At 71.8% G+C, this 100,454-nt stretch carries 92 protein-coding genes and 1 pseudogene; 55 read left to right on the forward strand and 38 right to left on the reverse strand.

The genetic code is table 11. The annotated features are described in order from the left end of the window. The first annotated feature begins 442 nt into the window (after positions 1-442). The 4 genes from ABZ272_RS28280 (at position 443) to mshC (ending at position 3,968) form a co-directional block, all read left to right on the forward strand. Entirely contained in the window at positions 443-1,156 is a 714-nt protein-coding gene (locus ABZ272_RS28280; protein WP_355052974.1) for an MSMEG_4193 family putative phosphomutase, read from the forward strand. Between the two features lie 112 nt (positions 1,157-1,268). Next, positions 1,269-1,847 carry a DUF3090 domain-containing protein gene (locus ABZ272_RS28285; protein WP_355052975.1) on the forward strand — a complete coding sequence of 193 codons (579 nt, stop codon included), beginning with the start codon at positions 1,269-1,271 and terminating at the stop codon, positions 1,845-1,847. Next, positions 1,844-2,662 (forward strand): SCO1664 family protein, encoded by an 819-nt coding sequence (locus ABZ272_RS28290; protein WP_355052976.1) that lies wholly within the window; start codon positions 1,844-1,846, stop codon positions 2,660-2,662. The genes ABZ272_RS28285 and ABZ272_RS28290 overlap by 4 nt, the downstream gene beginning before the upstream one ends. 67 nt (positions 2,663-2,729) lie before the next feature. Continuing rightward, positions 2,730-3,968, forward strand: coding sequence for a cysteine--1-D-myo-inosityl 2-amino-2-deoxy-alpha-D-glucopyranoside ligase (gene mshC / locus ABZ272_RS28295; RefSeq protein ID WP_355052977.1), 1,239 nt, complete (start codon positions 2,730-2,732; stop codon positions 3,966-3,968). Between the two features lie 330 nt (positions 3,969-4,298). On the opposite strand, the gene ABZ272_RS28300 is transcribed toward mshC, so the two are convergent. Together ABZ272_RS28300 and ABZ272_RS28305 are read right to left on the reverse strand one after the other, a co-directional pair. Further along, positions 4,299-5,090 (reverse strand): GntR family transcriptional regulator, encoded by a 792-nt coding sequence (locus ABZ272_RS28300; RefSeq protein WP_355052978.1) that lies wholly within the window; start codon positions 5,088-5,090, stop codon positions 4,299-4,301. Positions 5,091-5,266: 176 nt separating this feature from the next. Continuing rightward, positions 5,267-6,136 (reverse strand): PAC2 family protein, encoded by an 870-nt coding sequence (locus ABZ272_RS28305; protein WP_145782100.1) that lies wholly within the window; start codon positions 6,134-6,136, stop codon positions 5,267-5,269. Between the two features lie 262 nt (positions 6,137-6,398). On the opposite strand from ABZ272_RS28305, the gene metH reads away from it, so the two are divergent. Continuing rightward, positions 6,399-9,914: a methionine synthase gene (gene metH, locus ABZ272_RS28310; RefSeq protein ID WP_355052979.1), complete on the forward strand. Its 3,516-nt coding sequence runs from the start codon at positions 6,399-6,401 to the stop codon at positions 9,912-9,914. Between the two features lie 64 nt (positions 9,915-9,978). Continuing rightward, positions 9,979-10,407 carry a hypothetical protein gene (locus ABZ272_RS28315; RefSeq protein WP_355052980.1) on the forward strand — a complete coding sequence of 143 codons (429 nt, stop codon included), beginning with the start codon at positions 9,979-9,981 and terminating at the stop codon, positions 10,405-10,407. On the opposite strand, the gene ABZ272_RS28320 is transcribed toward ABZ272_RS28315, so the two are convergent. The 3 genes from ABZ272_RS28320 to ABZ272_RS28330 form a co-directional block, all read right to left on the reverse strand. Next, positions 10,404-11,105, reverse strand: a complete 702-nt coding sequence (locus ABZ272_RS28320) for a hypothetical protein (protein ID WP_355052981.1) — start codon at positions 11,103-11,105, stop codon at positions 10,404-10,406. The genes ABZ272_RS28315 and ABZ272_RS28320 overlap by 4 nt on opposite strands. A gap of 70 nt (positions 11,106-11,175) precedes the next feature. Further along, positions 11,176-11,271: a hypothetical protein gene (locus tag ABZ272_RS28325; protein WP_355052982.1), complete on the reverse strand. Its 96-nt coding sequence runs from the start codon at positions 11,269-11,271 to the stop codon at positions 11,176-11,178. Beyond that, entirely contained in the window at positions 11,268-11,651 is a 384-nt protein-coding gene (locus ABZ272_RS28330) for a LuxR C-terminal-related transcriptional regulator (protein WP_355052983.1), read from the reverse strand. The genes ABZ272_RS28325 and ABZ272_RS28330 overlap by 4 nt, the downstream gene beginning before the upstream one ends. 156 nt (positions 11,652-11,807) lie before the next feature. On the opposite strand from ABZ272_RS28330, the gene ABZ272_RS28335 reads away from it, so the two are divergent. From ABZ272_RS28335 to ABZ272_RS28345, 3 genes are all read left to right on the forward strand, one after another. Beyond that, complete coding sequence (locus ABZ272_RS28335) at positions 11,808-12,218, forward strand: hypothetical protein (RefSeq protein ID WP_355052984.1); 411 nt, start codon at positions 11,808-11,810, stop codon at positions 12,216-12,218. Further along, positions 12,215-14,716 carry an FxSxx-COOH system tetratricopeptide repeat protein gene (gene fxsT / locus ABZ272_RS28340; RefSeq protein WP_355052985.1) on the forward strand — a complete coding sequence of 834 codons (2,502 nt, stop codon included), beginning with the start codon at positions 12,215-12,217 and terminating at the stop codon, positions 14,714-14,716. The genes ABZ272_RS28335 and fxsT overlap by 4 nt, the downstream gene beginning before the upstream one ends. A gap of 72 nt (positions 14,717-14,788) precedes the next feature. Further along, positions 14,789-15,250, forward strand: coding sequence for a hypothetical protein (locus ABZ272_RS28345; RefSeq protein WP_355052986.1), 462 nt, complete (start codon positions 14,789-14,791; stop codon positions 15,248-15,250). A gap of 16 nt (positions 15,251-15,266) precedes the next feature. On the opposite strand, the gene ABZ272_RS28350 is transcribed toward ABZ272_RS28345, so the two are convergent. Then, on the reverse strand, positions 15,267-15,863 hold the full coding sequence (locus ABZ272_RS28350; RefSeq protein ID WP_355052987.1) for a GNAT family N-acetyltransferase: 597 nt from the start codon (positions 15,861-15,863) through the stop codon (positions 15,267-15,269). A gap of 4 nt (positions 15,864-15,867) precedes the next feature. Here ABZ272_RS28350 and ABZ272_RS28355 point away from each other — a divergent pair, with 4 nt between their 5' ends. Then, positions 15,868-16,341, forward strand: a complete 474-nt coding sequence (locus ABZ272_RS28355; RefSeq protein ID WP_355052988.1) for a hypothetical protein — start codon at positions 15,868-15,870, stop codon at positions 16,339-16,341. Between the two features lie 33 nt (positions 16,342-16,374). Here the strand turns inward: ABZ272_RS28355 and ABZ272_RS28360 are convergent, their stop codons facing one another. Beyond that, entirely contained in the window at positions 16,375-16,944 is a 570-nt protein-coding gene (locus ABZ272_RS28360) for a helix-turn-helix domain-containing protein (RefSeq protein WP_355052989.1), read from the reverse strand. A gap of 172 nt (positions 16,945-17,116) precedes the next feature. Between ABZ272_RS28360 and ABZ272_RS28365 the strand changes: the two genes are divergently transcribed. Continuing rightward, positions 17,117-17,989: a zinc-binding dehydrogenase gene (locus ABZ272_RS28365; protein ID WP_355052990.1), complete on the forward strand. Its 873-nt coding sequence runs from the start codon at positions 17,117-17,119 to the stop codon at positions 17,987-17,989. 36 nt (positions 17,990-18,025) lie between these two features. Here ABZ272_RS28365 and ABZ272_RS28370 read toward each other — a convergent pair whose 3' ends face one another. Further along, entirely contained in the window at positions 18,026-18,745 is a 720-nt protein-coding gene (locus tag ABZ272_RS28370) for an SDR family oxidoreductase (RefSeq protein WP_355052991.1), read from the reverse strand. 128 nt (positions 18,746-18,873) lie between these two features. On the opposite strand from ABZ272_RS28370, the gene ABZ272_RS28375 reads away from it, so the two are divergent. The 3 genes from ABZ272_RS28375 (at position 18,874) to ABZ272_RS28385 (ending at position 21,114) form a co-directional block, all read left to right on the forward strand. Continuing rightward, complete coding sequence (locus ABZ272_RS28375) at positions 18,874-19,761, forward strand: LysR substrate-binding domain-containing protein (RefSeq protein WP_355052992.1); 888 nt, start codon at positions 18,874-18,876, stop codon at positions 19,759-19,761. Between the two features lie 175 nt (positions 19,762-19,936). Further along, positions 19,937-20,569 carry a hypothetical protein gene (locus tag ABZ272_RS28380; protein WP_355052993.1) on the forward strand — a complete coding sequence of 211 codons (633 nt, stop codon included), beginning with the start codon at positions 19,937-19,939 and terminating at the stop codon, positions 20,567-20,569. 104 nt (positions 20,570-20,673) lie between these two features. Further along, the gene (locus tag ABZ272_RS28385) at positions 20,674-21,114 is read left to right on the forward strand and encodes a VOC family protein (RefSeq protein WP_355052994.1); all 441 of its coding nucleotides are present in this window, start codon (positions 20,674-20,676) and stop codon (positions 21,112-21,114) included. Between the two features lie 191 nt (positions 21,115-21,305). Here the strand turns inward: ABZ272_RS28385 and ABZ272_RS28390 are convergent, their stop codons facing one another. Further along, a complete protein-coding gene (locus ABZ272_RS28390) occupies positions 21,306-24,641 on the reverse strand; it encodes a GH92 family glycosyl hydrolase (RefSeq protein ID WP_355052995.1) in 3,336 nt (1,111 codons plus the stop codon). Positions 24,642-24,865: 224 nt separating this feature from the next. Here ABZ272_RS28390 and ABZ272_RS28395 point away from each other — a divergent pair, with 224 nt between their 5' ends. Further along, complete coding sequence (locus ABZ272_RS28395) at positions 24,866-25,306, forward strand: GNAT family N-acetyltransferase (protein WP_355052996.1); 441 nt, start codon at positions 24,866-24,868, stop codon at positions 25,304-25,306. A gap of 161 nt (positions 25,307-25,467) precedes the next feature. Here ABZ272_RS28395 and ABZ272_RS28400 read toward each other — a convergent pair whose 3' ends face one another. Then, positions 25,468-26,376 (reverse strand): NAD(P)-dependent oxidoreductase, encoded by a 909-nt coding sequence (locus ABZ272_RS28400; protein WP_355052997.1) that lies wholly within the window; start codon positions 26,374-26,376, stop codon positions 25,468-25,470. A gap of 104 nt (positions 26,377-26,480) precedes the next feature. Here ABZ272_RS28400 and ABZ272_RS28405 point away from each other — a divergent pair, with 104 nt between their 5' ends. Together ABZ272_RS28405 and ABZ272_RS28410 are read left to right on the forward strand one after the other, a co-directional pair. Beyond that, on the forward strand, positions 26,481-26,909 hold the full coding sequence (locus tag ABZ272_RS28405) for a VOC family protein (RefSeq protein ID WP_355052998.1): 429 nt from the start codon (positions 26,481-26,483) through the stop codon (positions 26,907-26,909). A 69-nt stretch (positions 26,910-26,978) separates the two neighbouring features. Next, positions 26,979-27,563 carry a hypothetical protein gene (locus ABZ272_RS28410; RefSeq protein ID WP_355052999.1) on the forward strand — a complete coding sequence of 195 codons (585 nt, stop codon included), beginning with the start codon at positions 26,979-26,981 and terminating at the stop codon, positions 27,561-27,563. 255 nt (positions 27,564-27,818) lie between these two features. Here the strand turns inward: ABZ272_RS28410 and ABZ272_RS28415 are convergent, their stop codons facing one another. From ABZ272_RS28415 to ABZ272_RS28425, 3 genes and pseudogenes are all read right to left on the reverse strand, one after another. Next, positions 27,819-30,650: a PQQ-dependent sugar dehydrogenase gene (locus ABZ272_RS28415; protein WP_355053000.1), complete on the reverse strand. Its 2,832-nt coding sequence runs from the start codon at positions 30,648-30,650 to the stop codon at positions 27,819-27,821. Positions 30,651-31,238: 588 nt separating this feature from the next. Beyond that, a pseudogene (locus ABZ272_RS28420) lies at positions 31,239-31,955 on the reverse strand (ThuA domain-containing protein); the annotation flags it as partial. 320 nt (positions 31,956-32,275) lie between these two features. Next, positions 32,276-33,019, reverse strand: coding sequence for a methyltransferase domain-containing protein (locus tag ABZ272_RS28425; RefSeq protein ID WP_355053001.1), 744 nt, complete (start codon positions 33,017-33,019; stop codon positions 32,276-32,278). A 105-nt stretch (positions 33,020-33,124) separates the two neighbouring features. Between ABZ272_RS28425 and mug the strand changes: the two genes are divergently transcribed. After that, the gene (mug, locus tag ABZ272_RS28430) at positions 33,125-33,718 is read left to right on the forward strand and encodes a G/U mismatch-specific DNA glycosylase (protein WP_355053002.1); all 594 of its coding nucleotides are present in this window, start codon (positions 33,125-33,127) and stop codon (positions 33,716-33,718) included. On the opposite strand, the gene ABZ272_RS28435 is transcribed toward mug, so the two are convergent. Further along, entirely contained in the window at positions 33,691-34,191 is a 501-nt protein-coding gene (locus ABZ272_RS28435) for an SRPBCC family protein (protein WP_355053003.1), read from the reverse strand. The genes mug and ABZ272_RS28435 overlap by 28 nt on opposite strands. Beyond that, positions 34,188-34,550, reverse strand: coding sequence for a metalloregulator ArsR/SmtB family transcription factor (locus ABZ272_RS28440; protein WP_355053004.1), 363 nt, complete (start codon positions 34,548-34,550; stop codon positions 34,188-34,190). The genes ABZ272_RS28435 and ABZ272_RS28440 overlap by 4 nt, the downstream gene beginning before the upstream one ends. An 89-nt stretch (positions 34,551-34,639) precedes the next feature. Between ABZ272_RS28440 and ABZ272_RS28445 the strand changes: the two genes are divergently transcribed. After that, positions 34,640-35,740, forward strand: a complete 1,101-nt coding sequence (locus ABZ272_RS28445; RefSeq protein ID WP_355053005.1) for an ionic transporter y4hA — start codon at positions 34,640-34,642, stop codon at positions 35,738-35,740. Positions 35,741-35,806: 66 nt separating this feature from the next. Here the strand turns inward: ABZ272_RS28445 and ABZ272_RS28450 are convergent, their stop codons facing one another. The 3 genes from ABZ272_RS28450 to ABZ272_RS28460 all read right to left on the reverse strand — a co-directional run bounded on the left by ABZ272_RS28450 (position 35,807) and on the right by ABZ272_RS28460 (position 38,036). Continuing rightward, complete coding sequence (locus tag ABZ272_RS28450) at positions 35,807-37,057, reverse strand: sigma-70 family RNA polymerase sigma factor (protein ID WP_355053006.1); 1,251 nt, start codon at positions 37,055-37,057, stop codon at positions 35,807-35,809. Positions 37,058-37,061: 4 nt separating this feature from the next. Next, positions 37,062-37,454: a YciI family protein gene (locus tag ABZ272_RS28455; RefSeq protein WP_355053007.1), complete on the reverse strand. Its 393-nt coding sequence runs from the start codon at positions 37,452-37,454 to the stop codon at positions 37,062-37,064. Positions 37,455-37,670: 216 nt separating this feature from the next. Beyond that, a complete protein-coding gene (locus ABZ272_RS28460; protein ID WP_355053008.1) occupies positions 37,671-38,036 on the reverse strand; it encodes a hypothetical protein in 366 nt (121 codons plus the stop codon). A 345-nt stretch (positions 38,037-38,381) separates the two neighbouring features. Between ABZ272_RS28460 and ABZ272_RS28465 the strand changes: the two genes are divergently transcribed. Both ABZ272_RS28465 and ABZ272_RS28470 read left to right on the forward strand, forming a co-directional pair. Further along, positions 38,382-39,125 (forward strand): neutral zinc metallopeptidase, encoded by a 744-nt coding sequence (locus tag ABZ272_RS28465; protein ID WP_355053009.1) that lies wholly within the window; start codon positions 38,382-38,384, stop codon positions 39,123-39,125. Between the two features lie 122 nt (positions 39,126-39,247). Beyond that, positions 39,248-39,898: an HAD family phosphatase gene (locus ABZ272_RS28470; protein WP_355053010.1), complete on the forward strand. Its 651-nt coding sequence runs from the start codon at positions 39,248-39,250 to the stop codon at positions 39,896-39,898. A gap of 69 nt (positions 39,899-39,967) precedes the next feature. On the opposite strand, the gene ABZ272_RS28475 is transcribed toward ABZ272_RS28470, so the two are convergent. The 4 genes from ABZ272_RS28475 to ABZ272_RS28490 all read right to left on the reverse strand — a co-directional run bounded on the left by ABZ272_RS28475 (position 39,968) and on the right by ABZ272_RS28490 (position 45,460). After that, a complete protein-coding gene (locus tag ABZ272_RS28475) occupies positions 39,968-42,523 on the reverse strand; it encodes an ABC transporter permease (protein ID WP_355053011.1) in 2,556 nt (851 codons plus the stop codon). Next, on the reverse strand, positions 42,523-43,290 hold the full coding sequence (locus ABZ272_RS28480) for an ABC transporter ATP-binding protein (RefSeq protein ID WP_355053012.1): 768 nt from the start codon (positions 43,288-43,290) through the stop codon (positions 42,523-42,525). The genes ABZ272_RS28475 and ABZ272_RS28480 overlap by 1 nt, the downstream gene beginning before the upstream one ends. 330 nt (positions 43,291-43,620) lie before the next feature. Further along, entirely contained in the window at positions 43,621-44,307 is a 687-nt protein-coding gene (locus ABZ272_RS28485; protein ID WP_355053013.1) for a response regulator transcription factor, read from the reverse strand. Positions 44,308-44,545: 238 nt separating this feature from the next. Then, positions 44,546-45,460 (reverse strand): PD-(D/E)XK nuclease family protein, encoded by a 915-nt coding sequence (locus tag ABZ272_RS28490; protein WP_355053014.1) that lies wholly within the window; start codon positions 45,458-45,460, stop codon positions 44,546-44,548. Positions 45,461-45,537: 77 nt separating this feature from the next. On the opposite strand from ABZ272_RS28490, the gene ABZ272_RS28495 reads away from it, so the two are divergent. The 3 genes from ABZ272_RS28495 to ABZ272_RS28505 are packed head-to-tail and all read left to right on the forward strand — an operon-like array spanning position 45,538 to position 48,291. Continuing rightward, positions 45,538-46,692, forward strand: coding sequence for a site-2 protease family protein (locus tag ABZ272_RS28495; protein WP_355053015.1), 1,155 nt, complete (start codon positions 45,538-45,540; stop codon positions 46,690-46,692). A 44-nt stretch (positions 46,693-46,736) separates the two neighbouring features. After that, positions 46,737-47,690: a tRNA (adenine-N1)-methyltransferase gene (locus ABZ272_RS28500; protein WP_355053060.1), complete on the forward strand. Its 954-nt coding sequence runs from the start codon at positions 46,737-46,739 to the stop codon at positions 47,688-47,690. Positions 47,691-47,718: 28 nt separating this feature from the next. After that, positions 47,719-48,291, forward strand: coding sequence for a hypothetical protein (locus tag ABZ272_RS28505; RefSeq protein WP_355053016.1), 573 nt, complete (start codon positions 47,719-47,721; stop codon positions 48,289-48,291). A 47-nt stretch (positions 48,292-48,338) separates the two neighbouring features. On the opposite strand, the gene ABZ272_RS28510 is transcribed toward ABZ272_RS28505, so the two are convergent. Next, on the reverse strand, positions 48,339-48,632 hold the full coding sequence (locus ABZ272_RS28510) for a ferredoxin (RefSeq protein WP_355053017.1): 294 nt from the start codon (positions 48,630-48,632) through the stop codon (positions 48,339-48,341). 179 nt (positions 48,633-48,811) lie between these two features. Here ABZ272_RS28510 and arc point away from each other — a divergent pair, with 179 nt between their 5' ends. From arc to prcA, 7 genes are all read left to right on the forward strand, one after another. Next, positions 48,812-50,596: a proteasome ATPase gene (arc, locus tag ABZ272_RS28515; RefSeq protein ID WP_355053018.1), complete on the forward strand. Its 1,785-nt coding sequence runs from the start codon at positions 48,812-48,814 to the stop codon at positions 50,594-50,596. 131 nt (positions 50,597-50,727) lie between these two features. Then, positions 50,728-52,692, forward strand: coding sequence for a hypothetical protein (locus ABZ272_RS28520; RefSeq protein ID WP_355053019.1), 1,965 nt, complete (start codon positions 50,728-50,730; stop codon positions 52,690-52,692). A 125-nt stretch (positions 52,693-52,817) separates the two neighbouring features. Then, positions 52,818-54,335 carry a depupylase/deamidase Dop gene (dop, locus tag ABZ272_RS28525; protein WP_355053020.1) on the forward strand — a complete coding sequence of 506 codons (1,518 nt, stop codon included), beginning with the start codon at positions 52,818-52,820 and terminating at the stop codon, positions 54,333-54,335. 105 nt (positions 54,336-54,440) lie between these two features. Beyond that, entirely contained in the window at positions 54,441-54,656 is a 216-nt protein-coding gene (locus tag ABZ272_RS28530; protein WP_088948111.1) for a ubiquitin-like protein Pup, read from the forward strand. 181 nt (positions 54,657-54,837) lie between these two features. Continuing rightward, on the forward strand, positions 54,838-55,359 hold the full coding sequence (locus ABZ272_RS28535) for an endonuclease VII domain-containing protein (RefSeq protein WP_355053021.1): 522 nt from the start codon (positions 54,838-54,840) through the stop codon (positions 55,357-55,359). After that, entirely contained in the window at positions 55,278-56,117 is an 840-nt protein-coding gene (gene prcB, locus ABZ272_RS28540) for a proteasome subunit beta (protein ID WP_355053022.1), read from the forward strand. The genes ABZ272_RS28535 and prcB overlap by 82 nt, the downstream gene beginning before the upstream one ends. Positions 56,118-56,178: 61 nt before the next feature. After that, positions 56,179-57,009 carry a proteasome subunit alpha gene (prcA, locus tag ABZ272_RS28545; RefSeq protein WP_355053023.1) on the forward strand — a complete coding sequence of 277 codons (831 nt, stop codon included), beginning with the start codon at positions 56,179-56,181 and terminating at the stop codon, positions 57,007-57,009. Positions 57,010-57,221: 212 nt separating this feature from the next. Here prcA and ABZ272_RS28550 read toward each other — a convergent pair whose 3' ends face one another. From ABZ272_RS28550 to rfbB, 4 genes are all read right to left on the reverse strand, one after another. Further along, the gene (locus ABZ272_RS28550; protein WP_355053024.1) at positions 57,222-58,526 is read right to left on the reverse strand and encodes a polysaccharide biosynthesis protein; all 1,305 of its coding nucleotides are present in this window, start codon (positions 58,524-58,526) and stop codon (positions 57,222-57,224) included. Continuing rightward, positions 58,523-59,224, reverse strand: a complete 702-nt coding sequence (locus ABZ272_RS28555; protein WP_355053025.1) for a glycosyltransferase family 2 protein — start codon at positions 59,222-59,224, stop codon at positions 58,523-58,525. Before ABZ272_RS28555 ends, ABZ272_RS28550 begins: the two co-directional genes overlap by 4 nt. After that, positions 59,217-59,588 (reverse strand): DUF2304 domain-containing protein, encoded by a 372-nt coding sequence (locus tag ABZ272_RS28560; protein WP_007459918.1) that lies wholly within the window; start codon positions 59,586-59,588, stop codon positions 59,217-59,219. Before ABZ272_RS28560 ends, ABZ272_RS28555 begins: the two co-directional genes overlap by 8 nt. Before the next feature lie 169 nt (positions 59,589-59,757). Further along, the gene (gene rfbB, locus ABZ272_RS28565) at positions 59,758-60,759 is read right to left on the reverse strand and encodes a dTDP-glucose 4,6-dehydratase (RefSeq protein ID WP_355053026.1); all 1,002 of its coding nucleotides are present in this window, start codon (positions 60,757-60,759) and stop codon (positions 59,758-59,760) included. A gap of 89 nt (positions 60,760-60,848) precedes the next feature. Here rfbB and rfbA point away from each other — a divergent pair, with 89 nt between their 5' ends. From rfbA to ABZ272_RS28590, 5 genes are all read left to right on the forward strand, one after another. Next, positions 60,849-61,736 carry a glucose-1-phosphate thymidylyltransferase RfbA gene (gene rfbA, locus ABZ272_RS28570; protein ID WP_355053027.1) on the forward strand — a complete coding sequence of 296 codons (888 nt, stop codon included), beginning with the start codon at positions 60,849-60,851 and terminating at the stop codon, positions 61,734-61,736. Continuing rightward, on the forward strand, positions 61,733-62,356 hold the full coding sequence (gene rfbC / locus ABZ272_RS28575) for a dTDP-4-dehydrorhamnose 3,5-epimerase (RefSeq protein ID WP_355053028.1): 624 nt from the start codon (positions 61,733-61,735) through the stop codon (positions 62,354-62,356). Before rfbA ends, rfbC begins: the two co-directional genes overlap by 4 nt. A gap of 68 nt (positions 62,357-62,424) precedes the next feature. Beyond that, the gene (gene pafA / locus ABZ272_RS28580) at positions 62,425-63,783 is read left to right on the forward strand and encodes a Pup--protein ligase (protein WP_074309747.1); all 1,359 of its coding nucleotides are present in this window, start codon (positions 62,425-62,427) and stop codon (positions 63,781-63,783) included. Positions 63,784-63,850: 67 nt separating this feature from the next. Continuing rightward, positions 63,851-64,045: a hypothetical protein gene (locus tag ABZ272_RS28585; RefSeq protein WP_355053029.1), complete on the forward strand. Its 195-nt coding sequence runs from the start codon at positions 63,851-63,853 to the stop codon at positions 64,043-64,045. A gap of 234 nt (positions 64,046-64,279) precedes the next feature. After that, the gene (locus ABZ272_RS28590) at positions 64,280-65,419 is read left to right on the forward strand and encodes an oxalate decarboxylase family bicupin (RefSeq protein WP_355053030.1); all 1,140 of its coding nucleotides are present in this window, start codon (positions 64,280-64,282) and stop codon (positions 65,417-65,419) included. A 106-nt stretch (positions 65,420-65,525) separates the two neighbouring features. Here the strand turns inward: ABZ272_RS28590 and ABZ272_RS28595 are convergent, their stop codons facing one another. Then, complete coding sequence (locus ABZ272_RS28595; RefSeq protein ID WP_355053031.1) at positions 65,526-66,611, reverse strand: DUF3866 family protein; 1,086 nt, start codon at positions 66,609-66,611, stop codon at positions 65,526-65,528. A gap of 48 nt (positions 66,612-66,659) precedes the next feature. Further along, on the reverse strand, positions 66,660-67,652 hold the full coding sequence (locus ABZ272_RS28600; protein WP_355053032.1) for a cation diffusion facilitator family transporter: 993 nt from the start codon (positions 67,650-67,652) through the stop codon (positions 66,660-66,662). Between the two features lie 119 nt (positions 67,653-67,771). Here ABZ272_RS28600 and ABZ272_RS28605 point away from each other — a divergent pair, with 119 nt between their 5' ends. The 6 genes from ABZ272_RS28605 to ABZ272_RS28630 all read left to right on the forward strand — a co-directional run bounded on the left by ABZ272_RS28605 (position 67,772) and on the right by ABZ272_RS28630 (position 72,618). After that, complete coding sequence (locus ABZ272_RS28605; protein WP_355053033.1) at positions 67,772-68,770, forward strand: WYL domain-containing protein; 999 nt, start codon at positions 67,772-67,774, stop codon at positions 68,768-68,770. Beyond that, on the forward strand, positions 68,767-69,819 hold the full coding sequence (locus ABZ272_RS28610) for a YafY family protein (protein ID WP_355053034.1): 1,053 nt from the start codon (positions 68,767-68,769) through the stop codon (positions 69,817-69,819). Before ABZ272_RS28605 ends, ABZ272_RS28610 begins: the two co-directional genes overlap by 4 nt. A gap of 10 nt (positions 69,820-69,829) precedes the next feature. Continuing rightward, complete coding sequence (locus ABZ272_RS28615; RefSeq protein WP_355053035.1) at positions 69,830-70,075, forward strand: hypothetical protein; 246 nt, start codon at positions 69,830-69,832, stop codon at positions 70,073-70,075. Positions 70,076-70,233: 158 nt separating this feature from the next. Beyond that, positions 70,234-70,548: a Sec-independent protein translocase subunit TatA gene (tatA, locus tag ABZ272_RS28620; RefSeq protein WP_355053036.1), complete on the forward strand. Its 315-nt coding sequence runs from the start codon at positions 70,234-70,236 to the stop codon at positions 70,546-70,548. A gap of 18 nt (positions 70,549-70,566) precedes the next feature. Beyond that, on the forward strand, positions 70,567-71,520 hold the full coding sequence (gene tatC, locus ABZ272_RS28625; RefSeq protein WP_355053037.1) for a twin-arginine translocase subunit TatC: 954 nt from the start codon (positions 70,567-70,569) through the stop codon (positions 71,518-71,520). Positions 71,521-71,679: 159 nt separating this feature from the next. Next, entirely contained in the window at positions 71,680-72,618 is a 939-nt protein-coding gene (locus ABZ272_RS28630; RefSeq protein ID WP_355053061.1) for a diacylglycerol kinase, read from the forward strand. Here ABZ272_RS28630 and ABZ272_RS28635 read toward each other — a convergent pair. Then, positions 72,581-73,492 carry an EamA family transporter gene (locus ABZ272_RS28635; RefSeq protein ID WP_355053038.1) on the reverse strand — a complete coding sequence of 304 codons (912 nt, stop codon included), beginning with the start codon at positions 73,490-73,492 and terminating at the stop codon, positions 72,581-72,583. The two genes, ABZ272_RS28630 and ABZ272_RS28635, sit on opposite strands and share 38 nt — an antisense overlap. Positions 73,493-73,635: 143 nt before the next feature. On the opposite strand from ABZ272_RS28635, the gene ABZ272_RS28640 reads away from it, so the two are divergent. Both ABZ272_RS28640 and ABZ272_RS28645 read left to right on the forward strand, forming a co-directional pair. Continuing rightward, a complete protein-coding gene (locus tag ABZ272_RS28640) occupies positions 73,636-73,932 on the forward strand; it encodes a hypothetical protein (protein WP_355053039.1) in 297 nt (98 codons plus the stop codon). Continuing rightward, positions 73,929-74,327, forward strand: coding sequence for a hypothetical protein (locus ABZ272_RS28645; protein ID WP_355053040.1), 399 nt, complete (start codon positions 73,929-73,931; stop codon positions 74,325-74,327). Before ABZ272_RS28640 ends, ABZ272_RS28645 begins: the two co-directional genes overlap by 4 nt. A gap of 17 nt (positions 74,328-74,344) precedes the next feature. Here the strand turns inward: ABZ272_RS28645 and ABZ272_RS28650 are convergent, their stop codons facing one another. Next, positions 74,345-75,106: an HAD-IA family hydrolase gene (locus ABZ272_RS28650; protein ID WP_355053041.1), complete on the reverse strand. Its 762-nt coding sequence runs from the start codon at positions 75,104-75,106 to the stop codon at positions 74,345-74,347. An 86-nt stretch (positions 75,107-75,192) separates the two neighbouring features. Here ABZ272_RS28650 and ABZ272_RS28655 point away from each other — a divergent pair, with 86 nt between their 5' ends. The 8 genes from ABZ272_RS28655 to ABZ272_RS28690 all read left to right on the forward strand — a co-directional run bounded on the left by ABZ272_RS28655 (position 75,193) and on the right by ABZ272_RS28690 (position 84,741). Then, positions 75,193-77,994 (forward strand): DEAD/DEAH box helicase, encoded by a 2,802-nt coding sequence (locus ABZ272_RS28655; RefSeq protein ID WP_355053042.1) that lies wholly within the window; start codon positions 75,193-75,195, stop codon positions 77,992-77,994. A gap of 165 nt (positions 77,995-78,159) precedes the next feature. Beyond that, a complete protein-coding gene (locus tag ABZ272_RS28660) occupies positions 78,160-79,044 on the forward strand; it encodes an MHYT domain-containing protein (RefSeq protein ID WP_355053043.1) in 885 nt (294 codons plus the stop codon). Between the two features lie 188 nt (positions 79,045-79,232). Next, positions 79,233-80,084, forward strand: a complete 852-nt coding sequence (locus tag ABZ272_RS28665) for a fumarylacetoacetate hydrolase family protein (RefSeq protein ID WP_355053044.1) — start codon at positions 79,233-79,235, stop codon at positions 80,082-80,084. Next, complete coding sequence (locus ABZ272_RS28670; RefSeq protein WP_355053045.1) at positions 80,081-80,830, forward strand: SDR family oxidoreductase; 750 nt, start codon at positions 80,081-80,083, stop codon at positions 80,828-80,830. The genes ABZ272_RS28665 and ABZ272_RS28670 overlap by 4 nt, the downstream gene beginning before the upstream one ends. A gap of 19 nt (positions 80,831-80,849) precedes the next feature. Then, positions 80,850-81,605, forward strand: a complete 756-nt coding sequence (locus tag ABZ272_RS28675; protein ID WP_355053046.1) for a (Fe-S)-binding protein — start codon at positions 80,850-80,852, stop codon at positions 81,603-81,605. Positions 81,606-81,625: 20 nt separating this feature from the next. After that, positions 81,626-83,047 (forward strand): LutB/LldF family L-lactate oxidation iron-sulfur protein, encoded by a 1,422-nt coding sequence (locus ABZ272_RS28680; protein WP_355053047.1) that lies wholly within the window; start codon positions 81,626-81,628, stop codon positions 83,045-83,047. Next, the gene (locus ABZ272_RS28685; RefSeq protein ID WP_355053048.1) at positions 83,044-83,643 is read left to right on the forward strand and encodes an LUD domain-containing protein; all 600 of its coding nucleotides are present in this window, start codon (positions 83,044-83,046) and stop codon (positions 83,641-83,643) included. Before ABZ272_RS28680 ends, ABZ272_RS28685 begins: the two co-directional genes overlap by 4 nt. A 114-nt stretch (positions 83,644-83,757) precedes the next feature. Then, positions 83,758-84,741 (forward strand): zinc-dependent alcohol dehydrogenase family protein, encoded by a 984-nt coding sequence (locus ABZ272_RS28690; protein WP_355053049.1) that lies wholly within the window; start codon positions 83,758-83,760, stop codon positions 84,739-84,741. On the opposite strand, the gene ABZ272_RS28695 is transcribed toward ABZ272_RS28690, so the two are convergent. The 4 genes from ABZ272_RS28695 to ABZ272_RS28710 are packed head-to-tail and all read right to left on the reverse strand — an operon-like array spanning position 84,725 to position 87,809. After that, positions 84,725-84,988 (reverse strand): winged helix-turn-helix domain-containing protein, encoded by a 264-nt coding sequence (locus tag ABZ272_RS28695; RefSeq protein ID WP_355053050.1) that lies wholly within the window; start codon positions 84,986-84,988, stop codon positions 84,725-84,727. The genes ABZ272_RS28690 and ABZ272_RS28695 overlap by 17 nt on opposite strands. Beyond that, entirely contained in the window at positions 84,988-85,680 is a 693-nt protein-coding gene (locus ABZ272_RS28700) for a hypothetical protein (RefSeq protein ID WP_355053051.1), read from the reverse strand. The genes ABZ272_RS28695 and ABZ272_RS28700 overlap by 1 nt, the downstream gene beginning before the upstream one ends. Next, positions 85,580-87,415: a DUF4132 domain-containing protein gene (locus tag ABZ272_RS28705; RefSeq protein WP_355053052.1), complete on the reverse strand. Its 1,836-nt coding sequence runs from the start codon at positions 87,413-87,415 to the stop codon at positions 85,580-85,582. Before ABZ272_RS28705 ends, ABZ272_RS28700 begins: the two co-directional genes overlap by 101 nt. 1 nt (position 87,416) lies before the next feature. Then, positions 87,417-87,809 (reverse strand): hypothetical protein, encoded by a 393-nt coding sequence (locus ABZ272_RS28710; RefSeq protein ID WP_355053053.1) that lies wholly within the window; start codon positions 87,807-87,809, stop codon positions 87,417-87,419. 124 nt (positions 87,810-87,933) lie between these two features. Between ABZ272_RS28710 and ABZ272_RS28715 the strand changes: the two genes are divergently transcribed. Further along, positions 87,934-89,724, forward strand: a complete 1,791-nt coding sequence (locus ABZ272_RS28715; RefSeq protein WP_355053054.1) for an HSP90 family protein — start codon at positions 87,934-87,936, stop codon at positions 89,722-89,724. Beyond that, complete coding sequence (locus ABZ272_RS28720; protein WP_355053055.1) at positions 89,721-91,784, forward strand: hypothetical protein; 2,064 nt, start codon at positions 89,721-89,723, stop codon at positions 91,782-91,784. The genes ABZ272_RS28715 and ABZ272_RS28720 overlap by 4 nt, the downstream gene beginning before the upstream one ends. A 9-nt stretch (positions 91,785-91,793) precedes the next feature. Here ABZ272_RS28720 and ABZ272_RS28725 read toward each other — a convergent pair whose 3' ends face one another. Beyond that, positions 91,794-92,663, reverse strand: a complete 870-nt coding sequence (locus ABZ272_RS28725; RefSeq protein WP_355053056.1) for an endonuclease/exonuclease/phosphatase family protein — start codon at positions 92,661-92,663, stop codon at positions 91,794-91,796. A 90-nt stretch (positions 92,664-92,753) separates the two neighbouring features. Between ABZ272_RS28725 and ABZ272_RS28730 the strand changes: the two genes are divergently transcribed. Further along, a complete protein-coding gene (locus ABZ272_RS28730; RefSeq protein WP_355053057.1) occupies positions 92,754-93,083 on the forward strand; it encodes an NIPSNAP family protein in 330 nt (109 codons plus the stop codon). 45 nt (positions 93,084-93,128) lie between these two features. On the opposite strand, the gene ABZ272_RS28735 is transcribed toward ABZ272_RS28730, so the two are convergent. Both ABZ272_RS28735 and ABZ272_RS28740 read right to left on the reverse strand, forming a co-directional pair. Beyond that, positions 93,129-94,322 (reverse strand): endo-1,4-beta-xylanase, encoded by a 1,194-nt coding sequence (locus ABZ272_RS28735; protein WP_355053058.1) that lies wholly within the window; start codon positions 94,320-94,322, stop codon positions 93,129-93,131. 303 nt (positions 94,323-94,625) lie between these two features. Next, positions 94,626-100,088, reverse strand: coding sequence for a carboxyl transferase domain-containing protein (locus tag ABZ272_RS28740; RefSeq protein ID WP_355053059.1), 5,463 nt, complete (start codon positions 100,086-100,088; stop codon positions 94,626-94,628). Between the last annotated feature and the right edge of the window lie 366 nt (positions 100,089-100,454).

Below are 100,454 nucleotides of genomic sequence, written 5' to 3' on the forward strand. Positions count from 1 at the left end.
TCAACCGAGGAAACACCTGCCGTCCGATAATCGGACACCGGGTGTTTCCTGGGTTGAAGCAGAGCAAAGGACGCGAGGTGATGGGGCCCGACCCGGCGGGCGACGGGCGGCGGGCGGCGACCTGCGCTCCTGCGATCGTCCGAGGGCCACGACCGCCGGGCGTGCCAACGACTCCCCGGCCACGGGGCACACCCGCCACGGCGCAGCCGGCCACGGCACACCCGCCACGGCGCAGCCGGCCATCACGACAGCCCCCGCCAATCGGACACACCGCCCGTGTGCGGCGATCGGACCGAATGGTCGACTCCGGATCGCCGAAGTCGGGGTGTCCGGGATCGGTTGATGCCGCGATATTGGCTATGTCGAGTCGATCATGCTCATTCCGGCCGAGCGGCGTGGCCACCGAGCCCGTGGCGATCGTGGGCGTGGGGGAGGCCCTAGGGTGATCAGTGTGGCGACCCTTCTGCTTCTGCGACACGGCCGTACCACCGCGAACGCCGACGGCGGCCTGGCCGGCCGGCAGCCGGTCGAGCTGGACGACACCGGGCGCGCCCAGGCCACCGCGGTCGGCGAGCGGTTGCGGGCGGTGCCGTTGGCAGCGGTCGTCACCAGTCCGCTGATTCGTTGCCGGCAGACCCTGGAACTGGCGTTGCCCCAGGCCACGCCGGTGGTGGAGGAAGGGCTGATCGAGTGCGACTACGGCAGCTGGGAGGGGCAGCCGCTGAAGAAGCTCGCCAAGGAGCCGCTCTGGCCGGTGGTCCAGCAGCACCCCAGCGCGGCGGTCTTCCCGCAGGGGGAGGCGATGGCGGCGATGGCGGCCCGCGCGGTGGCGGCCGTCCGCGACTGGGATGCCCGGGTGAACGCCGAGCACGGGCCTGAGGCGGTCTGGCTCGCGTGCAGCCACGGCGACGTGATCAAGGCCATCGTGGCGGACGCTCTCGGCGTACACCTGGATGCCTTTCAGCGGATCGTGGCCGACCCGGCGTCGGTGACCGCGATCCGCTTCACGCCGCTGCGGCCCTTCGTGGTCCGGCTCAATGACACGGGCGGTGACCTCGCCGCGCTGGTCCCGCCGCCGCGCAAGCGGCGTCGGCGGACCACGCGGGCGGCCGAGTCGGACGCCGCCGTCGGCGGCGGGGCGGGTGCGGCCAGGTGAGAAACAGCGCCACGCCCGGGTGTGGCCCCCGATACACCGGGCGCGTTGCCCCTGCGGCGATTCGGGTCGGTGGGGTGCGCGATGCCATGGTGGGCCGGATAGGGTCGTGGGTATGACCCACCAGGTGCACGCCTTCGAACCGCCGGAGCGGTTCGTCGCCGGGACTGTCGGGCCGCCGGGGGAGCGCACGTTCTTCCTGCAGGCCCGCGGCGGCGGCAGGCTGGTCAGCGTCGCGCTGGAAAAGGTCCAGGTGTCCCTGCTGGCCGAGAAGCTGGAGGAGCTGCTCACCGAGGCGCAGCGCCGCTTCGGGGTGGAGCTGCCCGAGCTGGCGCCGGTGACCGGCGACAACGAGCCGTTGGACACCCCGGTCGACGAGGAGTTCCGGGTCGGGACGCTCGGGCTGGCCTTCGACGTCGACACCGCGACCGTGGTGATCGAGGCGATCGCCGCCGGCGAGGTCGAGCCCGAGGTCGAGCTGGGCGACGAGGACGACGAAGAGGACGACGAGGACGAGGAGCCGGACGAGGACCTGGACCGGTTGCGCGTGCGGCTCACTCCGCAGGCCACCCGCCAGTTCATCGAGCGGGCCCGGCGCGTGGTCAACGCGGGCCGGCCGCCGTGCCCGCTGTGCGGCCAGCCGTTGGACCCCGCCGGGCACCTGTGCCCGCGGCACAACGGTTACCACCGGTGACCTTGTCCGGCCTCCAACCTCTGCGCGACGGTGACGCCGCGCTGCGGCTGCTCCGCGACGGCACCCTCGACCTGGAGGGCCGGCTGGTCGACGCGTCGAACACTACCCTGCGGGGCATCCTGACCCTCGACGGCGTCACGGCCCGCTGCGTCTACAAGCCGGTCCGCGGGGAGCGCCCGCTGTGGGACTTCCCGGACGGCACCCTCGCCGGCCGGGAGGTGTCCGCGTACCTGGTGTCCCACGCCACCGGCTGGGGCCTGGTGCCGCCGACCGTGCTGCGGGACGGTCCGTTCGGCCCCGGTTCCTGCCAACTCTGGATCGACGAGCCGGAGGACGCCGAGCCGTTGGTCGGGTTCGTGCCGGCCGAGGAGGTGCCGCCGCGCTGGTTCCCGATCGCGGCGGCCCGGGACGACGACGGCGCCGCGTACGCCCTCGCGCACGCCGACGATCCACGCCTGGCCCGCCTCGCCGTACTCGACGCGGTGATCAACAACGCGGACCGCAAGGGCGGGCACGTGCTCGTCGGAAACGACGACCGCATCTACGGCGTCGACCACGGGGTGAGCTTCCACGTCGAGGACAAGCTCCGTACGGTGCTCTGGGGTTGGGCCGGCAAGCAGGTTCCGCCGGACGCCGTGGAGATGCTCGACGGGCTCGCCGCGCAGGTCGCCGGGCCGCTCGGCGAGGAGCTGGCCGACCACCTGACGATCAGCGAGATCGCCGAGCTGGCCGCCCGCGTCGAGAGGTTGCGCGAGACCGGCCGCTTCCCGCAGCCGCCGGAGGACTGGCCGGCGATACCCTGGCCCCCCATGTGACCCCGCTGTCATCTTGATCACCCGTGGGGCGTCCCGGTGTCGCCTGAGGGCTGGTTAGGCTGAGGCCATGGAGTCTTGGGCGGGACACGAGGTGCCACGGCTGCCGGGTCGGGGCGAGCCGTTGGCGTTGTACGACTCGGCGCGGCAGAGTGTCCACCCGAGCGACCCGGCCGACGCGGCGAGCATGTACGTCTGCGGCATCACCCCGTACGACGCCACCCACCTCGGTCACGCCGCCACCATGATCACGTTCGATCTGGTGCAGCGGATGTGGCGCGATGCCGGCCGTCCCGTGCGGTACGTGCAGAACGTCACCGACATCGACGACCCCCTGCTGGAACGGGCCGCCCGCGACGGCGAGGACTGGGTGGTCCTGGCGATGCGGGAGACCGCCCTGTTCCGCGAGGACATGGAGGCGCTGCGGATCATCCCGCCGGAGCGTTACGTGGGCGCGGTCGAGTCGATCCCGGACATCGCCGACAAGGTCGAGGTGTTGCTCAAGGACGGCGCCGCCTACCGACTCGACGACGGCACCGGCGACGTCTACTTCGACGTCTCCGCCACCGGCCGGTTCGGCTACGAGTCGAACCTGACCCGCGAGCAGATGCTGGAGATCTTCCCCGAGCGCGGCGGCGACCCCGACCGGGCCGGCAAGCGCGATCCCCTCGACCCCCTGCTGTGGCGGGGGGCGCGCGAGGGTGAGCCGTCCTGGCCGGGCGGGGAGTTGGGCCCGGGCCGGCCCGGCTGGCACATCGAGTGCGCGGTCATCGCGCTGAACCTGCTCGGCGACCGCATCGACGTCCAGGGCGGCGGCAACGACCTGCTCTTCCCGCACCACGAGGCCTCCGCCGCGCACGCCGAACGACTCACCGGCCAGGCCCCGTTCGCCGAGCACTACGTGCACGCCGGCATGATCGGCCTGGACGGCGAGAAGATGTCCAAGTCCCGCGGCAACCTGGTCTTCGTGTCCCGGCTGCGCGCCGACAAGGTCGACCCGATGGCGATCCGCCTCGCGTTGATCTCCGAGCACTACCGCAGCGACCGCACCTGGACCGACGAGCTGCTCACCGCCGCGCAGGAGCGGCTGGACCGCTGGCGGCGGGCCGCCGCCGCGCCCGCCGGGCCGTCCGGGGCCGAGCTGCTGTCCGGGGTACGCGCCAGACTGGCCGACGACCTCGACACCCCCGGCGCTCTGGCGGTGGCCGATCACTGGGCCGACGCGGCCCTCTCCGGCGCCACGGAAGACCCGGAGGCCCCCGCCCTCTTCGCGAAAACAGTAGACGCCCTCCTCGGCATCCGCCTGTAACGCCCCCCCCCGCCCACGCGCGGCCTGGCGCCTCCGCGCTAGCCGGCGGGCTCCCGCGCTCGCCGGCGGGCTCCCGCGCTAGCCGGCGGGCGCCTGTGTGCCCGCCGCTCAGTGTCGATCATGGACTTGTGGTGGCCGTGATGAGGTGCTGTGCCCATTATGCGAGGCACCACAACTCCATGATCGACGCGAGCCTCGCTGCCTCGCCGTCGATCTTGCACTTTCTGACGTTGCGAAAGGGGCCGATCGGGGCAAAGCGTCGACAGAAAGTGCAAGATCGACGGCGGGACCGGGGTGGGGCCGGGACCGGGTGGGACCGGGTGGGTGGGGTTAGCCCAGGACCAGGCCCGGGTCTGGGTCGGGGTCGGGGGTGGGGGCGGGGATCTGGTACTCCTCGGTGAGGGTGGTCATCGGGCCGGGCCAGGTGGCCTGGGCGACCTCGATGGGCTTGCGGTGGCTGTCGTACGCGACGTGCAGCAGGTGCAGCACCGGTGTGTCGGGCCGGATCTGCAGGGTCTCGGCCTCTTCCCGGCTGGGCTGGCGGGCGCTGATCGTGTCGGTGGCGGAGGCGTACCGGCGGCCGGTGGCCTCCTCGGCCTCCTGGTAGAGCGGCCGGCCGAACGCCTCGGCGCGTTCCAGCGAGGTGCCGTCGGTGTCGCGGGGCAGGAACCAGGAGGCGCCGACCTCGACGGGGGAGTCGTCGGTGCGGACGAGGTGGCGACGGCAGAGCAGGTTGGTGCCGTCGGAGACTCCGAACGCGTCGGCGACCTCGGCGGGCGCGGGGGAGAGGCCGACGGAGACGAGCTGTTGGCGGTATCGGGCGGCCAGGTCGGTGTGGTAGCCGCGAAACCCGCCGTACCGGCCCCGGGAGAGGCGGTTCAGTCGACGCCGGGTGCCCCGGACGTACGTACCGGAGCCGGGTTTGGTGATCAGGATGCCCTCGACCCGCAGCTGGTCGACGGCGCGTTGCACGGTCTGCTTGGCGACGCCGAACATCTCGGCGATGGCCGGGATGGACGGCAGCCGCTCGCCGGGGCCCCAGTCGCCGCGACGGACCTGGGCCTTGAGCTGCGCGGCGATCTGCCGGTGGGGGAACTCGGCGGCGCCGGGATTGATCTGCACACCCGCCTCCTTGATCACATCTAGGTTCCTAGGATGCCTTAGAGGGTGTGACGCCGCCACCCCGGACACGCGGAAACGGGCCCCGAAAACGGAAACCGACCCCGAGCGCGAAAATGGCCCGAACACGAAAACGGGCCCTCGGACCAGAAAGGTCCGAGGGCCCGCGACGGACAGTGCTACCAGGAGCCGGCGGTGGGGCCGGCCGAACCGCCTCGACGCCGCAGGTACTTCTCGAACTCCTGGGCGATCTCGTCACCGGTCAACGGGGTGATGCCCTCGTCGCCGACGCGTTCCTCCAGCTCGCGGACGTACTCGCCAAGCTCGGCGTCCTGCTCGGCGGCGCTGCGTACCCGCTGCTCCCACTCGGCGGACTCCTCGGCCAGGTCGGCCATCGGCACCGGCAGGTCGACGACCTCCTCGACCCGGTGCAGCAGGGCGAGGGTGGCCTTGGGGCAGGGTGGGTTGTTGGCGTAGTGCGGCACGTGCACCCAGAACGACACGGCGTCGACCTCGGCGCGGGCGCACGCGTCGTGCAGCACGCCGACGATGCCGGTCGGCCCGTCGTAACGGGTGGGCGTCAGCTGGTAGCGCTCGGCGGCCTGGGCGTCGGACGCGCTACCGCTGATGGGCAACGGCCGGGTGTACGGCACGTCGGCCAGCAACGCGCCGAGCAGCACGACCCGCTCCACCTCCAGGCTGTGGCAGATCTCCAGCACCTGTTCGCAGAACGTCCGCCAGCGCATGCTCGGCTCGATGCCCCGGATCAGCACCACGTCGCGGTCGGTGCCTTCGGGGCTGGCCACCATGAACCGGGTCGTCGGCCACTCCACCCGGCGGGTCTCCCCGTCGGCCATGGTGATGGTCGGCCGGCTGACCTGGAAGTCGTAGAAGTCCTCCGGGTCCAGCTCGGCGATCTGTCGGGCGTTCCAGACCTGTTCCAGGTGCTCGACGGCCGCGGTGGACGCGTCGGCGGCGTCGTTCCAGCCCTCGAACGCGGCGATGGCCACGGGGGACCGCAGGACCGGCAGTCCGTCGAACTCGGTCACGCCGTCACCTCACCCTGCTCGTCGCGGCCGGCACCGGGACCGCGCCCGGTTGTCGGACCGTGGTGCACGATGGCGTCCCTGTTCTCCTTCACGTCCGTCAGCCTACGTGCCGAGCAGGGATGCGGCCCGTCGGCCGCGCCGGTCCACCCGCTGTGCCACCGGGCATACGGCGGCGAACCGGACAGGGTGATCCGGCCGACACAATATGGGATCGGGCGTGGACGGGGCTCAGGTTCGCCTGGGGCCGCACTAACCTGAACGGGTGCGGACTTCGTTGCTGGATGTGCTGGCCGATCGGATCCTCATCGCCGACGGGGCGATGGGCACGATGCTGCAGGCCGCCGACCTCACGCTCGACGACTTCGACGGTCTCGAGGGTTGCAACGAGATCCTCAATGTCACCCGTCCCGACGTGGTGCGCGGGGTGCACGACGCGTACCTGGCCGCCGGCGCGGACTGCGTGGAGACCAACACCTTCGGCGCCAACCTGGCCAACCTCGCCGAGTACGACATCCCGCAGCGCATCCGCGAGCTGTCCGAGGCGGGCGCGCGGATCGCCCGGGAGGCCGCCGACGCGGCCAGCACGCCGGAGCGGCCCCGCTTCGTGCTCGGCTCGATCGGCCCGGGCACCAAGCTGCCCACCCTCGGGCACGCCCCTTACGCGACGCTGCGCGACGCGTACCAGGAGAATGCCGCGGGCCTGATCGCCGGCGGCGCGGACGCGTTGATCATCGAGACTTGCCAGGACCTTTTGCAGGTCAAGGCGGCGATCGTCGGGTCGAAGCGGGCGATGGCCGAGCTGGACCAGCAGGTGCCGATCATCTGTCACGTGGCCGTGGAGACCACCGGCACGATGCTGGTGGGCAGCGAGATCGGCGCGGCCCTGGCGGCGATCGAGCCGCTCGGGGTGGACCTGATCGGGCTGAACTGCTCGACCGGTCCGGCCGAGATGAGCGAGCACCTGCGCTACCTGTCGCAGCACTCCCGGATCCCGCTGTCGGTGATGCCGAACGCCGGCCTGCCGGTGTTGACGGCCGACGGCGCGTACTTCCCGCTGACTCCCGTGGAGCTGGCCGAGGCTCTGGAACGGTTCATCACCGAGTACGGGGTGGGGCTCGTCGGTGGCTGCTGCGGCACCACCCCGGAGCACATCCGGGTGCTGGCCGAGCGGCTGCACGGCGTCACCGCGGCCGGGCGCGAGCCCCGCCACGAGGCCGGCGTCTCGTCGGTCTACCACCCGGTGCCGTTCGCGCAGGACGCCTCGGTGCTGATGGTGGGGGAGCGGACCAACGCCAACGGCTCGAAGGCGTTCCGGGAGGCGATGCTCGCCGGTGACTTCCGCGCCTGCGTCGAGATCGCCCGCAGCCAGGCCCGCGACGGCTCGCACCTGCTGGACCTGTGCGTCGACTACGTCGGCCGCGACGGCACGCGGGACATGCGCGAGCTGGCCGGTCGGTTCGCCACCGCGTCGACGCTCCCGATCATGCTGGACTCCACCGAGCCGGCGGTCGTCGAGGCGGGGTTGGAGATGCTCGGCGGTCGATGCGTGGTCAACTCGGTGAACTTCGAGGACGGCGATGGCCCGGACTCCCGGTACGCGCGGGTCATGCCCGTCGTCCGCGAGCACGGCGCGGCGGTGGTGGCGCTGCTCATCGACGAGGAGGGGCAGGCGCGGACGAAGGAGTGGAAGGTCCGGGTCGCGGCGCGGCTGATCGACGACCTGACCGGCCGGTGGGGCATGGACCGCGCCGACATCCTGATCGACGCGTTGACCTTCCCGATCGCCACCGGTCAGGAGGAGACCCGCCGCGACGGCCTCGAGACGATCGAGGCGATCCGGGAGATCGCCACGCGCTACCCGGGGGTCAACTTCACCCTGGGCATCTCGAACATCTCCTTCGGCCTCAACCCGGCGGCCCGGCAGGTGCTCAACTCGGTGTTCCTGCACGAGTGCGTGCAGGCCGGTCTGACCTCGGCCATCGTGCACGCCAGCAAGATCCTGCCGATGTCGAAGATCCCCGACGAGCAGCGGGAGGTCGCGCTCGACCTGGTCTACGACCGGCGTCGCGAGGGGTACGACCCGGTGCAGCGCTTCCTGGAGCTGTTCGAGGGCGTCGACGTGACCAGCGCGCGGGCCACCCGCGCGCAGGAGTTGGCGGCGCTGCCGCTGGACGAGCGACTCAAGCGCCGCATCATCGACGGTGAGCGCAACGGCCTGGAGGCCGACCTGGACGAGGCGATGGCCGGCGGCCGGTCCCCGTTGTCGATCATCAACGACATCCTGCTGGACGGCATGAAGGTCGTCGGCGAGCTGTTCGGCTCCGGGCAGATGCAGCTGCCGTTCGTGCTCCAGTCCGCCGAGGTGATGAAGACCGCCGTGGCGTACCTGGAACCGCACATGGAGACCACCGAGGACGGCGGCAAGGGCCGCATCGTGCTGGCCACCGTGCGCGGCGACGTGCACGACATCGGCAAGAACCTGGTCGACATCATCCTGTCCAACAACGGCTACGAGGTCGTCAACATCGGCATCAAGCAGCCGATCAGCGCGATCCTCGACGCCGCCGAGCAGCACCGCGCCGACGCGATCGGCATGTCCGGGCTGCTGGTCAAGAGCACGGTCATCATGAAGGAGAACCTGGCCGAGATGGCCACCCGCGGAGTCGCGGAGCGCTGGCCCGTCCTGCTCGGAGGCGCGGCGTTGACCCGCGCGTACGTCGAGGACGACCTGCGGTCGATGTTCCCCGGCCAGGTGCACTACGCGCGGGACGCGTTCGAGGGCCTGTCCTTGATGGACAAGGTGATGACCGCCAAGCGTGGCGGCGCCCCGGTGATCGACCCGGAGCGGGAGGCCGCCCTCGCCGCCCGGCGCGCCCGCCGGGAACGGCAGCGCACGCTGGTCACCGAGTCACTGCCGGAGCTGCACGACTCCTCGGTCCGCTCCGACGTGGCTGTCGACGTGGAGGTACCCACCCCGCCGTTCTTCGGCACGCGCGTCGTCAAGGGCGTCCCGATGGCCGACTACGCGGCGTTGCTCGACGAGCGGGCCACGTTCCGTGGGCAGTGGGGGCTCAACGGCGCCCGCGGCGGCAACGGGCCCTCCTACGACGAACTGGTCGAGACCGAAGGCCGCCCCCGTCTGCGGTACTGGCTGGACCGGTTGATCGCCGACCAGGTCCTCGAGGCAGCCGTGGTGTACGGCTACTTCCCGGCGTACTCCGAAGGAAATGACCTGGTGGTGCTCGACGAGAACGGGCACGCGGAGCGCGCCCGGTTCTCGTTCCCCCGCCAGCGGCAGGAGCGACGGCTCTGCCTCGCGGACTTCTTCCGGCCCAAGGGCGACCAGCTCGATGTGGTCGCGCTGCAACTGGTCACGGTCGGGCAACCCGTCAGCGAGTACGCGGCGAAGCTGTTCGCCCGCAACGAGTACCGCGACTACCTGGAGGTACACGGGCTGTCCGTGCAGCTCACCGAGGCCCTCGCCGAGTACTGGCACCGGCGCGTACGCGCCGAGCTGACCCTGCCCGACGGGCGTCCGCTGGGCCACGACGACCCGACGGACCTGGCGGGCATCCTGCGAAACGACTACCGGGGCTGCCGGTACGCGTTCGGCTACCCGGCCTGCCCCGATCTGGAGGACCGGGCGAAGATCGTCGACCTGTTGGGCGCCGAGCGGATCGGCGTCGAGCTGTCGGAGGAGTTCCAGCTCATGCCCGAGCAGGCCACCGACGCCATCGTGGTCCACCACCCGGAGGCGAGTTACTTCAACGCCAAGTAGCGGTCCCCGGCTCCGGCGGCGTCGACGGTCGTATTCGGCCGGCGGTCGTAGGAGGATGAGGGCCATGCCTGAAGCCTTCGTCGCCGAGCCGCCGTGCGCGGTGTGTGGGCGACCGGCGACCCACGTGGAACTCGTCCCACCGGATGGCCAGCCGATCGCTTGGCAGCGCTGGTCACCGGCGCAGCGCGACGCCTACACCGCCGCGCGAGAGCGCCACACCGGCCAGCGGTGGTGGCTGCTGTATTCCGGGATCGCGGCGGGTAACGGGCTCGGCCGACCGGCGGACCCGGCAGAGGCACAGCGCATCGTCGACGCCTTCACCCAGCCGTACCGGCACGCCGCCGTCACGACGGCCGGCTTCTACGACGACGCCGGATTCTGTGCGCGGTGCGACGCCCCGTACTGCTCCCACCACTGGAACGTGTCCAGCACCGGCTACGGACAATGCCCCCGGGGGCACGGCAAGAGCCTCGACCCGCACTGGTCGCCCTAGATATCCCTGGTGCGCCGGGGCGCGGCAGCGACGGGGTCCTTGACCTCCCGCAGGCGGGAGAAGAAGGCGGAGAGCAGGAGGACCGCGAAGATCACCAGGTTGAGGATCCAGCGTGGGTCGTCGACGTGCAGCGCCGCGGCGAACTGCTCCTTCTCCGCCGGGGTCAGTGCCGCGGTGGACCGCTCCGCCGCGGCGAAGTCCAGACGGTCGGGGGCGAACACCAGATAGGTCCAGATCCGGTGTACGAAGTACAGCGCGGCTGCCGTGACGTAGAGGACCCGGCGAGTGCCGGGACGCCACCCGAGGATCAGCAGACCCGGAAGGATGACGAGTTCGGTGGGGACGTTCGCCGCGATCGCGATCGGGATGCTCGGCAGGAACATCGTCACCATCGTCTCGCCGGTGATCGAGGAGCTGTCCAGCGCGGTGCCCAGCATCAGCAGACCGACGGCGCCGCCGAACGCGAACAGGGCCATGGTGACGCAGCCCAGCGCGACGAGGCTGTCCTCCACCCAGGCGCTCCGCGTCGGTCCACGGCTGGCCCAGCGCGCGGCCAGCCCGACGATGACCGCCCAGGCGGCACCGATCAGCAGCGCGACCGGCAGTGGCAGGAACTCCATCAGGGACAGGCCCTGCACCACGATGGTGAAGACCGCGACGAGAACGAACGGCACGACCTGATCAGTACGTTGCTTCATGCACCGGACGCTAGGAAGCGCCGCTGGTTACGGCATCTGCCGAACGGCGTACCGGCGGTCTAAACCGGGTTTAGTCGAGCAACCCGGCCTCGCGGGCGTGCGCCACGGCCTGCAGACGGCTCGCCGCGTCGAGCTTGCGGAAGATGTGGTTGAGGTGCGCCTTCACCGTGCCGGGCGCGACAAAGAGTGCGCCTTGGCGATCTCCGCGTTCGTACGGCCGGCCGCCAGGTGGCGCAGCACCTCCACCTCGCGCGCGCTGAGCGTCTCGGCGGGCTTGCGTCGCACGGCGACGGTCGGCGACCCCGGGGCGGCGGCGGGCGGAGGCGGGTCCGCCGGCGCCGTGCCGGCCACCGACGTGCCCGCGGGAATCCAGCGGACGGCCAGCACCGCGATCGACATGACGAACGCGCCGAAGAGCGGAATGACCCACCACTGTCGCCTGTCGTGCTCCGCCATGGCGAACGACAGCCCGACGACGACCATCGCCCAGACGAAGCAGCCGACGAGTACGGCGGTGATGAGAAGGTGCCTGCGGGTAACGCGCATCGACATCTCCTCGATGGTCAGGCAGCGCGCCGAGCCTAACGTGGCACGTCCCGCCGCTGGTGGTCGCCGCGGCGGTGGTGGTCGCGCCGTGACGATGCGTGCATCGGTGTGGTACTGATCGAGGTTGCTGGTTGCTGGCTCGGAGGGTGAGGGCTGATGGATCCGGATGTGACTTCGCTGGCTGGTGCGGTGGTGCCGTACGTGGCGGCGGCTGCCGGAGCGTACGGGGCGGGTGTGGTGGCGCGCGTGCAGGAGGTGGCCGCGGACGCGACGGTCGGTCTGGGTGGACGGCTGCTGCGCCGGTTGCTGGGACGGGAGGAGTCGGCGCCACTGGTGGAGGCGGCGGTGCTGGATGTGGCCGAGGACCCGGCCGATGAGGATCGGTTGGCGGCGTTGCGGTGGCAGATTCGTAAGGCGGTTACTGCCGATGCGCGGTTGGCCGCCGAGTTGTCGCAGCTGCTGGCGTCGGCGGGGGTGACGATCACGGCATCGGGTGAACGGTCTGTCGCCGGCCAGACGATCAGCGGGGTGGTGATCACCGGGGACGGTGGCCAGGTGACTCGATGAGCGACCGCTACGCCCCCGGCCCGGGGGAGCCTGGTGAGGTGAGCGCCGAGGGCGGTCGGTCGATCGCGGCGGGGGAGATCAGCGGGCTCGCCATCACGGGGGACGACGCGAAGGTCGACGCGCGGCGCATTGAGCTGCATCGGGCGTCGACGGCGCCCGACACGGGGAAGCGGTTGCACAACCTGCCCAAGCCGGCGACGCGGCTGTTCGTTGGCCGTCAGGACGAGTTGACGGCATTGGAGGCGGTGATGTCCGCCGGTAGCGGGGTGATCTGCCAGGCGGTGCACGGCCTCGGTGGGGTGGGTAAGACCGAGTTGGCGTTGCAGTACGCCCACCAGCGGCGTGATCGGTACCCGGTGCGGTGGTGGGTGACCGCTGACAGCCCGGCGTCGATCGAGAACGGCTTGGCCGCGTTGACGGCCCGCATGAACCCGGAACTGATGCTGACAGCGACAGCCGCGGAGGCCGCGAGGTGGGCTGTCGGTTGGTTGCAGAACCAGTCGGGCTGGCTGCTCGTGCTGGACAACGTGGAGCAGCGCTCGGATGTCGAACCTCTGTTGGCGCAGCTCGACACCGGGCACCTGTTGATCACGACGCGGCGTGACGTGAACTGGGAGACGCTTGTCGACGGGTGTCTACGCCTGGACATGCTGGATCGTGAGTCCGCGGTGCGGCTTCTGCTGGAGCCGGGGGAGCAGCGGGATGTGTTGGCGGCGGCGGTGTTGGCCGACGAGTTGGGGTACCTGCCGTTGGCGTTGCAGCAGGCGGCGGGCTATCTGAGGCAGACCCGCCTGGAGGTGTCGATTTACCTGGATCGGCTGCGGGCGCAGCCTGCCGAGGTGTTGAACACCATCGCCGAGGGGGACCAGGCGGAGCGGGCGGTGGCCCAGGTGTGGCTCCTCACCCTCGACCAGCTACGCGAGGTCCGGCCGGCGGCGATCGACCTGCTGCGGATTCTGTCGTGCTACGCGCCCGACGACGTCCCACGTTCGATCTTGGCTGGTTATGCCGAGCAGGCCGGTGCTGTCGACCAGGCGTTGGCGGCGTTGGCGTCGTACAACCTGGTCACACTCAGGCAGACGACAGTCAGCATGCACCGACTCCTGCAGACGGTGGTCCGCAGCCAGGCACAGACGCAGACCGAGGTTGACCACCACGACGAGCCCACCGACCCTGACGAGTCGTTGTGGCAGCAAGTCCTCGACCGCGCATTGGCTCTGCTCGACCGAGCCCGCCCACCAGGTAACCCCGCACAAGACGTCGACCTCTGGCCGCAATGGAGGGCATTTGTTCCACACGTCGACGCGCTCGATCACCACATGCCCGAGGACAGCGTCAACTTGACCCTCGCGTACCTGCTGGGCCAGGTCGCGTTCTATCACTACACGCAGGCGAGGTACGGCGAGGCTCTACAGGCTGAGGAGCGGGTGCTGGGGATCAGTGAGGCGGCGTTGCCGGCGGGGCATCCGGACATCGCGCTGAGGCTGGACAATCTCGCGTCCACGTTGGTGGCTCTGGGACGGGCGGGCGAGGCGCTGCCGTTGCGACTGCGGGCGTTGGAGATCAGTGAGGCGGCGTTGCCGGCGGGCCACCCCACAGTCGCGCTCCGACTAGACAACCTGGCGTACACGTTGGGGGCTCTGGGGCGGGCGGGGGAGGCGTTGCCGTTGCAGCGGCGGGCGTTGGAGATCAGTGAGGCGGCGTTGCCGGCGGGGCATCCGGACATCGCGCTCAGGTTGGACAACTTGGCGGGCACCTTGCGGGCCCTGGGGCAGGTGGAGGAGGCGCTGTCGCTGCGGCGGCGGGCGTTGGAGATCAGTGAAGCGGCGTTGCCGGCGGGGCACCCCATCATTGCCACCAGATTGGACAACCTGGCGTACACGTTGGGGGCTCTGGGGCGGGCGGGGGACGCGTTGCCGTTGCAGCGGCGGGCGTTGGAGATCAGTGAGGCGGCGTTGCCGGCAGGGCACCCGGACATCGCCCTCCGACTGAACAACCTGGCGGGAACCTTGGGGGATCTGGGCCAGGCGGAGGAGGCGCTGCCGTTGCAGCGGCGGGCGTTGGAGATCAGTGAGGCGGCCTTACCAGCCGGACACCCCGACATAGCGACCCGGTTGAACAACCTGGCGGGCACGTTGGTGGATCTGGGGAAGGCGGAGGAGGCGCTGCCGCTGCGGCGCCGGGCGTTGGAAATTAGTGAGGCGGCGTTGCCGGCGGGGCATCCCACGATCGCGGTCCGATTGGACACCCTGGCGTACACGTTGAGCGCTCTCGGCCAGGCGGAGGAGGCGCTGCCGTTTCAGCGGCGGGCGGTGGAGATCAGTGAGGCGGCGTTGCCGGCGGGGCATCCCACGATCGCGCTCCGGTTGCACAACCTGGCGTACACGTTGAGCGCTCTGGGGCTGGTGGAGGAGGCGCTGCCGTTGCAGAGGCGGGCGGCCGAGATCAACGCGGAGATTCAGCGTAGGAGATCCAGTGCGGACGACGTCGCTGGATGACGATCACGTCGCACTCTGATCGAGTATTGCCGCCGTCGAGGGATTGCGCTCGGTGCCGCTAGAGTTCGCGCCGTGAATCTCGTGATCGATGAGAGCAGCCGTCAGGTACGCGAGTTCGTGTGCCAGTGCTGCGACACGCAGGCGGACCGGACCTGGGCCAACATCTACGAGGGCGACACCGCCTTCGCTGTCTACTTCGCGAGCTGCTATCACCACGACGGGGTTCACGAGGCCTGGATCGATGCCATCTTGGGGACCTGGGGCCAGGATCGCGTCGACGACCACATCACGTTTGGCTGCCGGGTCGGTCCCGTGGTCGGCTCCCCGGCCCCTGCCGCGACGCTCGTCAACGGTGGCGAGGTGGCCGGTGACAATCCGGTCTTCGGGCGCAAGCTCAGCCGGGAAGAGGGGCTGAGTCATCCGAGGATCGCTGAGTTCTGGCAGGTCGTCGACGTGATCCTGGAACGGGACGACCTCGTGCGTCGCCACGTGTACGGGCCGGTCGCGCCGGACGGTGCGCGGCCCGGGCAGTAGCCCGCGACGTCGACGGTCAGGGGTTCGCGCTGACCGACGGGTCGGCGTCGGCCGAGGGGCGGCCGGGGAGCTGGGCAACCATGGTGTCGGCGTCGTCGAACGACTCGACCGTGTGGAAGCCTTCGCTCGCGTAGAGCTTCGCGGCGAAGTTGGCTCGCTCCACGCTCAACGACACCGCCCGTAGGCCGCGCTCGGCTCCGACGGACAGAACCGCGCGTACGAGCGCCCGGCCCACACCGCGATTGCGCCAGGAGTCCACCACCCCGAGGGTCAGCTCGGGTACGTCGTCACCCACGTACCCGTAGCCCGGGTCGGCGGCCGTCAGGTGTCGGCACCAGGCCGCGCCGATCGGCCGATCGGCCGGGTCCACGGCGACGACCCCGAAGTCTTCCGGTCGCATCCAGCCGGCGACGTAGTGGGCCAGCTCGGGCTTCGTCAGGATCTCCTCACGTGACCAGTTGCGCTCGGGCAGCCAGTTGACGGCCTGCACGAGCATGTCGACCAGGAAACCGTCGTCGGCCGGCGTGGCGGTACGGATGTTGAACGTCGTCACCGCCGCAGCCTGCCACGAAGGGCCGAGGCAGCGCACCGTCGACACCCGGGCTACCGTCACGGGCATGATCGTGCGTACGCGCTGGATGATGCCCCACCCACCCAAGGTGTTGTGGCCGGCGCTGTGCGACTCCCGGTTGGAGTTGCAGCCCCGGTGTCCGGTCTTCTATCTGGGTACGCCCCGGCCGACGACCTGCCGCCTGCCCGAGGGCCCGGGTGAGGTGGGCGCCGCTCGGCAGTGCGTGTCGGAGCAGGGCGTGGTGCGGCAACGCATCACGACGTGGGAGCCGCCGAGCCGCTTGGCCTTCCACATGGAGTCGACCGACCTGGGCTTCCACCGCTTCGTCGACCAGCTCGGTGACGTGTTCGAGTTGACCGGGACGGAGCGCGGCACGCAGGTGACCCGGACGACGACGGTGACGGTTCGCGGGTTCGGTCGGGCGGCCCTCTATCCGGCCCTGTGGGTCGGGTTGAAGTCGGTGCACCGCTTCGTGTTCCGCAACTGGCAGAAGATGCGGTTGTCGTCGGCGGCGGTGTGAGGGGTCAGCGCGAGGCGCGGCGAACGACTCGCCTCAGGCGCGGAACGCTCTGATGGCGAGCGCGGCGAAGCGTCGGGACGCGGCGACCCGGGTGTCGGTCGAGGTCGCGTGCAGGCCGCCGTTGGCCATCAGGACGAGGATGAGGTCGTCCAGGACGAAGTCGGACCGCAGATGGCCGGTGGTCTTGGCTCGGCGGGCCAGTTCGGCGAGTGCGGCCAGGGCCGCTTCGCGTTTCGCGGCGAGATCCACGGCGTGCGGGAAGGCCGCGGTGAACGCCGAGGTGTAGCCCCGGTCGCGGGCGTGTAGCTCGCAGAGCTTCTCGATCACCAGGCACAGGCCATGCCACGGGTCGGGGTCGGCGAGCCCTTCGTCGACGATGACCTGGCAGGCGTCCATCTGCTCGGCGAACGCCTCGGTGGCCAGTGCCTCCTTGGTGGGGAAGCGCCGGTAGAGGGTAGCGGGGCCCACCCCGGCCCTGCGGGCTATCTCGCGCATCGGCACGTCCATGCCGTCGGTGGCGAACATCGTCCGGGCGGCTTCGAGGATCCGCTGGCGGTTGTCTCGCGCGTCCGACCGTAGGTTTCGAGTCAACTGCTCGGTCACGCTCTCACTTTAGCTAAACGGACGCCGGCGTCCACTACCGTTCGCGCTGACCACAGGCGGTCCGGCTCGAGAAGAGGCACCCGTGAAGGCAGTCATGATCAGGGAGTTCGGCGATCCTCGGGGCTTGTCGGTGTCCGACATCCCTGACCCGGTTCCGGCTGGTGGGCAGGTGATGATCACCGTAGAAGCGGTCGGTGTCGCGGGCGTCGACGTCATGATCCGAAGTGGTGCCCTCGCCGCGTACGGCTTCAAAGAGGGTCACATCCTCGGCGGCGAGGTGGCGGGGACGGTGGCCGCGGTCGGCGAGGGTGTCGACCCGGCGTGGGTCGGGCAACGCGTGTGGGCGTTCACCGGCACCGGCGGTGGGTACGCCGAGCGTGCGGTCGCCCCGATCTCGGAGGTGCTGCCCGTCCCCGCCGGCCTCTCCGTCGTCGATGCCGTAACGCTCGGCAGTTCCGGGGTCGTGGCCCACTTCGGCCTCGCCCACGCGCACTTCGCCGAGGGGGAGACCGTCCTGGTGCGCGGTGCCGCCGGCAGCATCGGGATCATGACGGTGCAACTGGCGGCCCGCCGTGGGGCGAGCGCCGTCGCGGTCACCACCTCGTCGCCCGAGCGTGGTCGTCGGCTGCGTGGCCTTGGCGCTACCCACGTGCTCGACCGCTGCGGAGCAGGAGGGTCGGACGCTCCTCGCGGCTATGACGTGATCATCGACGTTGTCGCGGGCGACCGCATGCCCTCGTTCTTCGACCGGCTCAATCCCAACGGGCGCCTCGTGCTCGTCGGCGCGGTCGGGGGTCAGCCGCCGGCAGACTTCGGCGCGACGCTGATGGCCGCCTTCCAGAAGTCCCTGTCCTTCGCCACGTTCAGCGCCGCGACGGTGCCGGAACCCGCCCGCCAGGCCGTGCGGCGAGACCAGCTCGCCGCAGCGGCCCGTGGCGAGCTGGTCTCCGTGGTGCACGAGGTGCTGCCTCTGGAGCAGGCGGTGGCCGCCCACCAGAGGATGGACGCCGGCCAGGTCTTCGGGCGGATCGTCCTCATCCCCTAGTGGGGACGGGCGGCGCGGGGCCGCAGCGTACGGTTCTCAGGCGAGCAGGGTGCCGCCGTCCACGGTGACCAGCGTGCCGGTGGCGTACGTCGACCGCAGGAGGTAGACGAACGCCTCGGCGGCCTCCTCGGGCTCGCCCACGCGGCCGAGCGGCAGTGACGCGCTGAGATGGGCGTACATCTGCTCTCGGGTGTCGTCGGGCAGTGTGTCCCACAGCGGCGAGCGGATGACGCCGGCGGAGACGGCGTTGACCCGGATCGGTGCCAGTTCGACGGCGAGCGAGCGGACCAGCGCGTCGATCGCTCCGGTGATGCCGGCGACCACGGACCAGCCCGCCTTCGGCCGGTGACCGGCGGTGCCGGTGGTGAGGGTGATCGACCCGCCGGGCCGCAGGTGCGGGAGCGCCGCGTGGACCGCCGCCAGCGAACCGAAGTAGCGCAGGTTGAAGGCGGTACGGGCGGCGGCGAGGTCGAGGGCGTCGACGGACATCAGCGCGAGCGGTTCGCCGGCGGTGTAGACGAGGTGGTCGAACGGGCCGAGCCCCTGGAACAGGCTTGTGACGTCGGCCGGGTCGGCGAGGTCGGCGACGTACCCCTGGGTGCCGGCCGGCAGGGCGGCGAGGGCGCGGTCCACGCTGTGCCGGTTGCGCGAGGCGACCACGACCTGGGCGCCCTCGTGGGCGGCCCGGGCGGCGGTCGCGAGCCCGATTCCCGAGGTGCCGCCGAGGACGACGACGCGCTGGTCGGTGAGGGTCATGATGGTCCTTCCGGATCGTGTTCGGCTGACGCTCACCACCGTGCGTCGGCGCTGGCACCCTCGTCCAAGACCTCTTCGAACTGCTGTGATACCCGACGGGTATCGTGGGTGCTGGACGGGAGGGTCGGATGGACGTCGATCTGCGTAAGCTCCGCTACTTCGTGGCCGTCGCCGAGGAGCTGCACTTCGGCCGGGCCGCCGCGCGGCTGCACATCGCCCAGCCGGTCCTGTCGCGGCAGATCCGGGCATTCGAGCGCGAACTCCGCGCCGAACTCTTCGTTCGTGATCGCCGCTCCACCGTGCTGACCGAGGCCGGTCGTCAACTGTTGGCCGACGCCGGTCCGCTTCTGGCCTCGGCCGAGGCCCTGCGTCGGCGGGTGCAGCGGGCGGCGCACGGCCGGCCGACGTTCACCATCGCGTTCATGCCGGGCATCATCGTCACGGCCGAGGCCCGTGCCATCGCTCAGCTGCACCCCGAACTGGCTGTCGGCGTCCTCCGCACCTCCCGGGACGACCAGGCCGAGGTGCTGCGCGAGGGGCGCGCCGACGTCGGCTACGTGCGGCTTCCGGTCGACCAGCGGGGCCTGCGCCTCCGCCCGCTGTTCACCGAACCCCGCGTCGTGGTCCTGCCCGGCGAACACCGTCTGGCGGGCAAGGAGTCGGTCGACCTCGCCGAGCTGGCCGAGGAGCGCCTGCTCCAGGACCCGGAGGCGGTGCCGGAGTGGCGGGACCTGCCGAATCGACCGACCGACCCGGAGCCCCGCCCCCGGCCGGTGCTGACCTCCGTCGAGGAGAAGCTGGAGCACGTCGCCGCGGAGGCCGGGGTGGTGATCCTGCCGCTGTCGATCGCGAGGTTCTACACCAGGCCGGACGTCGTCCACGTGCCCGTCGGCGACCTCAGTGACAACCAGGTGTGCCTGGCCTGGGCCGAGAACAACCGGTCACCGCTGGTGCGGGAGTTCGTCGACATCGCCGCGCGGCAGGCCGGCGACGTCGGTCCCGGCGACCGCACCTAGAGACGGCCACAGCTCTTTCGGGGCTTGCGGTGCCTTCGCCCGCAGCAGCGTCTATGGGTGCCTCGCGTACGTCCACCGCTTCGTGTTCCGCAACGGCAGAAGATGACTTTGTCGCAACCGGCGACGGTGGGACGGGTCAGCGGCTGGGTTTGCCGGCGGGTTCCATCAGGGGCAGGTGACGCGACGCGAGCGGCTGTTCCGGAACACCGCCAAGGTGCGGCGCAGAAGGATCACCTACGGTGTGTTCGGCGCGTTTGTCGTGTGTGCCGCAAGTGCGGCAGCAGCCAACCCCGGCCACCGCTTTCACAACATGGCCCCGCTGTACGGGGTCGTGGGTGTTGTCATCGTCGTCCTTTCCCTCGTGGGTCTGCTTGCTCTGCTGTGGTCCTTCCAGATCGAGGTGGACGCCGACGGGCTGACGCTTCGCCTGCGCGGGCGTACGACACGCCTGGCCTGGGAAGCTGTGGAGTCGCTCGCGGTGGTGAAGACCGGGGAGAGCGGGCTCCTGGAGATTCGCCTGGTTCCCGGCGTGCGGCTCCCCGGACGCTCGGCCCCTGAGCACGACGGACGGCGGCGGTACTCGCTGCTGGCCCTCGACGACTTCACTGTCGACGCCGATGAGGTGATCACGGTCCTGTCCCGGTACGCCGGTGGCCGCCTCGACGCCCTGGAGTATCTCCAACACCAGGCCGCCCGGCGGACCGTCGCTCGTTACCTGCGGGGCGAGGCGATCGAGGTCGATCCCCAGCTGGCCGCGTACCTGGCCCGGCAGCGCCGCAGCGCGAACGAGGAGACCATCCCGCTCTAGGGACCGGGCGGCTGAGGGGTGCCGGGTGTCGAGAACGGCCGGGCAGGTACGTCCCAGGGGAGAATGCGGCGACCGGGACCGCACCTAGAGCAGGAGGAAGCAGCATGGCGATCCGGCGGATGGACAACGTCCTCATCGTGGTCGAGGACCTCGACGCGGTCATCGCGTTCTTCGTCGAACTCGGCCTGGAGGTGGAGGGCCGGGGACCGGTCGAGGGCCGGTGGGTGGAGCGGGTCATCGGCATCGACGACGTGCGGCAGGAGGTCGCGATGCTGCGGACCCCGGACGGTCACGGCAAGGTCGAGCTGGCGATGTTCCACGCTCCCAAGGCCGTTCGCCACGAGCCGGAGGACGCGCCGGCGAACACCCTCGGCATTCGCCGGATCATGTTCGCCGTGGACGACGTCGAGGACACGATCGCCCGGCTGCGCCGCCACGGGGCGGAACCGGTCGGGGAGGTGCAGCGGTACGGGGACATCTTCCTGCTCTGCTACGTCCGCGGCCCCGAGGGCATCGTCGTCGGGTTGGCCGAGGAGCTGCGCTGATTTCTGCCGCCCGACCGCCGCCGGAGACCCGGTGCCGACAACTTCAGGGATGTAGTGGCCTCGCGCGCCAGGGAGACCACAACAACCATGAAGTTGCGCGGATCTCCACACCGCCGCGCCGCAGCCGAGCCCACCGCGTACCACGAAGGGCCTGCTCCGCCGCGCGGCGGAGCAGGCCCTTCCGCCGTGCGTCAGGCCGTCGCCACCCCGAAGAGGTGGAGGACGCCGCCCTCGGCGGTGGTGGGCAGCGTCAGGCTCGCGAGCCGCTTGCCCGGCTGCAGGTCGATCGGGGCGGTCGCGAAGGCGTACGTCGCCACCGGCTCGACCCCCGACCCCATCTTGTCGCGGTACGTGGTGTGCACCGCCGTCACGTTGCCGAACGACGGCTGATCGCCGCCGCCACCCAGCGTCCAGTCGCTGAAGCCGACCGTCGCCTGCTGCGTCGTGCCGTCGGTGTACGTCAGCGTCACCGTGCCGGTGGTGGCACCGAACGCTGCGCTGCCCAGCAGGCTCAGCTTCGTGTCACTCTCGGCGGCCTGGACGCTGAGCACCTGACCGCCGCCGCCGACCAGGATGTTGTCCGGGTCACCGGGGGCCACGTTCGGCCAGGTGAAGTCGAACCCGTTGGCAGACACGGGGGATCCCGGCCGCACCCCGGCGGCCGCGAGCGCCGTGGCGGAGTAGCTCCAGCCTCCGGTGTCGAAGTTGGCCTGCGGATTGGTGTCGTCGGCCGAGATGCCGTTGTTGTTGAGGTTCCACAACACGCTGTCCCGAACGGCCACCGTCACGGGGATGGTGACGGTGGGCAGTGCCGTACCGGAGCTGGTGGTGGCGGTCACCGTCACGGCGTAGGCGCCGGGCTTGAGGTCGGCCGGCGCGGAGACGGTGAGCTCCTTGCTGCCCAACCCGTCGCCGGTCAGCCTGAACTCGCCCTGCGCGGGCGTGACGGTCAGGCCGGCGGGCGCGCTGACCTTCCAGCGCGCGGTGGTGGGAGCCTCGGTCAATGCCTGGATCTTGTACGTCGTCGCCGAGGTGCTGCCCGGCTCCACCTTCAGCGTCTGCGGGCTCGCGCCCGTCAGGTACGGCTGCCGGCCGTCGCCGTACGAGGGCGGGGCGTCGGCGGGGGAGCTGCCCCACGTGGTGTTCGGCTTGTCGCCGAGTACGAAGGAGACGGTGCCGCCCTTGTTGACGAGGGTGTCGGGGACCCAGCTCCGGGTCGACGTCTTGCCGTTTACCTTGACCGACTGGATGTACGTGTTCTGGGCCGACGCGGCCGGGGCGTCGACGGTGATCCTGCGGCCGGGTCCGGCGTCGATGACCGCGCGCCGGAAGAGCGGCGCGGTGAGCACCAGGTCAGCCCGGCTGGGGTTCTGCGGGTACATGCCCAGCGCGGAGAAGACGTACCACGACGACATGGTGCCGGCGTCGTCGTTGCCCGGGATGCCGCCGGGGGTGTTGCCCCAGAGCTGGTCCATCACCGCGCGGACCGTCTGCTGGGTCTTGTAGGGCGCGCCGAAGTAGTTGTAGAGGTAGGGCGCGTTCATGTCCGGTTCGTTCGTCGGGTCGTACCGGGTGAGGTCGCGGGCCGAGAAGTCGAAGGCGCCGTCCGGCGTACGGAAGAAGGCGTCGAGGCGCTGCTCGGCCACCTTGTTGCCGCCCATGGCGCGGGCCAGGCCGGCGACGTCGGAGTAGACCATCCAGGTGTAGCGGGCACTGCTGCCCTCGACGAACCCGCTCTCGGTCGCGGGCTGGAAGGCGCGCTCCGCCCAGGTGCCGTCGGCCTTGCGGGAGCGCGGGTAGCCGCCCTGCGCGGTGGCGGTCAGGTCGAAGACGTTGCTCCAGGTGCCCGACCGCTTGCGGAAGACCCGCTCGTTCGCCTGGTCGCCGACCTGCCCGGCGAGCTCGGCGAGCGCGGAGTCGGCGACCGCGTCCTCCATCGTCTCGGCCGCGCCGCCCCAGCAGGAGCAGCCGTCGGCGGGGACGTAGCCCAACTCCAGGTACTTGTCGAGGGCGGGACGCTGACCGACGCACGCCACGTTGCAACCGGCGCTGTCGGAGTCGTTGGCGTTCGGCACCGTCGCCGCGGTGATCAGCGACCGGAGGGCGCCCTTGACGTCGAAGTCCCGCCCGCCGAAGGCGTGGATGCCGGCGACCGCCGGAGCCGACGGGTCGCCCGACATGACGCTCGTCTTGCCGTGCTGGAGCAGCCAGCGGTCCCACTCACCGCCCCGCTGGGTGGCGTAGTTGAACAACGACTGCGCATAGTCGCTGCCCGCCTTCGGGTTGACCAGCGTCATCAGCTGCACCTGGGCGCGGTACTGGTCCCAGCCGGAGAAGGTGCCGTACTGCGCGTCCTGGCCCTTGGTGAGGCGGTGCGGCTTGCCGTCGGCGCCGAGGTAGCGGCCGTCGACGTCACTGGTCAGGGTCGGTTCGAGCATGGAGTGGTACAGCGCCGTGTAGAAGGTGCTGAGCTGGTCGTTGGTGCCGCCGCCGACCTTGATCTTGCTCAGATCGCGCTGCCAGGCCGCCGTGGCCTCCGACCGGACCGCGTCGAAGCTCTTCTGCCGCGGGTTCTCCGCCCGCAGGTTGGCCTCGGCGTTGTCCAGGCTGACGTACGAGATCGCGACCTTCACGCCGACGGTCGTGGTGCCCTCGGCGAAGGTGACGTACGCGCCGGACCCCTTGCCCGGCACGGGGTTGCCCGCATCGAGGCCGGTGCCGCCGGCGGCCGTCGTGGCGTCCGGCGTCCGGGTGCCGTCCTGCCACGTGCCGACCTTGGCGAAGGGCTGGTCGAAGTGGGCGGTGAAGTGCAGCGTGTACAGGGACTTGCGGTTGTTCTCGCTGTGCGGGCCGCAGAAGTTGCCGGCGGTGACCGAGCCGGTGACGGTTCGGGCCGCGGCGTCCACCCGTACGGTGGCGTCGGTGCTGCCGGTCTCCGAGTTGGAGGTGCGGAACAGCATGCTCGCGGGTTGGTCGGCCGGGAAGCCGAACCGGCCCGAGCCGGTACGGGGAGTGGTGGTCAGCTCCGCCGACGCGCCACTGTCGAGGCCCACCCGGTAGTACCCGGCCCGCGCGGTCTCGTTCTGGTGGGAGAAGCTGCTCGCGTACGTCGCGTCCGAGGTGTCGACGGACGGCGAGGAGGTGACGTCACCCACGATCGGCATGATCGGGATGTCGCCCGCGCCGCCGTTGCAGCCGACCCCGTTGAGGTGGGTGAGGCTGAAGCCGCGGATCCGGGTCGCGCCGTACTCGTAGCCACCGGGCGCGGGGGTGGAGGTCTGCCTCCCAGTGCTGGTCTGCGGGCTCCAGGCCAGCATCCCGAAGGGACGGACCGCTCCGGGGTAGGTGTTGCCGAGGTTGGTGGACCCGATCAGCGGGTTGACGTACCCGGCGGGGTCGGTGACCAGGCGGACAGGCGCGGCGGCCGCGGCGGGTGTGCCCGCGGAGACCGCCGCCAGCGCCGCCACGGTCACGGCGAGGGTACGGCGTTTGGCGGTGTACGCCAGGCGCGCCGGTGTGTCTGACACAGTGTTGGCCCTTCGGTTGGCACCGTCTGCACGAAGCTCGGCGGGGCGACCCGTCACACGTTCACACTCCACATCGGAGCCGAACACGGGTGTGACAACGTTGTCTAATCGGCGATGATGCTTCCCTTCCCACCCAGGGCTGTCAAGATCCTGATCGCGATCGGTCAGGCAGGGGACGTGCCACGCGGACAGCGGCCGCCCATCGTCGCCGTTACGCTGCCGGCATGTTCCGTGCGGCCCGGACCGACGACTTCGCGCAGATCATCCGCCTCTACCGACAGCTGAACCCGGACGATCCGGTGTTGGACGACGGCACCGACCGGGCGGCCTTCGCGCAGATCCTCCGCTCACCAGGCCTGCGGCTGTTCGTCCTGGAACTGGACGGGATCGTCGTCGCCACCACGTACCTCAACGTGATTCCCAACCTCAGCCGGTCGGCGTCGCCGTATGCGGTGATCGAGAACGTCGTCGTCGAGGAATCGCGGCGGGGTACCGGTCTGGGCCGGCAGATCATGGCCGGCACGCTCCAGGCCGCCTGGGACGCGGGCTGCTACAAGGCGATGCTGATGACGGGGTCGCGGAACCCGGCGACGCACGCCTTCTATCGTGCCTGCGGGTTCTTGACCGACGTCAAGACGGCGTACCTCGCGCGTCCACCCCGCTAGGCCCTGTTTCATAAGAACTGGCCGGCCTGCGGCGGGCCCGGACGACTACCGGCGGCGTTGCGGTTTCGTCCGGATACAACACCGGTATCCGGACGAAACCGCGCCTTGCCGGACCGCCGCCCGGACCCCGCCTCGGCTCGACCGCCCTTATGAAACAGGGCCTAGGCCGGGAAGGTCTCGCGCAGCGCGGCGTCCAGCGAACGGCCGGTCGTCGGCTCGATGAACAGCTCGGCGAGCAGGAGGTCGGCGAGGAAGGTCGGGTTGATCCCGGACTCCTTGCGACCGAGCGCCTGCGCCGCGCCGCCCAGCCGCAGCGCCGTCCGCGCCGCGCCGGCCGGCAGCCGGCCGACCCGGCGGCGTCGGCCGACCGCGTCGGCGATGCGCGCGAGCATGTCGTGCCAGGTGAGGTTCTCGTCGGCGACCGGGATGTCCGCGCCGCTGGCGCTCTCGAGGGCGTCGGCCGCGACCTCGGCCACGCTTCGCGCCGAAGCCGCGGCGCTTCCGCCGGTCGGCGCCAGCAGAGGGGTACGAGAGCGCGCCCACCGGTCCAGCGGACCGGCCCAGTTCGGCAGCCGGTCTCCGGCCCGACCGAAGACGAAGGGCAGTTCGAGTACGGCGACCGGCAGGCCCGGGCCGGCGGCGGCACGTCCCTGGAGTGCCTGCTCCAGCCGGCAGCGGATGTACGTGTGCCGCTCACCGAGCCGCCACTGCGGATGGAGCCGGTCGAAGTAGGTGTAGTACGAGCCCATGACCACCCCACGGCTGAGGCCCTCGTCGCGGGCGGCGGTGAACAGGCGTACCACCGGGTCGACGTTCTCGCGCCGGAACTGCGGGTAGATCGGCTTCGGCAGCGGCCGCTGCTCGTCGGTCCGGGTGGCGTACACGACGCCGTCGTGACCGGCGAGCAACGGCCGCAGCTCGTCGATCGAGGCGGACCCCACGTCGAGCAGGTGGTCGACCCCCGGCTGGGCGGAACGCGCCACCGAGGTCGTGTCGTGGCCGCGCTCGCGCAGCACCTCCACGACGTGCGCGCCGATCAGGCCACTGCCACCCACCACGAGAATTCGCACGCTGAATCGTCCACTGTCCAGCGGGGTGCGTGTCAAGTGGGGTGCCGCCTGCGGATGCGACGGCAGCGTGGCCCGGCCAGAATGGCGTCCGGAGGTGGTCGTGGATGGTCGACCAGGAGAGCGTTCCCCGGCTGACGTCGGTGGTGCTCGACGGCACCGACGCGCGGCAGTTGGCGGAGTTCTACCGGCAGCTCATGGGCTTCGTCTACCGGCCCGGCGACGAGCCACCGACGGGCGGCCGACCCGACGAGCGCGGCCGTGACTGGTTGGTGTTGCGCTCCCCGGACGGTGGCCCGCAGATCGCGGTCCAGCAGGTCGACAGCCTGCCTGAGACGACGTGGCCGAAGAACGACGTGCCACAACAGCTCCACCTGGACCTGACCGTGGAATCCGTCGAGGAACTGCTGGTCCAGCACGAGCGCGTGCTGCGCCTCGGCGGCCGGCTGCGCTACGACCGGATCGAGGACCCCGAGGAGCCGTTGCGCGTGTACGCCGACCCGGCCGGCCACCCGTTCTGCATCATGGTGGGATAGAGGCGTCCGTATCCGTGCGTGACCGACGCGTGACCGTGGCGGGCGCGATCGTTGAGAACGGGGTCGAGGATGCCGGAACCGCGCGCCTTCTGGCTGGACGAGCAGTTCGACCGTGAGCACGGCGTCGACGGCCACGGCCGGTACGAGGCCGAGGTGCTCCGTCGGATCGGTGACTTCGCCGAGACCTGGGGGGACTTCGCGCCGGTCGCGTTCGCCGCGACGGCCTGGCGGGTGGCCAGCGAGCTGTCGCCCGGCTTCGTCCGGTGGCACCGGCGGATCATCTCGGCGACCTGCGAACGCAGCCCGTGGGACGGCAGCATGGTCTGCGCGGTCACCGTGGCCTCCCGCTGGCCCGCCGAGCTGACCTGGAGCAAGCAGTGGCAACGCGACCGCGGGTGGGAGAACTGGCCACAGATGTTCGGACAGTTCACCACCCCCACCGAGCAGGACCGGACGCGCCGTCCACACCTGCGTGCGCTGCTCCAGGTGGAGGCGCCGCTGCCGCTCGAGGGCCTGCCGCCGACACCCGACGGCCCGGACGACGACGTCCCCGCCGCGGCGCGTCGGGCGGTCGCGGTGCTGGCCCGGGAACTCAACGACCTGCTGGCGCCGGTGATCGGGCAACTGGACAGCGGGGTCCCCGCCGACTCGTGACGGCGGGGACCCCTAGGCCGTGTGCGAAGTCCCTGGCCGGCCTGCGGCGGGCCCAGACGACGACCGGCCGCGTTGGAGATGCGTCCGGATACAACACCGGTATCCGAACGCATCTCCGCCTTGCCGGACCGCCGTCTGGACTCCGCCTCGGCTCGACCGAGGACTCCGACACACGGCCTTGTCGACGCGGCGCGTCGGCAGTCGATGGTGCGGTGGGCCCGGCCCGGTCACCGAACGGGCCGGGCCCACCACGTGTCAGCCGGTGGTCAGGTAGAACTTCTCCCAGGCTCCGGCGGACGTGCGGTTGGCGATCAGAGACCCGGCCCCGGAGTTCTCCGCGCACACGAACTGGTTGTTGATCGTGGCGCGCAGACTGACCGTCCCGTCCGAGTTGTTGACGATCTGGAAGGTCTGCGCCGCCCCGATCGACGTGCCGGTGGCGACCAACGGTGCGGTAGTGCTCGTGGCCGAGACGTAGAGCCCGTTGGAGCGCGACTTCAGGGCGATGTTGCCGTTGCCGGCGTCCACCCGGTCGAACTGCTCGGTGCTGCCGACGCTGGCCTTGTTGGCGATCAACGCGGTGGTGCCGACCGCCGACACGTACTGGTTGTTGATCTGCGCCCGCAGCGTGGTCACCGGCGTGCTGCCACCGGTGCCGGTGGTGAAGGTGAACGCGTCCACGTCGAACAGGTATCCCGACCCACCCTTGAACACCAGGTACAGGGTGGTCGACGCGCTGGGCGGGTTGCTGATCGTGCCGGACACCTCCGTGAAGGTCTCCCAGTTGCCGGTCACCGGCACCGTGACGGTGCCCAGCAGGGTGCCGGTTGCCGACCCGGTCCGCACCTCGATCGTGCCGCCGGCCCCGGCCGACGACGCCCGCACGGTGATGCGGTTCGCGCCGGTCAGGTTGTACGGCGTGTACGAGATCCAGTCGTTGTTCTCGATGAACCCGGCCGTGCGGCCACCCTCGGCGCTGGTGTGGTCGGTGGCCTGGACGCCCGACTGGCCGCCGAAGTGCTCACCCTGGCGGTGCTTCGGTTGCAGCGTCCGGATGCTGTGCGTGGTCAGCCCGCCGTTGTCGGTGTAGGCGGCGTCGAAGACCCCGTAGATGTTCGCCGCGGAGTCGTGCTCGCCGTCCGTCGGGACGGTGATCGAGCCGCTGCACCCGTTCTTCGAGGTGATCTGGTGGGCGTGACTGTCGTGGCCCAGCGCGTACGTCAGGCTCACCTTGGAACAGTCGATGGTGCCGTCCTGCGGGTCGCTCACGCTGATCTGGTACGAGATGGTGTCACCGAAGTTGAACAGCTGCCCGTCGGCGGGCGAGGTGAGCGTCACCGTCGGCGCGGTGTTGCCCACGGTGACGACCAGGCTCGCCGTACCGGTCAGCCCGGTCGGGTCGGTGACCTTCAACGTGGGGGAGTACGTGCCGTTCGTGGTGTACGTCTTGGTGGGGTTCGCCGCCGTCGACGTGGTGCCGTCACCGAACGTCCACAGGTAGCTCAGCGCCCCGCCCTCGGGGTCGGAGCTGCCCGCCGAGGAGAAGTTCACCGTCAACGGGTTGGCCCCGGAGGTCGGGTTCGCCGAGGCGACCGCGATCGGGTTGCGGTTGCCGCCGCCGATGTACTCGATCCGGAACAGCGCCTGGTTGTTCGAGCCCGTGCCGTAGTCCAGCACGTACAGCGCGCCGTCCGGGCCGAAGGCCATGTCCATGACCTGCGTGCCGGACCACGGGAAGCTGGAGATCTCCCCCCGGGAGCCGTCGGAGTTGATGGCGATGGGCTTGATCCAGCGGCGACCGTACTCACCGGCGAAGAACAGGCCGTTCAGCGACTGCGGGAACTTGACGCTGGAGTTGAGCGAGGCGTCGTACCGGTACACCGGTCCGGCCATCGGCGACTCGGAGCCGCTGCCGAACTCCGACGGTGAGCCGGAGTCGCCGGCGTACTTGATCCAGGCCGGCTTCGCCGCGGGCAGGGTCTGCAGGCCCGTGTTGCGGAACGAGTTGTTGGTCGGCCCGCCCGAGCAGTTGTACTTCGACTGCGACGGCCCGGACGGGAAGGTGTATTCGTTGTATGTTTCCGTGCTCGTGTTGCTGCCGGTGCAGTACGGCCAGCCGTAGTTGCCCGGCGCCGTGATCCGGTTGAACTCGACCTGACCCTGCGGGCCCCGGCTGGAGTTGGTGCTTCCCGCGTCCGGGCCGTAGTCGCCGACGTAGACGACGCCGGTCGCCTTGTCCACGCTCATCCGGAAGGGGTTGCGCATACCCATCGCGTAGATCTCGGGACGGGTGTTGGCCGTGCCGGGCGCGAACAGGTTGCCCGACGGGATGGTGTACGTCCCGTCCGCCTGCGGCTTGATCCGCAGCACCTTGCCCCGCAGGTCGTTGGTGTTGCCCGCCGAGCGCTGGGCGTCGAACTGCGGGTTGCGGTCGGTCCGCTCGTCCAGCGGCGCATAGCCCGACGACTCGAACGGGTTGGTGTCGTCGCCGGTGGTCAGGTACAGGTTGCCGGCGGCGTCGAAGTCCAGGTCACCGCCGACGTGGCAGCACTGCCCACGGTCGTTGGCCACCTGGAGCACGATCTTCTCGCTGCTCAGGTTGAGCGTGTCGTCGCTGTTCAGGGTGAACCGGGACAGCCGCAGGTGCCCCTTCCACCGGTCCCAGTCGGACTGTGAGCCGCTGGTGGGCGCGTCCCCGGACGGGGTGCTCAGCGTGGGCGAGTAGTACAGGTAGATCCACCGGTTGGTGGCGAAGCCGGGGTCGACGGCGACGCCCTGCAACCCTTCCTCGTCGTGCGTGTAGACCGACAGGGTGCCGGAGGTCTTGGTGTTGCCGGCCACGTCGGTCACCCGCAGGACGCCGTTGCGGGCGGTGTGCAGCACCGAGCGGTTGGGCAGAACGGCCAGGGACATGGCCTCGCCCAGCTCGGCGGAGCCGGTGGCGAGTTTGATCTGCTGGTAGTCACTGGCGGGAATCACCACCGCCTGCGCGGCGGGGGAGTTGGCGGCCACGGCCAGGGTCACACTCGCGACGGTGGTGACCGCCGCGACGAGTGCCCGGGACCAGCGCCGGGATTTCGAAAGCATGATCGTCCTTCCTCGACGACCAGGGCCGGGGCGTGCTGGGGCGCACCACGACCAGGTGTGGGTGGCGGGGTGTGGGTCGTGGTGCGGTCAGTTGGTGGTGACGAGGTCGAACTTCTCCCACTGACCGATGGAGGTCCGGTTGGCGATCAGCGGGGAGGAGCCTCCGTTGTCGGCCGCCACGTACCGGCTGTTCACCGTGGCCCGCAGGCTCACCGTGCCGTCGGAGTTGCGGATCAGCTGGAACGTCTCCCACGCCCCGGCGGTGGCCCGGTTGGCGATCAGCGCGTTGGCCCCGGCGTTCTCCGCCGCGACGAACTGCCCGTTGCTCTTGGCCTTCAGCGCGACGTTGCCGTTGGCGAGGTTGACCAGTTCGAACCGCTCACTGGTGCCGACGGACGTCTTGTTGGCGATCAGCGGGGTGCTGGCGTTGACCGCGCTGACGTACTGGTTGTTGGCGCGGGCCCGCAGGGTCGAACCGGCGACGGCGGGCGGCGGGGTGGTCGGCGGGGCCGTCGTGGGCGGAGCGGTGGTCGGCGGCGGGGTGGTCGGCGGAGCGGTGGTCGGCGGCGGGGTGGTCGGGTTCGTCCCCGGCGAGCAGTTGGCGCTCACCGAACCAGCGGCGACCTGCAGGCCACCGAGCAGCATCCGGGTGAAGTTCGGGTCGGTGTACGACGCCTCGGTGTGCCCGAGACCCGTGTACCAGGCCCGTCCGCCGCCGTACGCCTTGCACCAGGTGATCGGGTGGTCGCCGTTCATGTTGCCGCCGCTGTAGGACGACTCGTCGAGGCTGGCGAGGACCCGTGCGCTGGACCGGGGGTTGGTGCGGTAGTTGTACCACTCGTCGGAGCGGACCCAGGTGGCGCCGAGGTGCGCGGTCGACGGGTTGCTCCGGTCCTCGATCTTCACGGTCGCGGTCTGGATCGCCGGGTGCGAGTCGAACCACGCCCCGACCAACTGCCCGTACCACGGCCAGCTGTACTCGGTGTCCGCGGCGGCGTGCACGCCGACGTATCCGCCGCCAGCGGCGATGTACTGCTCGAAGGCGGTCTGCTGGCTGGAGTTGAGAACGTCGCCGGTCGTCGACATGAAGACCACCGCCTGGTACTGGGCCAGGTTGGAGGTGGTGAACTGGTTGGCGTCCTCGGTGGCGGTCACGCTGAAGCCGTTGGCAGCGCCGAGCTGCTGGATGGCCGCGACGCCGTTGGGGATGGACGAGTGCCGGAAGCCGGCGGTCTTGCTGAACACCAGGACCTTGGTCAGCGGCGCGGCCGAGGCGGTGGTCGGCAGCGCGACCAGGCCGGCCATCAACACGGCCAAGCCGGTGACGAGTGCCAACAGGCGGGGACGGGAACGCATGGTGATGCTCCTTAGCTGAGCGTCGACCCCGCACGGCGCGCATGGGCGCGTCAGGGGCCATGGTGGCGGTGATACGGAAGCCGGGCCGCCGATGCTCGGCTGAGGTGATGTGGAGCGGTGGTGATGGTGCCGTGTCGCGGTACACGAGCCAGCCGACGACTCCAACCGGCCAGTGTGGACGGACGGATAGTATCGACTGGTGTCGTTGAGGCAGTAAACCTCCGATGTCTGCGCCCGTCAACCCCACGTGCTGCGGCCTGGGACGCGCGTCAGCGACCGAGGACCAGGTACGCGAGGCCGAGCACGTCGCGGTAGCCGCCCACGTACTCGCGCAGCCGGTCGTCGAGCTCGGTGCGGACCTGTGCCGCGCGGGGATCCTCGGGATAGGTCAACAGCCATTCCTGTCGGCCCGCGAGCCAGCTTGACTCGAAGTCGTCCCACTCCCGCTGGTCGGCGGTACTGAGATGAAGCAGCCGCCAGCCCCGCTCACGGGCTGCCTCGACGAGGCCCGCGAGGTCGGTGACGTCCGCACCGAAGATCTCCGTGACCTCCGCGCTGGGCTCGCGCTGCCAGTACCCCTCGCCGAACAGCAGCCGCCCGCCGGGGCGGACCACGGAGGCGAGGGCGTCGAGGGCCGCTCCGGTGCCCCCGAAGGCGTGCGCCGAGCCGACGCACAGAACCCGGTCGGCCGGCTCGTGCCAGGCGGCGGCCTCGCCCTCCACGAAGGCGACGTGCCGGTTCAGCGATCTCTCGGTGGCGAGCCTGCGGCCCCGGGCGAGGACCGCCTCGTCGGTGTCGACGCCCACGCCCCTCGTCGCGACCGGTCCGGCCACACCGCCGGCGGCGACAGCGCGCAGCAGCAGCTCACCCCACCCGCAGCCCAGGTCCAGCACGCGCGCGCCGGGGCGTACGTCGAGGCGCCGCAGCAGCAGGGCCGCGTGCTCCTCCGACAGGGGCGTGTTCCAGCGCATCCGCGCGTAACGGCTGGCGGCGAGGTGGTCGGTGGATTGCATCGGTTGAGGGTGTCAAAGCATGACCATCGGCGCGCACCGGGTCCGGTGCGTCGGCGTCGTCGGCGAGCGGGGACGGGCGTCGGCGCGTACGGCAGGATCGGTGTCATGGACGCGGACGTGTCACCGCCGTGGCGGCCGCCGACCCGCCACGAGGTCGCGGCGGCGGCCGGTCGCGGCCTGGTGGATGTGATCGGCCCCGGCCTGCGGGTGCTGTTCTGTGGGTTCAACCCGGGGCTCTACTCGGCGGCGGTGGGGGAGCACTTCGCCCGGCGGGGCAGCCGCTTCTGGCCGGCCCTGCACGGCGCGGGCTTCACCGACCGGGAACTGCGCCCGTGGGAGCGCGCCGAGCTGCTCCGGCAGGGGCTGGGCGTCACCAGTCTCAGCAACCGGGCCACGGCCCGGGCCGACGAGCTGACCGCCGCCGAGCTGGTCGCCGGTGTGACCGGGCTGGCGGTCAAGGTCGAGCGGTACCGGCCGCGGTGGGTGGCGGTGCTCGGAGTTACCGCGTACCGGATCGCGTTCGTCCGGCCGAAGGCCGCGCTGGGCCCGCAGCCGGAACGGATCGGCCCGGCCCGGGTGTGGGTGCTGCCCAACCCCAGCGGCCTGAACGCCCACTTTCCGTTGCCGGCGTTGACCGCCGAGTTCGCCCGACTGCGGCGGGAGGTCGATTCTCAGACCCCCTCGGCCAGCGCCTCGTAGTAGGACCGCATGGCCGGGTGGTACTCGTCGAACTGCGGTCGGGGCGTGCCGTCCCGGGAGGCGACCAGCATGTCGAGGTAGTACTCCCAGCCGGCGCCCACCTCGGCGACGCCGTCGAGGCTGGTGAGGTGCTGGGTGAAGCGCAGCTCGGTCACGGCGTCGGTCTCGGTCAGCGCGAACGCCAGCAGCCAGTCGCCGTGATCGTCGACCATCGACACGGCCAGGCGGCGGGGCGGTTCGCACTCCTCGATGCGTACGTCGCACCAGGGCTGCTGCTCCTCGTACGCCATCTGGACGCGGATGGGGTTGCCGGGCCGGGCGTCGCCCTCCCACGGGCCGAACCAGCGGGCCGTGCGCTCCGGGTCCGTCAGGCTCGCCCACACATCCGCCGCCGGAGCGCGGAAGGTGCGGGTGAGGACGAGGTCGTGGCCGGTGGCAGTGCGGAACAGGCGGCCAGCGGGGGTACGGGTCATGCGGTGTGCTCCGTTCGATGGGCGGCCGGGCCGCGGGTGCGGCGCTCCCGGCGGGTTCGATAGACCTCGGTCTCCAGGGCGTCGAGGCGCTGCTCCCACCGGTCCGGCGGGACGAGCCCGCCGAGCCAGTCGACGAGCGGGGCGAGCGGGCCGGGATCGAGGCGGTAGATCCTGGTGCGGCCGACCAGCTCGTCGCGGACCAGCCCGCTCTCGCGGAGCACCCGCAGGTGGCGGCTGACCGCCGGGCGGCTGATGGCGAACCGTTTGGCGATCTCGCCAGCGGCCAGCGGCGCGTCGCGCAGCATGCTCAGGATGCGCCGCCGTACCGGGTCCGCGATCGCCGCGGCCACCTCGTCCACGTCGGGAAGCGTAACCCATGGGTTACGGATTAGGCGACGCGGTGCGTCGATGGTGGGCACATGATCACGTGACCTGGCACTCTTGACGCATGCCAGCCCAGCTTCGATCCCGCCTGCTCGATTGGACCGTCGCCGTACCCGTGCTCGCGGTGCTGGTGTTGCTCGTGACGTGGGGGCGAGATCTCCCCGGCCCGGTCGTCGTGGTGGTCGCCGCGCTCCTGGGCGGCGCGGTGCTCGCGGCCGTGCACCACGCCGAGGTGGTGGCGCACCGGGTGGGGGAGCCGTACGGCTCGCTGGTGCTCGCCGTCGCGGTCACCGTCATCGAGGTGGCCCTCATCGTCACCCTGATGATCAGCGGCCCGGAGAAGACCCAGTCGCTCGCCCGCGACACCGTCTTCGCCGCCGTCATGATCACGTGTAACGGCATCCTGGGCCTGTCCCTGCTGCTCGGGGCGCTGCGCCGGCGGGTGGCCGTGTTCAACCCGGAGGGCACCGGCGGCGCCCTGGCGACCGTGATCACCCTGGCCACGCTGAGCCTGGTCATCCCGACCTTCACCACGGCCCGCCCCGGCCCGGAGTTCAGCCCGGCCCAGCTCACCTTCGCCGCCGTCGCCTCGCTCGCGCTGTACGGGCTGTTCGTGCTGGTGCAGACCGGTCGGCACCGCGACTACTTCCTGCCGGTCGACACCGAGGGCCGGGTCATCGACGCGGAGGAGCACGCCAAGCCGCCCACCACCCGCGCCGCGCTGGTCAGCCTCGCGCTGCTGCTGGTGGCGCTGGTCGCGGTGGTCGGCGACGCCAAGACCGTCTCACCGACCATCGAGGCCGGCGTGGCGGCCGCCAACCTGCCGCACGCGTTCGTCGGTGTGATCATCGCCCTGCTGGTGCTGCTGCCGGAGACCCTCGCCGCCGCCCGCGCCGCCCGCCGCGACCGCGTACAGATCAGCCTCAACCTCGCCCTCGGCTCCGCGATGGCCAGCATCGGTCTGACCATTCCGGTCATCGCCATCGCCTCGATCTGGCTGGACGGCCCGCTGCTGCTCGGCCTCGGCGGCACCCAGCTCGCGCTCCTGGCCCTCACCGCGGTGACGGCGGTGCTGACCGTCGTACCGGGACGGGCCAACGTGTTGCAGGGCGGCGTCCACCTCGTGTTGCTGGCCGCGTTCGTCTTCCTCGCCGCCAGTCCGTGAGGTGCGGCCGGGCCCGGCCCGGCCCACGCCCGCGTCGTTCCTCGGCCTGGCGCCCCCGTCGGCCGCTCAGCCGGTGGCCGCGTCGTCCGCCAGGGCGTCCGCGCGGGCGTTGAGGTAGCGCTGCTGCGCCAGGTTCGTCGAGCGCGCGGCCGCCATCCGGTACGCCTCGCGCGCCGCGGCCCGCTCACCGATCAGTTCCCACAGGTGGGCGCGGGCGGCCGGCAGCCGCGGATCGTCGGCCAACCGGGTGTCCCCGTCCAGGTCGGCGAGCAGCGCCAGGCCGGCCCGCGCCCCCCGGCTCATCGCCACCGCGACGGCGTGGTTGAGCGCCACCACCGGGTTGTCGGACAGGCCGAGCAGCACCTCGTAGAGGGCGGTGATCTGTGCCCAGTCGGTGGCCGCCGCGCTCGGCGCCTCGTCGTGCACGGCCGCGATGGCCGCCTGGAGCTGGTACGGCCCGACGGGCCCGCGCGGCAGCGCCTCGCCGACCAACGCGACGCCCTCGGCGATCTGGTCGGCCCGCCACCGGGCGCGGTCCTGCTCGGCCATCGGCACCAACTCGCCGTGTGGCCCGATCCGCGCCGGCGCGCGGGCGTCGGTGAGCAGCATCAACGCGAGCAGTCCCGTGACCTCGGGGTCGTCGGGAAGCAGCCGGCGCACCAACCGCGTCAGCCGGATCGCCTCGGCGGTCAGGTCGGCGCGCAGCAGTCCCGGCCCGGCGGTGCGCGCGTACCCCTCGGTGAACACCAGGTAGAGCACGTGCAGTACCGCGGCGACCCGATCGGCGCGCTCCGCCGCCGTCGGTGGCGCGAACCGGAGACCGCTGTCGCGGATCCGCTGCTTTCCCCGGCTGATCCGCCGGGTCATGGTCGCCTCCGGCACCAGGAACGCGCGGGCCACCTCCGCGGTGCTCAACCCACCGACCGCGCGCAGCGTCAGCGCGATCTGCGACGCCGGGGTGAGCGCCGGATGGCAGCACAGGAACAACAGGATGAGCGTGTCGTCCGCGTCCTGGCGTCGGTCGGCGGCCGGCGCGAGCCACTGCTCCGGCAGCATCCACCGCGCCGCCGTCTCCTCCCGCCGCGCCCGCGCCTGGTCGCGCCGCAGCAGGTCGGTGAGCCGCCGGGACGCGACGGTGATCAACCAGGCCCGGGGACTGTCCGGTACGCCATCGCGCGGCCAGGAGTCCGCCGCCGCGATCAACGACTCCTGCACCGCGTCCTCGGCCGTGTCGAAGTGCCCGAAGCGGCGGACGAGCGCGCCGAGGACCTGCGGCGCCAACTCGCGCAGCAGGTCCTCGGCGGGTGTGGAGGGCACGTGCTCAGCCGGCCAGGTCCTCGACGCCGTCCAGCACCGGCCGCACGTCCACGTACGCCCCCGGGGTGTCCGGGTCGACCAGACCGGCGGCGATCTCGGTGGCCCGGTCGAAGCTGACGCACTCCACGACCGTGTAACCCGCCAGGACCTCCTGCGTCTCCGCGTACGGGCCGTCGGTGACCACGGGCGCCCCGCCCCGCACCCGCACGCGACGGGCGTGCACGGGCTCGCTGAGGCCCCGCGCGTCGACGAGTTCCCCGGACTCGGCGAGCGCCTGGTGGAACGTCTCCATGTGCTGGTGCATGGCCGCCACCTGCTCGGCCGACATGGCCGGCCGGTCGGAGGGCCGGCCCGACAATGCGTCGTAGTCCCGCTGCGACCCGTAAAGCATGATCATGTATTTCATGGTGGCCTTCCTGTTCCCGGTGCCGCCCCGGCACCGCTCACCAGAAACGTCGAACCCAACCCCCCTCCCCGGACACCCCCGCCCCCGCTCTCGCCCCGTCGATCATGAATGCCACCGATGTCGGCGTGTCGGCGCAATAAACTTCATGATCAACGGCGGTCGGCGGTCGGCGGTCGGCGGGTGGGGGTGCGGGGGGCGGGGGCGGGGTTATTGGCCGTAGGAGAGGCGGAGGCGGTTGTTGATCAGGTAGTTGAGGCGGTGGCGGAGGTAGCCGAGGGTGCTCTCGCTGGGCAGGTCCGGGTCGGGGGTGGTCAGTGTCCAGCGCACCGCACAGTCACCGCCGGGAAGCCCGGGCGAGATGTCGAAACGGATCTCGTCCAGTGGCCGGTGCGGCCACAGCGACGACCACACCAGCAGCACCGGCGCGTACCCCGCCACCACCCGTGGCGGCACCTCGTCGTCGCGCAGTTCCAGCCAGGGCCGGCTTCCGCGCTCGTACGGGTCCCGCAGCGACCGCCACACGACACGCGCCGGGGCCGGCTGGCTTCGTCGACGGCTGCCCAGTACGTGCACGTCGCCCTCCCGACCGGACGGTCACCTCCGCCCCGGCCCATTGTGGCCGCCCGACCCCCACCAGGTGAACCGTCCCCACCCCACCCCGAACCTGTCGATCAAGAGGTTCGCGTCACGACACGCCGGACGGGCTGACGCAAACTTCTTGATCACCGGGCCGAGCGGGTCGGGGGTCCGGGGGGAGGGGGTCCGGGTCGGGGGTTCGGGGGGAGGGGGTGGGGAAGGGCGGGGTCGGGTTCGGGGCGTGAACCGTTCGGGTCGGTCGTGCGTGAATCCGGTGGTGGGCGTGGTGGTCGTACCGTCGGGGTATGGCGTGGTGCGAGCGCCGAGGTCTGGGGAGGCACAGTGGGGGCATGGTCGGGACGCGTCGCGCGGGGACCTCTCGCGGGCCTGGTGGTCGTCGCGCTGGTGTCGCTCGCCTGCGCGGGCGGTGGGCTGGCCGAACCGGAGGGCGAACGTCCAGGGGCCAACCCGCCGGCCGCCTCACCGGAGCCGAACACCACCCGCGCCGACAGCACCACCAGCGTGGCCGAGTTCAAACAGGACGTCGCCGACGCGCAGGCGATCGCGGAGCGCTACTGGGCGGCCCAGTTCAAGGCGTCCGGGCAGCGCTTCACACCCATCCGGCGGGTCACCCCGTACCAGCGGGCCGGGGAGGTCTCCTGCGGCGGTCAGCCACTGCCGCGCAACAACGCGGTCTACTGCTCGCAGGGCGACTTCATCGCGTACGACGTGGCCTGGTCGGTGGCGGCGTTCCGCGAGGTCGGTGACGCGTTCGTGTTCTATCTGCTCGGGCACGAGTACGCCCACGGCATCCAGGTGCGCCTGGGCATCAACTACAGCTTCACCATCCAGCAGGAGTTGCAGGCCGACTGCATGGCCGGGGCGTACCTCGGCGACTCGGTGCGCGCCGGCGACCTGAAACTCGCCGAGGGCGACCTGGACGAGTTTCGCGAGGGCGTGGCGGCGGTCGGCGACGACCCGGACCAGCCGTGGTTCGCCGAGGGCGCGCACGGCACCGCCGAACAGCGTACCGACAGGTTCTTCCGTGGCTACGAACGCTCGCTGAAGGAGTGCGACCTGAGCTGAGCGGGGTTGCCCCGGTCACCCTCGGAGCCGTTGCCGCCACCGGCGGCGGACCCGGCTGGCAGGATCCCCGGTGTCGGTCACGACCCCTGGAGGATCCGCTGAGCAGCCAACACCCCGCCGCTGTGCTCTTCGACATGGACGGCACGCTGGTCGACAGCGAGAAGCTGTGGGACGTCGCGTTGCAGGAGCTGGCCCGCGAGTACGGCGGGGAGCTGTCCGCCGATGCCCGCCGCTCGATCATCGGCACCGCCATGGCCGAGTCGATGCGCATCCTGCACGACGACCTGGGCCAGCCGGAGCGCGACCCGGAGATCAGCGTGGCGTGGATCAACGCCCGGATCCTGGAGCTGTTCCGTAGCGGTCTGCCCTGGCGGCCGGGCGCGTTCGAGCTGCTGCACGCGGTCCGCGCGGCGGGCGTCCCCACCGCCCTGGTCACCTCCAGCCCCCGGGCGCTGGTCGAGGTCGCCCTGGACACCCTCGGGCGGGACACCTTCGACGTGGTGGTCGCCGGTGACGAGGTGGTCGCGGCCAAGCCGCACCCCGAGCCGTACCTGACCGCCGCCCGGCTGTTGGGCGCGCCGATCGAGCGGTGTGTGGCGATCGAGGATTCACCGACCGGGGTCGCCAGCGCGCTCGCCTCCGGCGCGGCCGTGCTGGCCGTACCCGCCGAAGTGCCGCTGCCGCCCATCGAGGGCGTACGCCAGGTGCGAAGCCTGGTGGGCGTGGACCTGGAGGCGCTCGCGGCGCTGCTGACCGATCGCGCCGCGGCCTGACAGAAAGCCGCAGCCGCAAACAACGAGGGGGTCCTGCGGTGCGGGACCCCCTCGCTGTCGTACCTGACGTCAGTCGTGGGCGATCGCGCCCAGGACGTTGATCCGGGCCGCCCGCACGGCGGGGAGCACCGCGGCCACCACCCCGATGATCGCGGCGAGACCGAGGAAGACGACCATCTGCCCCCAGGGCAGGTTCAGGTCGGTGATGCCCTCGTCCTTGAGCGCCTCGACCACGGCGGCGCCGAGGCCGGTGCCGACCGCCACGCCCAGCAGCGCGCCGAACACGGAGATCACCACCGCCTCCACGGTGATCATGCCCATCGTCTGGCCGCGACGCAGGCCGATCGCCCGCAGCAGTCCCAGCTCCCGGGTCCGTTCCAGCACCGACAGCGCCAGGGTGTTGATGATGCCGAGCCCGGCGATGATGATGGCCAGCGCCAGCAGGATCTTGATCATCGTGAGCAGCCCGTCGAGCTGACCGGTCTGCTGCTTGATGAACGCGTCCCGGTCGGCCACCGACACCTCGGGGCTGTCCGCGAGCAGCGTCTCCACCCGAGGTTGCACGTCGGCCACCCGGGCGCCCGGCGCGAGCTGGATGAAGCCCTGGATGGGCTGCGGGATCGCGAAGTCCTTCGCCGCCGTCGCCGGCAACGTCACCGGGTTGGTCAACTGCGACGACTCGTAGATGCCGCTGATCGTGTACGTGCGGGCCGCACCCCGGGTCAGCTGCACGTTCACGGTCGAGCCGACCGACCAGCCGCGCGACGTCGCGGTGTCCGAGCTGACCAGCATCTGGGTCGGCGACAGCCGGTCGATGTCACCGGCGGTGGCCTTCGCGCCGAAGATCTGCCGCAGGGACGCGACGTCGCTGCTCGCCGCCACCCACGTGCTCTTGCCGTCGACGCGCGCCATGTCGCCGTACTCACCGTCGACCATCCGCACGCCGGGCAGCGCCTTCACCTGGTCCAGCACGCCCGAGTCGAAGCTCGGCGGACGCGGACCGCCCTGCTGACCGGCGATCACCAGCTCGGCCTTGATGGTGTCCTGGGCGAGCGCGCTGATGCTGCTCTTGGCCGAGTCGAGGATCACCGTGATGCCGGTGACCAGCGCGATGCCGACCATCAACGCGGCGGCCGTGATCGCGGTACGACGCGGGTTGCGCCCGGAGTTGAGCCGGCCCAGCTTGCCCGGCACCGACCAGGAGAAGATCGCACCGAGCAGGTTCACCACCGGCCGGCTGATCAGTGGCGTCAGCAGCGCCACACCGATGAAGGCGAACAGCACGCCGCCCAGGATGGTGGCGAGCGTCTGGTCGCCCGCGTTGCCGCTGAGCCCGAGGAACAGCAGCACCGCGCCGATGCCGGTGACCACCGACCCGGCCACGGTGACCTTGGTCAACGGCCGGTCCGGGGTGGCCACGTCCTGCATGGCGGCGATCGGCGGGATCCGAGCCGCCCGCAGCGCCGGCAACAGCGCCGCCACCACGGTGATCACCAGGCCGACGCCGAACGACCCGATCACGGCCGCCGCCGGCACGCCGATCCCGGCCAGGGTCAGCCCACCGGCCAGCTTGCCGAAGAGGAACGCCAGCAGCGCGCCGACCCCGATGCCGGCGGCCAGACCGAGCACCGACGCCAGCAGACCGACCGCGATGGCCTCCAGGACCACCGAGCCGATGATCTGGCGACCGCTCGCCCCGATGGCACGCATCAGCGCCAGCTCCCGGGTGCGCTGCGCCACGATGATCGAGAAGGTGTTGAGGATCAGGAACGTGGCGACCAGCAGCGCCACCGCGGCGAAGCCCAGCAGGATCTTGTTGAAGAACGACAGGCCCTCCTTGAGGCTGGCCGCGGCGTCCTCGGCCAGTTGCTCGCCGGTCTTCACGTCGTAGTCCGCGCCCAGGGCGCGGGCCATGTCGTCGCGCAGCGCCTCGTCCGAGACGCCGCCGGCGGCGGTCACCGTGATGCTGCTGAACATCCCCGGCTCGCCCAGCATCAGCCGCTGCGCCACCGGCGTGGTGAAGAAGACCTCGTTGACGCCGCCGATCGAGTCCCGGTCACCGCTGTAGCCGGCGACGCCGACGAGGGTGAACTCCCGCTTCTTCGACTCGAACGCGGTCAGCACGCCGACCTTCTCGCCGACGCGCACCTTCGCGGTCGTGGCCAGCGACTTGTTGATCACGATCTCATCGTCGGCCTGCGGCGCGCGCCCCTCGCGCAGTTGCAGCAGGTCGCTCTCACCGACCCAGTTCTCACCGAGCTGCGGCGGACCGAACGACGTGACCACCTTGCCGTTGCTGCCGATCACCCGCGCGCCGTCGGCGTTGACGACACCGGTCGCCGTGGCCACCCCCGGCACCTGCTTGACCCGGTCCACCACGGCGGCCGGCAGCGGAGCGGCGGTCTGCTCGCCCTCCAACTCGCTGACCTCGATCTTGGGCTTCGCCGCGACGTTCACGTCGATCTCGGAGAAGCCGTCGGCGAACACCGAGTCGAAGGAGCGACCCAGCGTGTCGGTCAGCACGAACGCGCCGGAGACGAACATGACCCCGAGCACCACCGCCAGCGCGGACAGGATCAGCCGGACCTTGCGGGCCAGCAGACTCTTGAGTGTCGCCCGGAACATCAGTTGCCCACCTCGGCCGGAGTGTCCAGCTTCTTCATGGTGTCCAGCACCGTGTCGGCGGTCGGCTCGATCAGCTCCGACACGATCTGACCGTCGGCCAGGAAGACCACCCGGTCGGCGTACGCGGCGGCGGTCGGGTCGTGGGTCACCATCACGATGGTCTGACCGTGCTCGCGCACCGAGTCGCGCAGGAAGCCGAGCACCTCCGCGCCGGAGCGCGAGTCCAGGTTTCCGGTCGGCTCGTCCGCGAAGATCACCTCGGGGCGGGCGACGAGCGCCCGCGCGCACGCCACCCGCTGCTGCTGACCGCCGGAGAGCTGCGCCGGCCGGTGGTCCAGCCGGTCCTGCAGGCCCACCGTCTTGATCACCGTGTCGTACCAGGCCTGGTCGGGCTTGCGCCCGGCGATCGACATCGGCAGCAGGATGTTCTCCTTCGCGGTGAGCGTCGGCAGCAGGTTGAACTGCTGGAAGATGAAGCCCACCTTGTCCCGGCGCAGCTTCGTCAGCCCCGAGTCGCCCAGCCCGGTGACCGTCGTCTCACCGATCGACACCGTCCCCCGGGTCACCGAGTCCAGACCGGCGAGGCAGTGCATCAACGTCGACTTGCCGGAACCCGACGGGCCCATGATCGCGGTGAAGCGGCCACGTTCGAACTCCGCGCTGACCCCGCGCAGGGCGATGACCTGAGCCTCGCCGCTGCCGTACACCTTCCACACGTCGTTCGCCCGGGCCGCGGCCTGCGCCTGCCGGCCTACCGTCGCGGTCACGTCATCTACCTCTTCCGTCTGTCCGAATCCCACGCCGCCCCCCGATGGTCCGGCGCGACCGTTCAATCATCGGCGCCGCGAGCGCCCATCCCGTCCGCCCCTGGGGGGACGCGCAGCGGATTTCCCGCTGCGGGTGCACCCCCATGCCGCATCAGGGTTGCCCCTGACCCGACGGCCGATCGACCGGTTTTGCACACTTCCCCCGCACGTCACAGGAGGGTCAACCGCGCGACGCCGCCTCCGGTCACGGTAGGTGACGACGGCAACCCCGGCCGTCCCTCCACGGGGGGATCTTCGGGTACGCCGGGTGAGGTAGTCGCCGCGCGGCGGCTACGCCCGTGGGCGGACCAGACCCGACTCGTACGCCAGCACGACGGCCTGCACGCGGTCGCGCAGCCGCAGCTTGGTCAGCAGGTGCCCGACGTGGGTCTTGACGGTCGTCTCACTGACCGACAACACCGCCGCGATCTCGGCGTTGGACAGTCCTCGGGCGACCTGCACCAGCACCTCACGTTCCCGGTCGGTGAGCGCGTTGAGGGCCGCCGACGGCGTCGCCGCCGGGTCGGGCAACAGGTCGGCGAAGCGGTCGAGCAGTCGCCGCAGGATCCGGGGCGCGACCACCGCGTCCCCGCCGGCCACCGTGCGGATCGCAGCGATCAGCTCCTCGGCGGGTACGTCCTTGGCCAGGAATCCGCTCGCGCCCGCGCGCAGCGCCCCCACCACGTACTCGTCGAGGTCGAACGTCGTCAGCACCAGCACCCGCACCGGCAGGCGGGAGTCGACGATGGCCCGGGTCGCCGCCACCCCGTCCATGCGGGGCATCCGGATGTCCATCAGCACGACGTCGGGCAGGAGCCGTCGGGACAGCTCCACGGCCTCCACGCCGTCACCGGCCTCCGCCACCACGTCCAGGTCGCCCTCGGCGCCCAGCACCATCCGAAAGCCCGTCCGTAGCAGCGGCTGGTCGTCGGCGAGCAGGATCCGTACCGGCCGCGCCGGGGCCACCCGATCGCTCATGTCGTCTCCCGTCCCGCGTCGCCGGCCTGTGCGTCGCGGACCACGGTAGAGGTCGGCCGGGCGCCCTGTCCCGACCCGGACAGCACCGCTCCGGTCGGGCGGTGCCGGGGCTGGGCCGTCCGGACGCCGTCGATCTTGCACTTTCTGCTGCGACGGATGGTGCGAATCCGATGAAGTCGACATCCGAAAGTGCAAGATCGGCGGGGCGGGGGCGGGGCGGGGGCGGGTGGGGTGGGGGTTACTCGTCGGCGCCGGGGGGTGCGGGGGTGGTGCGGGCGTCGCGGAGGGGGTTGGCGGTGGTCGCCGTTACGGGGAACGGGGGTGGGGTGCCGCCGAACGTGGGGCACCGCGCCTGGTGACTGCACCAGCCGCACAGCTTGCTCGGACGGGGTCGGAAATCCTGCCGGGCGGTGGCCTGCTCGATCGCCCGCCACAGCGCCACCACGGTGCGCTCGAAGCGGACCAGCTCGTCGGCGTCGGGCGTGTAGTCCAACACCTCGGCGTCGCGCAGGTAGAGCAGGCGTAGCACCCGGGGCACCACCCCACGGGTGCGCCACAGCACCAGCGCGTAGAACTTCAGTTGGAACAGCGCCCGGGCCTCGAACGCCTCCCGGGGCGCGCCGCCGGTCTTGTAGTCGACCACCCGCAGCGCGCCGTCCGGGGCCACGTCGAGCCGGTCGAGGTAGCCCCGGATCAGCAGCTCCTCGTCGACGACCGCCGAGATCAGGCTCTCGCGCTCGGCCGGTTCCAGGCGGGTCGGATCCTCCACCGCGAAGTAGCCCTCGAGCAGCCCCGCCGCGGAGCGCAGGAACTCCACCGGGCCGGCCGGCTCGGCGTCGTCGAAGATCGCGGCCAGCTCCGGCTGCTCGGTGACCAGTCGGTCCCACTGGGGGGCCACCAGGTCACCGGCCGCGGCCGGTGTGCGGCCCGACGCGGGCAGGTCGAACAGCCGCTCCAGCACCGCGTGTACCAGCGTGCCCCGGGCCTGCTCGATGGTCGTCCGCTCGGGTAGCCGGTCGATGCTGCGGAACCGGTAGAGCAGCGGACAGGTCTTGAAATCCGCCGCCCGCGACGGCGACAGCGAGGCCCGTACCGTCGGCGGCGTCTGCGCCGGGGAAGAGGACTGGGGGGTGGTGACCGGTTCCGCCGTCATGTGCGCAAAGGTTAGGGCACCGGTGTGACACCGCCCGCCGCCCGCCCCGCAGGTGACCGGTCCGTAGCATCGGTGCGATGGAGCAGACCTCCCGGCCGCCGCGCCGGTCCGACCGGCGACCCGGTCTGAGCGTGGGCCGGGTGTTCGGGGTGCCCCTGCACCTCAACGCGTCGATGCTCCTGCTCGCCGTGCTGGTCGCCGTGCTCTACGCCGAGTTCGCCCGCCGACAACTGGACCTGCCGCAGATCAGCGGCTACCTCATCGGCTTCGGATTCGTGGTCTCCCTGCTCGGCTCGGTGCTGCTGCACGAGCTGGGCCACGCGCTCACCGCCCGCCGCTACGGCATCGGTGTGCGGGGAATCACCCTCGAACTGCTCGGCGGGTACACCGAGATGGAGCGGGACGCCCCGACGCCCCGGATCGACCTGCTGGTCTCGCTGGCCGGCCCGGCGGTGTCCGCGGTGCTCGGCGTTCTCGCGGTTGCCGCCACCCTCGCCCTGCCGGCGGGCACCGTCGGCCACCAGCTCGCCTTCCAGCTCGCGCTGAGCAACGTCATCGTGGCGGTGTTCAACATCCTGCCCGGGCTGCCGCTGGACGGCGGCCGGGCGCTACGCGCCGCCGTGTGGGGTCTCACCCGTGACCGGCACCGTGGCACCGAGGTCGCCGGCTGGGCCGGCCGGGCCGTCGCCGTCGGCACCGCCGCGCTGGTCGGGTTGCTGACCGCCACCGACCACCTGGCCCCGGTGGCGCTGCCGCTGATGCTGCTGGTCGCCGTCACCCTCTGGCGCGGCGCCGGGCAGTCGATCCGCGCCGCGCGGGTCAGCCGACGGTTCCCGCTGATCGACCTGGCCCAACTGGCGCGGCCGATCTGGCCGGTGACCACCGGCACGCCGCTGGCCGAGGCCCAGCGCCGCCGCGCCGAGGGCGGGCAGCCCGCCGCCGCGCTGCTGGTCACCGACTCCACCGGCCACCCGGTGGCGTTGGTCGACCCGGCCGCCGCCGCAGCCGTACCCGTCGAGCGTCGCGCCTGGCTGGCGGTGGACTCGGTCGCCCGGCCGCTCACCGCGCTCCCCACCCTGACGCTGGGACTCGACGGCGAACGGGTGATGGAGGCCGTGCAGACCCACCCGGGCGCGCAGTACGTGGTGACGTCAGGCGAAGATGTCGTCGGCATTCTGCACATCGGGGACCTGGCACAGCTCCTCGAACCCAACCGGAAGATGACACCGTGACCGCAACTCCCTCCACCGTCGCAGCCGACGACGCCCCCCGGACGTTGACACCCGTGCACCGCGGCCCGTTCCGGCCCGGCGACCGGGTGCAGCTGACCGACCCCAAGGGGCGGATGCACACCGTCACGCTGGAGCACGGCAAGGAGTTCCACACCCACCGCGGCATCCTGGCGCACGACGCGCTGATCGGGCTGCCCGACGGCAGCGTGGTGACCACCTCCGGCGGCGGCACCGCGTTCCTGGCGCTGCGTCCGCTGCTGTCGGACTACGTGCTCTCCATGCCGCGCGGCGCCCAGGTGATCTACCCGAAGGACTCGGCGCAGATCGTCGCGATGGGCGACATCTTCCCCGGCGCGAAGGTCCTCGAGGCCGGCGCCGGCTCCGGCGCGCTGAGCTGCTCCCTGCTGCGCGCCGTCGGCACCGAGGGTGAGCTGCACTCGTTCGAGGTACGCGACGACTTCGCCCAGATCGCCAAGCGCAACGTCGAGGCGTTCTTCAACGGGCCGCACCCGTCGTGGCACCTGCACGTCGGCGACGTCGCGCAGTGCCAGGAGACCGGCTTCGACCGGATCATCCTGGACATGCTCACCCCCTGGGAGACCCTCGACATGGTCGAGCGGGCGTTGGTGCCCGGCGGCGTGTTCATCGGGTACGTCGCCACCACCCCGCAGCTCTCCGAGCTGGTCGAGGCGCTGCGTGAGCGCGGCGGCTGGACCGAGCCGCGCGCCTGGGAGTCGCTGGTGCGCGACTGGCACGCCGAGGGCCTCGCCGTCCGACCCGACCACCGGATGATCGCGCACACCGCGTTCCTGGTCTCGGCGCGCAAGCTCGCCCCGGGCGTCACCGCGCCGCCGCGTCGCCGCAAACCCAGCAAGGGCACCGAGGCGTACGTGCAGCGTCGCGAGGACCTGCGCGCGGCCGAGGCGGCCCGCCAGGCAGCCGCCGCCCAGGCCGCCGACGCGCAGCCCGACGCGACGGGGGAGATGGACAGGCCGTGACCATCGGTGAGCGGGGGGAGGCGGCCCGATGAGCCGACCGGGTTACGGCGGCGGCGACCTGCCCGCCGTGTTTCCGGACTGGTCGCCCTACCAGGACCTGGAGTCGGCGGCGCGCGCCTATCTGCGGGACCCGGACGTCGCGCTGGAAGCGCTCGGCGGGGTGCTCCGCGGCGCCTCGGTGCTCGGCTTCACCCTGGAACGCTTCGTCAACGAGGTCAACGGGGTGTGGCAGGAGGTCGTCGTCTGCGACGGCAGCCGGCTGATCCTCTGGCACGGCGAGGACGTGCCGCCGGGGGAGGGGCCGCCGGGTTCCATGACGTCGTCACTGCGGGTGGTGCCGGTCTCCACGGTCACCGAGGTGGGCTGCCGGCGGCGGCTGAACCGCTCCGAGAGCGGCGAGATCCGGGTCGACAGCATCGACGTCTACCTGCTGCTCACCTCGCTCGACGAGGCGCCGCCGAGCGAGGAGATGGCCGGTACGCCCCGGCACGACGCGCTGCGGTTCGGCAAGACCCTCGACGACGGTGGGGCCGGGCAGATCGCCCGGCTGGAGGAGTTCGCGCGGCTGGTCGCCTCGGTGGTCGGCCGCCCGATGCTCTGAGGCGTACCCGCTTCGGGCCGGCGTCGCGCGGACCGCGCGGCGTCGGTTCAGTCGTCCTCGGCGTCCGGGCCGGCGATCTCGACGCCGTCGGCGCGCACCACGTGGATGCAGTCGCCCGGGCACTCCTTCGCGGAGTCGATCACTTCGAGTCGCAGGTGCTCGGGCACGTCGACCCGGCTGCCCGGGGCCAACCTCAGCTCACCGTCGGCGCCCTTGACGTACGCCAGGCCGTCGATGTCGAACTCGAACACCTCTGGCGCGTACTGCACGCAGAGCCCATCGCCCGTGCAGAGATCCTGGTCCACCCAGACCTGCAACTGGTCGGTCGCGACCTCGGCCACCGGTGCACCCCCCATGTTCTCCCGTACCAGCCTCCGACGGTACCCGAACGCCGTTAACGACCCCGCAGACCACCCCTTGGCGATCAAGGTTCAGTGACGAGGGTGTTGCGTGGGACCGAATCGGGCTCATAGCGGCTAGTGTTAGCTCAGAACGTTCAAGCCCCCCGGGGAGGTGGGACGTGGCAGCACGCAGCGACGACGCGGACTCGCGCGCCGCACGGTGGGAGAAGGAAGCCCACGATCTCTCCACGCAGGTCGCGTTCCTTCAGGAGGAACTCGCCCTGGTGCGGCGCAAGTTGACCGAAAGCCCCCGACACGTCCGGCAGCTCGAAGAGCGGCTGGCGGCCACCCAGGCACAGTTGGCGCGGCTGACCGAGAACAACGACCGGCTGGTGAGCACCCTCAAGGAGGCTCGCACGCAGATCGTCACGCTCAAGGAGGAGATCGACCGGCTCGCACAGCCGCCGAGTGGCTACGGAGTCTTCCTGGCCAAGCACGACGACGGCACCGTGGACGTGTTCACCGGCGGCCGCAAACTGCGGGTCGCCGTCTCGCCCTCGCTGGACGTGGCCGAGCTGCGGCGCGGCCAGGAGGTCCTGCTCAACGACGCGCTCAACATCGTCGACGCGTTCGGGTACGAGCGGGTCGGCGAGGTCGTGATGCTCAAGGAGGTGCTGGAGGGGCCGAACGGCGGGCCGGGCGACCGGGCGCTGGTGGTCTCCCACTCCGACGAGGAGCGCATCGTGCACCTCGCCGAGACGCTCATCGGCTCGGCGATCCGGGCCGGCGACTCGCTCATGATCGAGCCCCGCTCGGCGTACGCGTACGAGCGGATCCCGAAGAGCGAGGTCGAGGAGCTGGTCCTGGAGGAGGTGCCGGACGTCGACTACTCCGACATCGGTGGCCTCCAGTCCCAGATCGAGCAGATCCGCGACGCGGTGGAGCTGCCGTTCCTGCACGCGGACCTGTTCCGTGAGCACCAGCTCCGTCCGCCCAAGGGCATCCTGCTCTACGGGCCGCCCGGTTGCGGCAAGACGCTGATCGCCAAGGCGGTGGCCAACTCCCTGGCCAAGAAGATCGCCGAGCGGCAGGGCAAGGAGAAGCACACCAGCTTCTTCCTGAACATCAAGGGCCCGGAGCTGCTCAACAAGTACGTCGGCGAGACCGAGCGGCACATCCGGCTGATCTTCCAGCGGGCTCGGGAGAAGGCCGGTGAGGGCACCCCGGTGATCGTGTTCTTCGACGAGATGGACTCGATCTTCCGGACCCGTGGCTCCGGCGTCTCGTCCGACGTGGAGAACACCATCGTTCCGCAGCTGCTCAGCGAGATCGACGGCGTGGAGGGGCTGGAGAACGTCATCGTCATCGGCGCCTCCAACCGGGAAGACATGATCGACCCGGCGATCCTGCGCCCGGGCCGGCTCGACGTCAAGATCAAGATCGAGCGGCCGGACGCCGAGGCGGCCAAGGACATCTTCTCCAAGTACATCCTCTCCGGGCTGCCACTGCACCCGGACGACCTCGCCGAACACGGCACCGACGCGCAGGCCACGGTGGCCGCGATGATCGACGCCGTCGTTCTGCGGATGTACTCGGAGACCGAGGAGAACCGCTTCCTCGAGGTCACCTACGCCAACGGTGACAAGGAAGTCCTCTACTTCAAGGACTTCAACTCCGGCGCGATGATCCAGAACATCGTCGACCGGAGCAAGAAGATGGCCATCAAGGAATTCCTCACCTCCGGTCGCAAGGGCCTACGCCTGCAGCACCTCCTCGACGCCTGCGTCGACGAGTTCCGCGAGAACGAGGACCTGCCCAACACCACCAACCCCGACGACTGGGCCCGAATCTCCGGCAAGAAGGGCGAACGGATCGTCTACATCCGTACGCTCGTCTCCGGCGGCAAGGGCACCGAGGCCGGCCGGTCCATCGAGACCGCCAGCAACACCGGCCAGTACCTGTAGGCAGGCGCCGACACCAGCGGGGCCCGGGACGCATCGCGTCCCGGGCCCCGCTCGTTCACACCGGCCCACACCCGCCCACCCGACCCGGTACGCTGTGGCGCTTCCAACCCTGCGAAACGTCGAGGATCCGCGTGCCGTCCGAACTCACCGTCACCGACCCGCCGGCACGTGCGGCGGTCGACCCGCGGACCCCTCCTCCCACCCGCCCGTACCGCGCGCTGCTCGTCGCGCTGGCGGTCGCCTGGCTGGTACCCGCGGTGGCGCACCCCCTGCACCTGGCCTGGCTGCTGCCCCCGCTCGTGCTGCTGGCCACGGCCAGCCTGCTCCGCGGCGGCCGCACCCTGCTCGACCGGCTCGTGCTCGCCATGCTGCTGCTCGTCGGCGCCACCACGGTCGGCGGGCTGCTCTTCACCGTCTGGCCCTGGGGATTGCACCCCGTCGCGGTCAGCGGTACCGCACTCACCGTCCTCGCCCTCACCGCCGTGCTGACCGGCCGACGTCCCGCCCTGCCCCGGCCCGGCTGGACCGACCTGCTGCCGGTCGTCACCACCGTCGCCGTCGTCGGCTACCTCGCGTCGCCCTGGCTGCGGGCCAGCGCGCTCGTCGGCCGCCTCAGCCTGCTCGCCCTCGGCGAGGACAACTTCCGCCACGTCGCCCTCGTCGACGCCATCGGCCGGCTCGGCGGGTACGTCTTCCTCGACCCGTCGGCCGCCCGCGACGACATCGTCTCCCTGCTCGCCCGCTACCCGCAGGGCTGGCACCTCAACGCCGCCGTGCTCGACGCGCACCTGCGCTCCGCCACCGGCACCCCGAGCGGTGCCAGTAGCCTCAGCCACTACGAGTGGTGGTGCTTCGCCACCTTCGGCCTGTTCGTGCTCACCCTCTTCTGGGCCGCCCAACGACTTCCCGGACCCCTGCACCCGCTGCACCGGGTCGTCCTGACCGTCGTCGTCGGCGCCCTCGTCCTCGGCAGCCAACTGCCCCGCCTGCTCATCGCCGGCTACCCCAGCGAGGTGCTGGGGCTCGCGCTCGCCGTCGCGCTGACCGCGCTCGTCGTACGCCCGCTCGCCGGCAACCGGGAACAACTCGTTCTGCTCGGCGCCCTGCTCATCGGCATCGGCTTCACCTACTACCTGTTCCTCCCCCCGGCCGGGCTGCTGGTGTTCGGTTGGCTGATCGCGCACCGCCGGGAGTTGCTCCGCATCCGCCGGACCGTGCTCGCCGTCGGCCTGGTGACCGCCCTGCTCGCGCCGTTGCCCCTGCTGCTGGGGGTGTTCGGCGCGTCCCAGACCGAGGCGCTCGACGCCAAGGCCGGCCCGGAACTCGCCGAGGCCTGGCGGGCGCTGCTCGGCCTCACCCCGATCGTCCTCATCGGCCTGGTGATCCAGGCCCGTCGCGCCGACCGGGCCTGGCGCCGGCACCTCGCCGCCGTGCTGGTGGCCGTCGGCTTCGCCCTCGCCATCGCCCTCGCCAACATCCTCGCCGGCGTCCAACCCGCCTACTACTTCATGAAGGGCGTGCACCTCGCCACCGTCGGGCTCATCGTCGGCACCGCCGCCCTGGTCGTGCTGCTGCCCGTGCCGAAGGCCGACGCACGTGCCGACCGGGCCCGCACCGCCGCCGTCCCCGCGCTCGTCGCCGCGCTGGCCGTGCTCACCGTCGTGATCCTCTGCGGGCTCACCGGTTGGAGTCGGAGCCTGCTCACGGTGGACAAGCAGAGCTGGACCCAGCTCTGGGTCCAGCACAGCGTCGACAAGCCGTCGAGGGTCGCCCAGGTCTGCGCCGCGGCCTACCGCCGCCACCCCGACCAGCCGGGCACCATCACCGTCGTGCTCGACCGGACCGGCTACCGCGGCTACGTGGAATCGATCTGCCTCTCCGCCCTACAGGGCACCACCGCCCAGAGCGAGCCGGCGATCTACCTGCCGATGTTCGAGGAACCCGAGCGGACCCGCGAGATCCTGCGCTCGACCCGCGGTCCGCTCCGCCTGCTGATCAGCGACCCGGCCGCGCAACGACGCGTCGACAAGCTGCTGACCAGGTACCCGGACCTGCGCGGTCGGGTCACCACCGTTCCAATGATCATCAAGTACTGAACGCGGCGGGCGGGACGCGGGGCGACACCCGTGACCCGCCCGCACCGGCGCGCCCCCGACCCCGAACAGTCGGACTACGCTCGACGTGACGGGGACCGGGTCGGGCGAGCGAAGCGGGTAGGTCGATGAGCGTAAGACGGATCATGGGCACCGAGGTCGAGTACGGCATCTCCGTGCCCGGCCAGGCCGGAGCCAACCCGATGGTCACCTCGTCCCAGGTGGTCAACGCCTACGGGGCCCGGCCCGAACTCAACCGGGGCGGTCGCGCCCGCTGGGACTACGAGGAAGAGTCGCCGCTGCGCGACGCCCGCGGCTTCACCTACTCCGGGGCCGCCTACGACCCCGCCGAGGCCCTCGCCGACGAGGACCTCGGCCTGGCCAACGTGATACTCACCAACGGCGCACGCCTCTACGTGGACCACGCGCACCCCGAATACTCCACCCCCGAGGTCACCACCCCCCGCGACATCGTGCGTTGGGACAAGGCCGGCGAGCGGGTGATGGCCGAGGCGTCCCGCCGCGCCGCCACCATCCCCGGCAGCCAGCCCATCCACCTCTACAAGAACAACACCGACAACAAGGGCGCGAGCTACGGCGCCCACGAGAACTACCTGATGCGCCGGCAGACCCCGTTCGCCGACATCGTGGCGTACCTGACGCCCTTCTTCGTGACCCGCCAGATCGTCTGCGGCGCCGGCCGCGTCGGCATCGGACAGGACGGCGGGCAGAGCGGCTTCCAGATCTCCCAGCGCGCCGACTTCTTCGAGGTCGAGGTCGGCCTCGAGACCACCCTCAAGCGCCCGATCATCAACACCCGCGACGAGCCGCACGCCGACGCCGACAAGTACCGCCGGCTGCACGTCATCATCGGCGACGCCAACCTCTCCGAGATCTCCACCTACCTCAAGGTGGGCACTACCGCGCTGATCCTCACCATGATCGAAGAGAAGGCGCTCAGCGCCGACCTCGGCATCGCCGACCCGGTCAGCGAACTGCGCGCGGTCAGCCACGACCCGTCCCTCACGCACCTCATGCGGCTGCGCGACGGCCGCCGCCTGACCGCCCTGGACGTGCAGTGGGCGTACCTCGAGCGGGTGCGGTCCTTTGTCGACGACCGGTACGGCGCCGACGTCGACGAGCAGACCGCCGACGTGCTGGACCGGTGGGAGGGCGTCCTGGATCGGCTCGGTCGCGACCCGATGCTCTGCGTGGACGAGTTGGACTGGGTGGCCAAGCTACGGCTGCTGGAGGGCTACCGGGAGCGGGAGAAGCTCGGCTGGGGCTCCCACAAGCTCCAGCTCGTCGACCTGCAGTACTCCGACGTACGCCCGGAGAAGGGCCTCTACAACCGGCTCGTCTCCCGTGGGGCGATGAAGACGCTGCTCACCGACGAGGAGGTCCGCAGCGCGATGACCGAGCCCCCGGAGGACACCCGGGCCTACTTCCGGGGCCGCTGCCTCGCGCAGTACGCCTCCGAGGTGGTCGCCGCGAGCTGGGACTCGGTGATCTTCGACGTGGGTCGGGAGTCGCTGGTCCGGGTACCGATGATGGAGCCGGAGCGGGGCACCCGTGCCCACGTCGGGGCCCTGTTCGACCGCTGCGCCAGCGCCAAGGACCTGCTGGAGACGCTGACCGGCGGCTGACCGCGCCAACCGAATGCCCGCTGTGTGCCGCAAGCCGGCGCGCGGCGGGCTTTTCGTCGCCCCAGCGAGGTAAGTTCATCGCAGACGATCGTGGAGGAGGCAGCAATGGCCACTCATGACAGCGGCGGCCAGTCGCAGTCCGGCAAGTCCCGCCAGGGCGAGGAAATCGAGGACGTCACCACCGAGGCCAACCCCGAGGTGGCCGAGCGGCACGCCGAGATCACCGAGGACGTCGACGACCTGCTCGACGAGATCGACTCCGTCCTGGAAGAGAACGCGGAGGAATTTGTCAGGGGCTATGTCCAAAAAGGGGGCGAATAGGGCATAGCTGGATAAAACGGACATGCTTTCGGCTGGCCGGGATGGCCACCGCCGCTGCCGCGACTGCGGCGAGTGGCTCCCCCTTGATCAATTCTGTGCGAACAGCAGGCGGCCGGAGGGCCGGGGTAGCTACTGCAAGCCCTGCTTCAACGCTCGATCCAAGGCGAGCTATGCCAAGCGCGTGAAGGAGCGGCAGGGCAGGGACGTGCGGCAACTGCCCGCCGTGCCGGAAGGTCATCGACGGTGCCCGGAGTGCGATGTCACGAAGCCCCTCGATGACTTTCCGCGTAACCGCTCCGCCCGCAGCGGTTACGGCCGATACTGCAAGCCCTGCCACAACGAGAAGGGCAAGGAGAGCAGGCTCCGACTGCATGGCGGCAGTCGCGAGTACCACCTCCAGCGGCGCTACGGCATCGGGGAGAAGGAGTTTCAGGAGCTCCTGGCCGAGCAGGACGGGGTCTGCGCGATCTGTGGCGGCGCGGACCCGCAACATCTGGACCACGATCATCGCACCGGATGGGTGCGCGGGATACTCTGCTTCAACTGCAACGGTGGTCTTGGCCAGTTCCGTGACAGTCCTACGAGGCTGGCCAGGGCGATCACGTACCTGAGAGGAACCACGTGGCAGCGGGCTTTGATCCATCCGGGCGTCTACCAGATGTGTTCACCAACGCGGGGACGTCCTCCTTCACCACGTTTCTGAGCCGGGTGGCCCCCGAGATGCTGCCCGGTCGTCGGCCGCTCCCGCCGGGCATGGCCGCCGACCTGGCGCCGCACGCGACCACCATCGTGGCCATCTCGGCCGCCGGTGGCGTGGTGATGGCCGGCGACCGACGGGCCACCATGGGCAACCTGATCGCCCAGCGCGACATCGAGAAGGTGCACCCCGCCGACGCGTACTCGCTGGTCGGGATCGCGGGCACCGCGGGTATCGGCATCGAGCTGATGCGACTGTTCCAGGTGGAACTGGAGCACTACGAGAAGATCGAGGGCGCGATGCTCTCGCTCGACGGCAAGGCCAACCGGTTGGCGTCGATGATCCGGGGCAACCTGGGCGCGGCCATGCAGGGCCTCGCCGTCGTTCCGCTGTTCGCGGGCTTCGACCTGGCCGCCGGTGACCCGGCGCGCGCCGGGCGGATCTTCAGCTTCGACGTGACCGGTGGCCCGTACGAGGAGACCGGGTACGACGCGATCGGCTCCGGCTCGCTCTTCGCCAAGTCGGCGCTCAAGAAGCGTTTCCGGACCGGCCTGTCTCTCGAGGACGCGACCCGGCTCGCGGTCGAGGCGCTCTACGACGCGGCCGACGACGACACCGCGACCGGCGGACCGGACCTGACCCGCCGGATCTATCCGGTGGTGATGACCGCTACCGCCGAGGGCACCCGCCGGTTGACCGACACCGAGACGGCGGCGATCGCCGAGGGTGTGGTCGCCGGTCGGATGGAGAATCCGGGCGGCTGAGCGCCGTCCACCCCCACCAGTCAGCAGTCGTCAGCACAGCGCCGTAAGGAGAACCGCCGCCGTGGCCATGCAGTTCTACGCCTCGCCCGAACAGATCATGCGCGACCGCTCCGAGCTGGCCCGCAAGGGCATCGCCCGGGGTCGCAGCGCGGTGGTCCTGAGCTACTCCGGCGGGGTGCTCTTCGTCGCGGAGAACCTCTCCAGCGCCCTGCACAAGGTCAGTGAGATCTACGACCGGATCGGCTTCGCCGCGGTCGGCCGGTACAACGAGTTCGAGAACCTGCGCCGCGCGGGTGTGCGGATGGCCGACCTGAACGGCCTCAGCTACGACCGGCGTGACGTGACCGGGCGGGCCCTCGCCAACGCGTTCGCGCAGACGCTCGGCGCGATCTTCACCGAGCAGTCGAAGCCCTTCGAGGTGGAGATCTGTGTGGCGGAGGTCGGGGCGACCCCGGACGACGACGAGCTGTACCGGCTCACGTACGACGGGTCGGTCAACGACGAGCCGGGGCGGATGGCGATGGGCGGCCAGGCCGAGGCGATCACCGGTGTGTTGAAGTCGCAGCACCGGGCGGACATGTCCCTCGGTGAGGCCGTCCGGGTGGCGGTGCAGGCGTTGAGCACCGTCGGCGGTGAGGGTGGCGCGGCCCGTACGATCGCCGCGAACCAGCTCGAGGTGGCTGTGCTGGACCGGCAGCGGGTGGGGCGTACGTTCCGGCGGATCACGGGGGCGGCGCTGACGGCGTTGCTCGACGGTGATGTCGCGGCGGCGGAGGAGCCCGCCGAGGCGGGTGGGCCCGACACGCCGGCGCAGCCGACCACGGAGGCGCACAAGCCGACGACGTCGGCGGGCTCGGCCGACCTGGAGGACAAGCCGGCGGACGGCAAGTAGTTCCCGTACGTGCATACGGCGGGCAGCCCGGAGACCGGGCTGCCCGCCGTATGCGTTCCCCACCCCGCTCCAGCCCGCCGATCTTGCACTTTCGGTTGACGAAAAGCCAGTTTGATGACGATTGGTCGCGACAGGAACTGCAAGATCGCCGGGCTGGTCCGGGCCGGGCTGGGCCGGGCTGACCGGGGCTGGGCCGGGCTGGGATGGGTGGGTCAGGGGGCGGTGGTTACTTCGGGTGCGACGGCTTCGTGGGTGGGGGTGGAGGCCGGCGTGGGGGACTGGGTGCCGCGCAGGAGGGCGGCCATGGTGGCGGCGACCACGACGGAACCGATGGCGTAGCCGAGTTCGACCCGCAGCGCGGTGGCCACGGGCGCGAGGGTGGCGGCGACCAGCGCGGCCACGCCCACGGCCCAGGCGACGGCCTGGGCCCGGTGCCGGTCGAGGGCGAGCAGCGCCTGACCGAGGACCATCGCCCAGAGGTAGGCGAGGGTGGCCGCGGCGAGCCAGGCGAAGTCACCGTGGCCGAGGACGTCGGGCGCGTCGAACAGGGTCTGCACCAGCCACGGGCCGAGCAGGATGGCGAGCACGGCGCCGGTGAGGCCGAGCGCGGTGACGATGCCCAGGGCTCGCCGCAGGAGGCTGTTGAAGGCCGTGCGGTCGCCGGTCGCGGCGGAGGTGGCGAGGCCGGGGAGCAGGGACGCCTGGAGCGAGGCGAAGACGAACAGCGGGATCCGGACGAGCACCAGCGCGGAGAGCAGCGCGCCGGCGGTGGCCACGTCGGAGGGGTCCAGCACCTTCACGTTGATCACGCCGATGTTGACGACGACCTGGGAGAGCAGGCTGGACGTGATGAGCAGGCCGAGGCCGCGCAGGAACGCGGCCCAGGCGACGGGGACGCCGCCGCCGACGGCCCGGAGCACGGGTGCGGCGGTGATCGCCACGCCGATCAGGGGCGCGGCGATCAGCACCGCGCCGAACCAGACGGGGGAGGTGACGCCGGTCAGGCCGAGCAGGGCGACGAGGGCGATGCGCAGGCCGCCATCGACGCCGAGCTGGGTGCCGTACCAGGGGAACAGTTGCAGGCCGGAGAGCACGCCGCGGGTGGTGTGCGCGACGGCGAGCGCGGCGAGCGACCCGATCAGGACGGCGACCATCCGGTCGTCGCCGGCGAAGAGCCGGTCGGCGAGCGGCGCCCGCGCGACGATGATCAGCGCGACGACCGCGACGAGCAGGCCGAGGGCCAGGGCGGCCCCCCGGGCCAGTACGGGCCCGGGGGTGAGGCCCTGGCTGTGCCGGCCGGCGACGAGGCGGGCGACCTCCTGTTCGACGGGCATGAACAGGCCGATGCCGAGGGTGAAGACGATCGTCCAGAGCGCCGCGAGCGACGAGTAGTCGGCCTCGGTGAGGCTGTGCCCGGCGACGGCCAGGTGGACGTAGGAGGCGAGCCCCAGCAGGGCCAGGCCGGCGCCGACGGCGACGGTGCCCGGTGGGACCAGACTCAGCAGCCGCCGGATCACCGGCGAATGAGCGCCAACGTGAGGACGGCGAAGGCCCGACCGAGGTAGATCATGGCCTTGGCCGGGGAGTGGCTGGGGGTGCCCGCCATCCGCTTGCGCATGGCCACCGGCACCTGGCGGATGGTGTAACCCCGCCGGGCGGTGTGCACGAGCGTCTCGACCGTGTCGCCGAGGTACTCCACCGGGTACCAGGTGGCGAACATGTCGATGACCCGGCGGTTGGCGGCCCGGAACCCGGACGTGGTGTCGGTGAGCTTGGTGCGGGCGACGCGGGAGAGGACGCCGGAGAGCATGACCATGGCCCAGCGGCGGGGGCCGCGGACGCTGTAGTCGCCCTCGCCGGCGAACCGGGCGCCGATCACCAGGTCGGTGTCGTCGAGCAGGTCGACGAGCTTCGGCACGTACCGGGGGTCGTGCTGGCCGTCCGCGTCGATCTGGATGGCCACGTCGTAGTCGTGGTCGCGGGCGTACCGGTAGCCGAGGCGCATGGCGCCGCCGACGCCGAGGTTGTACGGCAGCTTGGCGACCCGGGCGCCGGCAGCGGCGGCGACGGCGGCGGTGCGGTCGGTGGAGCCGTCGTCGACGACGAGCACGTCGACGCCGGGAAGCTCGCCGCGGACCTCACCGACGACGTCGGCGATCGAGCCGGACTCGTTGAGCGCCGGGATGATGATCAGGACCCGCTTGCCGTTAACCATCGTGCGACACCAGTTCGTCTCGGGCCGCCCGGTCCGCGTCGATCTCGGCGCGGAGCAGGGCGAAGTCTTCTGCCAGGGTCCGGGTCTCCTCCTCCAGGGCGCTGACCTCCCAGCTGAGGTGCACGCAGACCAGCAGCAGGAAGACGATGCCGAGGAAGAGCACGAGGCTCACGCCGGACTGGACGCCGAGCAGTTCGGCGACGTTGTCCAGCAGGCGGGGGAAGAGCGACAGCGGGATGACGATCACCAGGACGCAGAGCCAGAGCATGCCGTACTTCTCGCGGAGCTGCCGGCGGCGCAGCAGCTCGACGATCGTGGCCAGCAGTATCAGGCCGGTCAGGCCGGTGACGAGGGTGAGCTTCATGCGACCTTCCACGGGGCGGGTGGAGCGGCGGAGGCGTACGCGGCGGCCAGGGTGGTGCGCGCGCCCTGAAGGGGTGGCTCACCGGCGGCGGCCCAACGGCCGTTCCCTAGCAGACTGTACGCCGTTCGGGGGGCGGAACGGGGGGACCGAACGTTGGTGTTCGCCCTCCTCATGCGGTCGGCGCCGCCTTGAGCGGCTCCCACCAGGCGCGGTTGTCGCGGTACCACCGCACGGTCTGCGCCAGACCGTCGGTGAGGTCGATGCTCGGGGCGTACCCCAGCTCTTGGTTGATCTTGGTGATGTCGAGCGAGTAGCGGCGGTCGTGGCCCTTGCGGTCGGCGACCGGGACGACCCGGTCCCAGCCGGCGCCGCAGGCCTCCAGCAGCAGGCCGGTCAGCTCCTTGTTGGTGAGTTCGGTGCCGCCGCCGATGTTGTAGACCTCGCCGGCGCGGCCCTTCTGCGCAACCATCGCGATGCCCCGGCAGTGGTCGTGCACGTGCAGCCAGTCGCGGACGTTGCCGCCGTCGCCGTAGAGCGGGACGGTGCCACCGTCGAGCAGGTTGGAGACGAAGAGCGGGATGACCTTCTCGGGGAACTGGTACGGCCCGTAGTTGTTGGAGCAGCGGGTGACCACCACGTCCATGCCGTGGGTGCGGTGGTAGGCCAGCGCGAGCAGGTCGGAGCCGGCCTTCGAGGCCGAGTACGGCGAGTTGGGGGCGAGCGGCCAGGTCTCCGTCCAGGAGCCCTCGTCGATCGAGCCGTACACCTCGTCGGTGGAGACGTGCACGAAACGGCCGGTGCCGTGGCGCAGCGCCGCGTCGAGCAGGGTCTGGGTGCCGAGCACGTTGGTGGTGACGAACGGCGCGGCGCCGGCGATCGAGCGGTCGACGTGCGATTCAGCCGCGAAGTGCACGATCACGTCGTGCCCCGCGACCACCTCGTCGACGACGGTCGGGTCGCAGATGTCGCCCTGCACGAACCGCAGCCGGGGGTCGTCGCGCACCGGGTCGAGGTTCGCCAGGTTGCCCGAGTAGGTCAGCTTGTCGAGCACGGTCACGCCGGCCGGGTCGAGCGCCGGCACCCCTGCGGCCGTGCCGCCGGGCACGCCCAGCAGCATGCGGACGTACTCCGAACCGATGAATCCGGCACCGCCGGTGACGAGGATCCTCACGGGTCCAGGAGTGTACGCGAAGCGGTCGGGGGGTACGTCGGCGGCGACCTGCGACATGCCGGCGGGGTGGTTGCGGCTAAGCTCCCCAGGTGCGCGGAATTCTACTCGCCGGCGGTACCGGTTCCCGGCTCTGGCCGATCACCCGGGCAGTGTCAAAGCAGCTGCTGCCGGTCTTCGACAAGCCGATGATCTACTACCCCCTCTCCACCCTGATGATTTCCGGGGTACGGGAGATCCTGGTGATCACCACTCCGGAGGACCAGGACCAGTTCCGCCGGTTGCTCGGCGACGGCAGCCAGTTCGGGCTGCGGCTGGAGTACGCGACGCAGGACCGCCCGGAGGGCATCGCCCAGGCGTTCCTGCTCGGCGCGGACTTCATCGGCGCCGAGTCGGTGGCGCTGATCCTCGGCGACAACATCTTCCACGGCGTCGGCCTGGGTCGGCAGCTCGCCGCCCACAGCGAGGTCGTCGGCGGCCGGATGTTCGCCTACCCGGTGGCCAACCCGCAGGAGTACGGCGTGGTGGAGTTCGACGCCGAGGGGCGGGTGCTCTCGATCGAGGAGAAGCCGGCTCGGCCGAAGTCCCGCTACGCGGTGCCCGGGCTGTACTTCTACGACAACCGGGTCGTCGACATCGCCGGCAAGCTCACCCCCAGCGCCCGGGGCGAGCTGGAGATCACGGCGGTCAACGAGGTGTACCGGGAGACCGGCGAGCTGTCCGTCACCCTGCTGGACCGGGGTACCGCCTGGCTGGACACCGGCACGCACGCCTCGATGATGCAGGCCGGCGAGTTCGTCCGGGTGATCGAGGAGCGGCAGGGTCTCAAGATCGGTTGCGTCGAGGAGGTGGCCTGGCGGGCCGGCCTGATCGACGACGACCAGCTGCGCGTGCTCGCCGAGCCACTGGTCAAGAGCGGGTACGGCGAGTACCTGTTCGGGCTGCTGGCCGAGAAGAACGAGGGGCGGGTGGGCCGGTGAAGATCCGCGAGCTGAGCATCGAGGGCGCCTGGGAGATCAGCCCACAGCAGCACGGCGACCCGCGCGGCATGTTCATGGAGTGGTACCGCTTCGACAAGCTCGCCGAGGCGGTGGGGCACCCGCTGCGCCTCGCCCAGGCCAACCTGTCGGTCTCCGCGCGCGGCGTGGTGCGCGGTATCCACTTCGCCGACGTGCCTCCCGGGCAGGCCAAGTACGTGACCTGCGTGCGCGGGGCGGTCCTCGACATGATCGTCGACCTGCGGGTGGGGTCGCCGACGTTCGGCCGCTGGGAGGGCGTCCGGTTGGACGACACCGACCGGCGGGCCGTCTACCTCAGCGAGGGCCTGGGGCACGGGTTCTGCGCGCTGACCGACGACGCGACGCTGAGCTACCTCTGCTCGGCCACGTACAACCCGACCGGCGAGCACGCGGTGCACCCGCTCGACGAGGAACTGGGCATCGAGTGGCCCGCCGAGACGCCACTGCTGTCCGCGCGCGACGACGCCGCGCCGACCCTCGCGCAGGCCCGCGAGAGCGGCCTGCTTCCGGAGTACGACGCCTGCCGGCGGTTCGTGGCCAGCCTTGGACCGGACGGAATGTCGCACTCAGCCGGTATGTGACCATCCCTCGGGCGCGACCTGTGGTGTGACAGTGACGAACCGGGCCTCCGGGCGGCTAATGTCTCATCATGGAGCGGCGAATCTTCGGCCTCGAGACCGAGTACGGCGTCACCTGCACCTATCGCGGGCAGCGGAGGCTGTCCCCGGACGAGGTCGCGCGGTATCTGTTCCGGCGCGTCGTGTCCTGGGGTCGGTCGAGCAACGTTTTCCTGCGCAACGGGGCCCGTCTCTACCTGGACGTCGGTTCGCACCCGGAGTACGCGACACCGGAGTGCGACTCGGTGACCGACCTGGTGGCCCACGACCGGGCCGGCGAGCGGATCCTGGAGGGGCTGCTCGTCGACGCGGAGAAGCGGCTGCACGACGAGGGCATCGCAGGTGAGATCTACCTGTTCAAGAACAACACCGACTCGGCCGGCAACTCGTACGGCTGCCACGAGAACTACCTGGTCTCCCGGCACGGGGAGTTCGGCCGGCTCGCCGACGTGCTCATCCCGTTCCTGGTCACCCGGCAGTTGATCTGCGGGGCCGGCAAGGTGCTGCAGACCCCGCGCGGCGCGGTCTACTGCCTGTCCCAGCGGGCCGAGCACATCTGGGAGGGCGTCTCGTCGGCGACGACCCGCAGCCGACCGATCATCAACACCCGCGACGAGCCGCACGCCGACGCCGAGCGCTACCGGCGCCTGCACGTCATCGTCGGCGACTCGAACATGAACGAGGTCACCACGCTGCTCAAGGTCGGCACCGCCGACATCGTGCTGCGGATGATCGAGGCCGGCGTGGTCATGCGGGACCTGTCGCTGGAGAACCCGATCCGGGCGATCCGCGAGGTGTCGCACGACATCACCGGCCGCCGCAAGGTGCGCCTGGCCTCCGGCAAGGAGGTGAGCGCGCTGGACATCCAGCAGGAGTACCTGGCCAAGGCCACCGAGTTCGTCGAGCGGCGGGGCGGCGACCAGGCCGCCAAGCGGGTGGTCGAGTTGTGGGGCCGGGTGCTCAACGCGGTGGAGACCGGTGACCTGGAGCCGGTCTCGCGGGAGATCGACTGGGTCAGCAAGCTGCGGCTGATCGAGCGGTACCAGCGCAAGCACGACCTGCCGCTGTCGCACCCCCGGGTGGCGCAGATGGACCTGGCGTACCACGACGTGCGCCGTGGCCGGGGCCTCTACGGGCTGTTGGAGCGCCGCGGCGAGGTGGACCGGGTCGCCACCGACCCGGAGATCTTCGAGGCCAAGGAGACCCCGCCGCAGACCACCCGGGCGCGGCTGCGCGGCGAGTTCATCCGGCACGCCCAGGAGAAGCGGCGCGACTTCACCGTCGACTGGGTGCACCTGAAGCTCAACGACCAAGCGCAGCGCACCGTGCTCTGCAAGGACCCGTTCCGGGCGTACGACGAGCGGGTGGAGCGGCTGATCGCCAGCATGTGACGGGACCGCCGGCCCCGACGGTGGTGTACGCCGACGGGGCCGGCGCAACCGGTAGGCTGGGCGCGCCATGACGACTTCTGGACCATCCGAACCCTCCGAGCGCGGCGGCGCGCGGCAGAACTGGGTCGAGCGCCGGCGGGAGAAGATCCGCGCCGAGATCGATCGCAACCGGCGTGGTGAGTACACCGTGCCGACCTGGGTGCTGGCCGTGGCGCTGGCGCTCATCGTGGGCGGCTGGCTCGCCCTGATCTTCCTCTCCTGATCCGCCCCGCGCGCTCGCGCGTGATGTCCGGTGATCCTCGCCCCGCGCCGTCGCCCGTTGTCCGGTGATCCTCGCCCCGCCTCGTCGCCCGCTGTCCGGCGTGCTGACCCGTCGGGGCCAGGGGTTGGCCCGGCCGGGTCGCCCCGCCGGGTATCCGCTGGCAGTCGCCGTCGCGGGCCGTCCTGCCGCCCAGCGTGCCGGCGGCGCCAGGACGCGACGACGCGGGAGGCGATCATGAACGACCCGACGGTGCCCCAGCCGGAACGCGACGGTGGGGGCTGGGTGGACCCCGGGCCACGTGACGTGGTCCGCGACCGGCAGAACCCCGATCTGTTGACCCCACCGAGCACGGACGCGGGCACGCTGCCGAACCTGCGGTTCTCCTTTTCGGACGCGCACACCCGGGTGCAGCGCGGCGGATGGACCCGGGAGGTGACCGTACGGGAGTTGCCCATCGCCACCGAGCTCAGTGGCGTGGACATGGCGCTGGAACCGGGCGGGTACCGGGAGATGCACTGGCACAAGCAGTCCGAGTGGGCGTACGTGTCCCGTGGCAGCGCCCGGATCAGTGCCGTCGACCAGGAGGGCCGCAACTTCCTCGACGACGTGCGCGCCGGTGACCTGTGGTTCTTTCCGCAGGGGGTGCCGCACCACATCCAGGCGCTCGACGAGGGTGTGGAGTTCCTGCTGGTCTTCGACGACGGCGCGTTCACCGAGAACGGCACCTTCCTGATCAGCGACTTCTTCGCGCACACCCCGAAGGACGTGCTGGCCAAGAACTTCGGGTGGCGGCTCGATCAGCTCGACACGATCCCCGAGCGCGAGAAGTACATCTTCGCCGGCCAGGTGCCGCCGCCGCTGGACCAGGACCGGGTCGTCAGCCCGACCGGGGACGTGCCCCGCACCCTCAGTCACCGGCTGCTGGCCCAGAAGCCGCAGCGGTTCCCGGGCGGGCAGGTCCGCATCGCCGACGTCACCCAGTTCGCCGCGGCCACCACGATCTGCGCCGCGCTGGTCGAGGTGGATCCGGGCGGGATGCGGGAACTGCACTGGCACCCCACCGACGACGAGTGGCAGTACTACCTGTCAGGTCACGGCCGGATGGGCGTGTTCGCCAGCTCCGGGGTGGCCGGCACCTTCGACATGCGCGCCGGCGACGTCGGGTACGTGCCGTTCGCCTACGGCCACTACATCGAGAACCTCGGCACCGAGCCGCTGGTGTTCCTGGAGATGTTCCGTAAGCCCCGATTCGAGTCCGTCTCGCTGACCCAGTGGATGGCCAACACCCCGCCCGAGGTCAGCGCCGACACCCTGAACCTGCCGAGAGAACTCATCGAGGCCCTACCCCGAGACCAACGCCCGGTCATCCGCTGACCCCCACCCGATTGGTCCCGGTGATCAAGAGGTTCGCGTCAAAATCGCGCCGGATTCTGACGCAAACCTCTTGATCACCAGGGCGGGGGTGGGGGTGGGGTTTGGGTTAGGGGGTTGGGGTGGTGGCTTGGCGGCCGGCGGCGGCTGCGGCCAGGAAGTAGGCGTGGTCAGCGTCCAGGGGGCGGCCCATGGTGGACAGGGGGACGGGGCTGGCGCGCAGCGCGGCGTCGAGGCCGGCGGTGGGCACCCGCACGATCCGGTGGCGGGCCGCCAGCGGCGCCAGGGCCGCGTCGACCTCGGCCGCGAGGGCCGGGTCCAGATCGTCGGGCACCACCAGCTCCGCCGGGGCGAGCGCCACTCGGCCGTACGCGGTGAGGCTGTGGTGCGACACGCCGTTGTGCCGGGGGCGGGGGTCGGCGTCGGAGATGCGCAGCGAGCCGACCGGCCGCCCGCCGAGCGTGGCGATCGCGTTGACCGCCTCACCGACGGCGACGCCGGAGAATCCCCACCGGGTGCCGGTGCCCAGGTTGCCGGGGCCCTGCGCCACGATCGCCACGTCGGCGCGCAGCACGTGGCGCGCGGCGAGCAGACCGCCGTGCAGGGTGGTGGCCTCCAGGTCGCCGCCGAACGCCTGCCCGACGGTGATCGTCCCGGCCAACTCGTCGCGCAGCCCGGCCAGGGTGCGGGAGAACCAGGCCGGCAGCGCGCCACCGTCGGTGAGCAGGTACGCGACCCGCGCCCCCGGGGCGTCGGCCCGGATGCCGGCCAGGATCGCCGGCAACGCCGAGTGCAGGTCGGCGGTGACCACGGGCAGGCCGCCCAGGTCGTCGGCGTCGGCCAGCACGGCCCGGTGCGGGGACGCCTCCTCGTCGACGCCCAGCAGGATCGGCTGCAACGGCGTGTAGCGGGCCTTGACGAGGTGCCCGGCGTCGCGGGTGTCGCCGGCGTCCGGCGGGTCCGGGGGCAGCCGGTCCGGCACCGCCACCACGAGGGCGTACCCGCCGGTGCCCAGCCCCATCAGCAGCGCGCCGGCGTTGAGCAGCACCCGGTCGCCGGGCTCGGGCGTGCCGACCAGCTCGGGGTAGGCCAGCGCCCGCATGCGCGTGCCGTCGGGCAGGTCGACGTCGAGTTCCACCGCCCCGGTCCACTGCCGTCGCAGCGCCGCCACCGTCCCCGTACGCCATCGCACCATGACGGGCACGCTAGCCGCGCGGGCGCGGCGGACCGCGACCGGGTGCGATCAGGCCGGCGGGTCGCCGGGGTCTACGGCCTGGGTGTGCCGGGCGGTGCCGGTGGCCCCGGGCTGTGAGCGGGTCGGGTCGAGGAAGACGAACCGGATCTCCGGGTACCGCTCGGTGAGCCGCCGTTCCGCCTCGTCGGCGGTGGTCTCGATCTGCGCGCCGGTGGCGTCGTCGCGGAAGTCGACCTTCGCGGCGACGAGGATGTCGTCCGGGCCGAGCTGCATGGTCAGCAGGGTGTCGATGCGTTCCACCTCGGGCAGTTCGGCCAGCTCCTGCTCGATCTCGCGGCGCAGCCGTTCCGGGACGGCCCGGCCGACCAGCAGCGACAGGTTGTTGCCGGCGAGGATCCCGGCGACGGTGAGCAGCAGCAGGCCGATGAGGATCGACGCGACGCCGTCCCACACCTCGTCGCCGGTGGCGTGCGACAGGCCGACGCCGAGGCCCGCGAGCACCAGGCCGATCAGGGCCGCGCTGTCCTCCAGGAAGACGGCCTTGACGGTGGTGTCGGCGGTGAGCCGCAGGAACCGTCGCGGGGTGGTCTGCCAGCGCTCGGACTCGCGCCGGACCTGCCGGACGGCCCGCGCCAGCGAGATCGACTCGATGACGAACGAGACCGCCAGCACGATGTACGAGACGAGGTAGTCGCCGCTGTGCTCGTGCACGAGGATCGTGGTGACGCCGTGGGTGACGGCGAAACCGGCGCCGGCCACGAAGGTGAACATCGCGGCGAAGAACGCCCAGACGTAGCTCTCCTTGCCGTACCCGAAGGGGTGCCGTTTGTCGGCCGGCCGGGCCCCCCGGCGCAGCGCCTGGAACAGCAGCACCTCGGTGGTGGTGTCGGCGACCGAGTGCGCCGCCTCGGACAGCATCGCGGCCGAGCCGGAGATCAGCCCGGCGACCAGCTTGGCGACCGCGATGGCGAGGTTGGCGACGCCCGCGACGACCACGGTGCCGACGCTCTCGCTCTCGGTCTTCATCCCGGCTTGCGACATGAGGAGAACCCTATGGCGGGGAGCGGCGGCGCGCCGGAGGAGGACCCGATCCGAACAAGTGTGCGGCACGCCCCGCGTGGGTGCACGATGCGGGCGCGTCGGCTGCTAGCGTCTACCGCGTGTCGCGGACCCGCACCGAACGCCTGGTCAACCTGGTGATCTGCCTGCTGTCCACGCGACGGTTCCTGACCGCCGCGCAGATCGCCGCGACCGTGCCCGGCTACGAGCACGATCCCGACGACGCGCGCGACCACGAGGCGTTCCAGCGCAAGTTCGAGCGGGACAAGGCCGAGCTGCGCGAGTTGGGCGTCCCCCTGGAGACCGGCACGGCCAGCGTCTTCGACGCCGAGCCCGGCTACCGCATCGCCCACCGCGAGTACGCGCTGCCCGACATCCCCCTCGAACCGGACGAGGCCGCCGCCGTCGGCATCGCCGCCCGGCTGTGGCAGCACGCCGGGCTGGCCGCCGCCGCGTCCTCCGGGCTGGCCAAGCTGCGCGCCGCCGGGGTGGACGTCGACCCGCAGGCCACCCTCGGCCTGGAGCCGATGGTCACCGTCGACCCGGCGTTCGCGCCGCTGACCGCCGCCGCGCGGGACCGCCGGGAGGTGGGCTTCGACTACCGGGTACCCGACCGGGACGCCCCCAGCCGCCGCCGGCTCCAACCGTGGGGCGTGGTCTGCTGGCGGGGCCGGTGGTACGTGGTCGGGCACGACCTGGACCGGGACGCCACCCGCTGCTTCCGACTCTCCCGGGTGGTCGGCGCGGTCCGGGTGACCGGCGCGTCCGGCGCGTACGAGCCGCCGCTGGGAGAAGACCTGATCAGTCACGTGGCCCGCTGGTCCGGGCCGGTGGAGCGCACCGGCCGGGCGACCGTGCTGGCCGCGCCCGGCCGGGCCGCCGGCCTGCGTCGCTGGGCGGTCGAGGTGACCGCCGGGCCGGACGGCGACCACCTGGTCCTGCCGTACGCCGACCCGGACGGTCTGGCCGGCCACCTCGTCGGGTACGGGCCGGACGTACGCGTGCTCGACCCACCGGAGGTCCGCGAGGCGGTCATCCAGCGGCTCAAGGAGATCGCGGTCCGCCACGACGAGCTGGCGGTCTCCGGGGGTGCCCGGTGACCCGCCCGGCCGCCCGTGGCGGTTCCAAGACCTCGGCGGACCGGTTGGCCCGCCTGCTCAACCTGGTGCCCTACCTGCTGGCCCGACCGGGCATCGAGGTCGCCGAGGCGGCCGGTGACCTGGGTGTCACCGAACGGCAGCTCCGCGAGGACCTGGAGCTGCTGTGGGTGTGCGGGCTGCCCGGTTACGGCCCCGGCGATCTGATCGACATGGCGTTCGACGGTGACCGGGTGACCATCACCTACGACGCCGGCATCGACCGGCCGCTGCGGCTCACCCCCGACGAGGCCCTCGCGCTCGTGGTGGCGTTGCGGATGCTCGCCGAAACCCCCGGCGTCGCCAACCGGGACGCCATCGAACGGGCCCTCGCCAAGATCGAGGACGCCGCCGGTGACCTCGTGGGCGCGCCGGTCGCGGTCCGGCTCCCCGGGGACACCCGGCGGGTCGAGGCGCTGCGCGCCGCCGTGGAGGGCGGCCGGGCGCTGCGGATCACCTACTACACGGCGGCCCGGGACGAGACCACCGAGCGGGTGATCGACCCGCTGCGGATGCTGATGGTCGGCGGTCGGGCGTACGTGGAGGCGTGGTGCCGGCGCGCGGAGGCGGTGCGGCTGTTCCGTGCCGACCGGATCGACGCGATCACCGAGCTGGACGAGCCGGCGGCCGTTCCGCCGCAGGCCGTCCCGCACGACCGCACCGAGGGGGTCTTCCGGCCGTCGCCCGACCTGCCGCTGATCACCCTGCGGATCGGGCGCGGCGAACGGTGGATCACCGAGTACTACCCGTGCGAGCGGGTCGAGGCCGGCGACGGTGACCAGTGGCTCGTCTCGCTGCGCGTGACCGACCTGGGCTGGGCGCGACGGTTCGTGCTCGGCCTCGGCCCGGACGTCACCGTGGTCGCCCCCGTCGAGCTGGCCGAGCAGGTCCGGGCGACCGCGTCCGCCGCGCTCGACGCGTACGCGGTGCCCGCGCCGGTGACACCGCTGCCTGACGTCGATCGGGCAGCCGCGCCGTCGGGCGATCCGGCGGTGGCCGGCCGCACCCAGTAGGCTGGCCGGCGTGCTGATCTGGATCGTGCTCGCGCTGGTGCTGCTCCCGCTCGTGGCGCTCGCGCTGGCCGTGCGCCCGGTGCTGGCCCGGCTGCCCAAGCTGCGCCGTGCCGCCGAGGCGTTGCAGCGCCGGGCCGGGGAGGCGGAGGCGCTGCAGGAGACCGCGGAGGCGTTGCAGCAGCGCGCCGAGGGCGTCCAACGCCAGCTCGACACCGCCCAGCAGCGCCTTGAGCTGATCAAGGCCAAGCGCGGCTGACGGCGCCGTCGGCCCACGTGGTTGACGGATCATCGCGCGTTGGTCAAGACTTCACCGGCCGGGCCGGACCACCACCACCCGGCGGGTGGCATCGCACCGATCCGCACGTACGATGGGCTGCGTACCACCCCCCGGACACAGAGCGACTGGAGCTTCTCATGGGTGCCCTCAAGCCGTGGCACATCGCCGTTCTCGTGGTTGTGCTGATCCTGCTCTTCGGCGCGAAGCGGCTTCCCGACGCGGCCCGCTCGCTGGGTCGCTCGCTGCGGATCATCAAGGCCGAGACCAAGAGCCTGCAGGACGACGACCGCGACCTCGCCGAGAAGGCCGACGCGCAGGCCGGCTACCAGCCGCTGCCGCCGCACGCCGGGCAGCAGGCGCCGTACGCGGGGCAGCCGCAGCAGCCGCCGTACCAGCAGCCGCCGGCGCAGCAGCCGGTCGTCGACCCGGTGCACCGCGTCCGCGACAACTGACCGAAGGGCCTTCGCACCGTGGCCTTCGCCCTGCGTAAGCGCGGCCCGAGCACGTTCGAGCGGGCCGCCGACGGCTCGATGACGCTCATCGAGCACGTCCGTGAGCTGCGTAACCGTCTCTTCCGCGCCTCGCTGGCGATCATGATCGGCTTCGGCTTCGGTATCTGGCTGGCGGAGCCGGTCCGGGTGCTGCTGTCGAAGCCGTACTGCGATCTGCCCGGGTCGGTCGACCCGGAGACCCAGAAGTGCCTGTTCGTCCAGCTCGGTCCGGCGGACGTCTTCCTGCTGAACCTGAAGATCGGCCTGTGGGTGGGCCTGATCATCGCGGCGCCGATCTGGCTCTACCAGCTCTGGGCGTTCATCGCGCCCGGGCTGCACCGGCACGAGCGGCGCTACGCGTACGCGTTCACGGCCCTGGCGGCGCCGCTGTTCGCCGCCGGCGCGGTGTTGGCCTTCTTCGTCACCGCCAAGGGCCTCGAGTTCCTGATGAACGTGTCCGGCGACGACATCTCGACCACGCTGGAAGTCACCCGGTACATCTCCTTCGTCACCAACCTGATCCTGCTGTTCGGGGTGGCGTTCGAGTTCCCGCTGATCGTGCTGATGCTCAACTTCGTCGGCCTGGCCAGCGCGAAGCGGCTGCTGAGCTGGTGGCGGGTGGCGATCTTCGTGTTCTTCGCGTTCTCCGCCGTGGTCACCCCCACCCCCGACCCGTTCGGGATGACCGCCCTGGCGGTCTGCCTCTCCGCGCTCTACTTCGGCGCGGTGGGCGTCGCGTTCATCAACGACAAGCGGCGGGGTCGCGGCAAGGAGGTCTACGCCGGTCTCGACGACGACGAGGTCTCGCCGCTGGAGTTCGACCCGGACCCGGTCGTGGCCGGGCAGCGGGTCGACGCGACCGCGCCGATCGGTGCTCCGGAGCCGATCGCGAAGCCGGCGCCGATCGAACGCCGTTACGACGACATGACCTGACGGCCCCGCGCCGCCAGAGCCAGCCGACGCCGTCCCCGCCACGTGGGGGCGGCGTCGCGGTGTCCGCCGTCGACCGAATCGAGCCGCCCGGTGGGCTGGGAGCGCTACCTCCGCACGATGAACATCAGATGTACGACGAGTACGGTGCTGGCCGTGACCGTGAAAGAGTTTCGGCCCGGACCGGCGGAGGACGCCGCGTCGGCCGCTGGCCCGGTGGCTGTGCTCGCCAACCCGACGGCCGGCCGGGGACGGCGTCGGGCCCTGTTGCCCCGGCTGCTGGACGGGCTGTCCGCCGCCGGCCGGCCGGTGACGGTGCTGTCGGCGTCCACCCCCGATGAGGCGGAGGTGGCCTGTCGGACGGCGGTCGCCGAGGGCGCGGGCGCGCTGGTCGCGATCGGCGGGGACGGCACCGTGCACCGGGCGCTGCAAGCCGTGGCCGGCACCGACATCCCGTTCGGACCGGTGCCCGCCGGCACCGGCAACGACTTCGCGATCGACACCGGCTTTCCCGCCGATCCCGTCGCCGCTGTGGAGGTGATCGCCGAGGCGCTGCGGGACGGTCGGAGCCGCGAGGTCGACCTGGCCCGGATGACGGGCGTCGACGGCGCGGAACGCTGGTACGGGGCCGTCCTCGCGGCGGGCTTCGACGCGATCGTCAACGAGCGGGCCAACCGGATGCGGTGGCCGCGCGGCCCCCGCCGGTACGACCTGGCGATCCTGATCGAGATGGCCCGCCTGAAGCCGCGGCGCTACACGATGCGCCTCGACGGGGTGCTGCACGAGATGGACTCGGTGCTGGTGGCGGTGGGCAACTGCCCGTCGTACGGCGGTGGGATGCGGATCTGCCCCGACGCCGACCCGACCGACGGGCTGCTGGACGTGGTGGTGGCCGGCCGGGCCGACCGGCGCACGATGATCCGGGTGAAGCCGCACATCTACCAGGGCACCCACGTCGAGCACCCGGTGGTGAGCAGCTACCGGGCCCGTACGGTGGAGTTGGCCGCCGACGGGATCGTCACGTACGCCGACGGGGAACGTTCGCTCGGCCTCCCGGTGTCGATCACCGCGGTGCCCGGGGCCCTGCGACTGCTGCGCTGACCCGTATGGCGCCGATGCTGGCGGCGATGACCAGCACGATGGCGACGCACTCCGACGCGGTCAGCGCCTGGCGCAGCACCAGCCAGCCGGCGAGGGTGGCGACGGCCGGGCCGAGACTCATCAGCACCGCGAACGTCGAGGTGGGCATCCGGCGCAGCGCCAGCAGCTCCAGGGTGTACGGCAGGCCGGAGGCGAGCACCGCCAGGGCCGCGCCGAACGCGAGCACCTGCGGGTCGAGCAGGACGGCGCCGCCGTCGGCGATGCCCAGCGGCAGGGTGACCAGCGCGGCCAGGGTGAGCGCGAGGGCGAGCCCGTCCGCCCCCGGGAACCGGCCGCCGACGCGGGCGCTGAGCACGATGTACGCGGCCCACATCGTGCCCGCGCCGAACGCGAACGCCACCCCGGCCGGGTTGAGCCGGTCGAAGCCGCCCTGCCCGAGCAGCGCCACCCCGGCCAGCGCGAGTCCCGCCCAGCACCAGCTCGCCAACCGGCGGGCGGTGAACACGGACAGAGCGAGGGGACCGAGCACCTCAAGCGTCACCGTCGGTCCGAGCGGGATGCGTTCGATGGCCTGGTAGAACAGCGAGTTCATGCCGGCCAGGGCCAGCCCGAACGCGCCGACGGCGAGCCAGGCCGAGCGGTCGTGTCCGCGCAGTCGCGGCCGGCACACGACGAGCAGCAACACCGCCGAGATCGTCAGCCGCAGGGTGACCGCCCCGGCCACGCCGGTGCGCGGAAAGAGCAGCGCGGCGACGGCGGAGCCGAACTGGACCGACAGCGCCCCGCCGAGCACCAGCCCCACGGCGAGGACACCACCGTGCCGCTGTGTGGGCGCGTCGGTCGGTGTCGACGCGGGCAGGAGGGTGTCCGTCACGGCCCTGACGCTAGGTGGTCGGCCGAGCGGGATCTCCCGGGGGTGCGCTCGACGAACGCGAGCCGCCGGTGTCGCAAGCGCCCGAGCACCCGACACGCCGAAGGTGTTCGCCAATGCGGTGCCACCTGCGTACGGTCTCTGGTATGACCACCGCGATGCGCAAGCTGTCCATCTCCGTTCCGCCGGACGTGGCGGAGCGCCTGGAGCGCGAGGCCAACGCCAGCGCCTACATCACCCAGGCCGTTCGAGACCGGATGCGTCTGGACGCCCTGGATGCGGAGCTGGCTCACCAGGGCGTCCAGATCACGGAGCAGGGTGTGGCCGAGGCACGCGCCCGCCGTGCCGCCGTCGAGGCGGACTGGTCATCGGAGCGTCGTCGGGCACTTCGGGAGCGGGCACGCCAGCATATGCTGGAAGCTGCCGACCAGCCTGCCGTGTGAGCGCCGGGGAGGAGCGGCCGGTCCGACTCGTGCTGGATCGGTCGGCGCTGCTGGCGTATCTCGCGGGTTCGGTGCATGTCGGGGAGCCTCTGCACGAGGTCATCCAGGACCGCAACAGGTTCGGTGTAACTGCCGTGACCGTGGCGGAGGCCCTGGCAATCGTCAGCGATCCGAAGGAACGAGCGACCCTGCACCGGCTGCTGACCCTGGACGCCTGTGCGGTGCTCTCCACCGAGGGGCGCTCCTGGCACGAGCTCAGCTACTGGCGGACGCTGACGGGTCGGGTTGATCTCGCCACCACGGTGCTAGCCGTGCTCGACCATGACGCCGCCATCCTGACCGGGGAGGACCGGTACGGCGACGGGGAGTTACCCGTCATCCGCATGCCGGACTGACGGTCCTCGAATGTGGGTCAGGTGGGCAGGGCCAGGTCCAGGACCGCGCCCAGCCCGTTCTCCCGGCCCGGCTCGGCGGCCGGCAGCACCAGCACCGCGCAGCCGGCGGCCACCGCGCCCGCGTCGGCCGGGCTGTCGCCGACCATCAGCGTCTGCTCCGGGTCGACGCCCAGCAGCCCGCACGCGCGCCAGAAGATCGCCGGGTCGGGCTTGCAGCGCCCCACCTCGTACGACAGCACGAACGCGTCGACGAGGTCGGTCAACCCCCAGGCGTCGAAGTGCGGGCGCAGGTCGAAACCGATGTTGCTGACCACCGCGACGCGTACGCCGGCGTCGCGCAGCGCGGCCAGCGTGGGGGCCGTGTCCGGGTAGGGCACCCAGCCCTCGGCGAGGAGCAGACGCTCGTAGAGCGCGTCGGCCAACCCCTCGATGCCGGCGTCCACGGTCTCGGCCAGCCCCGTGTACGCGCCCCGGTGGGCGTGCGGGTAGAGGTCCCGGTCGGCCCACAGCTCGGCCAGCCGGGGCGGAACCCGGGCCGGTAGCGGGCCGCCCGCGCGGCCGGCGGTCAGCAGGCGGTCGGCCAGCGAGGTGGCGCGGACCCGGTCCAGGGTGACCCCGCACGCCGCCGCGGCCTCCAGCACCCACTGCCGAGGCTCCTCCACCTGGGCCAGGGTGCCGTGGAAGTCGAAGAGCACCGCCTTCACGGGCCGTCGGGACGTCCGGCGGGCGGTGGCGCTGCCCGGCGGAGTGGTCTGGGGCGGTTCGGCATGGTCCGGCACGCCGTGCACCCTACCGACCCTCGCCGACAGCCCTGCCGGACGGCCTTGTGGGGTGCACTGTGCCGGCACGCACTAATCTTGGTGCCATGTCGAGCCCCGCCGAGCGGTACGCCGCGGCGCGCCGCCGGGCCGCGCAGGCCTCCGAGTTTCCGGCGCTGGACGAGTTCGCCCTGGACCTGGGGTTCGACCTCGACGACTTCCAGCGCGAGGCGTGTCAGTCGTTGGAGCGGGGCAGCGGTGTGCTGGTGTGCGCCCCGACCGGCGCCGGCAAGACCGTGGTCGGCGAGTTCGCCGTACACCTGGCTCTGCGGGGGCGGCCCGACGACCCGCCGGCGGCCGGCGGCGCGACGCCGCCAACGGCCCGGCGCAAGTGCTTCTACACGACGCCGATCAAGGCGCTGTCCAACCAGAAGTACCACGACCTCGTCGACCGGTACGGCGCCGAGCAGGTCGGCCTGTTGACCGGCGACAACGCGATCAACGGCGACGCGCCCGTGGTGGTGATGACCACCGAGGTGCTGCGCAACATGCTCTACGCGGGCTCCAGCACCTTGCAGGGGCTCGCCTACGTGGTGATGGACGAGGTGCACTACCTCGCCGACCGGTTCCGCGGCGGCGTGTGGGAAGAGGTGATCATCCACCTGCCGGAGTCGGTCACCCTGGTCTCGTTGTCGGCGACCGTGTCGAACGCCGAGGAGTTCGCCGACTGGCTGGTCACCGTGCGCGGCGAGACCGCCGTGGTGGTCAGCGAGCACCGGCCGGTACCGCTGTGGCAGCACATGCTGGTCGGCAAGCGGATGTTCGACCTGTTCCACGACGCCGACGCCGCCCGCAAGCACGACGTGCACCCGGAGCTGCTGCGCTACACCCGCGACACGATGCGTCGCCTGGAGCTGGGGGAGGGGCGCAGCGCCGGGCCGGGCTCCGGACGCCGAGGTCCCCGCTGGCGCGGCCCGATCCGCCCGGACATCGTGGACCGGCTGGACCGGGAGGGTCTGCTGCCGGCCATCCTGTTCATCTTCAGCCGCGCGGGCTGCGCCGCCGCCGTGCAGCAGTGCCTCGCCGCCGGGCTGCGGCTCACCTCGCCCGAGGAGCGCGCCGAGATCCGCCGGGTGGTCGAGTCCCGGGTCACCGCCATCCCCGGCGAGGACCTGACGGTGCTGGGCTACTGGGAGTGGCTGGACGGCCTGGAGCGCGGCCTCGCCGCCCACCACGCCGGCATGCTGCCGGTGTTCAAGGAGGTCGTCGAGGAGCTGTTCGTCCGGGGCCTGGTCAAGGCGGTCTTCGCCACCGAAACGCTGGCCCTGGGCATCAACATGCCGGCGCGCTGCGTGGTGCTGGAACGCCTCGTCAAGTACAACGGCGAGGCGCACGTCGACCTGACCCCGGGGGAGTACACCCAGCTCACCGGCCGCGCCGGCCGACGGGGCATCGACGTCGAGGGGCACGCCGTGGTGGTGTGGTCCCCGGAGACCGACCCGCGCCACGTGGCCGGGCTCGCCTCCACCCGCACCTATCCGCTGCGGTCCAGTTTCCGGCCGTCGTACAACATGGCGGTGAACCTGGTCGGCTCGGTCGGCGCGGAGCCCGCCCGGGCGCTGCTGGAGTCCTCGTTCGCCCAGTTCCAGGCCGACCGGTCGGTGGTCGGCCTGGCGCGGCAGGTGCAGCGCAACACCGAGACCATCGAGGCGTACGGCGCGGAGGCCGCCTGCCACCACGGCGACTTCGACGAGTACTTCGCGCTGCGGGTGGCGATCGCCGACCGGGAGAAGGCCATCGCCCGGCAGGGGCAGACCCAGCGCAAGGCCGCGGCGGTGGCGTCGTTGGAGCGGCTGCGTATCGGCGACGTGATCCGGGTGCCGTCGGGCCGACGGGCCGGTCTGGCCGTCGTGCTGGACCCGGCGACCGGCGGGTTCGGCGAACCCCGTCCGCTGGTGCTCACCCAGGACCGCTGGGCGGGGCGGGTCAGCCCGGGCGACTTCACCACGCCCGCCGAGGTGTTGGCCCGGATCCGGGTGCCCAAGCACTTCAACCACCGCTCGCCGGGGGCTCGGCGGGACCTCGCCGCCGAGGTAAGCGGCACCGGCCTGGACCGGCACGGCGGCCGCCGAGGTGGCCGCTCCCGGCAGACGCCGGGCGAGGACCACCGGCTCAGCCAGCTCCGTAGCGAGCTGCGTAACCACCCCTGTCACGCCTGCCCGGAGCGGGAGGAGCACGCCCGCTGGGCGGAGCGCCGCCGTCGTCTCGAACGGGACACCGACGAGCTGCGCGAGCGGGTGTCCGGGCGTACCGGCTCCCTCGCCCGGACGTTCGACCGGATCGTCGCGCTGCTGACCGAGCGTGGGTACCTCGGCCGCGACGGCGCGGTGACCGACGCCGGTCGGATGCTCGGCCGGATCTGGACCGAGGCGGACCTGCTGGTCGCCGAGTGTCTGCGTCGACGCGTGTGGGACGGGCTCTCCCCGGCCGAGCTGGCCGCCGCGGTGTCCGTGGTGGTCTTCGAGGCGCGCCGGGACGTCGACGAGCGGGCGTCCCTGCCGCGCGGCCCGGTCTCCGACGCGGTGGACGAGACGCTGAAGCTGTGGGGCGAGATCGAGGCCGACGAGGCGGCCCGTGGGCTGACCGCGACCCGCGAGCCGGATCTGGGCTTCGCCTGGCCGGTCTACCGGTGGGCCCGGGGCGAGGCCCTGGCGAAGGTGCTCGGCAGCGGGCACGAGATCGACGGCGAGATGCCGGCCGGCGACTTCGTCCGGTGGGCGCGGCAGGTGGTCGACCTTCTTGGTCAACTTTCCGACTCCGGCGGCGCGTCGCCGGAGCTGCGTTCCACGGCCCGGCAGGCGATTGCGGCCATCAACCGGGGAGTGCTGGCGTACCACACCTCGGCTTGATGATCACTTTCGGTCAAACGTCCCGATGAATCGACGCATCAGACGGTCACCGTGACGGCACCCCACGAATAGTCCCGGGGTGCTATTGCGCCTGCTCGGAGCACCCCTGATCATTGCCCCGGCGCTGTGCTTACGCGCCGGTAACGAGTGGGGAGAAACATCGCCGTGGCGGACATCAATCACTTTGAGTACGGGTGGATCACGCCCGCGCTGAGCTACGCGCTGTCGGTGCTCGGGTCGGTCCTGGGGCTGGTCTGCGCCGGACGCATCCGCACGGCCCGTACCGCCGGTCAGCGCGCCTGGTGGGGCCTCCTGGCCGCCTGGGCGCTCGGCGGCACCGCCATCTGGGCCATGCACTTCATGGCCATGCTCGGCTTCGCCGTCGACGGCACCCGCATCCGGTACGACGTGCCACTGACCGCCGCCAGCACCGCCATCGCGGTGGTCGCCGTCGGCATCGGCCTGGCGATCGTCGGCACCGGCCGCCTGAACCCGGTACGCCTCATCGCCGGCGGCGTGTTCACCGGCGCCGGGGTCGCCGCCATGCACTACACCGGCATGGCGGCGATGCGCCTCAACGGCAGCCTCGGCTACGACGCCATCCGGGTCGTCCTCTCGGTGGTCATCGCCATCGTCGCCGCGACGGTGGCCCTGTGGCTCGCGATGACCGTCCGGCGCGGCCTGGCGATCTTCGCCTCCGCCCTGGTCATGGGCGTCGCGGTGAACGGCATGCACTTCACCGGCATGAGCGCCCTCTCGGTTCACCTGCACGAGCGCTCGGGCGGAGTGACCGGTGCGGGAGTGAGCGCCCTGCTGGTGCCGATCGTCGTGGCGGTGATCTTCGGCGTGGTCGGGCTGCTCTACGCCCTGCTCGCCGCGCCCACCGACGACGACCTGGCTGCCGCCGCGTACCTGGACGCGCGCCGGACCCCGGAGCCCACCCCGGCCGCGCCGGCAGCCGCCCCGGACCCGGTCGGGCTGCGCGCCCGCTCCACCCTCGGGCAGCCCGGAACCCCGTTCCCCTCCCGCCGGGACAATCCGCCGCGCTGACGCCGGCCGGTGCCGTCCGGCGCTGAGGCGACCCGGACCATCGCGCCACACCGCCGACGCGGCGTGGTGGCCGCGTCCCAATCCGTCGACCGAGGTGATCCCGCCGTGCGGGCGGCGAGGCGTGTCGGTGTTGAATGCGGTGGTGTCCGCCACCCCCGCGAGTCAGCCCGGACACAGAGGAGGGTGAGATGAACTTCCAGCGCCTCGGCCCGAGCGGCCAGGAGATCCCGGTCGTCCAGCACGACGGTACGACCTTCGACCTGCGGCCGCTCACCGCCGACCTGGACGGGGCGTTCTGGGCGTCGGACGGGATCGCGCGGACGCGCGGCGCGCTCGACCGGGGCGAGCTGTCCGAGCTGTCCGGGGCCGCGTCGCTGCGGGTGGGTGCCCCGGTGACGCGTCCGGCCAAGATCGTCTGCATCGGACTCAACTACCGCGACCACGCGGCGGAGACGGGCGCGGCGCTGCCCGCCGAGCCGGTCGTCTTCATGAAGGACCCGATGACCATCGTCGGGCCGTACGACGACGTCCTCGTCCCCCGTGGCTCGACCAAGACCGACTGGGAGGTCGAACTCGCGGTCGTCGTCGGAACGACCATCCGGTACGCCGAGTCTCCGGAGCAGGCCCTGCGCCACGTCGCCGGGTACGCGGTGTCGCACGACGTCTCCGAGCGCGCCTTCCAGCTGGAGCGTGGCGGCCAGTGGGACAAGGGCAAGAGCTGCGAGACCTTCAACCCGCTGGGGCCGAGTCTCGTGCCGGCCGACGAGGTCGACGACCCGCAGTCGCTCGCGCTGCGCCTCTGGGTGAACGGCGTGCTTCGCCAGGACGGTTCCACCGCCAACATGATCTTCCCGGTGGCGCACGTGCTGTGGTACCTGAGCCAGTTCATGGTCCTGTACCCGGGCGACGTCATCAACACGGGGACGCCGGCCGGGGTGGCGCTGGGACTTCCGGATCACCCGTACCTGCGCGCCGGCGACGTGGTGGAGCTGGAGGTCGCCGGCCTGGGTCGGGCACGCCAGACGCTGGTGGCGGCATGAGCGGGGAGTTCGCCGGGCTGGCCGCCATCGTCACGGGCGGCTCGTCCGGCATCGGCCGCGCCACCGCCGTGGAGTTGCGCGCCCGGGGTGCCCGGGTGGCCGTCCTCGACCTCGACCCGAGCGGGCTTGACGACGGCATCGCCGGCATCACCGCCGACGTGTCGAGTCGGCCGTCGGTGGACGCGGCGGTCGCCGAGGCGGCCAGCGTGCTCGGCGGCCTCGACGTGGTGGTCAACAACGCCGGCATCGGCGCGACCGGAACCGTCGCCGACCAGGGCGACGACGAGTGGCACCGGGTGCTCGACGTCAACGTGGTCGGCATGGCCCGGGTGGTCAGCGCCGCGCTGCCCTGGCTGCGCCGCTCGGAGCACGCGTCGGTCGTCAACATCTCGTCCATCGCGGCGCTCAACGGCCTGCCGGGCCGCGCGCTCTACTCGGCCAGCAAGGGCGCCGTGCTGTCGCTGACCCTCGCCATGGCCACCGACCACGTCCGCGAGGGCATCCGGTTCAACTGCGTCTGCCCCGGTACGGCGGACACCCCGTGGGTGGGGCGGCTGCTCGCGCAGGCGGACGACCCGGCGGCCGAGAGGGCCGCGCTGCGGGCCCGCCAACCCATCGGACGGCTGGTCACCCCGGAGGAGGTCGCCAACGCGATCCTCTACCTCGCGTCACCCCGATCGGCGTCGACCACGGGTACGGTGTTGGACGTCGACGGTGGGGTCACCCACCTGCGGGTCCGACCGTGACGACGGGCGGGGGTGTGCTGTGCGGATCGCGCTCTTCGTGACCTGCCTGGCCGACACCATGTTCCCGCAGGCGGCCACGGCGACCGTACGGCTGCTGGAACGGCTCGGCCACGAGGTCGTCTTCCCGACCGAGCAGACCTGCTGCGGGCAGATGCACGTCAACACCGGCTACCGGCGCGAGGCCGTGCCGCTGGTGCGCCGCCACGTGCGTACCTTCGATCCGTACGACGTGATCGTCGCGCCGTCGGGCTCCTGTGTCGGGTCGGTCCGGCACCAGCACGCGATGGTGGCCCGGCACGCGGGCGACGAGGGCCTGGCCGACCGGGCCGAGTCGGTGGCCGCGCGGACGTACGAGTTGTCGGAGCTGCTCGTGGACGTGCTCGGCGTGACCGACGTGGGCGCGTACTACCCGCACCGGGTCACCTACCATCCGACCTGCCACTCGCTGCGGATGCTGCGGGTCGGCGACCGGCCGCGACAGTTGCTGCGTGAGGTGCGCGGCCTCGACCTGGTCGAGTTGCCGGCGGCGGAGCAGTGCTGCGGCTTCGGCGGCACGTTCGCCGTGAAGAACCCGGAGACGTCCACGGCGATGCTGGCGGACAAGATGCGCCACGTGCTGGACACCGGCGCCGACGTGTGCGCTGCCGGTGACGTGTCCTGTCTCATGCACATCGGCGGTGGACTGTCCCGGCTGCGCACCGGGGTGCGCACCGTGCACCTGGCCGAGATCCTGGCGTCGACGGAGACCAGCGGCGCAGCGGCGGCCCGGTCGTGACCCGCCGCACGTTCCTCGGGATGCCGACGACCGCGCCGAGTGGCGTGGGGCACCTGCGCGGCGACGAGTCGTTCCCGACCGCCGCGCGGCGCAGTCTGGCCGACCCGCAACTGCGGCGGAACCTGCGGCACGCTACGACGACGATCCGGACCAAGTCCGGATCGGTGATCGCCGAGCAGACCGACTGGGAACAGTTGCGCGCGGCCGGCGCGGCCATCAAGACCGACACCCTGCACCGCTTGCCCGAGCTGCTGGAACAGCTCGAAGCGAAGGTCGTCGAGGCGGGCGGCGTGGTGCACTGGGCGGCGGACGCGATCGAGGCCAACCGCATCGTCACCGACCTCGTCCAGGCGACCGGCGCGGACCGCGTCATCAAGGTCAAGTCGATGGCGACCCAGGAGATCGGGCTCAACGAGGCCCTGGAGGCGGCGGGGATCACCGCCGTCGAGACCGACCTCGCGGAGCTGATCGTGCAGCTCGGCGACGACCGGCCGAGCCACATCCTGGTACCCGCGATCCACCGCAACCGCGCCGAGATCCGGGAGATCTTTCTGCGCGAGATGCCCGGCGTCGACCCCGCGCTCACCGACGACCCGACGGCCCTGGCGGCCGCCGCGCGCCGGTTCCTGCGCCAGACCTTCCTGAGTACGCCGGTGGCGGTGTCCGGCGCGAACTTCGCCGTCGCCGAGACCGGCACCCTCGCCGTGGTGGAGTCCGAGGGCAACGGCCGGATGTGCCTGACGCTGCCGGAGACCCTCATCACCGTCATGGGCGTGGAGAAGGTGGTGCCCACCTGGCGTGACCTGGAGGTCTTCCTCCAACTCCTGCCGAGGGCGTCGACGGGGGAGCGGATGAACCCGTACACCTCGATGTGGACGGGCGTCACCCCGGGCGACGGGCCGCAGGCGTTCCACCTGGTCCTGCTGGACAACGGGCGCAGCGCGGTGCTCGCCGACGAGGTCGGGCGGCAGGCGCTGCGGTGCATCCGCTGCTCGGCGTGCCTCAACGTGTGCCCGGTCTACGAGCGCGCGGGCGGGCACGCGTACGGGTCGGTGTATCCCGGTCCGATCGGGGCGGTGCTGTCGCCGCAGCTCACCGGCATCGAGGACAACGCGTCCCTGCCGTACGCGTCGACGCTCTGCGGCGCCTGCTACGACGCCTGCCCCGTCAAGATCAACATTCCGGAGGTGCTGGTGCACCTGCGCGCCGAGGCCGTCGAGGCGCGACAGCGACCCACCGCCGAGTCGATCGCGATGGCCGCCGCCGCGTACACGATGGACCGACCCCGGTTGTTCGCGGCCGGGCAGGGCGCGGCCCGGCTGAGCCGGCTCGCCGGTCGGCGTGGCCGGGGCCTGCCCCCGCCGCTGAACGGCTGGACCGCCAGCCGCGACCTGCCCGACCCGCCGGAGCAGACCTTCCGCGAGTGGTGGGCCGCCCGGTGACCTCCCGCGACCTCGTCCTCGGCCGGCTGCGCGCCGCGCTCGCCGGCAGTCCCGCCGATCCGGTGCCGGTGCCGCGCCACTACCGCCGGACCGCCGACGCGGACCTCGACCAGTTGGCGCAGCGCCTGACCGACTACCGGGCGCAGGTGCACCGGGTTCCCGAGGCCGCCGTCGCCGACACGATCGCCGACATCCTGCCGGCGGGCGGCACGGTCGTCGTACCCCCGGGTCTGGCCCCCGCCTGGCTGCCGGCGACGGTGACCGCGCTGCCCGACGACGGTCTCGACCACGCGCGGATCGGCGCGGCCGACGGCGTCGTCACCGCCGCCGCCGTCGCCGTCGCCCAGACCGGGACGGTCGTCCTCGACGGCTCGCCCGACCAGGGACGCCGCGTGCTCAGCCTGCTGCCGGATCTGCACGTCTGCGTGGTCCGCGCCGACCAGGTGGTGGCCACCGTGCCCGAGGCACTGGCCCGGCTGACGCCACAGCGCCCGCTGACCTGGATCAGCGGGCCGTCGGCCACCAGCGACATCGAGCTGATCCGCGTCGAGGGCGTGCACGGCCCCCGCCGCCTGCACATCCTCCTGCTGCCCTGACGCACGCGTCGGTGGCCCGCTGGGCACCACCTCGCTTTTCCCGATGACCCGCCATCGACGCCCCCGGGTGGGCATCGTTGGAGGCATCAGGTACGACGAAGGCGAGGGAGCGCCATGCGCGCGGTAGTGCTCAACGAATTCGGCGGCCCGCTCGTCGTCGAGGAGGTCGACACGCCAACCCCCGGCGCGGGACAGGTGCTCGTCCGAGTCGCGGCCAGTGGCGTCAACCCGCTGGACACCAAGATCCGTGAAGGGAAGGCCGCGCACGCCCGGAACCATCCGCCCGTCGTCCTCGGCCTGGACCTGGCGGGTGTCGTGGCGGAGGTCGGCCCCGGTGTCGTCGGCCTCGCCGAGGGTGACCAGGTGTACGGGCTCACCGGTGGAGTCGGTGATGTTCAGGGGTCGCTCGCCGAGTACGCGGCCGTCGACGCCCGACTGCTGGCCCGTTCGGCGCAGTCGTTGAGCCTGCGCGAGGCGGCGGCGCTGCCGCTGGCCGTCATCACCAGTTGGGAGGCGCTGGTGCACCGGGCGCAGGTGCGCCCGGGCCAGCGGGTCCTGGTGCACGGCGGCGCCGGCGGCGTCGGGCAGTCCGCCATCCAGATCGCCCGCGCCCGGGGCGCGGAGGTCTTCGCCACCGGCTCGTCCCGGAACCTGGAGACCATCGCGGGGCTCGGCGCGACGCCGATCGACTACAACGCCACCGAGTTCGAGGACTACGTGGCCGCGCACACCGGCGGCGACGGCTTCGACGTCGTCTTCGACACCGTCGGCGGGGCCACCCTGGACAAGTCGTTCCTCGCCGTGCGCACCTACACCGGCCGCGTCGTGAGCGCGCTCGGTTGGGGCACGCACAGCCTGGCGCCGCTGTCGTTCCGGGGCGCCAGCTACTCCGGCGTCTTCACCCTGTTGCCACTGTTGACCGGCCAGGGGCGCGACGCGCACGGCGAGATCCTGCGCGAGGCGAGCGCGCTGGCCGACGCGGACGCGCTTCGGCCGATCGTCGACCCCCGGCGGTTCACGCTGGACACCGTCGCGGACGCCCACGCCGTCGTGGAGGCCGGCACCAGCACCGGCAAGGTCGTCATCGACGTGCCCTGAGCAGCCCGGTACCGCTACTCGGGTTGCCCAGCCTCGGCCACGTAGAACCCTTACCGGGATGTCCCTCGACCAATCCGCGATCCTTCAGGATCGTCATCACCCGGTTGATCGTGGAGATGTGCACGCCGTGCTGTTCGGCCAGTTCCCGCGTGGACGGTGGCTTCCCGCCCGGCGCAAGCTTTCCGGACTCGATCCTTTCGGCGATCTCGTTGGCGATGCGCCGGTAGTCCACTCGCTCGGTCGGCATCAACCGATCACCGTGGGTCGGAGTTGGCTCAGGACGGTGGGGTCGGTGATGCGGTCGTCGGCGGCCAGCATGATCGCCTTGGACAGGATCGTGGCGAGCATGGGGTCGTCGTCGAACGGCAGATGCAGACGGCCGGTCTGGCTGCGGGCGGCGACGATGCACAGGTACCTGTCGTCGGGCTCCATCATGATGTTGCCCGACCCGAGGTGGATGCGGTACGCGCGCAGGTTGCCCCGCACCCGCAGGTACCGCTCGGCGAGGTCCACCCGGTCGGCGATGGCCATCCGGGGCAGCAGCCGGGCGAGCGCGTCCCGGCGTACCTGCGCGGACGGGGTCAGCTCCGCCACCGCCGTGCGGTGCCAGTACATGGAGAAGCGGTCCTCACCACGGTCGGCCCACTGCGGATCGGTGGCGATCGAGGTGACGCCGACGAACAGGTCCACGTCGCGCATGGCCTCGGTGAACACCAGCGGCGGCACGTCGATGATCCGCGCCGGTTGCCACGTCTTGCCGTCGTGCCGGGCGAAGCGCACCTGGTCGGTCGAGCAGTACTCGACGTCGTAGCGACGCTTCTCCTGGTCGTCGACGAGTTCATGGTGGAAGGACGCCCGCCATGCGCCGCCGCCGAAGACCTTGGTGGCTTCGCTGTCGTCCGCCGTCCCACGTGCCCAGGTAGCCCGCCTGCCAGCCACGGGCGCGCAGCAGGGCGTTGGCCTGCCGGTAGCGCAGGATGTGCGCGGCGAAGCGGTTCGAGTAGGTCTCCGTCTTCTCCTCCGCCGGCGTGCGCAGGTAGACCTCCCGGAACGCCTGTTTGAACGGCTGCGTCAGGCCGGCGGCGACCAGGTGCGCGCGCCAGGCCAGCACCTCGGCCGTGTCCGCGCGGGCCGGATGCCACAACCGGACCGATCCGTGGGCGAGGGCGTGGCCGTCCCGGTCGACGATCGTCCACCCGTCGCCGTTGCGCCGGGGCAGACCGGCCGTCCAGCGCCGGCCGTCGGCGCTGGTCTCCCACAGCAGACGCCGCCCGTAGGTCGCGGTCACCGGGTGGTCGAGGAAGCGCGACGACCAGTCGGGGTACGACCAGACGCGCTCCTCGGACAGCAGCCCTTCCACGCGTTGCCGCTCGCTGACCAGCGTCGCGCCGATCCGCTTGACCAGGCCCCGCAGCTCGGCGAGGTCGTCCTCGTGGGACTGCTTCACCTGCGCCGGAACGCCCTTGAGGGTGGCCCCGTCGCGGGCGAAGACCAGGCGTGCCCGTTCGCCCACGATCTCGACCGTCGCCTGGTACGGGCCGACCGCCCGGGTCAGCCGCCCGTCCGGTCCGAGTCCGTGGTCGTCGACGGCCAGCTCCATGACCTCGCTGAGCGACCAGCCGCGCCGGGCCCCGAGCTGGGTCAGCGCGGTCTGGGCCCGGCTGCGTACGGCCTTGTTGCGGACCGTCACGGCGAGGCGGGCCAGCGTGCGCAGCGGCACGTCGCCGTCGCGGTCGGCCAGCAGCCGTACCGCCGCGATGGCCGTCCGCGAGGCGTACGGGAATCCGGCGGCCTCGCGCCGCGCGGACGCCGCGCTGGCGGTGGCCCGGGCCAGCAGCTCGGTCGCCCGCTCGTCGCGCTCGCGGGACAGCGCCCAGACCAGCCCGCGCAGGAGGCGGTCCGTGTCGTCGTGCACGCTCCGCCCGTGGGCGGTGAACGCGTCGAGGAGCCGGCGGACGACCTGCCGGCCGCCGTGCGCGGCCACGAGCAGTTCGTCGAGGCGACGCAGCCACTTCGCGGTCGCCGCCGGCTTGTCCAGCGCGGCGCAGTGCTCCAGCAGCTCCGGCACGCCCGGCTCGACGAGGTCGCCCCCCAGGTCGGCACGGACGGCGGGCCCGAAGGTGTCCCCGCGGTGCAGCAGCCACGCCGGCAGGCGGCTGCCGGTGGCACGGTCGATGGCCTGGCCGAGCAGCGTGACGGTCCGCCGTCGGGTCGCCGCCGTGACGAAGTGGTCGTCGAGCAGCTCGCTGCTCAGGGCGGACAGCGCCGGCACCAGATCGGCCAGCTCGGCGGCCGTCAGGCGCGGCGCGATCAGGGCGGGTAGTTCCAGGTCGGTGCCGTCGTCGACGCCGCCTCGGCGAGCGACCACGTCCAGGCACCACAGCAGGTCCGCCCGCGTGAAGGGGACATCCTCGGTGGCGAGATCGGGCATCACCCCGCTCATCCCGGACGTCGATCCCCGGTGCAGGGCCAGGGCGGCGCGGCGGCGCTCCTCGGCCGACCACGACTCCACCGTGGACCACTCGGGCACGCTCGTCACCGAGGAGCCCCAGTGGTAGGTGCTGGCGATGCGCAGCACCGCGCGGATCCGTTCGTCGGCCTCGGCGAGACCGGTCTCCACCTGCCGCCGGTCCGCGTCGCTCAGGTGGGGGAGCAGCGCCGTCCAGTCACCCATGTCAGCCGCCCACCAGCGCGACGAGCCGGACGAACGCCACGTCGGGATCGGTTCGCAGGTCGATCTCCTCGTCGAGGTCGTCGACCTGGTGGTCGCCGACCAGCAGCAGGAAACCGTTGTGGGCGAACGCGGCACAGGCCCGGTCCGCCTGCGCCTCCCAGTCGAGTCGCCGGCCCGGGGCGACCCGGTAGCCGTTCAGCGAGGCCTCCGTGTCGGTCGGCTGGACCAGGCCCCGGAAGTGCCGGGGCCGCTCGGCGTTGAACCGCGCCACCTCCTCGCGGACCCGTAGCCGGACCAGCTCCCGCGCGGAGATGCGCTCCGGCAGGCCCGTCAACGGCCAACTGTCGACGGCCCTGCCGGTCGCCGTCTCGTCCCGAACCATCACCGTGACCATCCGTTGTGCTCCTCGCCCTGAAGGTGAGCGGCAGCATGGCACGACCGTCCGACGAAAACGCGCCCCCCAGCGGATCAGGTCAGCCGCTAGGGTGCAGCCGATCGGATCACGGGAGAGGGCGGTTGTGAGCTACACCTTCCACGTCGACCTGCGCGGCATCGTCGACCTGCTCAGTCACCACCTGTACGCCAGCCCGCGCGTCTACGTCCGCGAGCTGATGCAGAACGCCGTCGACGCGATCACCGCCCGTCGGGTGGGCGAGCCCGGCGCGCCGGGCGCGATCCGGATCCACCCACCGGAGTCCACCGGGGACGGCACCCTGCGCGTCGAGGACACCGGCGTCGGTCTGACCGAGGCGCAGGTGCACGAGCTGCTCGCCACGATCGGCCGCAGCTCCAAGCGGGACGAGCTGGGATTCGCCCGGCACGAGTTCCTCGGCCAGTTCGGTATCGGGCTGCTCTCCTGCTTCCTGGTCGCCGACGAGATCCGGGTGTCCACCCGTGCGGCCGGCTCGCCGACCGTCGAGTGGATCGGCTACGGCGACGGGCGCTACGAGCTGCACGTCGCCCCGGCCGAGCGGGAACGCCCCGAGCAGGGCACCACCGTGACGCTGGTGCCCCGGCGCGGCGCCGAGCACTGGCTGCGCAGGGACACCGTCGTCGAGATCGCCGCGCTGTACGGGTCGCTGCTGCCGATCGACGTCCACGTCGAGCACGAGGCCATCACCACCGGCCTCGCCCCCTGGGAGAACGACCCGGCCGAGCCGGCGGCGGCACGGCGGGAGCGTCTCGACGCGTACGCCCAGGAGGTCTTCGGTTTTCCGCCCTTCGACGTGATCGACCTGGCGGTGCCCGCGGCCGGCCTGCGCGGGGTGGCGTTCGTGCTGCCCATGCCGGCCAACCCGACGTCGCGGGTGGCCCACCGGGTCTACCTCAAACAGATGCTGCTCTCCGAGGACATCGAACGGCTGCTGCCGGAGTGGGCCTTCTTCGTCCGCTGCGTGGTCGACACCACCGAGTTGCGCCCCACCGCGAGTCGGGAGGCGCTCTACGAGAACGCGCTGCTCGACGAGGTCCGCGACGCGCTGGGTGACACCCTGCGCGGCTGGATGACCCGGCTCGGGCGCACCGACCCGCGTCGCCTCCAGGCCTTCCTGCGGGTGCACCACCTCGGCGTCAAGGCCCTCGCCGTGCACGACGACGAGATGCTGCGCCTGGTCGAGCAGTGGTGGCCGTTCGAGACGAACATGGGCCCGCTGACGCTCGCCGAGTTCCGCGAGCGGCACGGCGTGGTGCGGTACACGCCGTCGGTGGACGAGTTCCGGCAGCTCGCCGCGGTCGCCGCCGCCCAGGGGATCGCCGTGGTCAACGCGGGCTACGTCTACGACGCCGAGTTGCTGCGTCGGCTGCCCGACGTGGACAGCGGCGTCGCCACCGAGATCCTCACCGCGAGTGACCTGGCGACCCGGCTGGAACCGCTCGACCCGGACGTCGAGCTGGCCGTGCGGCCCTTCCTCGTTCTGGCGCAGCGCACCCTCGACCGGCTCGGCGTGCAGGTGCTGGTGCGTGCCTTCGAACCGGCCAGCATGCCGGCGCTGCACCTGCTCGACGGTGACACCGCCCTGGCGGTGGACCTGCGTCAGGGGCAGGAGCAGGCCGACGAGCTGTGGTCGTCGATCCTCGGCACCTTCACCGAGGGTCGCGACGAGCGACCGCAGCTCGTGTTCAACCACCGCAACCCCCTCGTCCGGCAGGCCATCGCCACCGGCGACGACGAGCTGACGACGCTCGCGATCGAGGGCCTGTACGTGCAGGCATTGCTGCTGGGCCACCAACCGCTGCGGCCCGCCGACACGGCCGCCCTGAACCAGTCGTTCCTCGGTCTGCTCGCCCGCGCCATGGAGGGAACCCGATGACCACCTCCGAGCAGGAGCTGCGGGAACGCCTCAGCCAGGCGTACGCGCTGCCGCGTGGCCCGGTGCGGTTCGCCGCGCTGGACGCGGTCTTCCGGCACGCCGACGCGGCCGGCGACGTGCCGTTCGCCTTCTCGGCCCGGATCAACGCGATCAGCGACTTCCATCACGGCGGTGACCCCACCCGGGCGTTCCTCGCCTTCTCCTGGTGCCTCGCGATCGCCGATCGGCAGCCCGAGGTGGTCCACGGGCACCACACCCGCACATTGCTGTGGGACTTCAAGTGGATCGTCTGGGCACTGCCCCAGTTCCCGGACATCCCGCTGGAGCGCACCATGGCGGTGCTCGACGACATGCAGCGCCGCTACCAGCTCGCCGGGCACAGCCTGCACGCGGTGCACCAGCACCGGTGGCTCGTGGCACACCACGTCGGGGACATGGCGGCCGCCCAGGAGGCGTACGACCGGATGGTCACCGCCAAGCGGGACTCGATGTCCGACTGCCAGGCATGCGTTCCGTCGGGGCAGGTCCGGCACCTCGCGTCGCTCGGCCGGTTCGACGAGGCCATCACCATCGGGGAGCCGTACAAGCGCGGCGGCTGCACCGAACAGCCACAGTGGATGCTCAGCGAGCTGCTCACGCCGTACCTGCGGACGGGCCGTTTCGACGAGGCCGTCGAGGCCCACCGGGACGGCTACCGCCGCATCCGCGACGACCGTCACCACCTCGACAACCTCGCCCAGCACGTGCTGTTCTGCGGGCTGACCGGCAACGAGGCGCGGGGCCTGGAGCTGGTGGAGCGGCACCTGAGCTGGCTGGAGCGCCCCTCGTCGCCGTACGCGGCGATGGAGTTCGCCGCGTCCGCCGCGTTGGTGCTCGGCCGGCTGCGCGCGGCGGGACACGCGGACCTGGTGGTGTCCCGCCGCTCGGACGACGGCACCCGCCGCTGGGAGGCGACGGTCGCCGAGGTCCACGACGAGGTGACCGCGCAGGCCCGCGCGATCGCCGCCCGGTTCGACGTCCGGAACGGCAACCGGCACCAGAGCGAGCGGGTCGAGGCGCGCATGGCGGCGACGCCGGTGGCGCGGCACGTGCCGCTCACCGTCCTCGCCGGGCGGGTCACCACGTCCGAGCGGGCGGCCGACCCGGCGTTGGCCGCGCTCGTCGAACGGGTCGCCGCGCTCACCGCGGCCGGCGACCGGGCCGGCGCCGCGCGGACCCGGCTGGACGTGGCGCACACCCTGCGCAACGCGGGCCGGCAGGAGGACGCGATCGAGGCCGCCGAGGAGGCGGTCCGCAGCCTCGACCGGGTCGGTCTGCGCGACGACGGGCTGCGCTGCCGCCACCTGCTGTGGGAGCTGTACCGCCGGGGCTACCACCACCGCGATGCCGCGCGGGTGGTGCTGGCCGAGCTGATCCGGGCCGGGGACCTGCCCGACGGGCTGCCGCCGCTGGAGGCTGTCCTGGAGGACGCCGCTGACCTGCTCCACGGTGCGGAGGGGGTCACCCACCTGGTCACGGCCGCCGACCGGCACCGGGCCAACGGTGACGCCGACGCCGAGCTGCGGGTGCTGCGCAAGGCGCTGGTTCGGCTAGCCAACCGGCCGCCGGACGACGTCGCCTGGGCGGTGCTGGAGCGCGTCGATGCCCTCGGGGCGGCGGCGCGGCCCACCTCCGCTGAGCTGTCGGGCCGGGACCAGGTGGCCGCCGCGCAGTTGCTGGACCGCGCCGGCCGTACCGCCGAAGCGCTCGACCGGCTCGACAGGGCCGTCACCCTGTTCGACGGCGACGAGCTGGCGGACGATCGTCGCTCGGCCCGGTTGCACCGGGCGCGGTTGCGGCTGCGTCTCGGTGAGCCGGCCCGCGCCGAGGCGGAGGCCCGGGAGGTGCTGGCCGAGGACCCCGACGAACACGGCTACGAGGCCACCGCGGTGCTGACCCTGGCGCTGCGGGCCCAGGGTCGCGCGGACGAGGCCGAGAGGGCCCTGGCCGCGCAGGACATGGACGAGGAGGACCTCGACTACTACGAGCAGGACCTCGAACCGGACGACGACGAGGACTGACGGTCGTCGTCAGCGGCGAGCGCCGTCGACGACGAGGGTGGCCAACAGGGCGGGGTGGTCGGTCGCCCCGCCCATGCCCACCGACCGCGCGCAGCAGAGCGTGACGTCGGCGCTGGTGACGAGGTGCTGCACCGCGCCGTCACCGACGCGGTGGTGACCGGGCGGCACGCAGGACCCCACGTCGTCGACCCGCAGGTTGAGGTCGCCGCTCAGCACGGTGGGGGCGTACCCGGTGCGCGGACCGATGGCGGGCAGGATCTCGTCGAGCAGGTCGCCGCACTGGGCGAGCGCGACGGCGTGGCTGGTGGCCGCGAGGTGGGTGGTGCAGGCGTTGAGCGCCCCGTCGATGTGCACGCAGAGCCAGGGTCGCTCCTCGGGGTCCGCGAGGTCCTGCGTCCGGTGGATTCCACTGTGCACGGCGTACCGGCTGCCCGCCGACGGCAGCCGGGTCAGCAGACCGATGCCGTACGCCTGGCCGTTGCGGCACAACGTGTCGGCGCCGCTGGGCCGGTCGCCGGCGCTCTGGAAGGCCGACACGACCTCCGCGCCGCCGTGGGCCCGGGCGAACACCGCCGCGAGCGAGGGCACGTCGTCCTGACAGATCTCGTTGAGAGTGACCAGGTCGGGGCGCTCGGCCCGAACCAGCTCGGCGGCCCGGGCCAGCGACCGGCCGGTGTAGCAGCCGGCGCGTCCGCTGTTGCACAGGTTCATCTGCGCCACGATCAGCGTCGTGGGCGCGGGTGACGCGGGCACGGGTTTGGCGGGCAGCCCGGCGACGGCGACCAGGCAGGCGACGGCGAGGGCCCGACGGATCACCCGGTGCGTACCGAGGGGTCTGCCTCGACGGTGGCTGGTGTTGCCGGGCGGATCTGTGGACATGGGGGCTCCGGCCGGGCGGCGACGATCGTCGCCGAGGTGCCCGCGATCCTACTGCCGGCCGTCCCGGCGAAGGAGCCCTATGGTGGACCGATGATCACCTGCGTCGTGCACTACACCATCGACCCCGCGCAGATCGAGACGTTCGAACAGTTCGCCCGCGCGTGGATGCGGCTCGTGGCCCGGCACGGCGGCGTGCACCACGGCTACTTTCTGCCCGCCGAGGGCGCCAGCGACCGGGCCGAGGCGTTGTTCAGCTTCGACAGCCTCGCGGCGTACGAGCGGTACCGCGCACGGTTCGGCCACGACCCGGAGTTCGTCGCGGCCGACGCCATCCGCGACGAGTCGGGTTGTGTGGTGCGCTACGAGCGGACGTTCATGCGCCCGCTCCTGCCCGATGACGACCTGACAGTGGCACGCTGACACGGGCCGTGCGGGGAGGGTGGACCCCGCACGACCCGTGCCGGTTCAGCGGTGCGGTCGGGGCGCGACGCGCGGCAGGACGTACGGCGGGCCGGCGAAGATCAGATCCGACTTCAGCTCCTGGTACGCCCGCTTGGGCTGGTAGTTCTCGTCGTAGATGGTGGCCAGGCCCTCCGGCGGGTCGTTGAACCAGTCCGGCACCCACGAGTACTTGTCGCTGAAACCCCAGACGGTGTACGACAGGCAGTCGCGTACGGCGAGGCACGCCTTCATCAGCACGCTGAAGTTGGCGGCCGACGCCTGCAACCGGGGGTTGATCTCCTCGGAGTTGCCGGCCTGGACGCCTGCGGTCAGCTGGCTACGAACGTCGACCTCGGTGAACGCGGTCGCCAGGCCGAGCGCGGAGAAGCGCTTCAGGGCGGCGGTCACCTGGAGGGTGTCGAAGTTGCCGTACTGGGTGCCCAGGTGGCCCTGCGAGCCGACGCCGTCGATCGGTACGCCCTTGGCGCGCAGGCCCTTGGCCATGTCGTAGACGAACTGCGTCTTGTCGTCGGCCGGGTTGCCCGAGCCGAACGCCTCGATGTTGTAGTCGTTGTAGAACAGCAGCGCCTTCGGGTCGGCGGCGCGGGCCCAGCGGAACGCGTCGGCGATGTAGTCCGGACCCAGGTTCTGCGCCCAGAAACCCTTGTAGTGCAGCGTCGACGGGGTGTCCCAGGGGTCGCTGACCGCCTCGTTGACGACGTCCCACTGCCAGATCTTGCCCTGGTAGCGGCTCACGACGGCGGTGATGTGCTTGCGCAGCAACTCGCGCAACTCCTGCTTGCTGATGGTGCCGTCGGCGACGCCGCTGGTGAGCCAGGCGGGCAGTTGGTTGTGCCAGACCAGCACGTGGCCCCGGACGCTCTGGCGGTTGCGCTGGGCGAACTGGATGAGCTGGTCGGCGGCCGTCCAGTCGTAGGTGCCCCGGGTGGGCTCCAGGCTCTCCCACTTCATCGCGTTCTCGGCGGTGACCGAGGAGAACTCCGAGGCGGCGAGCTGGCGGTAGCGCGGGTCGTTGGTGTCGTTGAGGGCTTCCGCGTTCACCGCGGTGCCGATCTTCAGGCCGTGGCGCTGGCCGAGGGCCGCGAGCGTCTGGGTGGTCGGGTCGTACGGCCGGCTCGCGGTGGCCGGAACCGCGTTCAACGCCGCAGCGGTCGCGACGGCGACGACGCCGGCGCTGATCCACCGTCTTGGCTTCATCTGCCTACCTCTCGATGATGATCGACAAATGTCGATCTTTGAAGGAAGGGTGCGGCCCGGGAATGAAAGGGCACGGGGGAGTGGCTTCGAAGAACCGGAAACTCGTTCGAAACATTATGGCCGTCGATGGGTCCCGTCAACTCTGAAAACTTCCGGAAAAGAGTCGGGTGAGCTGCGCGACTGTGGATAGTCATCGGATGAAAGTTTCGCCGCTGCACCGCGCGGCAGGGCGGCAACGGCAGTGGGGACGGCACCGACCCGGATGGGTCGGCGCCGTCCCCACTCAGCGGGACCGGCGGCCGATCAGGCGTTCAGCCGTTCCTCGATCGCCTCGATGACGCGCGGACGCAGCTCCGCGGCGCGGATGACCGCGTCCACCGAGCCGACCTCGACGGCCCGCTGGATGTTGTGCACCCGGTCGAACTCGGTAGCCACCTCGCCGAGCTTCTCCGCCCGCACCGAGGAGCGCAGCTCGTCGAGCTCGGCCGTCAGCGCGGCGCGCTCGGTGCCGGACGCGGCGGCGACCCGGGCCTCCAGGGCGCGTACCCGCTCGTCGGCGGCCGTACGGGCGTTGACGTCGGCGGAGAACACCACCGCGGCGGCGGGGGCGCCACCGAGCACCGAGGCGAACGAGCCTTCCAACGCGAGCACCGTCATGCTCGGGTTCAGCGCCTTCGAGAACACCACGAACGCGCCGCCGTGGTACCGCGAGATCACGCAGAACACGATCGGACCCTGGAAGTTGACGATCGCCCGGCCGATCTCCGCGCCGTACTCCAGTTGCAGCTTGCGCATCGACTCGGGCGAGCCGTCGAAGCCCGACAGGTTGGCCAGCACGACCAGCGGCCGGTTGCCGCTGGCCGCGTTGATGGCCCGCGCGGCCTTCTTCGACGAGCGGGGGAAGAGCGTGCCCGCCGTGTAGGTGTCCGGGCCGTCGGTGGGCGGGAACCCCCGACGCGGCACCGACCGGGACTCGATGCCGAGCAGGCACACCGGGATGCCGCCCAGGTGGGCGTCCTGCACGACCGCCGTGTCGGCGTCGGCCATGCCCGCCCACCGCTCCAGCACCGGGCGGTCCTGGTCGGCCAGGGCCCGCAGCACCGTCCGGATGTCGAACGGCTTCTTGCGGTCCGGGTTGGCCTCGGCCGAGAAGATCTCGCCGACCGTGCGGAACGGGCTGCCCGCCACGTCGTGCGGGAACTCCGAAATATCCCGGTCCACCGGGTCGGTGGTGGTCGACCGCCGGGGGGCCTCCTCGCCGGGGGCGACGTACGTGTGCTCGTAGTGGGCCATCAGCACGTCCCGCGCTGCGGTCAGGTTCGGCGCCCAGTACTGCGCCTGCCCGTTCGGGCCCATCACCCGGTCGTACCCGCCGATGCCGAAGTTGTCCTCGGCGGAGACGCCGCCGGAGAAGTCCAACGACTGCTTGCCGGTGAGCACCATCGCCGAATCCGGGGTCATCACCAGGACACCCTTGGTGTGCATGAGCATCGTGGCCTCGGCGTTCCAGTACGGCTGCGCGCCCACGTTGATGCCCGCGACCACGATGTTGATCTCACCGCCGGCCTGGGTGAACTCGACGATGCGCTTGAGCGCCGCCGCCACCCAGTCCATGTTCTCCGTACCCGAGGTCATCGAGATCCTGGCCCCGGCGGACAGCGCCCACCACTCCACCGGCACCCGCATCCGCTCGGCCAGGTCCAGCGCGGCGATCACGCGCCGGCACTCCGGCTCGGACAGCGCGCCCAACGACTTGGTCGGGTCGCCGAGCAGCACGACCCGGGTCACGCCCTGCGGGTGTCGCTCGGTGGGCGCGGTGACGACACCGGCGACGATCGCGGCGCGGTTGCGCCCCCTCGGCCGGTCCACCGGCACCAGCACGTGCGCGTCGTCGAGGTCGTGCTCGACGAACTCACCGAGCCGACCGGTCAGCTCGTACGGGTACACCGTGTTGCGGCTGCTGGCCCGCAGCACCTTCAGCCGGTACTCGTCGAGCGGCTCGACGGGCTCGGCCGGCGGCTCGCCCACGGTCAGCTCCGCGCCGCCCTGGGCGTCGAACGAGATCCGTACGGCGATCTTGGTCAGCTCACCGGTGCGCCGGTCCCGCTGACGCGCGATGAACAGGATCTCCTCCAGGCCGGCGCCCACCGTCGTCGGGCGCACCCGCCCGGCGATCATCTCCATCTCCTCGCGGGTCAGCTCGCTCGGCGGCCACACGTAGACGACGATCCGGTTGGTGGTGAAGCGCGTCTTCGACGGCCGGCGCGACTGGGCCCGGCGGATCGAGTCGAGGCAGGCCGCCACCGCGTCCTCGGCGGTGGGCAGCGCCACCAGCCGGCCGTCCTGCTCACGCAGCTCGGTCAGGTCACGTACCTGGGCGAACGCCACCAGGCGCTCGTCGGCCGGGTTCTCCCGCGCCACGCACTGGAAGAGGTAGACCTCCTCGTCCGACGACGGCAGCCGGGTCAGGTCGAACCTGTGCAGCCGCTCCAACTGCATCCGCTGCGCGATGTACGGGTGCAGACCGCGGATCAGCCGGTCCTCGACCATCCCGGCGTCCGACGGGCGGAAGGTGAAGTGGTGGTGCATCACCGCCCCGCCGCGCCCCGCGACGGTGGCGGTGAGCCGACGGACCTGCGCCGGCAGCGGATGGGCGGCGAGCACGTCGCGCAGCGCGGCGGCCATCGCGTCGAAGTCCTCCGGCTGGTTCTCCCAGCCGAGGTAGATGTCGGCGTCGACGGAGTCCTCGGCACCGGCCAGCTCGGCGAGCCCGCGCAGCGCGTCGCCCAGCCCGTCGAAGCGTACGGCCGCGGAGACCACGGTGGAGTCCGTCCGCTCGGCGACCACGAAGGAGCAGTCGGCGAACTCGCGGGTCCGCACCCGGTTGAGCGCCTTGTTGCCGTAGTAGCGGCGGGTGAGCACCTCCAGCATGACCGTGTTGTCGAGGTGGTGCCGCACGAGGCGCTGGCCCAGCAGACGGACCAGTGGCTCGGTGCTGCGGACCATCTCGGCGACGCGCCCGGCGCGGTCGGGCGAGTCCGGGTGGGCGTCCAGGTGTCGCAGGTGGGCCCGTACCTGCGCGTAGACGCGGGCGCGGTTGCGGCGCAGCAGCGGCTGCGCGAACCAGGCGAACACCACGCCCCGGGCCAGGTCGGCGATGGCGGGGAAGCGGACCTGCGTCGCGGCCACCAGCCGCTCCAACGCCAGACCGGCGGGCTCCCGCAGCGACTCGTCCGGCGGCGTCTCGCGCAGCCACTCGCGCAGCAGCGACGCCACGACGGTGGCGTCGACGGACGCGCGCTGCTGGGCCAGGAAGATCCGGAACACGGCGGCTTCCAGGCCGGGGGAGCGCTCCAGGTCGGTCACGCCGTAGTGGCTGAGCGCCTTGGCGAGCTTGGCCTGGAAGGCGTCCGGCAGGCCGGCCCGCTCCACGTCGAGGCTCTGCAGGTAGGTGTGCAGGTACTCCCGGTCGCTGCGGGCGTGCGCGCCGCCGTCCTCGCCGGTCGGCCGGTTCCGGCTCAGCTCGGCCAGGTCGGCGAACGCGTCGATGAGGTCCACCTCGGCGGCCAGCGGCCGGTGCCCGTCCTCGGCCGCCAACCGGCGTACGACGAGATAGTCGTCGAGCACCCGACGGTCGTCGTGCGGGTCGACGTCGAAGCCGAGCAGCAGGCCGCGCAGGTCCTCCTGACCGCGCCGGCTGCGCTCGTACGCCGACAGACCGGCGTCGGCGGCGGGCAGGTCCAGCTCGACGGTGGGGCCGCTCGGAGCGGCCACGGTGTCGGCGGCCTCGTCGGCGACCGGCTCCAGCCGCAGCAGCGGGGCGCCGGCCTCCACCTGGCTGCCCACCGAGACGGCGCACTCCTTGAGTCGGGCCCGGAACGGCGCGCGCAGCACCGTCTCCATCTTCATGGCCTCCAGCACCAGCACCGGCGCGCCCGCCTCGACCTCGGCGCCCACCTCCAGCGGGGTGGCGACGACGAGCGCCGGCATGGGGGAGCGCAGGACGCCACCCTCGTCGCGGCTGACCCGGTGCGTCACGCCGTCCACCTCGACGAGGTGGGTCGGGCCGTGGGTGCCCGTCAGCAGGCGGTAGCGGACGCCGTTGACGGCGATCTGACCGGTGTGCCGGTCGAAGCGGTCCAGCTCGACGTCGGCCGTGCGGACGTCGCCGCCCACCTCGATGCCCACGCGGAACCGGTGCGCCCCGATCCGGGCCACGCGCAGCCGGTAGGTGACGCCCCGCAGCTTGAGGTCCAACGGTCGGCCGCTGGCGTGCTGCACCTGCGGACGTCCACCGGCGGCGGTCGACAGCAGCCGCTGCCGCTCGGCGCGCTCCTCCTCCTCGTACGACTCGATCGCGGCGGCGGCCAGGGCGACCGCGGAGTGCCGGTGCGTGACGAGTCGGCCCTCGCCCCGGACCCGGTCGATCCAGCCGGTGTCGGCGCTGGCGTCGATGACCTCCGGCTGGTCGAGCAGGTCGAGCACGAAGCTCTTGTTCGTCGCGCCACCGTCGATGATCACGGTGGTGTCGGCCATCGCCCGCCGCAGCTTGCCCAGCGCCTCGTCCCGGTTCCGTCCGTACGCGATGATCTTCGCGATCATCGAGTCGAAGTCGGCCGGAATGGTGTCGCCCTCGCTGACGCCGGTGTCCACCCGGATGCCCGGCCCGGCGGGCAGGTCGAGCCGCGCGATCCGCCCCGGCGACGGCGCGAAGTCGCGGTCGGGGTCCTCGGCGTTGAGCCGGGCCTCGATGGCGTGCCCGCGCTCGACCGGCGGGTCACCCACGAGCCGCCCGCCCGACGCGACGTGCAGCTGCGCCTTGACCAGATCGAATCCGGTGGTCAGCTCGGTGATCGGGTGCTCGACCTGCAGGCGGGTGTTGACCTCCAGGAACGCGAACAGCCGGTCGCCGGGGTGGTAGAGGAACTCGACGGTCGCCGCGCCCCGGTAGCCGACCGCCACGGCGAGCCGCTCCGCCGACATCTTCAGCTCGGCGGCCTGCGCCTTGTCGAGCACCGGCGAGGCCGACTCCTCGATGACCTTCTGGTTGCGCCGCTGCACCGAGCAGTCCCGCACGCCCAGCGCCCACGCGGTGCCCTGACCGTCGGCGATCACCTGGACCTCGACGTGCCGGGCGCCGGTGACCAGGCGCTCCAGGAACACGATGCCGCTGCCGAACGCCCGCGCCGCCTCCTGGCTGGTGCGCTCGTACGCGTCGGCGAGTTCGGCGTCGCTGGTGACCACGCGGATGCCGCGCCCGCCGCCGCCGGCGGTGGCCTTGAGCATCAGCGGGTAGCCGATCTCGGCCGCTGCCGCCGTCGCGGCCTCCAGGGTCTCGACGGCGCCGCGACTCCACGGCGCGACCGGCACGCCGACCTCCTCGGCGATCAGCTTCGCGCCGATCTTGTCGCCGAGCTGGCGCATGGCCTCCGGACTCGGTCCGACGAAGGTGACCCCGATCTTCTCGCACAGCTCCGCGAAGGCGGGATCCTCGGCGACGAAGCCCCAGCCGACCCACGCGGCGTCGGCGCCGGTCTCGGTCAGGGCGCGCTCGAGCGTCGCGAGGTTCAGGTACGGGCGGGCCGACGCGGGCCCGAGGTCGTAGGCGATGTCGGCCTCGCGCACGAAGGTGGCCGTGCGGTCGACGTCGGTGTGGAGGGCGACCGTCTCGATCCGGCTGCCCGTCTCCGCGGCCAGCTCCCGGACCGCGTGGATGAGCCGCATGGCGGCCTCACCACGGTTGACGATGGCGACGCGGTTGAACACCCGACTGACCCCTTTGGTAGACCATCTGTACGTGCCGAGACGTGACGGCTCCCGGCAGTGATCACTTTTCCGGCTCGGAGCGGACGGCGCCATGGTGCAACGGCCGAACCAACCGCCGCTGATTTGTAGAGACCCCACAAAACTTTTTGGCTGTCAGCCGCCGGGTGCCGGATAGATGTCCCCTCTTCGCGATGAACGCCCTGACATCACCTTTCGGCTTCTTCACCCCATTGCGCCCGCCCTGGGCGCTGCCCGCACCCTCACCCGACCGGCCACTCGGCGGACCGACCGGCCGACCGGCCGACCGACCGGGCGGCCGACCGGGCGGCCGCCCGGGCGCGCGCCCGCCCCCCAACCCGGTAGGGG

Source organism: Micromonospora sp. NPDC005979 (assembly GCF_040614415.1).
GTDB lineage: Bacteria > Actinomycetota > Actinomycetes > Mycobacteriales > Micromonosporaceae > Micromonospora.

Excerpts from the sequence above, each read along its gene's own strand:
- ABZ272_RS28730 (WP_355053057.1), top strand. The coding sequence starts at position 92,754 with ATGATCACCTGCGTCGTGCACTACACCATCGACCCCGCGCAGATCGAG.
- ABZ272_RS28365 (WP_355052990.1), top strand. The coding sequence starts at position 17,117 with ATGATCACCGTAGAAGCGGTCGGTGTCGCGGGCGTCGACGTCATGATC.
- ABZ272_RS28495 (WP_355053015.1), top strand. The coding sequence starts at position 45,538 with ATGGAGCAGACCTCCCGGCCGCCGCGCCGGTCCGACCGGCGACCCGGT.
- ABZ272_RS28720 (WP_355053055.1), top strand. The coding sequence starts at position 89,721 with ATGACCACCTCCGAGCAGGAGCTGCGGGAACGCCTCAGCCAGGCGTAC.
- ABZ272_RS28640 (WP_355053039.1), top strand. The coding sequence starts at position 73,636 with ATGACCACCGCGATGCGCAAGCTGTCCATCTCCGTTCCGCCGGACGTG.
- ABZ272_RS28490 (WP_355053014.1), bottom strand. The coding sequence starts at position 45,460 with ATGACGGCGGAACCGGTCACCACCCCCCAGTCCTCTTCCCCGGCGCAG.
- dop (WP_355053020.1), top strand. The coding sequence starts at position 52,818 with ATGAGCGTAAGACGGATCATGGGCACCGAGGTCGAGTACGGCATCTCC.
- ABZ272_RS28435 (WP_355053003.1), bottom strand. The coding sequence starts at position 34,191 with ATGACCCGTACCCCCGCTGGCCGCCTGTTCCGCACTGCCACCGGCCAC.
- ABZ272_RS28590 (WP_355053030.1), top strand. The coding sequence starts at position 64,280 with ATGAACGACCCGACGGTGCCCCAGCCGGAACGCGACGGTGGGGGCTGG.
- ABZ272_RS28705 (WP_355053052.1), bottom strand. The coding sequence starts at position 87,415 with ATGGGTGACTGGACGGCGCTGCTCCCCCACCTGAGCGACGCGGACCGG.
- ABZ272_RS28655 (WP_355053042.1), top strand. The coding sequence starts at position 75,193 with ATGTCGAGCCCCGCCGAGCGGTACGCCGCGGCGCGCCGCCGGGCCGCG.
- ABZ272_RS28725 (WP_355053056.1), bottom strand. The coding sequence starts at position 92,663 with ATGTCCACAGATCCGCCCGGCAACACCAGCCACCGTCGAGGCAGACCC.
- mug (WP_355053002.1), top strand. The coding sequence starts at position 33,125 with ATGGACGCGGACGTGTCACCGCCGTGGCGGCCGCCGACCCGCCACGAG.
- ABZ272_RS28315 (WP_355052980.1), top strand. The coding sequence starts at position 9,979 with ATGCCTGAAGCCTTCGTCGCCGAGCCGCCGTGCGCGGTGTGTGGGCGA.
- ABZ272_RS28555 (WP_355053025.1), bottom strand. The coding sequence starts at position 59,224 with ATGGTTAACGGCAAGCGGGTCCTGATCATCATCCCGGCGCTCAACGAG.
- tatA (WP_355053036.1), top strand. The coding sequence starts at position 70,234 with ATGGGTGCCCTCAAGCCGTGGCACATCGCCGTTCTCGTGGTTGTGCTG.
- ABZ272_RS28320 (WP_355052981.1), bottom strand. The coding sequence starts at position 11,105 with ATGAAGCAACGTACTGATCAGGTCGTGCCGTTCGTTCTCGTCGCGGTC.
- ABZ272_RS28425 (WP_355053001.1), bottom strand. The coding sequence starts at position 33,019 with ATGCAATCCACCGACCACCTCGCCGCCAGCCGTTACGCGCGGATGCGC.
- pafA (WP_074309747.1), top strand. The coding sequence starts at position 62,425 with ATGGAGCGGCGAATCTTCGGCCTCGAGACCGAGTACGGCGTCACCTGC.
- mshC (WP_355052977.1), top strand. The coding sequence starts at position 2,730 with ATGGAGTCTTGGGCGGGACACGAGGTGCCACGGCTGCCGGGTCGGGGC.
- ABZ272_RS28455 (WP_355053007.1), bottom strand. The coding sequence starts at position 37,454 with ATGATCATGCTTTACGGGTCGCAGCGGGACTACGACGCATTGTCGGGC.
- ABZ272_RS28385 (WP_355052994.1), top strand. The coding sequence starts at position 20,674 with ATGGCGATCCGGCGGATGGACAACGTCCTCATCGTGGTCGAGGACCTC.
- ABZ272_RS28600 (WP_355053032.1), bottom strand. The coding sequence starts at position 67,652 with ATGTCGCAAGCCGGGATGAAGACCGAGAGCGAGAGCGTCGGCACCGTG.
- ABZ272_RS28595 (WP_355053031.1), bottom strand. The coding sequence starts at position 66,611 with ATGGTGCGATGGCGTACGGGGACGGTGGCGGCGCTGCGACGGCAGTGG.
- ABZ272_RS28735 (WP_355053058.1), bottom strand. The coding sequence starts at position 94,322 with ATGAAGCCAAGACGGTGGATCAGCGCCGGCGTCGTCGCCGTCGCGACC.
- ABZ272_RS28585 (WP_355053029.1), top strand. The coding sequence starts at position 63,851 with ATGACGACTTCTGGACCATCCGAACCCTCCGAGCGCGGCGGCGCGCGG.
- ABZ272_RS28410 (WP_355052999.1), top strand. The coding sequence starts at position 26,979 with ATGCCGGAACCGCGCGCCTTCTGGCTGGACGAGCAGTTCGACCGTGAG.
- ABZ272_RS28475 (WP_355053011.1), bottom strand. The coding sequence starts at position 42,523 with ATGTTCCGGGCGACACTCAAGAGTCTGCTGGCCCGCAAGGTCCGGCTG.
- fxsT (WP_355052985.1), top strand. The coding sequence starts at position 12,215 with ATGAGCGACCGCTACGCCCCCGGCCCGGGGGAGCCTGGTGAGGTGAGC.
- ABZ272_RS28395 (WP_355052996.1), top strand. The coding sequence starts at position 24,866 with ATGTTCCGTGCGGCCCGGACCGACGACTTCGCGCAGATCATCCGCCTC.
- ABZ272_RS28375 (WP_355052992.1), top strand. The coding sequence starts at position 18,874 with ATGGACGTCGATCTGCGTAAGCTCCGCTACTTCGTGGCCGTCGCCGAG.
- ABZ272_RS28330 (WP_355052983.1), bottom strand. The coding sequence starts at position 11,651 with ATGCGCGTTACCCGCAGGCACCTTCTCATCACCGCCGTACTCGTCGGC.
- ABZ272_RS28680 (WP_355053047.1), top strand. The coding sequence starts at position 81,626 with ATGCCGACGACCGCGCCGAGTGGCGTGGGGCACCTGCGCGGCGACGAG.
- ABZ272_RS28445 (WP_355053005.1), top strand. The coding sequence starts at position 34,640 with ATGCCAGCCCAGCTTCGATCCCGCCTGCTCGATTGGACCGTCGCCGTA.
- ABZ272_RS28710 (WP_355053053.1), bottom strand. The coding sequence starts at position 87,809 with ATGGTCACGGTGATGGTTCGGGACGAGACGGCGACCGGCAGGGCCGTC.
- ABZ272_RS28405 (WP_355052998.1), top strand. The coding sequence starts at position 26,481 with ATGGTCGACCAGGAGAGCGTTCCCCGGCTGACGTCGGTGGTGCTCGAC.
- ABZ272_RS28485 (WP_355053013.1), bottom strand. The coding sequence starts at position 44,307 with ATGAGCGATCGGGTGGCCCCGGCGCGGCCGGTACGGATCCTGCTCGCC.
- ABZ272_RS28690 (WP_355053049.1), top strand. The coding sequence starts at position 83,758 with ATGCGCGCGGTAGTGCTCAACGAATTCGGCGGCCCGCTCGTCGTCGAG.
- ABZ272_RS28415 (WP_355053000.1), bottom strand. The coding sequence starts at position 30,650 with ATGCTTTCGAAATCCCGGCGCTGGTCCCGGGCACTCGTCGCGGCGGTC.
- ABZ272_RS28695 (WP_355053050.1), bottom strand. The coding sequence starts at position 84,988 with ATGCCGACCGAGCGAGTGGACTACCGGCGCATCGCCAACGAGATCGCC.
- ABZ272_RS28355 (WP_355052988.1), top strand. The coding sequence starts at position 15,868 with ATGATCGTGCGTACGCGCTGGATGATGCCCCACCCACCCAAGGTGTTG.
- ABZ272_RS28505 (WP_355053016.1), top strand. The coding sequence starts at position 47,719 with ATGAGCCGACCGGGTTACGGCGGCGGCGACCTGCCCGCCGTGTTTCCG.
- ABZ272_RS28285 (WP_355052975.1), top strand. The coding sequence starts at position 1,269 with ATGACCCACCAGGTGCACGCCTTCGAACCGCCGGAGCGGTTCGTCGCC.
- ABZ272_RS28335 (WP_355052984.1), top strand. The coding sequence starts at position 11,808 with ATGGATCCGGATGTGACTTCGCTGGCTGGTGCGGTGGTGCCGTACGTG.
- ABZ272_RS28370 (WP_355052991.1), bottom strand. The coding sequence starts at position 18,745 with ATGACCCTCACCGACCAGCGCGTCGTCGTCCTCGGCGGCACCTCGGGA.
- ABZ272_RS28665 (WP_355053044.1), top strand. The coding sequence starts at position 79,233 with ATGAACTTCCAGCGCCTCGGCCCGAGCGGCCAGGAGATCCCGGTCGTC.
- ABZ272_RS28670 (WP_355053045.1), top strand. The coding sequence starts at position 80,081 with ATGAGCGGGGAGTTCGCCGGGCTGGCCGCCATCGTCACGGGCGGCTCG.
- ABZ272_RS28560 (WP_007459918.1), bottom strand. The coding sequence starts at position 59,588 with ATGAAGCTCACCCTCGTCACCGGCCTGACCGGCCTGATACTGCTGGCC.
- ABZ272_RS28530 (WP_088948111.1), top strand. The coding sequence starts at position 54,441 with ATGGCCACTCATGACAGCGGCGGCCAGTCGCAGTCCGGCAAGTCCCGC.